Below are 88,377 nucleotides of genomic sequence, written 5' to 3'. Positions count from 1 at the left end.
TAAAATATAAGAACTTGAATAGCTCTAATTCAAATTAATTAAGCGAATTGACTTCGCAAATGTTTTTGCTTCAAATCATAATGATTGAAGACCCTACACATTTGATTCGTCGAAACTTTGTTCAGTTTTCAAAGGTCTACCTTGTTTAACTAAACGGTTAAACAACATTTATTATTATATCACATACTTGTTTCAATGTCAATAACTAATTTCAAATTAATTTATTTAGTTAAATCTGAAGCATTGACCTCAACAAACAGCTTAAATAATATATCATGACACCAAGATGATGTCAACATATTATTTCAAATTAATTTACAAGTATCGTAAATTAATTCTGCTGTCTCACAGACAACGGTAACTAATATACATTGTTCTTTTGCTTACGTCAATAGGAAATTTAAAAAGTATGTTTAAAATCGTATAAACAATTAAAAACTTCAATTGCAACTAAATCAATGTCGTCAAAACGAAAACGTTCACGTGGTCGGTAACGAGCAAAGACAAATTCATCACTCGAACGAATATAAGTAACCTCACAAAGTGGAATACCAAATTGTTCAAAGATCCTTTTTTGTCTATTAGCTGTCCTATCTATTGTCATTGCCTGAAGTCGTTTAATAACTTTTTCTAGGTTTGAAGATTTCATCTTGCTCTTCTCCTTTGTTTATTATTAAAGAATAACTGCATGGCAAAAAATTGTCATGCAGTTACACTTAAATTATTTGCAATGTTGAACTCGATTTGGTTTAACAATTAATGCAATTATTCCGGCAAGCATCCCAAAGTAATATGTTAAAAGTCTCCAAAGAAGCATTGCTAAGACTAACTTGGTATTTGAATTAACAAAGCTAGCGAATAAAACAGAAAAACTATATTCTGCCCCACCTGCTCCTCCAGGAATTGGGAATAGTGAGATCACCATGAAGATTAACACGTGAAGACTAACTACCATAATAAAATTGATATGGTGTACCCCTAAAGAAAGTAAAATGAAATAAGGAATGATGTAATAGAAAAAAAGTTGAGCAATTGTCACAACACAGACTTTTGCTAATTTACCGTATTCTTTTTTCATCTTTAAACTTTCCTGATAGAAGGAATCAATCTTCTCATTTAGTAGAAGTTTCACTTTTTCATACCGTTCAGCTTTCATAAATAACGCTAACGGCTTGATAACTAAATTAGCAGCTTTTTTAGTAAAGTGGTACCAATACATTACCATTAATAGCCCGACAATAACAGCAAGGTGAATTGTAAAGCCGAAAACAACTAATAATGCTAATGCATGAAGTTTCTCTTCAATGTATTGAAAACCAATTAGTAGTGATATCAAAAAATTAACTACAATCATTGCTTGAAAAACAACAAACTTCATCAGGAGAACTGAACTTGCAATTCCCCCGTCTACCCCCGATTGAATCATGGCCACTAATTGAGCAGGTTGCCCACCAGTTGAAAATGGAGTAATTCCATTAAAAAGTTGTTCAATTAAAGGCAAGCGAAGTGAATCCTTCCAGGTAAAATCAGGGTAACGATCCTTCATAAAAATCTTTACCACGACCCCTTCTAGGCCTAGGTAAAGACAAATACAAATAACCGCAACAAGCATCCATCCCCAGTTAATCGTATTAAATTCTTGGACAAGAACACGAAGATTAATATCTCGTAAAGCATAGATAAAAATCCCAGCGCCAATTAGGAGCATTATACATAGAACTCCCCAATTACGTCGACTCATTAATTGGCCTCCTTCGCTTGTTGACGGTAAAAGCGATCCCAAACTTTTGCAAGGTGATCTTTCGAGTACCGCTTAGAAGCTTCGATAGCCCGCTTTTGTAAGTATTGGAGTTGCTTATGATTATGGGTAAGCTCTACCAATTTAGTTTGCATCTCACCCACATCCTTCGCTGGTTCATAGTCACCATCAATAATTGAATGATACAAATCAAGATCGCGAAGCATTACAGGAGTCCCACAACTAAATGCCTCCAGTACAGACATCGGGAATAACTCATTAAACGACGGCAACAGAAATAAATCCGCTGCATTATTTAATTCTGCAATTTGCTTTCGACTAATGATTCCCGTAAAGAGTAAATTAGCTGGTGGATTATCAACAACTTTTTTTAATTCACTATAACCATCAGTTAAGCGACCAAACGAAAAGCCACCGGCCCATACAAATTGAATATCCGGATTCTGCTTAGCTAATTTAATAAAATCAGGAACACCTTTCCGTTCCTGAATCTGGCCACTCCCAAAAACAACAAACTTATCCTCCGGTAAGTGGTACTTTTTTCGGTACTTCTTCCGCGTTGACTCATCAACCTGAAAGAAGTTGTCAGAATCAACAAAATTTGGAATATAGGTAACATGATCACGAGGAATTCCATAAGCAACCAGTTTATCAATAAAGGACGGATTAACTACAACAAGGTGATCCATCCGCTTATAAAAAGCAATTACATACCGATAAAAGATCCCCCGAAACGGTTGGGGGATCTTTAAACTCCCCTCTAAAGTTTCAGGAAGAAAGTGAACATAGCCAATTTTTCGTCCCCGTTTTTTAGAAAAGGTGGATAAATAAAAGGGCAGATCAATCGTGTGATAATGACTGATCTGACTTTTACGGTATTGGTTAATTGTAATGTCGAATTGATCGGCAAAGCGCGTTTTTAAAAGATGAATTAGTTCCAAGTAAGCACTACCGACCCCTTGTCCGGCAACCTTATCGGCAGACGAAAACATGGTAATTTTTAACATTGCTTAACTCCTCGATCGATGAAAAAGATTCCGAAACGTACCCTTTTGTTGTTCAGCTTGTTCTTTAGCCATTGTTGCCTGGCAATCCCGATAGAACTTTAAAATTCGGTGTGCAAATACTTCAGCTGAAATCTCGTGAAGTTTTGCATCCCGCTTATCCTGTTCTTCTGGTGAGCGTGGAGTATTGAGGTAGTGAAGAACACCATTAACGAGATCGATCCGCTTTTGGAAGCTAACCCCAATTGCTGGATCATCAATTAATTTGTCAGTATAAACACTCCGCATTACAACAATTGGCAAATCAGATGCTAGAGCCTCATCATATGTTAACCCTTGTGACTCTGAATCAGAGGCAGAAACAAAGACATCCGCCATTTGATAATAATGGTGTACATCGTCATTAGATATCTGTCCCGCAAACTGAATATGATCCGTTAAATGGAGTTGACGGACTTGCCGTTCCAAAGTCTCTCTTGCGGGACCATCCCCCACAATCAGTAGCTGTGCATCCGGCTTTTTCGCCAAAATATCCGGCATTGCTTCAATTAACGTATGAATATTTTTTTCAAATGCAAGCCGACTTAATGACAAGAGTAACGGAGTATCGGGCTGATATCCCCACTTAGCACGTAATTTATTCTGTGCTTCTACAGAGTCACGTTGGCCATATACTCGCAAATTAATCCCTGTAGGAATAATCCGAATTGGCGCATCAACCTTATAGGCACGCATTGTTTCTAATACCCGCTCGCTTGGTGCTACCACCCCTGAAATGTTGTGAAGGTAAAGGTGAGCTAACTTACCCACATCTTTTGGCTTCAGGATATGACCATTTGCAATATAATGAAGGTAATCCTGGTACATTGTGTGGTAAGTATGAAGACACGGAATATTAAGGTGACGGGCAACAACTTTCCCCATTACTCCTAATGAAAATTCAGTCTGATTATGAACAACATCAAGTTGGAGCTTCTCCGCAATTTTAATAGCACGAAAAGCCCCTCTTACTGCAATTCGACGATCCGTAAATGATACAAACGGAATGCTTGGAAAACGATAGATCCCGTTCTCCTCGTCATCGTGTTTTGCCTTTGGATCCGTAGTGGTAAAGATATAGACCTGATGTCCCTGAGCAATCAGTTCATCACGGAGCGTCTTAATTGACGTCGCAACCCCACTTACCTGGGGAAAATATGTATCTGTAAAAAGACCAATCTTCAAGCCAACTGCTCCTTTTTATTTAATCTCATTTCAACACAAGTGCATGATCATTATACAAAAGCATCTAACGATCCGCAAAATAGCATCTCAACAATTGTAGACTGATCAGCTGCTAGGGACAAGTTATTTCCGAAAATATTAAAGTCACTTAAGAAATTATTTAAGGATCTGTGGAACTTCTTGACGAATCATTTGTTCAACTTCTGCCGCTGTTGCAGCATTAATTGCTTTATGTACTAATGGCTGTAATTGGCGAGTATTAAGCTGGTTAATTAGAGAACGAATATGCAAAATATTACTGCTATTCATAGAAAATTCATCAAGTCCCATTGCCATTAATAACGGCGTTGCTAGTGGATTACCCGCCATTTCACCACACATACTAACCCATTTCCCTTCTGCATGGGCAGCATCAATCACCTGCTTTACCAAGCGCAAAACCGCTGGGTGTAGTTCTTGATAGAGATAGGCAACTTGAGAATTTCCCCGGTCGGCGGCAAATAAATACTGAATTAAATCATTACTACCGATACTAAAGAAATCTACTTCACGGGCAAAAACATCTGCCATTACAGCACTTGAAGGAATTTCAAGCATCATTCCCACTTCAATATCATCAGCTACTGAAACGCCTTCATCAATTAATCGTTGTCGCTCTTCATCCAGGATTTGTCGCGCTTGACGGAATTCTTCAATCGTTGCAATCATTGGAAACATAATCGCCAATTGTCCATAAACGGAAGAACGAAGAAGAGCACGGAGCTGTGGACGTAAGATTTCAGGCTTTGCTAACCCAATTCGGATTGCCCGAAAGCCCAAAAAAGGATTGTTCTCTTGTGGTAAATTCAGACTTCCTAGTTTTTTATCGCCACCAATATCAAGAGTCCGAACAACAACCCGTTGCCCTGCCATTTCGGTTAGAAATTGTTTGTAAGCTTTAGTCTGCTTATTCTCACTAGGAAAATGGTCATCCCTGGCATAAAGGAATTCACTACGAACAAGGCCAATCCCTTCAGCACCATTTTGACGAGCATCAACAACATCAGCAAGTGTTCCCACATTAGCTACTACTTTAAAATGACGACCGTCCGTACTAACCGTTTGTTCATCTTTTAGTGCGCCCCATTCATGTTGTTCACGCGTAAACTGGGCAGCAAGTCGTTGGTAATGATCAACTTCTTCTGTTGACGGTCGAACAATAACCTTACCGTGAATCCCATCAACGATCAGTAAATCACCATCATTAATTACTTCAGTTGCATTTTGAGTACCAACAACTGCAGGAAGTGCCAGTGTCTTACTCATAATGGTAAAGTGAGATGTCCGTCCACCTTCATCAGTTACTAACCCAGCAACAAAGCGACGATCAAACTGAGCAGTATCGGTTGGAGTAATATTTTGAGCAACAAAAATTGCCCGATGATCTAGTTGGGTTGGATCAGGAAGTTTAACTCCCATCAAATGACTAAGAATCCTTTTAGTAACATCCTTAATTGCTGTCGCCCGTGATGATAGATAATCATTATCATTCATCTTCTCAAGTACCTTAAGACGATCATTTGCAGTCTTTTTAATCGCCCATTCTGCAGTAAGGTGTTCTTGATTAATTTTTTCAATTATTTCAGCATGAAGGGACCGATCTTTTAAAATTGCCAGCTGGTCATCGACAACTGCCGCTGCCCTTTTTCCCAATGTTGCATGAGCATGCTGGTGAATTGCTTGTACTTCATTCAGCGTTAAAGCAAAAGAATCATGAAGCCGTTTGACCTCATGATTCTCATTGACTGAATATTGTTGGTTAACAGATAAATCCGGTCCCACTAATAGATAAGCAGGAGCAATCGAAATACCATTGCTCGCCGCTAAACCATTTAAGAGTGCAGACATTAGTCTGTTAAGCCTTCCTTCTTCATTGTTTCAGCAACGGCATCCAAAGCTTCCTTTTCGTCGTCACCCTTAGCAGTAATAGTAACTGAAGCATTTTGACCAACACCAAGTGACATAACACCCATGATGGACTTCAAGTTAACACTCTTACCTTCGTATGAAAGGGTAACATCAGAATTGTACTTAGAAGCTGCTTGAACCAGGATAGTTGCTGGACGAGCGTGAATACCTGTTTCAGATGTAATTGTAAAATCACGTTTTTCCATAATTAATCATTCTCCTTCGAGCATATTAACAAATTGTCAGTAGCTACGCCCTGATAATTTCATTGTTATTATTTTAGCAATTGTAAACCTTAATTACAAGTTCTCTCAACGATTGATTATCGCTTTTTTAATCGATATGTAAGCGTTCCCCCACGATGAGCCTCCGCTTCAATTTGCGTTCGATATTGATAAGCATGAAAAACTGGCTGAAACAGCTGAAATTCTTCAGGAGTAACATCAAATTGGTTAATTTTTCCTGAACGTAAATCTTCAAGTTCTTGTTGATAATCTCTTTCTGTCATTTAACCACCTCATTAAATGATATCTGACTTTTTCACCATCCTTATTTTAGCATTCATCTTATAAGAGTGCTAAAATTTAATAGAAAGTTTAACTAATTATTCTTTAAAACAATTCATTTAACTTGCAGTCAAACAAAAAGTAAGTATAATTAAAACCAATAGTCAAGAAAGGTCAAACTTTTATTAACCTTTCTTCAATATCCGGATCTGTTAGTAATAAGGAGGTTTTTTGTCGCGATGCTTTGTCAAAATTGTCATCAAAACCCTGCAACGATCCATTTACAAATGAACCTTAATGGTCAACGGGTTCAACTCGATTTATGTCAAAATTGTTATCAAAAGTTACAAAATATGCAAACAAATATGATGAATGGAGGTAACGGAATGAATAATTTCGGTTTTGGAAGCCTCGAAGACTTCATGAACGCTCTGAACAATATGCAAAGTCAGCAAGCTGCTGGCAATGGTGCAGCCTTTAATGGTCAGAACCAGCGACAAGGCGGTAATGGGGGCCGCGGCAAGGGAATTCTTGGTCAATATGGGATCAATTTAACTGATCTTGCGCGTCAAGGAAAGATTGATCCAGTAATTGGTCGTGATAGCGAAATTAAGCGAGTAATCGAAATTCTTAACCGGCGGACAAAGAACAACCCAGTTTTAATTGGTGAAGCCGGTGTTGGTAAGACTGCCGTTGTTGAAGGATTAGCAACTGCTATTGTTTCTGGTGAGGTGCCAGAAAAACTTGCTAATAAGGAAATCATCCGTCTTGATGTTGTTTCTCTAGTCCAAGGAACCGGAATTCGCGGACAATTTGAAAAGCGGATGCAACAATTAATGGAAGAAGTACGGAAGAACAAGAATATCATCCTCTTCATCGATGAAATTCACGAAATCATGGGAGCAGGTAATGCTGAAGGCGGCATGGATGCCGGAAACGTCTTAAAGCCAGCACTTGCCCGTGGTGATTTCCAACTTCTTGGTGCAACAACCTTAAACGAATACCGAAAGATCGAAAAAGACGCTGCTCTTGCACGGCGGTTCCAACCAGTGGAAGTTAATGAACCATCAGTTGAAGAAACGATTCGGATTCTTAACGGAATTAAGGGACGCTACCAAGATTACCACCATGTTAAGTACACCGATGATGCAATTGTTGCTGCTGCAAAGCTTTCCGATCGGTACATCCAAGAACGGTTCCTTCCTGACAAGGCAATTGACCTAATGGATGAAGCTGGGTCGCGGAAGAACTTAACGTTAAAGAACGTTGATCCGAACGCCATTGAAAACGAAATCCACACTGCAGAAGCCCACAAACAACAAGCTGCAGATAATCAAGATTATGAAAAGGCTGCCTTCTACCGTGATCAAGTAAGTAAGCTTGAAAAGGCCAAGAAGGAAGCTGAAGAAAACCACACTGAAGATTCCGCAACGGTAACCGTCAAGGACATGCAAGAAATTGTCGAAGAAAAGACAAACATCCCTGTTGGCGACCTACAAGAACAAGAAGAGAACCAACTTCGGGATCTTGATAAGAAGCTTGACGAACACGTTATTGGTCAAAAGGAAGCCGTTGATAAGATTGCTCGGGCAATTCGGCGGAACCGGATTGGGTTGAACAAGTCTGGTCGACCAATCGGCAGCTTCCTCTTTGTTGGCCCTACTGGTGTCGGTAAGACTGAAACGGCTAAGCAACTTGCCCAACAACTGTTTGGTTCTAAGGATGCCATGATCCGGTTTGACATGTCAGAATACATGGACAAGACATCTACTTCAAAGCTAATCGGTGCTGCTCCAGGTTACGTTGGTTATGAAGAAGCAGGACAATTAACTGAACAAGTTCGGCGTCACCCATACAGTTTGATCCTGCTAGATGAAGTTGAAAAAGCTCACCCAGATGTAATGCACATGTTCCTGCAAATTCTTGACGATGGTCGATTAACTGATTCACAAGGACGGACAGTTAGTTTCAAGGATACAATTATTATCATGACTTCAAATGCCGGTACCGGTGACGCCCAAGCAAGTGTTGGTTTTGGTGCTGAATCAAATGGCAGTACTCATTCAATCATTGATAAGCTAACAAACTACTTTAAGCCAGAATTCTTAAATCGGTTTGACGATATCGTCCAATTCAACGCTTTGAGTAAGGATGACTTAATGAAGATCGTTAATCTGATGATTTCTGACGTTAATAAGATGTTAGCTGATCGTGACTTATCAATTGCTGTTCCAGAAGATGTTGATAAAAAGTTAGTTGATTTGGGTTATGACCCGAAGATGGGTGCTCGTCCACTCCGTCGAGTAATTCAAGAACAAATCGAAGATCGAATTGCTGATTATGTTCTTGATCATAATGATGCTCACGAACTCGCTGCACAATTGGATAAAGATGGTAACATTACCGTTATTGCTGCACCAAAGGCAGATAAATAACATTTAAATTATTGATGAAAGGCGTCCAAGATCGGTTATTCAGCTATTCTTGGACGTCTTTTTTATCCATTATTATTTCTCCCGAACTTTATATTTTGTTAACTTGTTCATCACAGAGGTTTCACCTTATCAATGCTATAATAAAGAGTAAATATAGTTGACGGGGTGAAAAGGATGGAAGATAAGTTCAAAACAGGAAACCCAATTTGGGTCTACTACACAAATATTGATACTGGAGAAAATCTGGTGGTCCCCCAACTTTTACGGGGATTTCTCGGAGAAAAATATTCTGTCGAAAAGAAGCAATTCGATGGTTACCAATTTATCAAAAATGAGGGTGAATTAACCGGAAAATTTGATGATCAGCCACATAGCATTCACGTTTATTACCGGAATAAGAACTGGGGTGAAGTAGAATCAATCGAAATGTATCTTCACCTCGATGCGGTTACTGCAGTATATGATATGCCAAACGGGATGCAAGTCGGTACGCCTTTCCCGGACGATATTGTTTTGAAAGCTTTTCACCGTGTTGCAACGAAATCAGGCGAATTTTGGTACGAAATTGGTAGCGATCAATGGGTAAAATACGACAAAATGACAATTGTGGATAACCCATTTAAGACTGAAGATAAAGATTTTCAATCAAAGCTAGTTGATAATATGTCAGTCATTCCAATCAAGAAAACTAAAGCCACTATCGACTACCTTCCTAATCGTTCCGTTGATGTTTTTAACCGACCGTACGGAGATAAGGTTGATGAACTCAAGGATGGTCAGGAAATTACCATTACTGGTAAAATGAGTGATAATGGTGAAATTACCTGGTACAAAGTCGGTGACGATAAGTTCATCACCGGTAACTATGTCAAATTGGAGGATCAAGATAATGACTAATCAACAAACAATCGCAGTCGTTGGTGTTGGTAGCATGGGTTCCGCAATTATCAAGGGACTAGTTAAGTCAAAACAATTTAGAATTATCGGTGAAAATCCCGACAATCCCCGCGTGACTGAACTAGGACAAGAGCTTGGTTTTACCGTCGTCAATAATAATGAAGATGTTGTTAAAGCAAGTCCAGACTTTGTTATCCTTACTACTCCAGCCCCAATCACCCTAAAAATTGCTCAAGAATTAAGCCAGCTTCCTGCTTCTACAACAGTTATTTCTGCAGCTGCTGGAGTTCCACTTCATAAATTACAAGCCGAAATTGTCAACGCAACGGTTGCCGTAATGATTCCTAATACTCCGGTTGCTGTTAATGCCGGGACAATTGGTCTTACCCTTCCTCAAGATATTAGTGAGCAGAAGAAAAACAGCATTATTGACTTTCTCGAATTATTGGGAGACGTCATCCCCGTCAGTGAAGAACAACTCGGCATTGTCGGTGTAATTGCTGGTTGTGGTCCAGCATTTGTAGATGTCTTCATGGATGCCATGAGTGACGGTGCAGTGGAAAACGGGATGGTCCGACAAACAGCCTACCGCCTAATCTCAAGTATGGTTAAGGGAACCGGTAAATTAGCCTTTGATTCCGAAATGCTTCCTGCTGAACTCCGAGACCAAGTTACCTCCCCTGCTGGCACAACCATTAAGGGGGTAGTCGCTCTCGAAAAGAATAAATTCCGCTATGCAGTAATCGACGCAATTAATAAAGCAGCAGGAAAATAAACTCGGCATAGCCAAACCTCATAAACAAAAACAACCTAGGATAAAGTCGACATCAACCAATCTCTGCCAACTCTACCCTAGGTTATTTTATTTAAGTGAAGAACTAACTCGTAATTTAACCGGTAATTTATAGCTTCCCGTAACTTTCTCACTCTTAATTTCTTTCTGTAAAAGTTTGACTGCTGTTTTAGCCATTTCATCTAATGGCTGCATAACCATTGATAATTCTGGGACAATTCGGGTAGTTGTACCCCATCATACCCAATCACTTGAAGATCACTCGGTACAGTCATTCCTCGTTGACGGGCTACCTGGAGTAATTGGATCGCATCCATATCATTGCTTGCAAATATTCCGTCAACTTCAGGGTGCTTCATCAAGAATACGGTTAAAAAACTGGTTCATCAATTCAGGGCGGCTATCAAAGTCAATTTTATAAGTAATCGGTTCTAGACCATGCTCTTTCATCACATCCTGGCATGCTCGTTGGCGAAGATAATCTCGCTTGTTAAAACGCTCAATACTATCAGTATGAATAATGTGTTTTGCTCCACGTCTAATTAATTCTTCTGTCGCTAAACGACCACCTGCATAGTTATCAGAACTTACATTAGGAATCGTCTCTCAAAGATACCGATCAATTGAAACAATTGGCATGTTGGTATTTTGATGGGATCTGCTGTTGGTAGTTGTGAGTTGCGATTACTAACCCATCAACCTGACGAGCAAGTAATTGCTGAAGATATAATCGTTCCTTTTAATATCATTTTCCCGCGTTACCAATTAATACCTTAAATCCCGCATCAAAAAAGTACTACTCTAGTTTAAAGGTCAATTCACCAAAAATAGGTTATCGTGGGATTGCCATTTTATATTCAAATGTGTTTCGCCTGAGTTTCCTCAAGTTAATAGTTCTTGGCAGCATAGTCTAAACGTGCTTCGCCCGAGTTTCCTAGAGCTAGCAACCTCCTTCCTAGGCGCAAGACGCCTTCGTCAGGAGAAATTGCTAGCCTTCCGGAAACTCTTTGGGGCGAAGACACTCTTTAATTATTTACCTCATCTTCGCCTTCGGGGCTTTGGGGATAATCAAGATCGGCATAGTGGTGGTTAGCTTGCTTTTGAGCGGTTGATTGGTTGGTATAGAAGACATTGTCCGTTGTTACATTATCACCATTAGCAGAAACTAATACGGTTGTCTCCTTACCATTAATCTTTTCATGATGTAGAAGGTAGAATTGACCCTTGTTTTGCGTATCGCACCAACCACGGATATTTAACCAATTCTTGTTATGAGCGTTAACGTACTTTGCACTTTGCCAAGTCTGGGTTTGTGCTTGAACCGTCTTATTCTGTGCATCGGGGCTTGAAAGGAAGTCAGGGTACTGCTTGTATAACCAAGACTTAGTTGAATTATTGTTAGTTGAAACAGTAATCGTGTGTTCACGAATAGTAAGAACCGTTTCTTGATTTCCATCGTCAGAATACCAGACACCACGCATGGACTTCGGTGTAGTGAATACTGCTTGACGACCGAATTCATGGTTAGCTACATTATTCCGACCTGAACGTTCATCGTAAACCTTACTCTTCTTGGTTAAGTTTTGGACCTGACTTGCCTGGTTATGCTGGTTAATATAGTAAACCATATCATTTTGACTAACGGTTCCAAGCTTCTTCGCTTTTTCGCCCTTCTTGACATTCTCGTAGATGTTAATACTACCATCCTGATTCAAAGTGTAAGCGACATCAGCTGAGTTCTTTTCTGGACCGGCATTATAAAGGATTCCAGAACCATCTTCACCGGTTGCACCCGGATTATCAAGGCTGTAATCACTAGTATCATAAAGGTTTGTTCGGAGTCCATTGTTTTCTGCACCACGAGCAGCCTTTGCCCAATCACCACCGTACTTCTTACTGCTATAAATCGTTACTAGGCTACTAACCTCTTGTGGTGGCATATTTGTCGAATCAAGATTAACTTTCTGGTTATTGGCAATTGCTGAACTGCCTGATGAACCAGATGTAGAATTAGAATTTGCTGACTGTGCACCGCAGCCGGCTAATAATAATGCTAGACCAACAACAGATAATTTCCCGATTAATTGCTTATTAACCACGTTCAACACTCCAATCCTCATTTTCTTATAAAGAATAATTATCAACTGGTAGATCATTTACCACTACTTATACGCCTTTATCTTAACCTTTAGTCACGTACTAACGCAAATGATAACATCTGCTCAATTAAATTAATTATAAAAAATAGAGTAGATTACTAATTTAATAAACAATCTACTCTATTTGTATATTTTTTGCCATTTAAATAACAGTTAAAATTTAGTCTCTCCGCAACTGCATTCGATCATTGAAAACCTTTGAAAGGGTCACAACGATAATAATGTAGATTGCCCAAACAATCCACCAAGTTGCTGAAGAAGATAAGATCGTCAACAAAATACTATTTGGTCCAACCCAAGCATTGTATTGGTAACCAATGTTTAAGCCGAACATTGCCCGAATCAGAAGCATTAATAGGAGGATAAAGAGGATTGGCAGACCAATACCAACAATCCACTTCCACGTCCGATTAAGTAAGCCAAAACCATTCCCAATCATTTGGAGAGTTAAAACACTTGTTAAGAGAATTAATAAGTGCATCCCCATCGATTGCCAACTAGTAATTGGGTGATCAAATAAACTTAATAATTCGTCAATAATCCAAATACCACAACTAGCTAATAAAAGTGCGGTAAGCCGGCCCCACCAAAGGGTCTTTCGTGAAATACCATTTTGAATTGTCCACTTAAAGTCTTCGTAGGCACTAATCAGAAAATAAAATCCTAAAACTAAGTTAAAGACAAAAATTAATGTTCCCGGAATCCCCTGTAAACTAACGAGAAAAGAATCTAAACGGTGGTTAATTAATAGTTCAATCAGGTAACCCACCAATTGAAGGCCAACAATCCACGAGGTTGCGATCGCTAACGCCCACCCAAGACGGCGAAAAACATTAGTAATTACTAATCGTTGTTCATGGCTAATCATTTTTATCCACTCCCCCATTTGTTAAGTAAATAAATAAGTGCTGTAAGTCAGTGTGTCCAATTTGAACTTGATCCGGGATTACCCGATCTTCTGGTAATTGATCAAATACATGGGCAGTCCGAATATTTCCCAGATCCTCTGTTGAAAGGATATTTAACCCTTCAGTATACTGGTCAACTAATTTTGCTGGACCAGAGATTTCATGGGCCTTACTTAATAATTCTTCAACATCGGCATCTTCAAGTACCTGGTGATTATCAATCAAGATCACATGCTCAACTAACTGTTGAATTTCATCGATTAAGTGAGTAGAGAGGACAATTGTTCGCGGTCGTGCCTGGTATGACTTAATTAATTCTTGATAGAAAACTTCCCGATGGTTTGCATCCAACCCAAGGACTGGCTCATCCAAGAAAATGTAGTCTGCATTAACATTCAACGCAAGAGTAACTTTGGCAACTGTCTTTTGTCCCGTCGATAACTTTGCAAATTTATGGGTTCCATCAAGAGAAAAACGCTTTAACATTCGCTCGGCATTTTTATAATCAAAGTTACCGTAAGCTGCATCAGCAAGATCAAACATCTGATTAATCTTTACTTGCTTGTAGTAAAGGTTATCTTCCCCAATTAAGAAAATTTTTCCAAGTGTTTGGTCAGTATTAACTTCCTGATCACCAAGTTTAACTGAACCAGATGTCGAGAAAATTCGGTTACTGATAATATTCAGCAAGGTTGATTTACCAGCACCATTCCGCCCTAATAGACCATAGATCTTTGCTGGTTCTAAAGTAAATGAAACATCATCTAAGACCAGATGACGACCAAACTTCTTTGTTACGTGACTAATCTTTAATTGCTCCATCATGCTCACCCCGTTCAATCAATTCAATCAAGTGTTGCTTATTAATTCCCAATTTATGTGCTTCTACAAGGAGGGCCTTTACGTAATCCTTATAAAAACTTTCTTTTCGTTGTTCCATAATTTTTTGTCGTGCTCCCGTTCGTACAAACATTCCTCGCCCACGGTGTTTCTCAATTAGTCCTTCATTAACCAGGATATTCATTCCTTTAAGAACCGTTGCTGGATTAATATGAAGTTGTTGTGAAAGCTGGGTGGTTGAAGGAATCTGACTCCCCTCATCAAAGCCACCAGTAAAAATCATTTCTTCCAGTTGAGTGGCGATCTGTTGGTATAACGGTGTCGACTCGTTAAAGTGAAATTGCAATCGATCAGCTCCTTAACAGTCAGCCGGTTATATGGTTGATTACTTATGTAACTAACTATATATGAATAGGAACGAAATTGCAAGAGGTATGGAAATATTTATTGATCATTTCCCCATTGCTTTTGATATTATATTTATATAAAAAAGAACACCTGTTTTTATCCAGATGGATAAGAAGCAGGTGCAACGTATTTTTTTATTTAATTAAGTGAAAATATTTTATCCAGATGGATAAGGATACTTTCATAATTATGTTCACATATCCAGGAACAATTGTCAACGTATAAAATACTAAGTAGAGGATATTTTGATGACCCAAAATTTAAATATTTTTCTTGATGAAACTGGTAAAAAGAATAATGAACTTTCATTAATAGGTGTAATCTCAATTCCAGTAGACTTTTATAACTCAAATAAAATCCAAGAGCTAAACAACGAGCTCAAAAAGAATTCTTTCAAGCTACACTTTACACAGTATGACAAATCACATTACGATATTTATATAAAAGTAATTAAATCAATGCTTCAAACAAACGGAATCATAAAAATGAATGGGATTATTTTTATGAAGTCTCAATTTCATTCTCATCCACTACTAAAGTCTAAGGTGAATGATATGATCTATGAAAAAGTTCCTGAGAGAGTAATATATGGATTACTCAGGAACTACAGTAATCTTGAATCTATCATGGCTAACATATACATTGAAAATTCTGAAGAGTATCAAGCACGTAATTTAGCTATAAACATAAAAGAACAGATAAATACTCATGCATTATATCGTTTTGATAATTTTAAAATTCGCAAATCTAATTTAGTATCGAAAAATCAACAAATTGGTGTTGAATTTACTGATATACTAATTGGGATATTAAGATATATTATCTGTTTTCGAGATATTATTGGTGATTTAAATCATATTTCCAAAAGTACCTTTAATCAACGACTTATTACCATTTCTAGAAAATCTTTTCTCTGAAACTAGTATTTTTGAATTATCATACCAAGATCACCTTTGTGAAGTTCCTTTAAATAATTATCTTGCTCTGTTTAAATCAATGCTAGTAGCATTAAATGATAATCATCCAGAATACTTTACGAATGATGAATTCAAGAAAATTAAAAAAGATGAATCAACTATATTCTAGTCGATTCATCTTTTTTAAGCCTTAACATCCTTTTCATCATCCTTCACCGGATGCTCAATCCGATAAATATCAAACATGTATTCAACCACAGTCTTCAGAACTGCATAGAACGGAATGCAGAGAATCATCCCGGCAATTCCAGCAATATGCCCTGCAGCAAGTAAGAGGACGATGATTGTCAGTGGGTGAATTTTAAGGGTCTTACCAATGATATTTGGATAAATAATGTTACCATCAACCTGTTGAACAATCAGGACAACGACAATTACCCAGATTAATTTATTTGGTGCCATTGTCAAAGAAACAAATAGTGCTGGGGCAATCCCAATATATGGACCAACATAAGGGATGATGTTGCATAGGCCAGCAACAATTCCAAGGACAAGGGCCAAGGGTTCATGGATAATCAGATAACCAATTGAGGTAAAGACACCAACGAAGAGACACTCAATCACTTGTCCGGCAATGTATGACGATAAGGTATTGTTCATCTTGCCGAGTAACTGGTTAACTTCCTTGGCATGGTGTGGTGAAAGCCACTTTTGAATAGCAGGAACTAACTTTGAACCATCCTTTAGCATATAGAAGAGCATCACCGGAACTGTAATGGTAACAACAGTAATGTTAGTAACCATGCCGATAATATCCCCAACCCGTTCAGAGAGTCCCTTCAAGATCTTTTGCGCATAAGCGGCTAACTGATGATCAAATTGACGGTAGTAAGCATTAAGATCAACATGCTTCAATGGGGAATGCTTAATTGTATCATTCATGAGGTTTTGCAAACCACTAACTGTTTGCGGCAAGTGATTGACCAATTGGCTAATTTCTTTTACCACCGGCGGAATCAATGCAGAAATCCCCCAAACGATAATCAGAATTAGTAAGACCACAATCAGTAAACTAGCCACACCACGGTTTATTCGGAACTTGCCGATCTTAACCTTCATAATTAAATTTAAGATTGGATTCAACATGTAGTATAAGAATCCTGATAGTAGCAGTGGCACAAAGACTACTGACAGGAATGTCCAAAATGGCTTAAATATAAACTGAATTTTGGTACAAACAAATATTAATGTCGCAATTGTTAAAAAAACAATCGGCCAAAATAGCCAATGATAAAATTTTTCTCGATTCATCATAATTAATCCTAACATTTACAAAATAAAAGGACACCTCGTAAAAGCAGGTGTCACAACGTCCCCTCTACCATACACTAAGGAAGTTTGATTGTAAATGAGAAAATAAGTCAATCTCTTCCATTAGCAATCTTAACCTTGAAAGCAGTGCAAGCTAACAAGAGTATTCAAAAGTAACTACGACAAAGAGGGTGAGAAAAACGAAACGTTTTCCCACCCTCTATCTGCGGTACTGCTTACTTCATCGTCTTAACAACATAGTGCTTTCCTGCCGTGACATCGTACTGAACAAGACGGTAATCATGAAGTAGTGCTTTTTGCTTTTTCGTTAGTTGGTTTTCTTTAAGAATCTTTCCTTTTTGCGTGATAAAGCGACTGTTACTATTATAGGCATTCACATTACCGCTTGCCTGAACATCTTCGGTAATCACAGGTAATTGTTCGTAAACCCGCGTCAGTAAAGCCTGATACCAGTTGACCTTGGAGTTGGTTTGCTTAGCTGCCATCGCAATGAAATCGTTTGGCGCAACATAAGCTGTTTTTTGCTTAAAGTTTTGTGCACCATGTTCTCGCGCATACCGATTAGAATAAATGAAATAATCTGTTTCATGGAGTTTGAGCCCATCCTTGGTCATTTCATTACCATAGATTCCTGGCAAGTGATCCCCATAAAAGACAACCGTAATCGGCTTCTTAATTTGGTCAATTGCAGTAATGAATTGTTTCATCGCTACATCAGTATGGTGGATCCCCGTAGCAAAATCATTTACCGACGACTTGTCAGTACCGGCAGAAACTTTTGTCGCCTGATATTTGCTAATCTCATTGTAATAGTGTTGATTGAACGGGAAGTGATTCTGCATCGTCACTAGGTTAATGAACCGACCACCATGATAATTCATTAATTGATCTAATACATTTTGGTAAGAAGTTTGATCAGAAAGGTATGGACTACGATCAATCTTTTTTTGGTGACGAATTAGGTACTTACTTCCCAAATAGAGGAAGCGATCAATGCCAAATTTTTGGTAGACCGATGTTCGGTTATAAAAGGCACCGTTGTAGGGATGAATTGCGATTGCCGACTTGAACTGTTGAGCAATTGATGGATTGTTCTTCAAATTAGTAACTAGTTGAGTATATGGTGTTGGCAAGGTCGGCGAAAAATTAGTTAATGCGAACCCGGTTAATGCCATATATTCCATATTAGCGGTTCCACCACCATAGCCTGAACTGATCATCAAGCCACCAGTATTTTGCTTACTAAGCTTAGTAATGTACGGTACGGGATTGTTTTTCAATTGAACGCCAGGAACTCGTTGGGGATTAGCAAAGCTTTCACTCAAATTGAAAATAATGGTCTGCTTACTAAATGAGTTTGTTCGCTGACGGTTAATTTGCTGAGCATCTAAATGATACTTGCGGACAACTGCAGCCATTTTCTGTCGAGAATAGCCGGCCGGTTTAGTCATTACAGTAACGTCAATGTTATTCATGAACTGCAGTAACGGGCCATTGATTCTTGCCCCACTTAACTGGTTATAAAACATCGGTTGGTCATCAATGGAAGTCATTAAATTATTAAAGGGAGTACTCTGATGATTCCACAAAAGAGCTGTCGCAAATAAGCATGGTGCAAGGAAGATAAATAGTAGCCGTTGTGTTACCACCCCCACTGCGTTTCTTAGGGGATGAGTCTTCTCTAACCAAACAGTTAGCGCAATTAAGATCGCTAAGCTTACAAGAGCAATTGCCCAGATTACCCCATCAACCATACCAAATAAGTTTTTAGCGACCCGCACCATTGCTAGGTCTGCAGGAAGAATTGGTTCGTTTCGGGCAACGATTTTTTCATGATTAGCCACAATAAAGACCGCACTGATTGCAATAACACTAATCAACCCAACCCAGTAGCGATTAGTCACGGCTTGAATAAACTTAATAACCGTAAAGATCAAGAATGCTGTAAAGAGTAATAGTAGTTCCCGTTGATCAAAAGTGTAAGCAAAAATATTATAGGTAGCATCGACATTCGGGCTTACGGAAAAGCCATCATTCATTAATAGCATCGAAAGGGCCGCGATTAGGTAGGAGATAATCCCCAAACTAATATTGGGCATCCAAGCGTAAAATTGCTTTTTTATTAATTGCAACTGAGCTTCAGCTGGTCGACTAGTGAAACCGTTAATTCGTTGAAGATGACGCTTAGCAAAATCCCCCGTTGATAACCCGCGCCAAATGTAGGCACATGCTAAGGCAAAAAGGAGAAAAATAATTGTAATTATTCCTACCTTCAAACTACCATAAGCGTTGTGAAGCTTGACCGTTAGTCGGACGCTTGCTAATAATGTTGTATTCTCAATTAACGTTAAGTAGGAATACAACGATCGCCAATTGGGCTGTTCTAAGTGGTCCACCGTCATTTTGACAATCCCATAAGCGGCTAATATGGTAAAAATATTAGTTGGCGTGGTGAAGCGGCTCGCTGTCCGTCCATCAATGCTCATGAATGGCATGATCCCTTGAAGGACAACCGTGATCAGTAATCCTAAGCCAGTAATAAGAAGCCATTTTCGATGATGACTTTCCTGCTTAACATTAGCACCAAGGACAAACAGTAACGCATAAAATAACGTTAAATGATCACTCGTCCATCCCCAAATATTCGGTGTCCAAAAGAGCGGGATGATCATGAGAAGCCAAATACTAATCAAAGTCGGTCGTCGCCAAATGAATCGTTGATCATTAATTACTGCAGTCAGAATTAATCCAAGTAAACTTCCAAAGATCAGTGGATAAGTATTCCGCAATAACGGAAAAGCTGCATTAAAGAAGTCGGTATGAAAGACTGTGACCTTTGCAAGCTGGTTGGTGCTAAGGGCCACTAGTACACTAGCAAGGCCACCCAAGACTAAAGTATTCAGCCACGCCTTAATGATTGTTGACTCACAATGATTCTTTTGTGATAGGAAATACCCTAACAGTAAAATCAGAATGTCAGAGCCAAGCAATGTTAAGCCCTTGAGTATTTCATACGCACTGGTGTGGAGACTGGCATTACTGTAACTCGCTATATGTGGTCCGAGTTGCCAATATACCTGAGCAATTCCTACCCAAATCATCAGTGCGACCCAAACTAGATTACTTTTTAATCGATGCATGATTTTCTCCCCTAAAATAATATCTTCCCTATTTTAATATAGACAGTGGGGAGATACAAAATAGTATGCAAAAGGACTTCGCTAGTTCGTTTTCGAATCCCCGTCGATGCGTAGCTAGTCTTTAGAAAGTACAAATAGAGATTCAGCGTTCGGATTTTCCAAGCACTGAATCCCATTTGTACACTGCGGTATTTGTATTTTGCTTAAGTAATATAGCTTATGCCACAGCCTAGGCATTTTCATGGTTATAAATACTGACTAGAGTCGCTGTTTTGTGCTGCTGAGGTATTGTCACAACAGCAGTCGACTCTGAACGTGTTAAAGTAGCGCCTTTTAAGCAACGAAAAAAACTGTAACGCCAACGATAATCGCTGGTATTACAGGCTTATGTGTTCTTTGTAGTGCTCACTAAGGTTTTAGCAACCCCACATAATCTTACAATACCTTTATATCATATCTAATCAACAAAAGTTCAAGTAACATTAATTAACTCTCCTTTATTACTCTTTTATTGCATTTTATTACATAAGTTGCAAATTCTGCCGTTTTAATTGCTAAATATTTACATTAATATTTCAATTATGTTACAATATAGATATTGAAAGGAAACAACAACGTTAAAATTAACGTTGCCGGAGGGAGTGCTATTACTATGAAGATGAGTAAGAAGGTTTTAAATAGTTCACTTGTCATTTTACTTGCGCTAGGTCTAGGCGGTTGTGCTGTAGGTAGTTCTACAACCACATCACACAAGACTCACGAGGCATCAAGCTCACAAGTAGTTAAGCAGAGCCATAAGAAGAGTGAAAAGTCAGCTTCAACCAGTGCTAAAACTGCAGCTGCTACTAACCACTCAGCAAGTACAAACGTTGCATCTTCAAGTAGTAGCACAAGTTCCGCTAAGAACGTAACTACCACTGCGTCTGCAAATACAACTAACAATAATGCTAGCCAGCAAGTTACTGCTCCAGCTAAAGTTGCTAGTTCATCAAGCAGCGTTAAGGAACAAAAATCAGTTCAACTTGGCTTAGGCGATGTCGCAACTTGGACTGACTCTGAAGGGGTTACCCACAATGTTGATAGCGATGGGATGGATCGCTACACTACCAAGGGAAGTACCCAAGTCCAATACAAAGACTGGTCAGGAGCATTACCAAGCGGAGTTACGGTAAGTCATAACGAATAATTAAAATAGTGGAAATAGCATTCTTTCACAAAAAGAGGAGTCAACAATTAGCGTTGATTCCTCTTTTTATATTCTAATCATCAATTTCTTGTATAACAAAAAGGCTGCCAATCCAGACAACCTTCTAGATTATATTTAATTATAGGCAATGACCATTGACATCAAAGTAATATTCTCTATATTCGCCATTCCATGGAGCATAGTGCCACCCATTAGCTACCATATCATTACCATCAAAGTAATACCAAGCGCCATTGATCCACACCCATTCATTATTAGCTTGTGTACCGTCTGACTTGGAGTATGTCCATGTAGGATATTGATTATTACCGTTGCTTGTTGAATGCCAGCTATTGGTTACATAATGACCATTGGCATCAAAATAGTATGAGTGATACTGTCCATTCCATGGAGCATAATGCCAACCATTTGCTGCCATGTCATTACCATCAAAGTAGTACCAAGCGCCATTAATCCACAGCCATTCATCGTTAGCTTGTGTACCGTCTGACTTGGAGTATGTCCATGTAGGGTACTGGTTCTTACCATTACTGGTTGAGTGCCAACAATTTGTTACATAGTGACCATTGGCGTCAAAATAATATGAGTGATATTGACCATACCATGGGGCATAATGCCAACCATTTGCTGCCATCGTATTTCCATCAAAGTAGTACCAGGCACCATTAATCCACAACCACTCGTTATTAGCTTGTGTGCCATCGGCCTTAGAATATGACCAGTCATATCTTGGGTATGCATTTTTTCCATTATCATATGAATGCCAACTATTTGTTGCATAGTGACCATTGGCATCGAAATAATACGAATGTCCTTGACCATACCATGGAGCATAGCACCAACCACGATTAGCCATTGTATCGCCATCAAAGTAATACCAGGAACCATTAATCAATAACCATTCATTACTAGCTCGCGTACCATCAGCCTTACGATAAGTCCAATCATAGGTACCATCATAATTCCGACTTGATTGCCAGCCAGTTGAATAGCTAGAGTACCAATCTGCTCGTGCTTGACTGGTAGTGGCTGTAGCAGGCTGAGCACTAGTGATAGTTTGTTGTTCACTTGCAACATTATCACTTTGTGCATTAGTATCAGCAGAAGCACTCGTAACTGCTGCATCGCTATTACTTACTTGAGTTGATACAGCACCACTATCTGTATTTACATTAGCAGTAGCAACAGTTGTACTATTCATATTGCTACTGTTTGTACTTACATTAGTATCAGCACTAACACTTGTAATTCCAAGCGCTAATCCTGCTAAAACGGTGGTTGAAACCAACCATAATTTCTTTTTCAAGATTATTCCTCCCCAAAAGTAACAAAATACGGTTTCATTTTAGCACTTAATTATTTAGCTAACAAGCTAACATAAAAAGGCTGACTCAACGCCAACCTTTCTTAATCAACTTATTCAGTTAACCATGCATTTTGCTCATCAAAATGGTAAAGCTTACTTTGTCCGTTATTGGTTAAGTAAACATCCCCCGTATCTGCTTCTCCATTGTTCTTAAAGTGGTAGTAATGACCATTGATCTTTTGCCAGCCGATTAATGCTGAGCCGCTAGCATCAAAGTAATACCATTTTCCATTAACCTTTTGCCAACCAGTAGTCATTGCTCCAAACAAACCGTTATGTTGAGTGGTTAAGAAATATACCTTTCCATTAACCGTTTGTAAGCCACTCTCCATTTGGCCAGTTGTGGGGTTCATATAGAACCAGTTATTGCCAGTAAATTGCCAGCCACTATTCTGCCAAGTATTTACTGGATCGAAGTAATACCAATTATTACCAATCAACTGAAATCCACGTACTGCCCAGGCATTAACAGTATCAAAGTAATAACTATGCCCATTAACCTTTTGCCAACCTGTCAATGCTTTACCATCATTACCAAAGTAGTACCAATTTCCTGCACCAGACTGGAACCATCCCTTTGCTGCAACTCCGCTATTATAGAAGAAATACCAATTATTATTAATATTCCACCAGCCGGTCCGCATAGCTCCATAACTGCCATCATGTTGCGTATTTAAGAAGTACAAACTATTTCCGACCGTTTGTAATCCTGTCATCATTTGACCATAACTAGGGTTAAAGTAGAACCAATTATTATCAATCCACTGCCAATTCGTATCCATCCAAGCATTGTTTAAATCAAAGTAATACCAATTACCGCTCAAATTTTGCCAATTGGTTAACGCCCATGCATTATCTAAATCGAAGTAATACTTATGGTTTCCAATCCATTGCCAATTTGTTTCAGCAACTCCCTGACCAGTGAAGTAATACCAGTGGTCATTAATGAATTGCCAGCCAGTCAAAGCGGCACCATTATTTTGGAAGTAATACCAATTACCATTTACCCTTTGCCAACCAGTTACCATTGCACCACTATTGTTTAAGTAGTACACATTATTATTAATATTTTTCAAACCAGTTTGCATATTACCAGTAGCTGGATCTAAGTAATACCAATTACCATTAATCCACTTCCATCCTAATTCTAGTAATCCAGCCTGATCAAAATGTCGCCACTTATTATCAGCTAAATGCCAACCAGGAGTATTATATTCTTCAGCCGTGCTAGAATTATTATCTCCTTCAGCCCAAATAAAGTGCATATCAATATTTAACAAATTAAAATTAAATTTCGAACCATCACTATATGTTCCTTTACCAACGGACTTAGTAATTGAAGGATAGATTCCAAGCGTATTAATTCTTTGTGGGTTAGTCAAAAAGTTTTGTGCATGGCCAAAAATATCTGAAGCATCATTAAAAAGCATTCCCATTACACCATAGTAAATTAGTGCTCTTAAATCATCCATTGTAGTTACACTAAATACAGGAATAGCATTATTATTGATAAACTCATTCCCTTTAGCACTTGCAAAAGGACGAACAGCTAAACCATTTATATTATCATTATAAATTTGTTGGGCAGCAATATTTTCACTATGATTATTAAGGATTTCTGAATCATGCCAGTCCCCCTTCATCAATGACTCATCTTTACTTTGGTATTCTAGAGCCATTGACCGAACCTGATCTATCGTCCCATCATTTAACTGGAATGGCTCTAAACCAAATTCACTTCTAATTTGATTTACTAAACCTACCCCATACTGATTCATTTGGATTGTTTGTTCAGGACTTAGGTTATTAACATTTACATATTCTTTAGCGGCAACACTGTCTGATTGGTAATTATTCATACTCAACCCGCTAATTGTTGTCTGCTGAAAATTATTTGCTTCAGTAGAGTTAGAAATACCCCTTAATTTATCAAGAGTATACCCTTGTGGGAAGTTTACGTACTGGGTACTCTGTGTATTTAAATTGGCCGAATAAAGTGCTGCAGTTGTCGCTGAGGCTTGCTGCTGAGCAACATTACTGACAATGGGCTGATTATTATTAACATTATCAGAATTAACACTTGTCGCGGAATCGGTTGTTTGTGTATCAGCGAGAACATTATTTTCAACAATACCAATACCAACAGCTGTGGTTAATGCTGCGACCGCCGTCATTTTTACAAGATTTTTATTCATCTATTATCTTCCCCCGTAATTTATCAGAACAATTCTATATCACATTTTACACTAAATAGCATTATTAGACGAAATATTTACAGAATTGTTAAGCTAATATTAGCAAATTGAAATGCCCCTCATATTTATAGTATATTAATAAGGTTAAAAAACTTTTGATTGAGGTATAAAATATGAATGACAATCACGAGACACGTGAAGAATATCGAAAAAAGATGGAACGGCGGATCCATGATAAAGTAGCTCAAGACCAGAAGCAAAATCACGAATCCAAAATGCCAAAATTCAAGTTACCGAAATTTAAACTTTCAAATAATAAATCACAGAAGGTTTCACCAAATATGAATCCAAGCACACCAGAAGTTCATCATTATCGAACTCCTCGCTGGGTTAAAAATATTATTTGGGCACTAGTTATTTTGGTATTACTCGGTGGTGGCTACGAATACCATAAGATTAATTCGGCTGCTAATAATATTTTTGGCAGTGGCAATGGTAAAATCAGCAAAAAGCTCCAAAAAGGTGAGCCTGTTTCTGTCCTAGCAATGGGAACTGATGTCGGTGCCTTGGATCGTGGAAATACTGGTGGAAATACTGACTCACTTGAATTGTTTACAATTAACCCTAAAACAAAGAAAATAACTATGACCAGTATTCCCCGTGATACGCTAGTTCGTGTTCCGACTAAAGAAGGTCCTACATACGTAAAGATTAACGCAGCATATTCAATCGGTGGTCCTAAGAAAACAGTTAAAGCTGTCTCGGAGCTGTTGGATGTTCCAATCGATTATTACGCTGTCATTAACATGGGAGTTCTAAAGAAGGTTGTTAATACAGTTGGTGGTGTAACTGTAGATAATCCTTTTGCGTTTACCTATGAAGGACACCACTTCAAGAAAGGGAAGCAACACCTTGATGGTGAATTAGCTCTTAAATATTCTCGAATGCGTTATAGTGATCCAAATAATGATTATGGACGGCAAAAACGTCAACAACAGATTATTGAAAGTGTTATCCAAAAGTTTAAGAAATCTGGTTCTATCGGAACTGCAAATAAAATTCTTGATGCAGTTAAGGATGGTGTAAAAACTAATATTCCAGTTGATGATATTGCTACACTGTATGGTAACTATCACGCTGCCATGGATAATGTCACAACTTATCATTTCCAAGGACAGGATGCCACAATTGAGGGAGTTTCTTTCCAAATTGCTAGTCCAAAAGAAATTAATCGTATTTCTAAACTCATTCGTAAACAACTAGGTCTTAAACCTAAGAAAGTTGTTAACCACGAAACGAGAATGTACAAATCTCAGCCATTCTATAATGGTGTAACTAATACAGACTTTGTCTTACCGGGCGGTGCTAGTTACAACGATCCAGGTAGTGGTAACGGGAGTGATTATGTTATTGGTGGTAAAACATCATCGCAAAAACATACTTCCACCTATTCTAATAGTGCGAGAACCTATGGAGAAATAAGGAGCTCGCAAGTTACTACTCAGGTTCCCCAAACGGAAAGAAGAACCCAGTCAACTATTCGTAACGAATACCAAACAACTCGAACTCCTGCTGCAACTACAGGTCATGTATCTGAAAATACTACAACCCATACAGTTCAAAGATCAGTCACAACTCACGAATAATAAAAGAAGTCATTCAGAATTTGATATGATTCTGGATGACTTCTTTTATTAATTATCGTTATAATCTGATTCTGGTTTTAACTTATTAGCGTAACCATTAACTTCATCTTTCTGTGATTGATTAGTATAGTAATCACGAATTAATCCCGACACCGTAACGTGTTTTGTTGTAGTCGAAGCTTCTGCTACTGATTGTCCTTCTTTTGGATCAACATATTTAATTGTTACATCGTTGCCATTTCGTTTAAAATACAGCCAGCTAGTTGGATCACCATTAGCGGTAACGTAACTAAAACCATTTGAGTTACTTCCATACCACATCATTCCATCACTTATTCCATCCTTAAACCAATCTGGTTCTTGATATAAAGCAACAAGAGTTCCCAGTTGCTGAGTTGATAAATTATGTGAATTATTTGCTGATGTAGATTGATTCCGCAGGTCTTGAACCTTAGTATTGTTAGCAACATTCATAATCCGCTTAACTGCATGATGCTGCTTAGCATAAGCAATCATCTCAGCTTTAGTTACCCCATCGGGAGATATTCCCGCATCGCTATCAGAGATGTAAGTCTTATTCCCAGCTATTGTGTAGTAAGTACTATCTATTCCATGTTCACTATCCTTTTGATTAAGTTTCACATAGTATAAAAGATCTGCACCATCAGGATAATCCTTATAAAGCGGTCCCTCTCCCTTAGGAACACTATCCTTATTATAAATTTTTACAACCGCTCCTTGACCAGATACGTCCATATCCTTAGAGTAATCATTTTGATCAGCCCCCGGCATATGCTCACCAGTATAATAAAGAACTAATGCAGCGTTTTGAGCTGGCGTTAGCTGATTAGGATCAAGCGTTGAATTATTAGAAGTATTCATGGTAGTACTATTAGCTGCCTTTTTAGCAACTTTTGTATTGTTCGAACTAGAAGATGAATTACTATTATGTGGATTACCACATGCTGCTAAAGTTACAGCAAGTAGCGATGTAACAATTACTAAACCTATTTTTCTCATTAAAAATCCTCCAAAATTAGTCTTTAACACTGTAATTATAAAGCAATTCAGCCTATCCGCAATATCTTTCAGTCCAAAATAAAAAATCCATAATCTACGTCACTGTAGACTATGGATTATGTTATATTCAATTATTTTCCAGTAACAGAAGTAGCCGTAACATGGAATGAATGACCGTTACCACTAACAATCCAATCGTTAATTCCATTTTGAACAGCCGTATATCCATCAACCTCATCAATTGAAGGTAATCCAGTAGCTGGCTTACCTGAGATACCAGCATTGTTTAACTGATTACCGATATGTTCTTTAACAATATTTTTGGCATCTTGTGCTGTCATTTGTTCACGAGTGCTTTGCTCTGATGTCGAAGTAGCAGTAGTAGACTTACTACTAGAAGTAACATTACTGGATGAACTACTTGTTACTGCAGAACTAGATACTGACTTTTCACTTGTCTTCTTACTTTGATTAGTAGAAGTAGCCGCGGTCTTACCAGAAGTTTTTGCACTTTTTACAACCTTACTTGAAGATGCATCATTACTTGAATTATCCTTAGTAGAACTACTTGAATTACCACAGCCTGCTAAAGTAATCATTAATGCACCGGCAGCAACAGTTGCCATAAGTTTTTTCATATAATAATGCTCCTTCTTCATTAATTGTTTCATCTATTATCTTATATTCTAAGACTAATTACAACACAACGTAGTAACTTGCTGAGTAGTACTTAGTGTAACCAACTTTAATTACGTCACCAGGTTCTGGAGCATGGACATATGCACCATTACCAAGAGAAATAGCTACGTGGTATGGTGCGCTATCACTACCATAAAATAGCAACGCACCCTTAGGAGCATTAGCAACGTCATAATGGTGAGTACCTAATGCTTGTTGTTGGTAAGTTGTTCGATAGTTAGCGCCTAAGCCATATGCCCATTGAACTAACCCAGAGCAATCAAAACCAGTAGATGGATTATTACCACCCCATACATAAGCACGACCACGCATTGACATTGCCTTATTTACGGCTTCACTATGATCATCCAACCAAGCACCATTGGATCCAAAATTATATGTCTTACCATCAATCGTTTGAGTACCAGTAAGCATATTAGCATTGGTGGTATCGAAGTAGTACCAAACATTGTTAATCTTTTGCCAACCAGTTAAAGCCCAAGCGTTAGTAGTATCAAAGTAGTACCAGAAACCAGCGTTAGACTTGTACCAGCCGGTGTTAGCCCAGGCATTACTTTCATCAAAGTGGTACCAGTTGTTATTAATCTTTTGCCAACCAGTTCTTGCGTCAGAGTTAGCAGGGTCAAAGTAATACCAATTACCTGCTTGCGATTTAAACCAACCAGTTCTCGCATCAGCATTAGTAGCATCAAAGTAGTACCAATGATTATTAATCTTTTGCCAGTCAGTTAAGGCCCAAGCATTAGTAGTATCAAAATAGTACCAATAATTATTAATCTTTTGCCAACCAGTTTCAGCCTGAGCAGTTTCATTATTAAAGTAGTACCATAGACCTGCCTGTGATTTATACCAACCAGTTTGGGCATTTCCTTCATTGCCAAAGTAATACCAGTTATTGTTTACTTGTTCCCATTCATTAGTAACTTTGGCATTATTGTTGTAGTAATAAGTATTGCCATTTTCTTTAGCCAAACCGTTTTGGGCTACTGAAGTTGTTTGATTAACTTGACTAGCAACGTTAGTGGAAAAATTATTAGTTGTTGCTGGCTGTGCTGAGACAACATTATTACTTGCACTAGCAACACTATTATTAGTATTTGCATAACTAGCTGCCACAGTTGCACTTTCAACGATTTGTTGTGATTGAGCAACTTGAGTAGTTGAAGTTGCATTGTCTTGAGCAACCACATCGGCTTGAGCGTCAGTAGCCATTGTTATACCAAAAGCTAATGAAGCAATAGTAATTCCCATAGTCAACCATTGCTTACCACTCTTATATAACTTGTAATGTTTCTTACTCATAAACTAAAATACAACTCCCTTTAATTCGTTCATCAATAATTTCAACGATTACTACTATACAATAAATTTTTCTTAAAAAGTTAAATGTCGTCAGTTTGTTAATGAATGTTGCCGTCTTGTAATATTAGTGAAATTTTTTGTTACAAAAAACGTCTTGACCATTATTAAGTCAAAACGTTCTCAATCAATAAAATATTAAATTCAACTTAATTAGTAGCCACTCCAGTAACCATTGCTGTAGAAGTAGTTGCTCTTACCATTAATATTTTGCCAACCAGTCATCATTGCACCGTGCTTTGGATAACCTGGATTAAAGTAGAACCAGTGACCACTTAACCATTGCCAATTAGTAGCAGCAGCGTAACTATCTGATTGGAAGTAATACCAAGTACCATCTTGACTCATTTGCCAACCAGTAACTGGGTGGCCTGCTGCATCAAGGTAGTATAACTCATTGTTATCCCGGTTAGTTGTCCAGCCAGTTGACATCCAAGCATTTTCTTGATTGAAGAAGTACCAATAACCACGGTACCACTTCCAGCCAGTATAAGCATTAGCATTAGTAGCATCAAACCAGTACCAGTGACCGTTAATCAACTGCCAGCCGGTTAAAGCCCAGGCATTGTTGTAATCAAAAAAGTACCAATAACCAGCTGGTGATTGGAACCAACCAGTATGTGCCCAGGCATTAGTTGGATCAAAGTAATACCAGTTTCCTGCTCCAGATCTAAACCATCCTGTACGTGCATCAGCATTCACTGGATCAAAGTAATACCAGTTTCCCGCTCCAGATTTAAACCAACCTGTTTGCGCCCAAGCGTTAACTGGATCAAAGTAGTACCAATGATCGTTAATCTTTTGCCAACTAGTTAAGGCATGTCCTTCATCAGTATCGAAATAATACCAGTGATTATTAAGCAATTGCCAGCCAAGATATGCACTTCCGTCACCTTTGAAGCCGTACCATTTGCCATCAACCTTTTGCCAGCCGGTCTTCATCGCACCATAAGAACCATCATGATTAATATTAAGGTAATAAATATTCCCATCAATCTTTTGAATTCCAGTAACCATGGAACCATCACTTGGTGTGAAGTAGAACCAGTTGCCATCTAATTGCTGCCAACCTTGTAGAGCCTTACCATCGTTTCCATAGTAGTACCAAACAGTCTCGGTAGTACCATCTTCTTGCTTAACTTCTTTAGTCCCCCAACTATTAGGAGTTCCTGTTGGTAAAAACGGATTAGTATTCAAGTAAGCCAGTTGAGCCTTCAAATAACCATTAATTGTATTTTTCATTGAAGCAAGAGTATTGGCTTTTTCTGTTTCGATTGCAGTTAGTTTTGCTTGATTTTCTTCCTTCAATTTTTGTAAAGCATCACGATTACTTTGCTCAAGCCTATTTAAGAAGCCGCTTTGAGCAAGTGCTCCGATAAATAAGGTCTTAGCTGTTGCTAACGCGCTTTCCCGAGTTTTCTTAGCTTCTGCTAATTCCTTTTGAGCAGCTTCACTCTTCTTTTGGGCTTCTTCATATGCACTCTTTGCTTCAGCACTCTTCTTTTCTGCTTCCGCAACTGCGGCTTCAGCATTTGATTTATCATCACTTGAAGCTGATGCAGCGACCTTCTTAGCGGCATCTAAGTCAGAAGCAGCATTAGCACTAGCTACCTTGGCAGCTGATGCAGCGGTTGAAGCTTGAACGGCTGCATCACTTGCTTGAGCATATGCAGCATTAGCACTTGAAGTAGCATCACTATATGCTTTATATTCTGCTGGGGCAGCTGATTCGATCCCAGGAATTTTTGTTGGATCGGTATTTACAGCACTAGAGGCAACTGCATATGCTGAGGAATTAGCATCAGATAATTCTTTTTCAGCTGCTGAATTTGCTTTAACTTGAGCTGCACTCTTAGCAGCATATTCAGAATCAATTGCAGAAGACTCACTAGCAATTGCTGAACTAGCGGCAGACTTAGCTGCACTAGCAGTACGTGTAGCACTAATTGCTGAGCTTGCAGCAGCATAACTATTAGCTGCTGGAGTTGCGGCTAAACTAGCAGAAGTATTAGCCTTAGCTGCATAGCTTGAGATTGTATTTTCGGTAGCAATGTTATCAGCACTTACTTTAGTGTTAGATGATAATAATCCAAGTGTCAAAGCAGCACCGGCAACTAAAATCGTATTTCTCAATTTATGAGAATGAAGACTCTTGTTAGTCATTGATGATTCTCCTTTTTTACGCTTAATCACAATTATTTTACAACATCTATTTTAGAATTAACACCGCAATTAATAATAAAAGATCCCATCAACTGATGAGATCTCATTATCATTATGCCCAGTAGAAGTTAGGACGATAAACCATTTGGTATGGCCGATCATCATCGTTCCAATACCATTGATAGTTAAATTCTTGAACAGCTTGACCAGCAGCACCATACCGAGAATTTGGATTTGAACTCCAGTAGTATCCACAAGTTGAGATACACATTGGATCTGAGCCTGCAGTAGAGATAACTACCGTATGACCTGCTCCACCAGCAGAAGCACCTGGGTTACCCCAAATCACAATATCACCGTATTGAACATTTTGAACGCCACGGCCACGTCCGGCAAGGTAGTAACCATTTTGAAGCAAGTAATTACCTAAATCTAAAGTGGAATAAGTATGGGCAGGTGTATGACCACCAGCGCTCCATACAGCTTGAGTCATTGAACCAGAACAGTCAGCAGTTCCATCAGCTCCAGTTCGTGAACCGTACATTGAATAAGTTAACTTGCCTTCACGGGCCAAGAACCAATTAATTACCCGTTGACTAAAGCCGACAAAGGCACCATTACTTTGCAAGTTTACCCAGTGACCATCAATCCAGTGACCGCCAGTCCACATATTAGCATTGGTTGGGTCCATGTAGTACCAATTATGACCGACAAATGTCCAGCCAGTATGTGCCCAGGCATTGTCAGGATCAAAGTAGTACCAGAAGCCAGCTGGTGATTGATACCAACCTAAGACAGAGCTTGCATTTGTATTATCAAACAAGTACCAGTGTCCATTAATCGATTGCCAACCAGTTCGAGCTGAACCATCATTGTTAAAGTAATACCAGAAACCTGCTGGTGACTTATACCAGCCAGTGGTTGCGGCTGCATTATCACCAAAGTAGTACCAACTACCGTTTACCTTTTCCCAAGTATTTGCTACCAAACGATTATTACTCTTAAAGTAATGATTATTTCCCAGCTTATTTAAGCCATCAGCTAGATTACTCAAATCCAGATCGCCAGTAGTTGAATTGAAGTATAAGGTTTGTCCATTCACAATTGCTGAATTTTGGCGAACCCCAGTAACAAGATCGTAATATTGTAGTGAACCCGTAGCAGGATTATAAACTAATCCCTTTTGCTGACTCCCTGATGGGTTAAAGAAGTAGTAGTCGCCATTAATTAAATGAATACCTGTAAACATTTGGTGATTCGTAGGATCAAAGTAATAGCGGTTGCCATTAATTGTTTGCCAACTAGATAATGCTGAGCCACTGTTGTTAAAGTAGTACCAGTTTCCATTAACCAATTGCCAACCGGTCCTCATCGCACCGTATGTACCGTCATGCTGATCATTAAGGTAATACAAGTTGTTATTAATAGTTTGAAGCCCAGTAAACATTGTATTATTCGTAGAATCAAAGTAGTACCAATTGTTACCTAACCACTGCCAACCAGTTAAAGCCCAGGCATTATTAGTGTCAAAGTAATACCAGCTGTTATTTAATACTTGCCAATTTTTAAGCGCCCAAGCATTAGTTGGATCAAAGTAATAACGGTGACCGTTGATCGTTTGCCAACCAGTCCGTGCTTCTCCATCTTGATTGAAGTAGTACCAGTTATTATTAATAAGATGCCAACCAGTGTAGGCAGCACCATCATTAGCACCGCCAAAGCCATACCAACGGCCATTAATTTGTTGCCAGCCATTCTTCATTGCGCCATAAGTACCGTCATGTTGATCATTTAAGTAGTAACCATGGTTATTAATCTGTTTTAAACCACTTTGCATAATTGAACTGGATGGATCAAAGTAGTACCAATTATTTCCTAACCATTGCCAACCGTTCACAGCCGCACCATTATTAGCAAAGTAGTACCAATCATTACCTACAGTCCGCCAACCAGTTTGCATTGCACCATATGTGCCATCGTGTTGTGGATTTAAAAGGTATTTACTATTGTTAATAGTTTGTAGTCCCGTCTCCATCGCACTATTTTGCGGGTTCAGATAATACCAATTACTATTGATATATTGCCAATTAGTAGCGTTTTGACCATTATTAAAATAATACCAATCATTCTGGCTGGTCTGCCAGCCGTTTGCTGTTTGCCCACTAGTATTCTTCCAACTGGTAGAACCGTTAGAATCTGTTTGCTTAGTGTACCCATTAATCTCTGTTGGTGTTGTTAAATTACTAAGTTGATCACTAGTAACGTCATTTTGAACCTGAGCAGCAACATTTGACTGAGTAGTTGCCGTAACAGTTGATTGCTGATCATCAGCGTAGACACTCGAAGCACCCATAATCCCGAGCACTGTAATACAAGCAGTTAACCAAAGTTTGCCAGCTTTATACAACTTAAAATGATTTTTCATAGGATCCTTACCCCTCCATAAAATTAAACAATTCTTATATTAACACCAAATAAAAAAACTAGATAGAGATCTTTCTATCTGGTTCATTTACATCATTATTAGTACTTCTTGAAACTGCTGATAATAAACTTACTAAGTTTATATTACCTTCATAATTACTTCTATTGCTGTCAATAAGCTTTATTTTCTTCATTACATTGCATATTTATTACTTAAATATTTCAAAAATGTTACAATATAGATGAAAGGAAACTAGATAATAGCTTAGAAAGGGGTGCTACATTATGTTAAAGATGCAAAATAAAATAATCGATAGCTTATTAGTATGTGTACTTGCACTAGGGTTAGGTGGCTGTGCAACTAGTAGTGTAGCTACCCATAAGGCAAATCACGAACCTACTAGCACTAAGATTGCTAAGCAAAGTAGCCATAAAAAAGCTATTACAGAAACTAAGCAAGAAAATTCTAGTAGTCAATTGCCAACTAATAAAGAAGCTAAAGCTATTACTAATAATAAATTAGCAGCTAATACTCCTAGTCAAAACTCTGCTCAGTCATCCTCAACGAATCAACAAACTAGTACGACTAATCAAGCTAATAATTTGACATCAGCCACAAAGAACAATTCAGCTACTCAAAATCAAAAAGCTATTCAACTAGGCACCAATGATCTTGCCGTTTGGACCGATCAATACGGGATTGTTCACCACATTGACAGTAATGGCTTAGATCACCAAACTATTCCTGGAAGCGTTCAAGATCACTACGAAAACTGGTCAGGAGCTTTACCAAGTAACGCTCAGGTTGTTTACAACGCTGGTCCAATTATTCCAAATCAATCAGATAAAGTTCAACATAATAACGGTGTTCAGTTAGGACTTGGTGATATTGCAACCTGGACCGATCAATACGGAATTACCCACCAAGTTGATAGTGATGGCATGGATCGTCAGACAATCCCAGGCAGCACGGAAGTTCATTACCAAGATTGGTCGGGACCACTGCCAGATAATGCTCAGGTAATACATGATTAATTTAAATAAACTAAAAAGACTATTGATTGATCGAAAGGATCGATTTAACTTAATAGTCTTTTTTAACTTGATTTAACATTTCATGATTATTAAATTTAATAGAATATATTATCAAAAATACTGTATTTCTATAATGTTACCTTTCTTTTATAAAATCTCTGAAATAGGATAACCAACATAAGAATTCCTAAATCAACAATTAAACGAGCCAAAGCTGCTAGCCACGGTGAACTTATAAGTCCCCCCCAAAATACCCAATAAAAATCTAAATGATGAATACATAAAACGGCCAAAGTATGCTTTCCTATCGTTGCAACGTAATTACTTATTTTGAAATCTTGGCTTCCCATAGAAAGGTAAGATATAACTACTGTACCAGCTACTGCCTCTGCAACAGATACCAAGAAATAAGGATAATGCCTTGTAGCCATCTCAATATTAATGGAGTTCTGTAAACAAATTATCCAATACACGAAACATATAAAAATAAAGGTAGGTAATATATATTTCTTAATATTTATCTTTCCACTAAAATAACCTTGCTTCAAGACTGAACCTACCCACATAAATAAAGCTGCTATGGGAATAATATCTAAATCTTGTGGTAACCAGTGATGTAATGATATTAAATATGCAAAGTAAGAAATTATTCCAAGGATTACACCAATATATTTATTATCAAAAAGCACTTGTAACAAATCAAATAAAATTTTTGCCCATACAAATACTATAAGAAACCACATTACGCCTACGGTACTAATCGCATGTGCTTCCCCATAGGTATTTGAGCCTCGAAAGATCCCTATAAGAGTGTCTAATGCTATATGGCTCACTGAGACTTTCCATACTAGTACTTTTTCTACACTTAACAAAATAATCATAAATATCGCTAAGAGAAGCATTTTCAATATCTTTGGTAATTTTGATTTCCACTTAGAGTAGGTCAACACCGCACCCGATGTAAATCCTGACAATATAAAAAATAGTGGCATATGAAAAGAAAAAATAAATGTTCTAATATTACCACTAATTTCATGTCCGACAATCATGAGGATAATTGCAATCCCCTTTGCTATATCTACCCAAACAAGTCTCTTTCTCATAAATAAATTCTCCTACAACTTCGCCGTCAACTTCACATCAGGGTACTTCTGCTTGAACCAGTTCTCGGCAAATTGATTTTCAAACAGGAATAGTGGTTGATCGTGAATATCCTTAACAAGGATATTCCGTGATGACGACATCTTCTCATCAAGTTGGTCTGGATCAATCCAGCGGGCTGTCTTATTCCCCATTGGTTCCATCACAACTTCAGAATTATATTCATTTTGCATCCGGAATTTGAAAACTTCAAACTGCAGTTGACCAACGGCACCAAGAATATAGTCACCAGAAGTATATGAACGGAATAATTGCACCGCCCCTTCTTGAACTAACTGGTTAATCCCCTTATGGAATGACTTCTGCTTCATCACGTTCTTTGCTGTTACCCGCATAAATAATTCAGGAGTAAATTGTGGAAGCTTTTCAAACTTAATGTCTTTTTTACCAGTATAGATCGAATCACCGATTTGGAAGTTACCAGTATCATACAACCCAATAATGTCACCGGCGACCGCATTTTCAACGTTTTCCCGAGTATCTGCCATAAATTCAGTCACGTTAGACAAACGAATTGGCTTCTTAGTCCTTTCAAGAGTAACATCCATCCCCCGGTCAAATTCACCTGAACAAATCCGAACGAAAGCAATCCGATCCCGGTGTCGAGGATTCATGTTGGCTTGAATTTTGAAAACAAAACCGGAAAATTCTGGATCAAGTGGTTTTACATCCCCATCATTTTCCGTATGGTGATCACTCGGTGCTGGGGCAAACTGAAGGTAAGTCTCCAAGAACGTCTGCACCCCAAAGTTAGTTAATGCTGAACCAAAGAAGACTGGTGTTTGATCTCCAGCAGCGATCTTCTCCCGATCGAGTTGGTTACCAGCAACATCCACTAATTCCATTTCATCTAAAGCATCTTGCCATTCACCATCATTAGCCAATGGATTATCGCCCTTAACATTACCATCATCGTCCAATGGTAAATACGGATTGTCTCCATCAACGGGGTGAGTTAAGGCAACCCGTCGATTAAAACGATCGTAAATTCCCTTAAATTGCCGTCCTGAACCGATTGGCCAGTTAATCGGGTAAGTTTCGATCCCTAAAGTCTCTTCAACCTCGTTTAATAAGTCTAGTGGATCACGGGCATCCCGATCAAACTTGTTCATAAAGGTAAAGATCGGGATCCCTCGCATCTTACAAATTTGGAAAAGTTTCTTAGTTTGCGGCTCGATCCCCTTAGCAGAGTCAATCACCATCACTGCAGAGTCAACTGCCATTAAAGTCCGATAAGTATCTTCAGAAAAATCTTCGTGCCCTGGTGTATCAAGGATGTTAATTCGTTTTCCCTGGAAATCAAACTGCATTACGGACGAAGTAACTGAAATCCCCCGCTTCTTTTCAATCTCCATCCAGTCAGATTTGGCAAAATTACCAGTCTTCCGGGCCTTAACAGTACCCGCTTCACGAACAACTCCACCAAAAAGTAAGAGTTGTTCAGTAATCGTTGTCTTACCCGCGTCCGGGTGTGAAATAATTGCGAACGTCCGCCGCTTATTAACTGCCTCAGCAAGTTGTTTTGGTGACATTTTATTTTCCTTTCATAACTAAAATCAAAATATAATCTTTATTATTTACAATGAACTCTTTTATAAACAATCAATGTAAGTAGCAAAATTTATCTTAATCCTAAAATATTTTAGCTTTATTTTTAGCTACTCGTAATCTTTTTTCATTAATTACTAATATTATAAGTAATAAGATAAATAAAATGATCGATATACATGCGAAGATTTTCTGTAAATTCGTAAATCTTGTTTGTACTTTTATAACATTATTTCCTTTATTGATTTTAACCTTCAGGCAACCATCCTTAGTTCGGGCTTTCTTTACATCATTACCATTAACTAGCACATTGTAATGCAATCCGTTATAAATAAAGAATGGTAATTTTACTATTTCGTTTGTTGAAGTTTTTAAGTGAAAAATAACTCCATTATATATTGGCTTTGTAGGAATAATCTGCTCTTTATGATTTAGTAATATTTCACCTTTTATTAAACTATTACTGTTTTTTAACGACGTGTTTGGCCAATAGTCTAAATTACCAACACCACCATATGTTCCTTCAGTTGTTTCTTCAAAATCTTTATTATTATTAATTCTATAATTACCAAATGGAGTGCTCTGATGTAAAACATAGTAATTTGAAACCGTATTATTTTGATTCCGATTATTAATGAATGTGTAACAGTTACTTAACCATGTAATACAAATCAAGGACACAATAACTAATAATTGTTGAGTTTGATTCTTAAATATATAATTTGATGCTGAAATAATACATACTAGAATTAAAAATATAATTAAAACTCTAAACCTAATAACACCCTGAATATGTTTAATTGGTGTTTTATTGAAAAAGTGCCAAAAACCATTTGATATATCAATAGAAATAAAAATATAGACAAGACTTAATATACCAAGTATTTTTGATCTTAAGTCAAGTTTTTCCCAATTTAGTAAAACTATTATGAAACATATAGTAATTACCAACCCTAAAATAGAATTCAACAATGCTTCCGTAAATTTATTTACAGAATATCCAGATATATTACTAGACACTGGAGTATTGATAGAATGATTTTTTAAATAAATTGTTAAAAAATTAAGCCAGAAAAAAGATGTTATAAATAATGTTGTAATTACTGCATATCCAAAAGCAACTAAATTATTAATAGTAATTTTTTTAAACAGAAAAGCTATTATAATAATAGATACTATTAATGAACTGTAAATAAGTGTGCTGACTAAATGACAATAGATAGTGCCTGACATCCCCAATGATAGAATTAACCAATCTTTTTTATCAGTAAAAAAGATTGAATAAGTTCCGTAAGCAACACAGGGTAGAAAAGCCATTGCTGAAGCCTGTGCTAAACTAAATGAACCAAAAAATATATCAAAAGTATAGGCAGAAAACGTATACAAAACAGAAAACGCTAATGCTTTATTTTTATTTTTCCAAAATTTATTTCCAATCCAGTAAGCAATAATCCCAATTATTACTAATATCGTAATAATTCCAAGATATGTTGCTAATACATAATTGTGAATAAATAGCATCCAAAACGAAAGAGGATATAAATACAGAAAGCCATATACCATGTTCACTGGTGTTCCAAGATGATTTAGTGAAAAGGTATTTATCGGTGAATAAAAATGTCCACTTTTTAAAATCTTATATTGATCGAAAGCACGGTTCAAATGAAAGCCCATATCAACGCCTGTATATAATACACAATTGTTCAAAAATGGCAACATCATTACTACACATAAAACTATTATGATAAGTATATCAAAAAGTTTTCTATTATTTTTTATCATCATGAATTTTCCTTAATGTAGCTTTATTAATTAGGGCAATATATATTTAGTAATTTTTATTTTCTTTAATGCCAAAACTACAATTTCTAAAATAAAGTAAGTAACTATAGGTAATAAATATATATGCACAGGATTATTCAACACTGGCAAGTATGAATTCCATTTTGCTACCTCAACACCGTATACAATTTTGTCAAACAATGCGTAAGCTAATGGATGTAATATGTATATTCCTAATGTTGCACCTGAGAGTTTCATAAACATATTCAATATACTTCTATTAGAAATGTAAGTTGTTCCTCGCTTAATCAATAAATAAAGAGCTACAGAGTATAGAAACGGCCCAATATTATTTAAGTAGTTAAATTTACCATTAGTCAAAACATCAATAATCGACAATACCAAACTGCCTAATCCAACGTATATCAAAATATTTTCTACTCGGTTTGGTAAGTAATTAATTCTTATAAGATAGCCTAATATAAAATAACCTAAATGTGATGAAGAAATCAATGGCTGTGCAATAAATCGTGTATCTAAATTTAAATGTATTAATCCTTGTAAATAAAGTATTCCATCATTAAAAATAAAATACCCAATTACAATATATAGCAGTATTTTTTTATTTTTATGAATTAAGGTTGAAAAAATAGGAGTAACTATATATAAAGCGATAATTTCGTAAAAAAACCAGAAAGTATTATTAATATCATTATTAACAAATGATAAAATAAAATCCCTCACACTAGGATGGAAATGAAAAATTGGGCCTGGAAATGCCCCGTACTTATTAAAAAAAGTATCAAATAAATAATAAATAACAGTCCATACCAAAAATGGAAGTAAAACTCGCTTGCTCCTTTTTTTTATAAAGTTCTGGGTGCTTTGTCTATCACGATAATCTAATAACGTTGCTCCAGAGTTCATAAAGAAAATATAAACAGCCGGTATACATATTGTTTGCAGTAGTCTGGTAGCAAGAAAATTAGAATATCCATCGTTTCCAAAATGAGCCAACTGTGAAGAATGTAATACTAGGACAAAAAAAATTGCCAAGCAATTTAAAACATCAATATAATGTATTCTCTCTTTCAAAGTAATTTACTCTCTCCTTCAAAAAGACTTTTTTTAATTGTACTTCATTTTATCTGTATAATTTTCTTTTTCAATAAGAAAACGTGGTCGGTGCTTTACCTCAAAGAAAATTTTACCAACGTACTCCCCTATAACACTAATAGAGACAAGTTGACCTCCCTAAAAGCCAAATAGAAATCATTAGCGATGACCACCCACTAACAACGTGACCCAGACACTTTTCTACTAAAACATAAATCATACAAAAAGTTAACTTTCTTTTCACACAAAAAATAGACACCAATTATTACAAAAATATCGACCACTAATTTACCAAAAAAGTGTAAAAATAAGTTAACTTTCAACGCACTTAAATATTGTATATTATAAGTCCACCACTTAAAGGTACTATGATAAGCATAGTGATGAATTACAATCGTAAACATACTCAATATCCGAAGTAATTCAATACCCGAATTACGACTACTCTTTTTTACCATTTATTTTCTTACTCTCCCTATAAAACCCAACCACAATCATGAGCATCACGATCATCGTTGGTAATGCCGCAATAATGGCTACCGATTGAATATTATACAGATTACTATTACTAATTAACAGCGCCATTGGCAATACCATAAACACAATTGCCCAAAAGCCCCGAATAGTTTTACTAGGTTCTTCTTCGATTGCAAGGTGCTTATATGAATACTTAGAGATAACCATGGTAATAGAATCAAACACTGTCGAATACAAGCCAATCATTGCTAAAGCCAAAAGAATCAGGGCAATGCGATACTGAGGCAAAGTTTCCATTAATTTAATGGCTACCCGGGCATAGTTTTTGCCATCTGAGATTAGTTGAGTAGCGTTGACTAAGCCTCGGACTTGACGAGACATCCCAAAACCACTCAGTACAATGAAAGCACAAAAGGTTCCACCTAGGCCCCAAGCATAACCGCGTAAAACTACATCCTTAATTGTCCGTCCCCGACTAATACTTCCAATAAAAAACGGTGTCGCCACACACCAAACGATCCAATACGACCAGTAGTAGATCGTCCAATTTTGGGTAAAACCATGGCTATGAGTTGTCGTCGCCATTCCGATAAAATTTTGGGTTAAATTCCCTACTGCCTGGACACCGGCATCGACAATATAACTAAAAGAACCGCTGAAAAGTAAAACATAGAGTAATAAGCCAATAAAGAAAACATAACAAATTGTACTTAACCGTGAAATTGCCTTCATCCCAATTACTGAAGCAATCAGATAAATTGAAACAACCACGCAAATTAAAATAATCGACAGTTGCTTAACCTGACGGATTCCAAAAAGGACACCAACCGTTTGCGACAATAAGGGCATGGACATGGAAAAGGTAGTCGCTGTTCCTGCGATCAAAGCAAAGATCGCAATCAGATCAATCAATTTTCCCGCTATGCCATCAGTATATTTACCCAGTAATGGTCGACAGGCTTCTGAAAATTTCTGCCGTTTGTTTTTGGTTACATATAGCATATAGGCAAATGCCACCGCCAACATTAGGTAAAACGACCAAGCAATCGGTCCCCAATGAAACAACGAATAGGTTAACGACCATTCCGTTGTTGTCCCTTTTTGCTTAATAAAAGGCTCACTGGAATACATTAGCCATTCACATAAGGAGTAAAAGATAATATCGGCTGACATGGTCGAAGTAAAAATCATGACTCCCCAGCGAAGGTTTGAATATTCGGGTTTGTCCGTTGAATCACCGAGCTTGATTCGGCCAATCCTTGAAAAGGCAGCGTACAGTGTACTGATAAAAAAGAACAATCCCACCAAAATATAGAGAAACGATAATTGATTGTTTAAGAATAACCGAATATCTTCCAAAATAAGTTGTGAATTTTTAGGGAAGCGTTCTAATAAAAAACTCAGACCCAAAACAACAATAATCGGAATAGTAACTAAGGACCAGTCAATTTGTTTATACTTTTTCACGATCCTATCCTCTCTTGGTCAGCTGCTGATCAACCTGTTTCAATTGGTCGACACTATCAATTTCGATAATATCGTTAGCCGTGATTGGCATTACATATAATGAAAACTCATCAAAGTAATCAAACATGGCAATATCATCCCAGTAAATATCGTAGTGATGAGCATATTCAAACTCTTCTTCTAAATAGTCTTTCAGACGCAGACTATCTTCCGCCTGCCATTTTGATAGGCTATATAAACGCCACCCATGATCATTTCCCGAGCGATCGCATTGTAAAATCTTACCATTTTGATCGGGATGCATAATCCACTCATCAGTAAATTGACTAATCTCTGCTCCAGCATATCCAGAATGAAGAAATTCTCTCTTCAGTAACTTCGGGTTCATCACTAATTGATCACCATCCAGGATCATTGTATTCTTTAACTCGTTACGAGCTACATATAATGAGGAAATATTGTTGTACTGGTTATAGTATGGATTGTTGAGCAATTTTACTCCTGGATACTTTTCTCCCAGATAATTAAATTGCTCGGCTAAATAACCGACAACAATTGAAATATCATAAATTCCATTTTGGTGCAGTCCCTCAATTACTGATTCAATCATTGGTTTCCCCGCAACCTTAATCAGCGGTTTAGGCGTCTTATAGGTTAACGGACGCATTCGTGTTCCCAACCCGGCTGCCATAATAATTGCGTTTTCTATTTCTGCCATCTTATTTCCTTTCCAAGTACCGAAGCACCTTTTGACTGTACTCTTTGGCGTACCGATACTGTGCTAATGAGTATTCACCAAAGTCTAAGCCTAATGACTGCTTATATTCGCACCAATTACTCCAAAGCAAACCACAAATAGCAACATAAGCGTAAATTTTATACCGAATAGTCTCACTGACTGAATGTTCAAAATATAAGTCGATTAAGTGATCGATCTGTGGTTGATCGTACATTGAGTAAATTGCAAACATGGCAATATCGACATGGGGATCCTGCATACCAGCATATTCCCAATCAATTAAGAAAATATTCCCTTGTTGATCAAACACAAAATTATCGGCATTGGCATCAATATGACATAGCGTCCACTCTTTATCTAACCGCTCAATATATTGCAAGAGCTTTTCTACTTGTTGCTTAACCTTACCGTAATCACGATAAGCAGAAGGAGCACTGCGTAACTGCTCATACTTATTAATTTGACCAGCTAAATCAAACTGATGATCAACTTTTAAATTCTCCTGATGCATTTGTTTCAATAGGTGCATGCATTGTTGAACATCGTCCCAATTATTAGGATCACAATTTCGGGAGTTTTCAATAAACTCAGTTAGTTTATAGCCGTTTTTGGGATTCAAATACAAGGTCCGTTCCACATAAGGTAATCCTTTAATCTTTTGATAAACATCGTATTCTTGGTGACGATCAATTAGTTGACCAGTTCCTGCTCCAGGGATCCGCATAATGTATCGTTTTCCCTGACAAGAAAAGATGAAAGAACGATTAGTCATCCCCTTCTTCAAGACGTGAATCTGATTAATTGCTTCTCCGGGAACGTTTAACGTTTGTTCAATCACATCGATTGCATCGTTCTTTAAATGATTAGAATTACCATCAAGATCACGCAATTCTTCATAAGAGTTGATTTCGGCATAATCATGATCATCAACCAAGTTGGAATTGATCACCGAACCATGAAAGTCTAAAGTTGATTCCCAGAACTGATTAAGTCCATCACGTGAGTCTACCCGATCAATTAATCGTTGTTTTAGTTGTTTTCCTAACTCATTATCCAAATATGCGAGGCCAACCATTCGATTGCCGTCTTGATTAACTGGCTTAATGTTTCCTCGATTGGTTACTTGCCAGTTTGAACCCGAATTAGTTTGTCGACTAAACATATACCATGCTTGATCTTCAAGTGCTGAAAACGGATTGTGCTTAAACCAAAGATCACACGGAACAATATAACTATTTTCTAGATAATCCTTAGCCAGATACAATGAATACAGGTTATTCCATTCACCATATTTAGTATTAACTATTAGTTCAACACCATATTGATCGATCAAGTATTCATAATGTTCTTTCATAAAGCCAACGACAATTTTAATCTGCTTGATCCCTTTAGCTTGAAGCTGCTTGATCAGGCGCTCAATTAACGGTTCTCCATTAATTTCTAGCAATCCTTTAGGCTCCTCAGTATTAATGGGAACCATCCGCATCCCAAAGCCAGCAGCTAAAATGACTGCCTGTTGAGGATGGTGATTTTTAATGTACTCTTTTCCCTTAATCGTTAGAGACAGCTCCTCATTAAAGAAACCATTCTGCTTCAACTGATCTAATAACTGATTAACCTTTCCTAAAGAGATATTCAACCGAGTTGCCAAGTCTCTTTGAGTTGCTTGAGGTTTTTTTAATTTTAATTTGAATAAATCTAGTAATTGTTTGTTCATATATTCCATCCTTTTATATAAAATTGAACAGTGATATTTTATCACCGTATAGCATATTTTTAAATATATTATGCGGTGTTAAATAAAAAGATTCTTACCTTTATAAAAAAGTAAGAATTGGCATTATAACACCATTGAAGTGAACCCTGTAAGTTGGACACTTTAATTTAGGCAACTTTTTCTAAGACAAGATTTCGATATTCAATCGGCGTCTTGTCTTTTAATATGTGCTTAATTCGATTCCGATTATAGTATTCTATCCACTCCTTCATGGCTTTAATCAATTCCTGCTTAGTTTGATAATGATGACCATAATACAATTCGACTTTCATAGTGTGAAAGAAACTCTCCATTGGCGCATTGTCTAAACAGGTGTCCGGCGTAACATGCTTTGAAAATATGGTTTTTCTTTAGTGTTTGATGCCACACATTCATTTGATATTGGATTTTTTTGGTCACAATGTACCGTTATGCGGTAGTTAAGCTTAGGTTGCTTATTAATTTGCTCAATTAGCGGTTTCATCACGAAGTCAGTAGTAGGATGATCACCGATATTGTAACTAACAATTTCACCAGAACATAAATCTTTAATCGGTGAAAGGTAAACTCGCTCATCCTGGCTCATATTGTCATAGCGGTATTCGCTCACATCAGTCACCATTTTTTGATATGGGCGATCAGTTTTAAAGCGACGGTGTAGGTGATTCTTAGTCTTCTTACCCTGAGGGCCAACTGACGAATCATATTTTCGAGTTTCGACAGCCCTTTCTCCCACATTAGACGACTCACGCGTTTGTGATTAACCTTAATGCCACGACGGTATAGTTCGTCAGTCACACGATGGTAACCCTAGCCCCTGAGTGCTGTTGCTTGATGTCCTTAATATTTTTTAAGTAGTTCTTAATTATCTTCTGGCTCTCGGCAATACGCTTGATAATAAGACGTGTTTCACTTAAAGGCGGTGTGTGGCAAAATTTCCGTTAAGTTAAATCCAAATTCGTGTCTTAGTTCTTGAATGATTTGATATTCTTCTTTGACTATTCGCAACATTGAACTAAGGCGTCGAGTTTTTTTAGTATTCGTTCTCCACTTTTAAAGCTCGATTCTCTGCTTTTAGCCGATCTAACTCTGATAATTGCTTACTAGCTTGACGATTATGATTAGTTGCCCGTCTTCTTCTGGTGAACAGGGTCTCAATTCCACGTTCCTTAACCTTCTTTTGCCAAGTAACGATTGTCCCTAGATTACCAATGTCAAATTGAAGTGCTATTTGTAGATACGAAATCTTGTATTTTCCAATTTAAGATTTTTAGTTTGAAATCATCATAATCATATTTTGGCGAACGAATTTCTAGACCTTGAACCCCATACTTTCGATAGCGAGCTACCCACTTCAGGACGAAATCACATCTCTTAATACTCAACTGACAAGCACCCGTCGTTGAACCAATTTCAGATAAATATACTTGGATTATTTTCAGCTTAACTTCTAAACTAAATTTAGTCATAGTAAAACCCCATTAGTTGGAATTTTTTGTCCAACTATGGGGCACTTCAAATCTCCATTATTATCTAATTTAGTCTATTTTTTTAATAAGCTCATTAATTGCTGTCGTTAAAAACTGCCCACTTCTCATCTTTTCTGCGACTTTTATCACATTTTTTTGGAGTTCTTTATATTGAGAACTTGGTACTGAATGCAACAAATTATCAATCTCATTTAAATTACTTATAGTTAGTCCAACATTATATTTTTTTACAAATTCTGCAATTGCCGCTTTATCCCATACGATTACAGGTAATCCCGAACTTATATATAGTGAGAATTTATGAGGAGTATTGTATCTTAAATACTGACCATACATTCCTTTGCAAGTCTCTGCTGATACCCCATCCCATACTAGACCATAATCACCATTTAAATGACTAGGAAGTTCCTGTGGTGAAAATTGCCCCATATATTTAATCGATTTTGAAAATGTAGTTTCAGAGTTAGGACCAAATACACAAATACTAGTTTTGCATTTTAAATCGCTTAAAAATAACGCTTTTCTTAAATTTCCCGCATAGCATATCCTTCTCTGATAATCTTTTTTCTCAATTATTGGATTCTTATTATCATAATCCCAAGCATCTAATGTAGTAATAGGCTTTACTATACCACCTTTGACTAAAAGTGACTTCATCCTTTCATTTAATGCTACTAATCCATCAGCTTTAGCAATAAATTCAAATTCACTCTGCCTTACATCAGAGTATTTGGAATCATTAAAGAAACGAATAGATTCTAAATCGTGAATTAATAAAATAACTTTCAGCTTTTTATTTTTATATGCTGCTTCTAACCATAATTTTCTCAAAAAAGGTTTCCCAGAAGGATACTGAATAACAATTATTCCACTAAGGTTCCTAAGTATATATCTTGCCCAAAAGGATGACCATACTTTACCTACTTTTGATGAAGGTACCTCTATAGAAATAAAACCATCTTTTTTTAGAAAAGTTACGGCATCTTGCTTAGCCTTAACTCCACCCGTGTTCTTTTCGCTATCATGCCATTCTAAAACATACTTATTGATTTTTCTCACTCCTTAATTAATACGTCTTAGGGAAGTAACCGTATTAACTTATCTGAATACGGACTCTCAAATTTTCGGCCAAACATTGCGTTACTTTTCTTGATTGCTTCATAATCACGCTCATCTAAAATTGCGGGGAAACTATTATGAATATGTTCCCACTTAATAAAACGATGATAATCATATTGTAATCGTGATTTAAATTGTGGAGCATTACACATAATTGTCTGTACCCAAAATTCATCAGAGAAACTTCCTGTTTTTAACATTTTACGGAAGTTTTCGTGATGATCAAAGTATTCCAGACAGTATTGAACGGCATCTCGGGGTAAATCACACCAATTAGCCCCCGTATAGATTTCAAGATCGATTCCTAATTTCTTTAACTTATTTACCCTCAGTAAGCTCTGAGTCCAGGTACTCAAACGGTTATATACTTTACCAAGCATAGAGTGACGATCTATTTTATCATAATTATAATAAAATTTTTGCCAATTAAGGGCATTGTCATGTCCTTTTTTTACGTCGGCCTTATAGTAACGCAAATAAATATTGTCATTACTTTCGTAAAATCTATTAATCTCCTCAACTGGTTTCAAGGGCCAATCCTGTCCTGAAATTAAGTGAATATAATCAATTTCTGGATCTTTCATTGCCCGACGCATTAATTCAACAGCTACTTGACCAATTGACCAACTTCCCCAATTGACACTAATTTTTGAGAAGTAATCTACACCTAATCGTTGAAGCTCCTTTTTCTGTGCTTCTGAAACTGAAGTTTTTTTATCGAAGTGAATAATTACTTTGAACGTTGACCTAAGTTTTTTTGATAATTCAATAACTTGATCAACATCTTTATGAGCAATAATAAGAACTACTTGCATAAACACATACTCTGCTTTCTTATATTAATTATATCTAACTCAATAATTATAATTCATTAAGTTTATTGAAACAATTATAAAAAGGACCTTACCTAACACAAGGTAAAGATCCCTTATCTCTTAATCAACTGTAATTGCTTGTCCTGCGTATTCGCGAGCAAACTGACTAACTGTAATCCAACTCTTTGCACCATAGTCGAAGGCATTCCATCCAAATGATCCTTGACTCGCATAACTATAGCAAGGATCAAAAATCCGGAACCAACCATTTTGGTAACCTACAATTACCTTAGCATGATTGTGATGCGCATAAGATCTTTCATATCTTGAATATCCATAATAAAGTACTGGTCGACCTGAATTAATTGTATCAATTATTTGTCGTACGCTACTTCCAGAAATATTTCTGACAGAAGAGTCAAAATGATGAGCAAGTTCTACTAAGGAATCAGGTTGGATAATTAGGTAGAACCCTACTCCATTATAAACATTCCCTGCCTGACGATACTGTAAAAGATTTACTTCATATCCCATATTAATATATTCTTTAGGACTTAACATCATTGCCAGAGAGTAAACAGAACACCCTTCTCCAACAGGAAACTGACTATACCATTGCGGAAACCATAAACGGCCACTATTATCAGCATGGTAGGTCCAGCCATTAACATTTACCCAACGGTTTTGGTATAAATTAGCATTAACCGGATCAAAGTAATACTCAATTCCATTGATAATATGATATCCAGTATCTGCCCAAGCATTAGTTAGATCAAAATAATACCAAGCACCATTTAGTTTTTGCCAGCTATTGAAGGCAAAGCTGTTTGCACTTTGATTGTAATAATAGACATGACCAGCAATTTGATTTAACCCATCATTAAGAATAGTAGTATCAATCACTCCAGTTAATGGATTGAACTTATAGGTGTGACCCTTCACCGTAAGTTCAGTTTGCCGAATACCGGTACTTGGATCGTAATACTTTAATAGCTTAGTATTAGCATCAACTAACATTCCCTTTAATTGATGCCCAGAAGCTGGATCGAAGTAATAGTAATTACCACTAATTAAAGTATCCCCTGTTGCCATTTGCGCATTTTCTGGTTTGAAGTAATAAGTGTTACCACCAAGATTTTGCCAACCAAGATATGCACTACCATCACCTTTGAAACCATACCAATGACCGTCAACATACTGCCAACCAGTCTTCATTGCGCCAAATGTTCCATCTGCCTTATCATTCAGGTAATAGAAATTATTGTTGATCTTCTGAATACCACTTTCTAGAACTGCGGTTTCTGGATTCATGTAGTACCAGTTGTTATCAATATTTTGCCAATCTTTATTTTGATTACCATTATTAAAGTGGTACCAATCATTGCCAGCGGTTTGCCAACCATTTGCATTTTGACTACTAGTATTCTTCCAAGTACCATTTTGATTCGTATAACCGTTAATGTTGGTAGTTATATTTGAATCATTAGACTTGTCATTATTACCTAAAAAGTACTCGTTTTGAGTCGAGGTGACTTCAGTATTATCGGAAGCGGATGCTTGGTTCAAATTAGCTGAAACTGCAAATGATAATACAGCAACTGCTGCAGTAACTCAAAGCTTTCCTGATTTATAAAGCTTAAAATGTTTTTTCATAATTACCTTCCCAAATAAAAATAATTTAACACTAGTAATATATCACTATTTTTTATTTCTTCCTACACATTAATCATAAAAAAATTACAATTTGTTAACAGATCTTAATATTATTGAAATTAAATAATTAGTATTAGGAATTATAATAGTTATCGTTATATAAATTTTTTAGGAGGATTATAGTGACTCAGAAGAACCATATCTATCTTGCTTCAACATTAACATTATTATCTTTATCAACCTCGTTATATTTAAATTCTAAAAACGTTCAAGCTGATACTGACCAGGTACAGACCGAACAAGTAAATTCAAATGCCAATTTAAGTGCTAATTCCGCTTCAACACAAAGTCAAAACGCCTCTTCAGCAAGTGCTTTCGTTGCTAGTTCCAATAATAATGTGGCTAGTGAAAGTACTGCTGAACCAACGCAATCATTAAGTATTAACAGTCAAAATTCGACTGCTCCTGCAACTGCATATACGACCGTAAAGGCAGCTGCACAAACTGCTTATGATGGCACACCAGTAATCAATATTGGTGACGCTAACTACCCTCGAGTAGATGCAGTTGATATTAGTGGTTATCAAGCTAGTATGACTCCTAATAATTTTGTTACCTTAAAAAATCTCGGAGTTAAAACAGCGATTGTTAAGGTTACCGAAGGGACCTACTATATTAATCGATATGCTGGTCAACAAATTAATTATGCTAAAAATGCTGGCTTAAATGTTCAAATATATCACTATGCCAAATTTGGTAGCCAGGGTGCTGCAATCAATGAGGCTAACTATTTAGCAAATGAAATGGAGGCCTTAGGGCTAGACAAAAACACCTTAATTTATGCTGACATGGAAGATACAACTACCAAATATTACGGAGTTGCTAACCATTTAAATGCTTTCTGGAATCAATTAAATAATCGTGGCTTTACTAACCATGCAGTCTATGCCTCAACCTCTTATGATCAAACTTATAATGTTAGTTCAACAGTTGGGAAAAGCCGTACTTGGATTGCTCAATACCTTTATTCACCATCTTCAGCTAGCCTAAGGAACCAGAACTATGGGGCATGGCAGTTTAACGCCCATGGTCGCATTCCTGGATATAATGGTGACTTAGATATCTCGATCGACTATCAAGGGTTAGTAGCTAACTCGGGTGAATGGTCTAACAATAATGGGAAATGGTCATATTCAATTAATGGCAATAATGTTACTGGCTGGCAACGAATAAATAATAACTGGTACTACTTCAACCAAGATGGCACTGCGCAAACTGGCTGGTATCAATCAGGTGCTGGCAACTGGTATTACTTTGATAATACTAATGCCTGGGCGTTAACTGGGTGGCAATATATTAATAATAATTGGTATTACTTTGATTACAGTAATGCATGGGCTGACAAGGGCTGGCAGAATATCAATAATAATTGGTATTACTTCGATCTAACAAATGCTTGGGCACTGCGTGGTTGGCAAATAATTAATGGTAATCGTTATTACTTTGACCCTAGTAATGTTTGGGCACTCAAAGGATTTCAATATTTAGACAATGCTTGGTATTATTTTGATGATAGTAATGCCTGGTTGAGTCATGGTTGGCGCTACAATGGTGGACAATGGTATTACCTAAGTCCAAGTACTGGTCAACTAGAAAGCGGTCTTCAAACAATTAACGGCAAAGTTTACTATCTTCAGCCAAACCACAATGGCTACTTTGGTGCAATGCAGACTGGTTGGTTTAACTTAAGTAACCATTGGTACTTCTTTAATAATGGTGGTGACGCTGCTACTGGATGGTTTAAGTCACCTGCAGGAGCTTGGTATTACTTTAATAATAACGGACAAGCATTAACCGGATGGCAAACCATTAATAGTAATCGGTATTACTTTGACCTAAATAATTCCTGGGCCTTAACCGGGTGGCAAAAGTTAAATGATAAGTGGTACTATTTCGATCCAACGAATGTCTGGGCGCTAACTGGGTGGTTTAAGTCACAAGCTGGATTATGGTATTACTTTGATAATGACGGAAAGGCTGAAACCGGATGGCAGATTATTAACGGGCACCGGTACTATTTTGATTCAAATAACGCTTGGGCCTTAACCGGGTGGCAAAAGTTAGATGATAAGTGGTACTATTTCGATTCAGCAAATGCCTGGGCGCTAACTGGGTGGCAAACTATTAATGGGCATCGGTACTACTTCGATGACGATGGACATGCGGTAACCGGTTATCAATATATTGATGGTAAACTCTATTATTTTGATCAAGATAACGCATGGCTGTTAGATAAATAATTAAAGTTAAAATTTAATAATTCATTTTCAAAGAATCTCGCTAATCGTTTACTTTGTAATAGTAAACCTATTAGTGAGATTTTTTGTATACAAAAAGCCACTCACATTTCTGCGGGTGGCATTAATGTTTCACAATGTAAATTGAGAAGACCTAATATCCATTAATATTCAATTTCCTTAAACTAAATTTAATTAGATTCACAACTTTATCTATTATGTTAAGCTTCTTAAAAAGAAAACTCCGTATTGCATCCACTAAAGTACCAAAAACATACCACACCATCGCTGTAGCAAATATGCATATAACCATTATAAATATATTATGGTTGTAAAAATTAGTATAGTGCCCTCTAAACCAGGCATAAACAATATAATTAGTTTGTAGTAAGTAGGTACCAAATGACAATGCGCCTAATTTTATAATTAGCTTACGTACCCTTATATTGCTAATTTCAATTTGAAGAAAAGCAAGAAAAAGAAAAATAGCTCCCAAAACTGCAAAAGGAGTATTATACCCAAACCATTTGTTCCAATCATTATAAAGAATCGATCCGTTCATGTATTCTTTATGATTAAGTGTTATAAGATTGCATGTCAAAACACCGATAATAGCGACTATAAAATAACCGATAAGGTCAGCTTTAATAGATAATTTCTTGAGTTTATTACCAAATTTCCTAATATAGGCCCCATACAAATACATTATGATTAACCACATACCACTAAAACCATTACCTAAATTAAAAACCTTATCATTAAAAATATCTAATCCCAAGAAACTGGTTGTAATAAACAACGATACACATATGATTGTGAATTCTTTATATGTTAATTTTGATATTCCGTAATTTATTAATGGCATAAATATAAAAACCAATATGTAGGAATTAAAATACCAGTACTGCATTGATACTGTTGGGAAGAGGCTTCCAAATAATTGTCCTTTATCTACATATTGTGGTCTCAGTATAAGAAAAGCTATCAAAATAAGATAGGAATAGAAGACTACTTGTAACCATAATTCTACAATTCTTGAGAACCTATGATGAGACGTCAACCCAACATATCCTGATATCAAAGCAAACAAATCAACCGCAACATTATTAAGAAAAGTAAGGAGCATAATAATTTGCGTATGTACTGTATTTACCTGATGATAAAGCAATCCCCTCCATTTGACATTGTATGTAATGTCATAATCATATACATTGATAAGATTCGTAATAAATCAATTCCTATTATTCTTTTTTTCATGTTATCTCCTACAAAATATAAAGTAAGCTAACCATTCAATCCAATTAACTTAAATATTTTTTCAGCTTGTTTCTCAATACCAAACTTTTTTAGTTTTGGATCTAGACTATTTTTTCGTATTCCTTTTGAACTTTGAAAAATATTTTCCAGTTTATTTGCCCACTTTTCCTCATTCAGTCCGCTAATTTTATAGATATTATCAGTTGCAAAGATCTTATCTATATTTGTAGCCGATGCTAATACCGGTAAATTACTAATTTGAGCTTCCAAAGCTACCAAACCAAATCCTTCATATTTACTGGTAAATAAAAGTGCATCCATTGCCGAGTACCAATTATTAACATCTGATACAAAATCAATCTGTGTAACATATTTTTCCAATCCAAGTAACTTTACCTGCTCGTTTATCTGTGTTTTTAATGGTCCTTTTCCTAAAATAACAAACTTACTATTGGGATTAATTTTATGATATTTTGCAAATACATTTAACGCAAACAAAGGATTTTTCCTATCCTGCATTACTCCTACAAAACCAATCAATCTTTCGTCCGACGATATTTGTAAACGTCTACGAATTCTTCTTCTTTGATCAGAATCGTACTGATATTTGGATAAAACCAATCCATTATCAATTACATGTACATTGTTAGAACTTTCTCCAAACATCCATTTTCCAGCTTCACTAGACGTTGCTATTTTTACATCAGCATTTCGATCAAACACTTTTTTTCCATGGTTGTTAACCATATTAAGTAAATCCATCATTAAGGCATTAGAAAATGTATGACTGTAATACGCATTATGAGAATGACATATAATTTTTGCATGACAATATTCTTTGGCATAAATAACCGGCAAATAATTCCATGATGCAGAATAGTTAAAATAGATAATGTCATATTCATGCGTCTTAAAAAATTTTTTCCACCATTGCCAATGCCTTATAGGATTTTTTGTAACTGGTATAACTCTGTGTATCTTCCACCCCAACTTCTTACACTTCTTATCAGTAAAGTCCGTTGGATCTATCCCATAGGCCACTGCGTCAATTTGATAATTATTATTAACATGACCAAAAATGTTAAAGATAACCTGAGTAAGACCACTACCACTAATAAAGTCACCAATAACTAGTACTTTTTTCATTTAATATCTCCATAAATTTATATAATTAGGATAACTACCTTAGCCATGCTTGAAGGCAATGATTAACTTGTTTTTCTTTAGGTGGAATATCCATATAATTCTTACCATAAAGTTTGGTTAAATAGCTATCCCAGCAAGCCATCGTATCGAACTGATATCCTTCAAAATTAACTTTAGTACTTTCAAAATAATCTGAAGTTCGCATAGTTTCCTTACCATAGTCACCCCACATTACATCACCTATCCAACCTGTTTTATTGTAATCATAGGTCCGTGATAACTGATTAAGTTTTTCATTAGCTCGTCTAAGACCATACATTTTCGCAAAAGGAATAACTAAAGGTTTTAATATTTTCTTCGCCAACGTTCTTCCTTGACCTGCTTTAGCAAAGCTTAACATTTGTATTTCACGTACAATAGCAACTTTTTGATACAACTTTTTTTGTAATGATTTATCCCCTGGTAAACCATCCATAGGAAAAACGTCAATCCAGAGATAATCTGCCTCATCATTTTCAAATTGTTGGCTCATTTTAGTTGTTAAATCTACTACTTTAATAAATGGGTAACTTGAATCGTTAAATTGAAAATCAGTTATCTTATAATGTTCATTAAATACACTATTCTTTTTAGCAATCTCCATTACCTTTTGATAGCTCTCTCTGTCCATACAAACATCTATATCATCATCCCAAGGAATAAATCCATGATGTCGGGCTGCCCCTAGCAACGTTCCTGCACAAAGGTACATTTTCAAGTCATGGTTGTCACAAAAATTCTTAAAATTTAACAGAATATCCAATAAATGTTTTTTTATCTCTTTTTGGTTCAACTTTTTCATCTGATACACCACTTCTTTCTCAAACAATTATACAAAATAAAAGGATTCACTTTGTTAATAAGTGAATCCTTACTCCTATTTTTACAATCCCTCACGGATAATTTTCTGAGGATCCAGCCAAGTCCCGTTATTAATAAATGAACTAGCTAAAGCATGATTAAAGTTGTGATCTCGGGTAATACCAATATGGACGTGTGAAGTATCACGAATACCAATAACATCACCAGTACTGATCTGTTGTCCTTCATGAACGAGAATATTATTCTTGCTAGAGAATGCCTCTTGATAAACAACTAGATATTCACCAGTATCAACTACGGCATACCAGCTTAATCCGGAACCATATCCGACAATTTTAACAGTACCACCGTGAATAGCATGTACTTCTCTACCTGGGTGATCAATTGAACCAAAGTCTAAGCCATCATGAAAGCCATTTAATCGGAATCCACCACCGGCATGAACACCAAATAATTGTCCGCCACCAAAGTAACCTTCACCATCTTGAGGGAATGGCCAATCCCAGCCATCAGCCCATGATCCATCAGAATTAAAGGTATAAGTTTTGCCATTAATTTCTTGATTACCAGTTAACATCCAGGCATTAGTTGGATCCATGTAATACCATTTACCATTGATTCTTTGCCAACCAGTGTCTGCCCATACGTTAACAGTGTCGAAATAGTACCAATGATTATTGATATACTGCCAATTCTTCAATGCCCAAGCGTTTGTTGGATCAAAATAATACCACAATCCTGCTTGAGATTTAAACCAACCTGTTCTTGCGTCAGCATTTGCTGGATCAAAGTAATACCAATTTCCGGCATTAGATTTAAACCAACCTGTATCTGCCCATACGTTAATAGGATCAAAATGATACCAGTGATTATTGATATACTGCCAATCCTTTAATACCCAGGCATTTGTTAGATCAAAATAATACCACAATCCTGCTTGAGATTTAAACCAACCTGTTCTTGCGTCGGCATTTGTTGGATCAAAGTAATACCAATTTCCGGCATTAGATTTAAACCAACCTGTTCTTGCATCAGCATTTGTTGGATCAAAATAATACCAATGATTATTAATATTTTGCCAATTAGTATCTGCCCAAGCATTTACTGGATCAAAATGATACCAATAACCATCAATCTTTTGCCAATTTTTTAGAGCGTTTGAATTTGTTGGATCAAAATAATACCACAAACCAGCTTGTGACCTATACCAACCTGTTTGTTCGGTTCCATCTTCTTTAATATAATGCCAATTATCGTTTACTTTTTGCCAACCAGTATTTTTAACATCTGATTGAATATCAATATCACTAGCCTGATTATTTAAATCAGCTGCATCGATATTATTAGAGCTTTGAGAACTAGCATTTACTTGATTAGTTGTATTTACCACAACCTTACTTTGAGCAAATGAAATTTCAGCATTGACATTTTGATTTTGTTGAGTTGCAGCAGCTTGAGCACTTGCTACTGATGCACTAGCAGAATTACTATTTTCGTTATTAGCAATAGTCAAAGTTGTACTTTGAGAAGCATTACTCTCTGCTGTGGTTTGAGTTTGCGTAGTTTGGATCTGATTAGTAGTCGTATCAGCATGAACATGCTTTACTTGTGTTCCAGCAATAAAACCGATCGAAACGATCGCTGCTGTAATCCATTGCTTTCCTGACTTGTAAAGTTTAAATCTTTTCTTGCGACTATTCAAAACGTTTTAATCCTCCTAAAAGTGGGACGAAATCTATTTTTTAAATTAATTTTTAAACATAACACTTTGTCAAGTATAAAAGATAAAATTCATGCTCGCAACTTCTCAATAAAATTGTTAGGTTTTTGTCATATATTAATTCTTACCGATAATATTTTTTGCTTGGCTCAAAATTTTAGCATGGAGGATAAACAGGCCAGATAAGTAAATTACTATTCCGACGGCAACTTCCAATGCTAAATTGGCAATCGTCATTTGGATAGTATTACTAATTCGATTGACAATTATAAACATTACTAACCCACTAACTGCATATTTCCAAACTTCCCCAAACATCTTACGTCGGCTAATTGTCTTTCTAATCATTGCTAGCTGAGAAGCAGTGACTAAGAATTCTGAGCCAACTGTTGCCAAAGTTGCCCCATTAGCTCCCCAAAACGGAATTAGAACCAGATTAAACGCAACATTACTTACAGCGCCAATAGTTACTGAAGTTGTAAATTCCTTAACTCGGTTAACCGGCATCAAATATTGAGTACCAGTAACATTACTCCATGCAATTAAAACAATTACTGGTGATTCAAGGAACATAATTTGACCAGCCATTTGAAAGCCACTCCCTAAGAACCATGGAGCAAATTGTTTTGAAATTGCCATCAACCCAAACATCATTGGAATCGAAATAGATGAAACAAATTCAAATGAAGAATACAAACTGTTTCGTACACCTTCAATGTCACCCTTAGCATACTTATTAGCCACATGCGGTAACATTACTGTTCCAGTTGCGGTAACAATTGCTAAAACAAACTTGACAATCTTATCTGATTGTCCAAAATTCCCCAAGGCAGCCTGTGAATCCATATGTCCTAACATCAATCTGTTCAACACAAGATAGACCTGTGTGGTGATAGTTGGAATAAACAGTAATAATGATGGATAAAAATGCTTAAATGGATGCCAATCACTAATTTTAACCCAAACAATATTTCCCTTTAAATAGGGCCATAATGTTAAATTACCAACAACTTGGGCGCCACCTAAAATTAAAATATATTTTCCTAAATCAGCTGTTGACTTGATAAAAGTAAAAATCAAAATTACAGAGGCTAATTTAACTAGTGCATTTCGTACCACCGTAATTTTGAAGTTTTCCAACCCCATAAAATACCATGAAACATCCAGGCCTGTTGCAATAATCCAGAGGCCCTGCATGAGAAAATAATATTTAAAAGTCGTACTAAAAAGAAAAACAGCAGCTAAATATGCAATAAGGGATAAAGAAACGGTCAATAATTGTAACGCTTCAACTCCCCAAAAAGTTCGCGAACGTTCATATAAGTCATCACGATGGTAGGCTACTTCTCGATTACCATAAAGAGTAATTCCCATTTGCCCCATAAGGTAAAAGAAAGTTACCCATGCATTAGTGTATTCGTTAATCCCAACATCATGTGCACCTAAAACACGAGAAATATAAGGAACAGTGATCAATGGAATGATCATGTTCAAAATTTGATATCCCGCATTATACAAATAGTTCTTGATAACTTTCATTGCTAATTACTTAAACTCCTTATTTACGGCAACTAAGGCTGCGTGAAGAACTTGATCCATATTGTAGTAGCGATATTGACCAAGCCGTCCACCAAAGATAACATTATTAGCCTTTTCTGCAGCAAGTTGAGCATACTTCTTGTAAAGTTCATTATTTTGCTGATTATTAATCGGATAGTATGGTTCATCGCCACGATGCCAGTCTGCTGGATATTCTCGAGTAATAATCGTTTTATCTTTGTCGCCCTTACCAAATTCGAAGTGCTTATGTTCGATAATCCGTGTGTATGGTGTTTCAGCATCGGTATAGTTAATCACCGCGTTCCCTTGGTAATTACCAACATCCTTTTCTTCAGTTTCAAAACGTAGACTCCGATATTGAAGTTCACCAAGTTGATAATCAAAGAATTGATCAATCATTCCAGTGAATACAACCTTAGGATAATTAGCTAAATAATCGTCCTTCTGCTCGAAAAAGTCAACTCCAGTTTCAACATCAATTAATTCACTATTAAGCATCTTTTCAACAATTTGAGTATAACCACCAATTGGAATTCCCTGATAGAGATCATTGAAGTAATTGTTGTCATATGTCAGACGAACAGGCAACCGCCGAATAATAAATGCTGGTAATTCGGTAGCTTTTTGACCCCATTGCTTCTCGGTATAACCCTTAATTAACTTTTCGTAGATGTCCCGACCAATTAGCGAAATAGCTTGTTCTTCAAGGTTCTTCGGTTCCTTACCCGCCATTTCTTGACGCTGTTCGTTAATCTTTGCCAGTGCTTCTGCTGGAGTACGAACACCCCACATTTCACTAAAGGTATTCATGTTAAACGGCAAGTTATACATTTGCCCCTTGTAATTAGCAACAGGACTGTTTGTATACCGATTAAATTCAGCAAATTGATTAATATAATTCCAGATCTCCTTATTAGAAGTGTGGAAAATATGAGCACCATATTGATGGACTTGAATACCGTCAACTTCCTTAGTGTAAATATTTCCTGCAATGTGATCACGCTTTTCAATTACCTTAACCTTTTTGTCACGCTTAGCTGCTTCGTAGGCAAAGTTAGCACCGAATAGGCCGGCACCAACTACAAGATAGTCATACTTTGTCATGGAATGTTCATCCTTTCATATGTAACGTTATTTATTGATGAAAATTTTAGATAATGTTAAAATCAGTTTGTTTGCGTTTATTCAACTAGTAATAAACTTCCTGCAAATGCTATAATTATACTATTAAATACTTATCAAGTATAGTTGATTTGAACCTTTCAATATAGGAGAGATACTTATATGAAGAAATTTAGTCGTTTATTTTTGTCCGGAATGTTAGTTACAATCTTAGGATTTGGGTTAGCTGGCTGTGGTTCACAAAAGAATTCTAAGGACACAGCATCATCTTCACATACCAAAACTGAAAAAGTTACTAAGAAAGCTACTAAAAAGACTAGTAAAAACAGTAAGCAAAATTCTACTAAGAAGACAAGCTCAACTAGTAGCAGTGCTAGCGTAACATCATCATCACAATCAAGCTCTTCAACTGCTAATAGTAATGTCAATAATAACAGTCAAAAACAGTTAGGGCTTAACGATGTTGCTGTTTGGACCGATCAATATGGTGTTACTCACCATGTTGATAGTGACGGAATGGATCGTCAAACAATTGCAGGTAGCTCACAAATAAACTATCAGGATTGGTCAGGAAGCTTACCAAGTAATGCCCAAATTGTTAAACAGAATTAAACAAAACTAAAAATATAGCCAGATAGTAATTACAGTTACCATCTGGCTATATTTTTTATTCAGTAATATTTTCTATTTTTTTTACTGCGCTCTTTATAAAGTCACCTTTTCGTAACTTTTTAGCAATCTCAATAGTATTCATCTTCATTTCAGAATATTGCTTCTTAGTAATATTTTCTAAAATGTCATCAAGATTTTCGAGGCTGTTTACTGCAATTCCTAAATTATTTTTCAAAATGAAATCAGCCAGAGCGGCTTCTTTCCAAATAATTACCGGCTGTTCACTGCTTAAGTAAAGGGAAACCTTGTGCGGATTATTATAGCGCATATAATTACCAAACTTACCACTACACGTATCTAATTGATCGCCATCCCAAACTAGCCCGAAATTTTGAGTAAGTTTCTTTGGTAATTTATCTGGGCTCATTTGACCATGATAAGAAACGCCTTTTAAATAGTGTTCGCTTGGATATGAACCAAAAATTTCTAATTTTCCAGCTTGTAAACTTATTTTATCAAGAAACTTGGACTTTGCTAAGTTCCCAGCAAAGCATATTGTTCTATCATATTCTGAATTTTGGTTTATTTTTTGAGGGTTGTTATAATCAAAAATTCCCAATTCTACCATTGGAACAGTAACACCATTTTCCTGTAGCCATTGTTTCATTTTATGATTATGAACTATCAAGCCATCAGTAGCGTTAAAAAGTGCTCGTTCACCATCCCAATAGGTTTGGTCATTCTGAAAAAGGCGAAGCGATTCAACATCATGAATAATGAAGAACAGCTTCTTACTTTTTGAACGCATTTTATTTATAAGTTTTTTCATCACATAGCTAGAATAAGTTGGATACTGGAAAAATAGCTCATCAAACTTTTCTACATTGTTAAATAGACGCGGAATTACCCAATATGCTGTTTTAATTTTATCTAACTTAGATTTGTTGTTTAATTGCTGATGAATTACTTCAAAGCCAGATTGTGATAAATAATAATCCACATCTCTTTTTGCCTTTGGTCCTGCATTATTACCATTTCCATAGTCAGCAACTGTAAAAATTACTTTTTTCATCTTAATTTACTCTTTATGTCCAAAGTTTTTAATTGTGAAAATTACAAATTCAATAATCAATCCTAGTAATGCACCTAAAGCAAAACCAACAACTACATACTTCTTTGTACTAGGAGATGTTTGACTATCGGTATTGTCAATTGTGGCTTTTTGTAGAAGGGTTACCGTTCCTGCTCCTGGTTGTAGCTGTGGTAATTTTTCCTTCATTGCCCTTGCAGTTGCGTTAACAATCTTTACAGATGCTTCCCTAGACGATGTTTTTGCCTTTAACTCCATCACTAACGATTGTTGTGAAATTTTAGCATCAATGGCACTTTTAATATCATCTGTTGAGTATTTTTTCTTCATTGACTTAGACAAATGCTTTCGTGCTTCTTGAGCAATGGTTCCATTTTCGGCAATATCCTTATAGGTTGGCATCATATTATTATCTTCACCAACAATTGAAATACTAGCACCGCTTGACATTGTCCGCATTTCTTGAGGAATATTGTGAGAAATTACAATTTGACGACTAGCGGTATAGGTAGTTGACTTTTTCTTTTTAGCATCTACCCCCATTGCTAAAGCACCGAGGATAGCAAAAATAAGAACAACTAAAACTGGTTTCCCGTGTTTTTTCATTAAATTATTTAAAGTTACGTTTTTCATTTTTCTCCTCCGATATCAATTTGTCTGAAAAATAACATTGCGCAAAAATAGCAATTAAAAACGGATCGTAGCCAAAATCTAGCAGACGTTGTTCCACAATTGCACTAATCGTTACAATAACCATAATGCTTGCTAAGGCAAAATCAGCCTTTTGAATAGAACAATAAGAAATAATAGTCATTACTATTACAATCAACAAAGCTATTATTATTCCATAAATAATAAGCAGTCTTATAAACGCAGAATCAATATAGAAATAGTCATTTCCAATAATTGCTCTTTTTATTCCACCAGCAGCTCCATAACCATTTTCATGAATATGCTGACCAAAAAGACTAAAGCCATATTTTTTTATAGCTTCGTGACTATAAAATAGCCGACCAGACAATAAACTATTCATTTGTTCAAATAACTTGTGTCCAGGTGCGTATAGGTACGACAGGAAAACTGTAACATAAGCTGCTAAAACTGGTAAAATCCAGTAAAAGATAGCAATCGATCTTGAAACAATATATCCTTTTTGTGCCCGTTGTCCGATCATCATTACTGGAATTACCAAAATCAAAGCATAGGCATTCAAACGTGCATCACAAAACTTAATGAGGAAGATTGCTAATAGTACAAATACTGTATAACTCTTCCACGAAAGCTTATTGAAGTAAAGATAACAATATGCCAATACTAGGTAGAGAATATGGGCAGCAAAATCAGTTGGGTAAATAATCCCAAATGCCCGTCTTAATGTGTGAATTCCCCGATGAAAAATTAGATTCTTTGTTAAACCGATTAGAGAAGTAAAAAAGACAAACGAGAGAAGGATCGTTCCTAACACTAAATATAAGTAAATGATTTTCTTAAAATCTACATTTCTAGCACCTAAGACAAAAATCCCCATTGGAAAGAGGATAAACTCACCTGATGTCCTCCAAGTAATGAATAGGATTGCAAGGACTAAAAGATTAACCGTTATTTTTCTTATTGTGTTTGAATCAAAAAAGATAATCTTAAACAAAACGATCGCTAATGGAATAAAAGCAATTTGATGTAGAAGGTTACCAGGAAAATAAAAAGTATAGGTTGAGGTTTGAAGAAAAGCAATTACAAAGTAAAAGGCAAACGCTATTTCATAAAGGATTTGTCCATCTAACTCAAGGTTAATTAACCGTTGATATTTGGATGATAGATATTGCACCCTACTTCCCTCCTACTTTTTCTCTTTTACAATATAGATTGGTCGTTGTTTAGTTTGCATATAGATTTTACCAATATACTTGCCGACAATTCCAATACACATCAACTGCAATCCGCCAAGTAATAACATAATACAAACCATTGATGCCCAACCAAAAGCGCTACTGCTTGGTTCAATAATCCTACGAACAATTACAAAAATTAATCCTAAAATTGATAAGAATGCTGACATCCCACCAATCCAGGTGGCAATTGACAGTGGTGCTTCGGAAAAGTCAGTTATGCCATCCATAGCATACTTAAATAGCTTCCAAGTGGACCAATCAGTTGTTCCAGCAATCCGTTGGACGTTTTTATATGGTAGGTATTTAGTCTTAAAGCCAACCCAATTAAAGATTCCTTTTGAGAAACGGTTATATTCTTTTAAAGATAAGACGGCATTAACCATTTGGCGAGTCATCATTCGATAATCACGAGCACCATTAACAATCTTAGTATCGGAAATCTTGTTAATAACATCGTAGAATTTATCACTAAGGAATGATTTAAACTTTGCTTCACCAGTACGATCAGTTCGTCGCATCCCAACACAATCATATTCTCCTATAGAGATATACTTATACATTATTGGTAAATATTCAGGAGGATCTTGTAAATCAACATCCATTACAACAACATAATCTCCTGTCGTCGCTTCAAGTCCAGCATATAGCCCAGCTTCCTTACCAAAATTTCTAGAAAAGGATACATAATGAACTTTATCAGGATTTTGTTGATGCAACTTTCGTAATTCATCCAGGGTTTTATCAGCCGAACCATCATTAACAAACCAATATTCAACCTCGACTGGCATCTTATTAACAACTTTTTCAACAGCAGGATAAAATAATGGAATTGATTCTTGCTCATTGTAACAAGGAACAACAATGGATAACTTAGGCAATTAAATCTGCCTCCTCTTTACGCATGTCCTGTAATCTTCCGCAGAACAAACTTACCGCCCTTCTTGAACCAGTTAGTATGCTCCATGAAGACGTACTTTACTTCAACCGTCGAATATTCAGGGTGAACCTCAAGCCATACATCCAATAGTAGCTCGCTTAAAAAGCCGTAAACCCGTTGTTCATAGGTTGAATAATTTAAAATATCAATCCGATTTTCAACTTCACCAAGAACATCAAACATCCATGTACAATACTCATCCAGCGGTTTGCGTTTCATAATAAACATATTAAACATGTGAGCCCATGTTCGCTTCATGACCTTTTCAAATGCAGGTACGTACTCAGGATAATTTTGGTGGATCACCTGACGCATTATCTCAAATGGTTCATGCTCATGAGCGTGGAGGTAGTGAGATTCATTTGTCTCGATATAGTAACGTCGTTTAGGTGGCAAGATAATATCATGATCCTTAAGCAAGTCAGCCACTTGTTCACTTGACAATACCTCATCCAGTGATTTTTGGTGGTTAAGACTTAGGTAACGACGATAGTGAACTAACCCCATTGCATCAACGTCTAAGTTCTTCCATCCCCAGTAAATCGCTGTTAATTCATTATAGTAAGGGTTCTTCGCTGAAATATTGTCTCCCGTATTATCACCCTGGAAAGTATGGTTAACATCAGGATGAATCTCTTTACCAACAAAGACTGGTAAATACAATGGGTCTTTGGGCATTGCATAATTCTTATGAGCAGCAACTAATACTTTTGTCTTCACAGTCGTTCTCCTTAATAAGCAGCGTTGGGCTTGATCATCACCTTAACGGTTTCAAACATAATCTTAAGATCAAGCCATACCGAACGTTCATTAATGTAGGTTAAATCAAGTTCAACCATTTGATCAAAACTCAAGGCATTTCGCCCACCGACTTGCCACATCCCAGTAGCACCAGGCTTAACCATTAAGCGTTGACGATCATAATCAGTATACTCTTTAACTTCGTATGGTAGCGGTGGCCGGGGCCCAACAATACTCATCGAACCTCCAACAACGTTCAATAATTGAGGCAGTTCATCCAAACTATACTTCCGAATAAACTTACCAACCTTGGTAATCCGAGGATCCTCCTTCATTTTGAACATTGCTCCTTCAACTTCATTCTGATCACGAAGCTTTTCTAAAAGTTCGTCCGCATTGGTAACCATTGACCGAAATTTAAACATCTTGAAAGGCTTACCGTCTTTTCCTACTCGGGTTTGAGTATAAAAAACGGGACCCGCAGGATCATTGATTTTAATTGCAATTGCGATGATTAAAAAAAATGGACTGAGAATCACTACCGCAACCGAAGATGCTACTACATCAAAAAGGCGCTTAATAAATCGGTAGCCATACTGACGTTGCAGTTTTCTTTCATCAATATGTAGTTTCTTTTCTGTCATTATACTTTCTCTTTTAATTTTTTATTTGTAGCTTTTCTACGTATCTTACACATTTTACCAGTATTTTACCAGTCTGAAAAGGCTTCTCACAATTCATGGTTGTCTAACCACTCTTGAACTGCGTCTAAGTCAAAGCCCTTTCGGTACATTGCCTGCTTAAACTTTATCTCTCGTTCACGGCCATCGTACCGCCGATAACGGTACCAGAGTTTCTCAGCTTGACGTTCCAGTAATTCCTCTTGTTGTTCAAAATCTTCTTGCGGTTCTACTTGCTCTTTAATTTGATCATAAATTGAACTTGGGTACCCTTTGGTTATTAATCCCTGGCGAACCTTTTGCTCCTGACGACGGGTCGGTTGCGAACGATAACGGCGAAACAGTTTTTTCGCTAGTTTGGTTGCATTTTCAAGTTGGCGTTCAGGAGTAAATTGGGCTAGTGCATCATCAATATCATTTTCCCCAATCTTTTTTATTCGGAGCCTTTGTCTAATATTTTCCGGTCCCTTGAGGTCAGTATTCATTTCCGTCCGCACGTAACTAGCAGCGTACTCATGATCATCAAGCAATTTCTGAGCACGGAGTTTTTGCAAAACCGGTTCAATAAATTCTTCAGGTGTTTCAAGATCCCGAAGTTTTTTGATAACATCACTTTCTGTCCGTAACTGATGAGATAAGTAATCGAGCATTCGAGAATAAGCGCGAGCAATCTGGTCGGCGGTCGTAATCTGAGCTTCGAGTTCCTGATCGATCTCCATCCCCTTCATCAACCGAAATTGAATTAGGACACTCTCTGCTACAGGAAAGGCATACTTATCGTCAAGATAAACGTTATACCGTCCTTGACGTTTCTGTGCTTCAATCTTAGTGATTTTTGCCATTTTTAAATCCCTTCTTTACAAATTCACTTCTCGTTCGTTGTTATAGGTGTAAGCAGTGGCCGCTACTTATTAAAAATTAAACCCAAAGGAGAATTCATCATGAGCATGACTCGGAAGTTCAAAGCCGCTAAGATTCAGTTAACGCTGGTTGGAGAAAAGCACCCGAAAGGAGTAAAGCATGTCCTTAACAACGTTACCGAAACCGTTAGTGAAGAACAATTTACCCTTCTCAGCTCTGCTATGGAAGCCTTAACTGGAGAAAAGGTAATTAATGCGGACGTGATTGGAACTCAATCAATCGTAATGGACTAATAGTTTAGAAAGGAAGTTTTAATTTATGAAAACTCTTAATTTAATGTTCAAGGGTAGTCTTGGTAAAAAGCATTTATTAAAGTTGAGCTACGCTAATGACCAGTTAAACGCTGAAACCGTTCGTCAAGCAATGAACCAGCTTTCAAACACCCACCTGTTCTTTAAGAATGATGAAGATATTTACGCAACCCCTATTTCTGCAAAGTATGTTGATACAATCCCAACTGTCCTTTTCAATGACGAAAAGGAAGCTCCTGTCGCTGAATAACTAATCATTCCATCTTAATAATCCTTAACGAGGCCGGAAAATAAATATTTTCCGACCTCTTTTATTTTTTAACAATTCGTTTTCGAGCATCATCATGCTCAGTTTTAATGAGCTGCCAGAAATGCTCCTTTTCAACTAATTCACCATCATGAGCTTCTTGAAATGCCGCATTAATTGCCGCCCCCATCATGATGAGGTAACCAGAAAAGTCAAGCCAAACCATCATTGCGATAAATGCACCGATCGTCTTATAACCAATTACACCATGACTAAACAGGATGGTATATAACCCAAATAATTTAGAGAGCCATAGCCAAAAGATCGAAACCAGGAACGCCCCAACCGCAGCAAAACGTAACCTAACCTTAGCATTAGGGACAAAGTAGTACAACATCGTCAGAGCAATGAAAATGACCGCAAAAGTGATCGGCCACTTCAAACTACTAAACAGGTAGATGTAACGACGGTTAAAGTGGAGGAATGGTTGAAGCCATTTGAGGAATTGTTCACCGACCCCATACAGGAAAACAATCACGAAGATAATGATCACAACGACAATCATCCAAATAAACGAAATTACCCGATTGCTGATTGGATTTTGGTTTTCCGCAATTCCATAAGCATGGTTAACACTTCTTTGAAAAGCAGCGATCCCTTGACTCGTCGACCAAAGTGCAATCAAGGCCCCAGTAGTCAAAACCCCACCACTTCCCCGCTGAAGGAAATCCAGGACTAATGGCCGAATAAAACTATACACTGTTGCTGGAACCAATGTCTGAAGGTAGGTCAATACAGTATTCGCGTCAATCCCAATCATTGGTAGCAAGTTTCCAATTACCAATAATGCTGGGAAAATTGAAAGTAATGTATAGTACGCGAGTGTCGCTGCCGAGCTTGAGAGTTGGGCTAAGGTAAAATGCTTAACCAACATTGCAATTAGATTCTTTAATTTTGCCTTATTTTTCTTCCTAATCATTACCCAACTCCTCATAGTAATACCCGTTCATTATACATTATTTTGAATTGTGTGAAAAAGAAAGTCGGCAGCAAAAGCTTACCTAGCTGTTTAAAATTTCTCCATGAATCATTAATGCACGAGCCCAATCTTGAGGACTGGCAACTTCTCCACTAAATTCAGCTTTTCGTTTATATATACTAAATGTAAAAATTTGGAGCGGATTAATAAAACCTTCCACTTGTTTTGTATGTAATGGAATAAAGAAATCTCTTTAGCGTTTATTATAAGCATGTGTAATCGGCATTACCATTACTAAGCCAGTAACTCTACTATAATTAGATGAACTCATCACAATTGCTGGATGTCTTCCACGAATTTATTCACCAACGTATAGTTCAAAATTAATCCAAATTATATCTTGCTTTTGGGGAATATAGTTATTATTGTGGTAGTTCATCTTCTTTTACCCCACCATTAACAAATCCTGTATCATCACCATTGTAAAGATGCTTCTCTACAAATTTGCTATCTTTAAACGGTTTTTTCGTTTAGGCATGTATACAATTGCACCATTTCGATCCTGGTATACTTCATATTCACTACTACGGTTTTTAATTGATTTTGGAACAGTAAGGACATCCGATGTACCAACTTGTCTCATTTTAACTGTCATTGTTTTCTCCTCCTTGAGTATATATCTTATATACATAATAAGATTTCCTATCATTAATTTAGAAAGTGTAAATGATCCTCCATAAATTTAAAACGAAAAAGCGGAAAAGTTTCGAAGCAACTCGAATTTTTCCGCTTTTTATAATTTAAATATTGAGATTTCTAAACAGCCGACTCTTCTTAATCCTTGATATGGTGCTTCTTTGAAGAAACATTGTAGAAGATCCAAGCAACAAGAGCAAAGAAGACTGGACCAGCAATTGTCCAGAATGCTGTTTGCCAATCCTTATCAAGCATTGGTTGGATGAACGTAAACAGGATCCCGACAATTAGGATAATTTCAACAAACCATACCAAGACATCTGTCCAGAAACGATTCTTAAAGACTTCAAATGGCCGTTCAATATCCTTCTTCCGCTTAAAGAATGGGAAGGCACCAACCAAGAAGAGGTATGGGAAACAAGTAGAAACATTAGCCATATCAGTCAAGATGGTGTAGAACTGTTGAGCTGCAGAACCACCAAAGGCAACCAAGAAGATAATGATGGAAACAACAGTAACCTGTAACCACATTGCATTAGCAGGCATCCCTGCCTTGTTCAACTTAGTCAACTTCTTTGGCCATAATTCAGGGTTAGAACCAAGAATAAAGGCCTTAATTGGTGAGTACATCAAAACGAATAGTGCACCTAAGAATCCAAGTGCCTGAGCAAAAGCAACGATCCGAGTCATGACAGCACCCCAAACAGCAGCGGTTGCGTGAGGAAGGCCAAATGCTAGCCCTAGCTTAACCCCTAAAATATTGAAGAGAACATAAGTAGCATTCCCAAGGTTAGTAGTGCTCTTAGCAAAATCATGGTTATAGTTGGCAAACCAACCAGCCATTAAAATCATCAAAACATAAGCACCAATAGTAAAGATTGATGCAATAATCAAACCACGAGGGAAAGTCTTTTCAGGGTTCTTCATACTATCGGTAACTGAACCAAGTGATTCCATCCCACCATAAGCAAAGATAGCGTAAACAACGAATGAAATAATTGCAATTGGTGTTTGGAATTGTGGGTTTGGTGATAATACAAAATCCTTAGCACTGTGAATAGGTTGGGCTAAGGCACCCTTATTTGCAATCAAAACGATAAATGCTGCAATAACATAGATAATGTTAACAATAACAGTAAAGATCCCACCAAGAGACCCAACCTTGGCAATCGCAGTCATCCCACGAGAACTAAAGTATGTACATGCAATCATCAAGATAATTCCAAGAACCCCAATGACTTCAGTTGAATTCAATCCCATGAAATGCCATTGTTGAGTGGTATCCTTACCAAAGATCAAAGCTGAAAAAGTAATCCAAATCCGGGAAGCGGTGGAAACCATCCAGACAATCCATGATGCTAACCAAACGAAAGTTCCGATAAAGGCTAATTTTTCACCGATCGATCCAGCAAGCCAAGAATAAATACCACCCTTAGCATCCTTAAAGGCTGAACCATATTCGGCCATCATTAAGCCACACGGAAAGAAGAAACAAATCCCCGCTAAGGCATACCAGATAATACTCCCATAGCTCATTTGTAAGTACGCGTTTGAAACATTACCAAAACCAAAGATGGCGGTAATGATCATCGTGACTAAGCCAAAGGTAGTAATCATTTTTTTATTACTACTCTGCTCATCCAAAATAAAAACCTCCAAAATATAGGAAAAGATTCTTAAATAAAAATAAGAATTTATTTAATATTTTAAGTATAGCCCTATTTGATAAAAATAAAAGACCTTTTGCAAAAGTTCTTATTATTTTCTAATATTATTTATGCAATATTTCCTAATTATTCACGCATAAAATTCATAATTGAAGTGAATATACTCCGTTATACGTATATTTATAAATTTGTTCTCAGGAGTTTATGAGTCATTTCTTTGAACAGCGTCTACTAAATACTTATTTTTTCTTTCTCATATTCAATAAAAAGACAGACCACTAAATTTTCTTTAGTGAATCTGCCTTTTTGCATATTAATATATGAAGTCCACTTATTTAACTTTGGTGGTTACTTAATTTTATTATGGTCTGAGTCAACAAATTAGACAACAAAGTCGAGAGCTGTTCGCCAAGGACCTATAGTCCTAGAATACATAGTAGAAACGTGTTCGCCCTAACCTTCCTCGAGCTAACGACCTCCACCTCTGACGACAAGTCGTCATTCAGTGGAGAAATCGTTAGTCACCGGAAGGTTTTAACGGGCTCACACTCTTTTATTCATAATGTCCGGCAATGTCCTTAGCGATCTTGCTGTAGTGGTCAAGGTACTTAGCATAGTTGTCATCATAAATATACTTAGCATCTGCTTCGGGATCTTGAGAAGTTAAAATCTTAGGACCCTTATCTGTAACAACAAGTGTATGTTCATATTGGCAAGACCAGCCACCATCGGCAGTCTTAGCTAGCCAACCACTTGGATCACTAGTATCAGCTTCCCAAGTACCAGTGTTAATCATTGGTTCAACAGTGATTGTCATGCCGTTCTTCAGACGAAGGCCTTGACCGTGTTCACCATAATGAGGAACCATTGGATCTTCGTGCATCGTTGGTTGAATTCCGTGACCAACAAATTCCCGAACATCCCCATAACCGTTCTCATCTTCGGTATAGTGTTGAATAACAGCACCAATATCACCGATCCGGTTACCAGCAACACATTGATCGATTCCCATAAATAATGACTTCTTAGTAACATCCATCAACTTTTGAATTTCAGGCTTAACATTACCAATACCATAACTCCAGCAGGAATCACTAAAGAAACCATCAACACTAACAACGGTATCAATCTTAGCTAAGTCCCCATCCTTAAAGATTAACTTTTTCCGTGGGAAACCGTGACAAATTTCATCATTGAGGCTGACACAGGTTGCATACTTATAACCCTCAAAGCCAATTTGTTCCGCTTTAGCACCGGCAGCTTTAAAGTACTTCCGGGCGAAGTCTTCAACTTCCCAACTTGAGATTCCGGGCTTAATAAATTGCCGGATTCCGATGTGCATAGCAGCAAGTGCGGCACCGGCTTTTTCCATCGCTTCAATTTCGCGTGGCGATTTTAATGTAATCATTAAATTGTCCCCTTCATTAATTTTATACGTAAACTAGTATAACACTTGTCACCAAAGAAGTCGTAAACCATGCTATACTATGAAACGTAATTTATTTTAAACGGGGGAATAAAAATGGCTAAAGCACTTGTTGTCTACGCTACCATTACCGGTAACAACGAAGACGTTGCCGACATTATTACTGAATCTTTTGAAGATCAAGGTGTTGAAGTCGACGAAACTGAAATCACAATGGCAGACGTTGAAGATTTTAAGGACATTGATATTTGTGTTGTTTGTCCTTATACCTATGATGAGGGTGCCCTTCCAGATGAAGGACTAGACTTCTATGATGACCTTCAAGAAGCTGACTTATCTGGCAAAATTTATGGGGTCGCTGGCTCGGGTGATACATACTACGCTGATGACTATTGTAAAGCTGTTGACCTTTTTGGCGATGCTTTTGAAAAGGCTCATGCTACAAAGGGTGCCGATAATGTCCATATTAACTTATCACCTGACGAAGATGATATTAAAACTCTTGATAAATTTGTCGCAAAGCTAATTAAAAAGGCGGCTAAGTAATGATTAAGCAACTCTGGAGTAAGTATAAGTCTATTATCGCCTACCTGTTCTGGGGCGTTGTTACCACTGTTGTTAACTTAGCTGTCTTCCAAATTTTAAGTCCTGGCCTTCACTGGAACGTCGAAGTGGCCACAGTTCTTGCCTGGTTTGCTTCAGTTTTGGTGGCCTACTTTACCAATAAAGTCTGGGTTTTCGGCTCACATTACACGACAGTTAGTGATTTTGCGGTGGAAATTCTCCGCTTCTTCTTCTATCGTGGATTAACCTTAGTGATTGATATGGTAATCACCTATGTCGGGATCCAAGTCTTAAAGTTTGATACACCACTTCAACAATTCATTGTTAAGTTTATTGATAACGTTATTGTCGTAATTGCAAACTATATCTTCTCAAAATGGCTAATCTTCAAGGATAACCGCGGAATTGAAGACAAGTAAATATTAGCAGTCTTGATCAGTGATTGATGAAGGCTGCTATTTTTTCTTGGTTGCTTTTCATAATGCCAAAGCAACTAAATTTCATGATAATATGGGGTTGAAAGGATTTCTCAAATTAATGGAAAACCAAATTGATCCAAGTGATCAGCTTGTTATGCAAATTCAATCAGAAATGAAACGGATCCGTGAAGATCCACTAAGGAGGCATGGCTTTATGAAGTATGAACTCGATTTGATGGATGCACGAAGAGAAGGTCGTCTAGAAGGAAAAGAAGAAGGAGCAATCGAAGCATTAATTCAGTTAGGATTTGAAACTGAACAAATTGCTACTAAACTTACCAAAATGTACAACATAAGTCATGATGAAGCTTTAAAATTAATCCAAAAAGTTAAATAAAACCAAATAGAGCTCCAAAGCTCGGTAAAACCGAATTCTGGGGCTCTATTTATTACTTAAATACTCTTCGATAATATCCAAAATCCGTTCACTGGCATGACCATCCCCAAACGGGTTCTCGGCCTGATCCATTTTCTTATAGGCTTTATGGTCGTTAAGCAGACTAAAGACAGCCTGTTGGATGCTTGTTGGATCCGTACCAACAATTTTAACAGCACCTACATCGACTGCTTCTTGACGTTCAGTCTTTTCTCGCAATAGCAAGACAGGCTTATGAATTGCCGGTGCCTCTTCTTGGATGCTACCTGAATCAGTTACAATAAAATCACACCGGGCAGCAATATTTAAGAAATCGCCATGGTTTAGTGGCTTAATTAGGTGAATTCGTTCCCTGTTTCCCAAAACCTCATCTGCCAGGCTCATTACTTCACTATTCGGATAAACCGGATAAATTAATTCAACATCCTTATTGGTTTCAACAATATCCTTCATCGTATGGAAGACTCGTTCCATGGGAGCACCAATACTCTCCGAACGTTGCATTGTCAAAATAATAATCCGGTGAGCATCCGGGATCTTTCCCAGAATTTCACTATGAAAGTCTGTACTTAACCGTTCTTTAACTGAATCAATTACTGGATTACCGGTAACATAAATTTGTTGTGCCGGATGATGTTCACTTAAAAGGTTATCCCGAGCACGTGTGGTTGGAGCAAAGTAAAGATCAGCTAGGTTATCAGTTATCCGCCGGTGAATCTCATCCGGAAATGGTAGGTACTTATCATAAGTCCGTAACCCCGCTTCAACATGCCCCAAAGGAAGGTGGTTATAAAAGCTTACTAGGCTTGCTGCTAAACTAGTTACGCCATCCCCAACCACCAGAAACATGTCTGGCTGTCCGGCATTAATGACGTTATTTAAGTTATGAATTAACTGACTCAATTGCTCAGCATAATTAGTATTTTTAAGTCCAGACAGATCTAAGTCAAAATCTGGCGTTAATTTTAAATAATCCATTGTTTGCTGAAGGAGTGGCCGCTGTTGTTGCGCGGCAATCACAATTGATGGCTTCCAAGTATTTGGATCCTGTTTCATCTGCTCGATGATTGGTGCAAGCTTTATTGCTTCAGCCCGGGTTCCAAATAAAAGCATGATTTTAAACGGCTTTTGCACAGTGACAACTCCTTTTTAAATACTATTTTAATTGTACAACAATTTAATAATATTTTTAAAAAGCAAAATTTATTTCCCGGGAAATGAAACCTTACCTGTTTTTATTCCCCAACTTAGGATCTTGTTGCCACATATACTTCTGTAAGATATTTTGGATTCCTACTAAAATGAGCCACGGTGAGGAGAAGTAACGTCCTGGCATCCCCTGATGGACGAAATAAACCCCAATAACCATGTCAAGAATAATTAGAAAATAGATCACCTTTGCTAGCAACGATAATCTTTGTCCAGGACGTTGTTTTCCCTTATAATACATCCGCTGACTCATGCCGAGGAAAAAGGGTGTAATAAACTGTTCATAAATAATCGCAATTACAATGATAACGGTTATCACATTCCATGCAATCTGACCTCCCCTACTTGTTGGAACATCAATGAAACAGCCAAGTCCAAGGATGATCCAAATAAAGCCAGATAATACGCTAAATGCGTTAAATGCCTTTCCCTGTTCTAAATAATTCTTCAAATTTTGGTCCTCCTTTAAGAGAGAATCAATTGAAATTTGGTAAACATCACTAACTTTTACTAACATATTTAAATCAGGATATGTCTTGCCATGCTCCCAATTAGAAATAGCTTGTCGGGTCACAAAAAGTCTTTTTGCTACCTCCGCCTGTGTTAGCTTTAACTCTTGACGTCGTTCTTTGATTTGTTCTCCAAATTCCATTTGCTTCTCCTTGTTTTTGAGGATAAGTATATTAGGTGCTAATAAATAATCCTAGCAATAGCCTGTTGCACTGTTGATATATAAAGAAAAATAAGACCGAGAAAAGCAAATTGTTTTTCTCAGTCTTAAGCTGTTTAATCGTTTTCACTAAAAAATCTAAGTACGAAATATGGTCCCATCCGGAATCGAACCGGAATCGGCCGCTTAGGAGGCGGATGTACTATCCAGTTATACTATAGGACCAGACAAAGAGTATTATCGCATTTACGATTGAACTCGTAAAGAAGATTTTACTCTTTTTTGTTAATTATTTAACTGTTTATTTTGCGCCCTCACTCTTACGACGGTGCTTTAGACGAATCCCCTTGTTTTTCCGGTTCTTCTTATGTGGCTTTTTCTTTGGCTTCCTTGGTTTACCAAGAGTATGGTGAACACTCTTTTCCACACTAGTCTGACCGCTCCATTGCTCTTGTTGCAATTGACGACTATTCTGCCGACGTAATGAAACAGATTTCTGACCCTTTTGTGGCTTTTGATCTGTAACCTGATCGTTATTAATATAAAGGTGTTCCAAGTTATAATCAGTGTCCTTAAGAAGCTTTTTCAAATCACGGATATCGTGATCGTCCCCAAGGTTAATTACTAATCCCGGTTCCCCCTGACGACCGGTTCGTCCAACACGGTGAACATAAGTATTAGCCTCAGTTGGCAAATCAAAGTTAATCACTGCTGGAAGCTTAGGAATATCAAGCCCTCGAGCAGCAACATCCGTCGTTAATAATAACTTAATTTGCCGTTTCCGGAACATTCGCATTGCCTTTTCCCGCTGCGTTTGTTTTTGTCGACCACCTAGCGTCCCAATTGACATATGTTCATGACGAAGACGACTAGCAGCATAATGGAGTGTCCGCGTACTATTAAAGAATACCAAACCACGAAAGTCCTTAATACTGGTCAAGCGACGAAGGACCGCCGTCTTTTGGGCATTAGTCCGGGCGTCAATATAACCATGACGAACAGTTCCGCGAGTATGATCCTTGGATGTAACGTCAAGGGTTAAAATATCACGACCGAACATGACTGAAAGTTGCTTAAATACCGGTGACTTAGTAGCAGAGAAAAACGCTAATTGGGCACTCAATGGTGTAGCTCGTTCAATATCTTCAACTACTGCCAAGGTATCATCCTGTAATAAATCATCAGCTTCGTCAATTACCATTGTCTGCAAGTGACCAAGCTTTAGGTGACGATTATCTAACATATGGAGAACCCGTCCAGGTGTCCCCACAACAACATCGGGATGTTTACGCAGCTTCATTACTTGGCGACGAAGATTTGCACCACCTGTTAAAGCTAACACCTTAACACCAATGATATTTCCCCATTCACGCACTACCCTTGTCGTCTGCATTGCCAATTCTTGTGACGGTGCAAGAACTAATAATTGAGTCCCCGCGCCAGGCATAATTTTAGGCAGAAGTGGTAAAGTAAATGCTAGTGTCTTCCCAGAACCAGTAGGCGCAATTCCGAGAATCGACTTATCCTCTGCCAAGGGCTTAGCAACAGCTTCCTGAATTTCAGTAGGTTGTTTAAATTGCTGATTGAATTTTTCTTGAAATTGTTCGATCAAATATTATCCCCATCCTATTCTTGATCTTTATCTGCCGGAAATTCTAATTGTGCTGATTGGCGAAGTGAGTACATTACGGAGTTAACAGTTTCGGAAAGATCCATCCATCCCTTGTACTTCTTCATCTGTTCTTCGTTGTCTGGATCATTAAATAAGTCTGCAAAATCATTCATTTCATCCGTCATTGAATTCTTTTCAACCGGTGCATCAAGTTGGTGAGCCTTTTTATCGGAATCATAATAAGTTACCTTTTGAGTTTCAAAAATACTATCGAAAACAAGAGTATCCTTAAGGCCGTAAACTTCAGATGGTAAGTATGAATTAGCAGTCTTCCCAAAGTTCAATGTAACACTGAACTTATCGTAGTTCAAAATAGCAACACCCTTAGCGTCAACGCCGGTCTTGCAAAGGGTTGGGTAGTAAACAACTGACTGTGGTTGGCCAAACATTGTAACGGCTCCATAAACAGCGTAAACACCAAGATCCATCAAAGCACCACCAGCGTACTTCAAGGTAAAGATGTTTGGATAAGGCTTATCCCCCGCAAGGACCTTATCATACCGAGAAGAATACTTCATTACAGTAATCGTTGCCCCTTGAACGTAGTGTTCCTTCATTTCATCGACTTTCTTCAAAGCTTCCCGATATAGTGCTGTGTGAATATGACGAGCTGCTTCAACTAAACGAGCCTTCGGGTGAGCTGCAAGTAATGATTGGATGCCAGAAAATTCACTTGGGTTTACAAATGCTGGCTTTTCAACGATCACGAACTTATCATTTTCAATTGCCATCCGTGCTTGTTGGTAATGCAAACTGTTCGGTGAAGCGATGTATACAACGTCGAATTCACCGTCTTCAAAGAATTTTTCAAGATCATCATAGAATTCTGTAGCACCATATGGCTGGCCGAACTCCTTAGCCCGGTCCATTGTCCGTGAATAAACTGCGGTCAATTTATACTTACCGGTAGTTTTAGCTGCGTCCAGCATTTGGTCTGTAATAATATGAGTTCCAATAATTCCTAACTTAAGCATTTGAGCCAACTCCCTTATCAGATATTTAGCTTGTTACATTTATCATACCAATTATTGTCTGTTTTTAACAGAAATGAAATCTTTCGATCATATAAATATGTGTATAATGTTCTTGTAGAAATGACTTATCACATAATTGAGGAGATTGATGGAATATGAAAAAAAAGGGAATGTTACTTTTCGGCGCGGGACTAATGGCTGGACTCTCCAGTACTTTAGGGTTCAGTCACGCGAAGAAAAGTAGCACGACGACTGCGTTACCAATATTTTATGCCGGTACTTGGCGATACTATGATCAAGAACGCAATCGGTCCCATAAAATCACCATCTCTCCGGAACTAAAACTTGGGATTGATAATCAAGAAATTCCCGCAACGGTTCAATTAGTCCGTGAAGATAAATTAGTTTACCTCGATAAATTTGGTTACCATATCACTATTCAAGCTAACGACCAGCGTCCTGTATCTTTAATCGATGAGGCTGACGATCAGGTCTATGCAATTCAACCACTTAAGTAAGCTGCAATGATTGCGGCTTTTTTTGATCCAATTATTTTCTCGACAACATGGTTAAAATGTACTCGCCAGAAGCTTGCTAGAGTTAGCAATCTCCTTCCTAGGCGCAAATCGCCTTCATCAGGAGAAGTTGCTAACTTTCCGCAAGCTTTTTGCTGGCTCGCACTCTACTTTTCATACGTCCTATGTCTTGGTGCTGTGTAGTGTTCCATGAATTGAAGGATCTGATTAAAATCATCACCAAAGTACATACTATCAAGGTAAATCTTTTCAAGAAAGCCTTCTTGACTCATGTGCTCGAACGCTTCTTTTAGTGGTGAATAAAAGTCATCTTGATTATAAAAAGCAACAGGCTTGGGATTTTCGCCGATTGTAATCCATGAGGCCGCTTGGCTAATTTCTTCAAGTGTTCCGATACCACCAGGCAGGGCTAACATGCCATCAGCCATCGCCATCATTTTTTCTTTTCGGTGATCCATATCAGGGACAATTTTAAGATCTTGAATTTTCGAGTAAGCAGCACCACGACTGGCGAGGGTTTCGGTAATAATTCCGTGAACGGTTCCACCGTTATCAAGAACACCGTCAGCAACCGCACCCATTAATCCAAACTGTCCACCACCATAGACTAATTCAATTTGATGGGCTGCCATCCATTCTCCTAATTCCTGCGCCTTTTTTAAATATTTCCCGTCATTTCCATTTCGGGCTCCGCAATATACAGCTAGCGATTTAATCATTTGTTTTCCCTCCTTGTTGTAGGATCGTAAGTTGTTGTTGGATTGCATTAGCAGCAGTTTTAACAGCCGCTTCTTCCACTGGATAAAGATTTAATAATAATGGGTGACCTTGGCCGTTACGATTAAGCAATGTCGGAAAACTAACGTATCCTGAATATTGAGGCTGGTAGATTGCTACTGAAGTACTCAACTCACCATTACCTAAAATTGTAGAAATCATTTGAAGGATCCATGTCACAACAGCACTAGCATTATAACCAAGTCCCTTGAACGTGTACCAGTTATCAAGGTCGGCATTAATCCTTAATTGATTTTGGTCAAGGTGGTGACCATTAATGCTCTTATCTAGATCCTGACCATTAACAGTAACCGTAGACCAGGCAAAGACCTTCTCACCGTTATGTTGACCATAAACAAAGCCACTAACATTTTGGGATGACAATTCCGCAGTCTTTGCAACTGCCTGACGCATTCGAGCTGTATCAATTGTGGTCCCGATGCCAATTACCTGCTTAGTTGGTAAAGCTAGTTGTTGTTGCAGGTAGGCAGTAATTGCTTCATTGGGATCACTAATGTTCAGAACAATCCCATCAAAACCACTTTGTTTTACCTGCGGAGCAATTTCACGAACTGCTTTCCCATTTCGAGTAAGTTCCGCCATTTGTTGTTTTTCTAGAAGGCTACTATCCCCAAACGCGGTTACAAGGATATCCGCATTTTTTAGGGCTGCGTAGTCCTGAAGGAGAATCTTAGTCCTCGTGTTTAACGCAGTTTGAGCATTTTCTAAGTCAGTTTTCAATCCGACCGCTAAGTCATCATCCTGATCAATCAAGACTAATTGATCTGCCTTATTAGTTACAACAAGGTCATGAGCCAATAAACGTCCAATATGACCTAACCCAATAATTCCAATCTTTCTCATTATCTTCTCCCCGATCAAAAATGGAGCATCACAAAATATCATTGTGAGGCTCCGTTATTTTTAGTATTTGCTTTATTATTCTTCCTGAAATTTAGTTGCTTCAGGAAATGTATCTAAGATGTACTTACGCGGGCCGTCAGGAAATTCAAATTCGCCTTGTGCTTCATAAGTCTCATCATGGTCACCGACAGTTAACGTTACTCCATCATCACTGAAGGAAACATTAACCCCTAATTCAATTGCAGCTTTGATTAAACGTTGTGTATCATCCGAATACTTTTCACTAATTGCTTGAAGGGGATGAGCCATGTTCATGTTAGCAGTAAAACGATCATTAGCTAGCTTTAAACCAAATGAAAGAAGATTACCATTTTCTATTTGATCCGCTAATTGACCACTAATTGTTAAGGCTGGATCATCTACCCGTCGTTGAACAAACTTAAGAGCAAGACGGTATTCCCGTGGTGCATTAAATTCATCAACTAAGTCCTGCAATTCAGCAATAATCTTAATTGCCGCCTCATGCATTTCTGGCGTTTGTTCCTTTGGCTTTTGTAAAGCGACCTCATTATTAAGTTTCCGCACTGCCGCTAATTTTTCTGGTAAATTATCAGGAAGTGGCTTGATTAAAGTATTAATCATTAAAAGCTCGAGGAAGTTAATGGTATCATCACTCACCCCAGTCCGGGAAAGCGGATCCAGGTCAAAGGAACGAAACTCAAGGTAGTTAATTCCCTTTGTTAACATCCCTTGTAAGTCACCAACGTCCTGATTATGACGACGACAACGGACAGGACCAAAGAATTCTTTGATACTGTAATATGTCCCGTTATCAATGAATTCCTGTAGCTTAGCAAAGTGCTCTTCTAATGAATTATAACCAACTTGTTCATTAGGAAGGTTATCATCACCATAATCACTGCACCGTAAACTCCGAACTGGTAATTCAAGGTGTTCAGGGATGTGCATATCCTCTGAAACCGGACTTGCTCCATAAAGGTAAGTGAACAACCATTGGTAAAGGACAAAGGCTTGTGCCATCTTGAAGTAAAGGTGATTTTGAAAATCAACAAGTGAACTATATTCGTCCTTATAGAATTGGTCATATAAGGTCTTTACTAATCCCTTATTTAAACTGAAGTTAACGTGAACATCACCCAGTAGCTCCTGGGTAATTCCATATTTCTTACCTAAGTAATCATGATTAGCTTGATCCCAAGTCTTCGTATTATCCGTCATTAGGTAATCTAAATCATGGTTATATACAGGCGCTGGAGCCATACTAAGCGGCCATAAACGTTCATCTTCGTGAAGTTGACCAACCATAATTTGCTCGAGCATCTTCAATTGACGAACAGCATTCTTACTTCCAACAACTGGTGACGTCTCGAAATCAATCATATTGTCAGTAAAGCCAGAATTTAAATATAAGTTATGGCGGCGGGAACGAAGAGCTTCCGGATATGGATAACGACTGGCGCGTCCATTAGTTAATACCCGGTGTTTCTTTGCTTCCAACCCAAATTCTGATGCGAACAGCTTTGCGTTCAATTCAGGCTTGCTCAATGCTTGACGAATTGCATCATATCGATCAGCCATTCAAGATCACCTCATTTCTCATATACCATTACACAATAACACTTTGAGCACAAAGTTAGCAACCTCAAAAGTAAAGTGATAAGTGCTTAAACTAGCTATTTACGGCGTCTCACTAATCCATTGATAGCTAGGTAGCATTATCTGGTAATGTAATTTAATAACTTAAACATTACTTGTTTATTTTCTGCTGGAACATCATGATCAATAATTTCAGCAGTTGTCTGGTGAAGATCATTATCCTTAAGTGGATATTCACTATCATTAATTGCAATTTCCCGCACGTTGTCCTTCATTGGCTCAAAATGGAATTGAAGACCAATCACATTATCGTGGTAAAGGAAACCCTGATTTTCGTTCAAGTCGCTACTAAAAAGTAACTTAGCATCATCAGGAATCTCAAACATATCCTGATGCCAGTGCAATGCAGTTAACTTATCTGGGATCCCTGGAATTGCATCGTTTTGCCGATAGACTGGAGCCCAGCCAACTTCCTTGTGTGGCGCTTGGGTAACTTGGTAGCCCAATGCCTTAACTATCTGTTGTGCACCCAAACAAGCACCAAAAATTGGCTTACGCTCATCAAGCATTTTCTTAATTAACTCACGTTCTTGTTCTAGCCAAGGGAAGTCATCATTAGGGCTCATTGGACCACCGAGAATAACTAACATATCAGTCTCATCTACGGTTGGCAAGTTACCAAATTGATCCGGGTGGTAAACATACATTTCGTTATTATTAGCATGGATCCAATCCCGAATTGATCCAGGTCCTTCATTTGAAGTGTGTTGTAAAATATTAACTCTCATTAATCAATACTCCTATATTTTATTTACTCCCCAATAAATATTGTCATTGATAAATTTTAATGTTATTAGGGCTAGGTGTCAATAAAAGCGCATTCAAATAGTCAATTATCAATTATTTGATATTTCCTGAGAAATTAGTCGTTAATGATTTGAGTATTAATTTTATTACATTCTAGGAATTTTAGTAAGTCGGTAGTTCTTAAAATAATTGTCTGGGTATTATCGTTCGGGTGGACACCAATTAAATCGTTATCCACAAGGACTTGACGGGAAACAATCAATTTTACTTGCTTATCTTGATCATTAAGGAGGTTAAATGGGGAAACGCTTCCCGGTTCTACCCCTAAAATTTGTTTCAACTCAACTGGTGATGCAAACGATAGCCGGGATGTTCCAACTGCCTGCCGAAATGTTTTTTCAACGAACCGATTATTTTCCAAAAGGACATATAAGAAATAGCTTTTCCGGTTATGGGTGCGTAAGAAAAGGTTCTTTGTCCGGGCAAACGAATACTTTTCTACATACCGATCTGCTTCAGCGCTAGTAAAGACTGCTGGATGGTGGATAAGCTCATAATTAATCTTAGCTTTGTCTAATAACTGGTAAATTTGTTGTGGGTTCATAATTCTCTTCCTATATCTTATGAAAGCTAACTTGCTGGTACTTCATTGAAATCTTGTGCACTTCAAACCCATATTCCGACAGTTCCTTCTTATAATGAAGAAAAGAGTGATCTAAAGGTACTCCAGCAATACGACCAATTTCAGCAAATGTAAGGCTAAAATCTTCGTCATAGTTATCTTGAATGTACTGCCATAGTTGATTGTATTTACTCATTTTTCTTCCTTTTGGTTACCTACCTCCTACTACCATATGGTTTAATTTATCATTTCAAATATTAGACATCAATACTAGAGGTTAATTCCATAAATAAGAAAAGCCTAGCGCATTTTCAAGATTAGAATGCACTAGGCTCTATTTAATAAACTTTAGCAATCATGGGTTCCAGTATATTCACCTTTTAATGGTTCACTAATATCAACTACTTCAACATTATCAGTAAGGATCTTAGTTGGGCTAACTAATGGCATCGTAAAATGTTTTGGATCGAAGCGTAACTCCATCTGATTTTCAAATTGAATGTTTGCGTAAGGCTCACTCTTGATATAAATATCACCAATATTTGAACTAACCTTTTCGTCAAAATCAGGTAAGTCAACATTCTTATTAACGAAAATCAAACGGTAATTAGCGTCGAGATTACAATTACCGATCGCTGAAAATGGGCCAACACCATCATCAAAATCTAACACTACTTGTTTATCAGGACTAAGGTACTTTTTAATCCGTTCTAATGTAGCGTCAGTAACAGTTAATGTCTTCATAAGTAAGTCCCCCTAACCTTTTGGTATTTATATTTTACTCATTTATTGAGGAAAATAAAGAAATTAGCTTATGAAAATTACTTACTTGCCTGATTCTTATCAATCCGATTAACCGTTAATGGATACTTTGCATCTAACTTTGGATTAAGCTTCCGCAATTCAAGCCACTTTTTTAATGGACTAAATAACATCCAACCACCAATCCAAAGAATTCCGACAATCGAAGAAGCAGCATCATTATGAATTAACGGGAAGCAGCATCCCCAAAACATCATTACAATAATGTAGCAAGTATTGTAAATCCGCTTAAAGTTCTTAAATTCTTCATGACGTTGGTACAATTGTGATTGAAGTTGTGCATCTGCAGACTGAATTTTTTCCTGTTGCTTAGCTGAATCCGTCCGCGGGAAAAGATCACCAACTTTAACTCCTAACGCTCCTGCTACTAGGTTAAGGGTTGAGATACTAGCATCTTCTCCGGCTTCTAACCGTTGAATTGTCCGCACCGATACTTTGGCCTTTTCAGCTAGTTGTTCTTGCGAAAGGTGTTTTGTCAACCGCAGCGCTTTGATATTATTTTTTATCATTTCTGATACCCCCTTACTTTATTTATAGGATATCAATTTCTACTCCTTTTAACCACGACATTTAGCCGACAGGGACCCGCCAATAAGACGACAGGAAATATTATTACCCGGGAAATGTTTTATTTAAAAAGATCAAAAAGAAGAATGACTAATTTTTCTCAGCCATCCCTCTTTCAGAATATTTCAATTATACATTTTCACCAATCTTAACGTGCCAAATAAAGAAGCCAATGCCAACAGCAAGGCTAATTACCGCATATAGAAACATCCAACTATTGAAGAAGCCACCAGCAATCCCAATAATTCCACCAACAATCAACAAAATGAGGTTGGTAATATCACCGCCAAGGAAGGGATTATTTTCTTGGATAATATAAACTACTCCTGCGCCAACAAATAATCCAGATAAAATAATTTCTAAAGTAGCGTAGATGTAATTTGGACTGGTCCAAATTCCTAGAATACCGTTTACAATTGCATCAACTAATAACCATGCAGCCAATACTAACAGCAAAATACCAACAACTAATTTAGCAATTCTCATTGTAGGTCTCCTCTCAAAACATAACTACTTCTATTATTGAGTTGTTGGGCAAAAAATTCAAAGAATATGCTTGGGAGGTTGGAAAATGTCGGCAAAATAAGTATTGATATTTCCCCGGAAATATTACCGAGCAATCTCCAAGCAATATGACTTATGATGACAATTTGGACATTCTAATTTTCTAAATTTTGGTGTATGTGGTGAGAAAGTAAATCTGGCTAATGAAGGAATAAACTTAGTACCACAGTTTGGACAGATATACTGTACTTGGGAGTAGTAATACTTAGTAAGAAAAGCGGAGAGGAATATCACTAATATCAACATAACTATAATGCTTAAAATCATTGCATCAAAATAATCAGCCCTTCCAAAGTAATATGCACTAGCTACTCCAATCAACTCAATTAATATCAAGCCAAAGAATAGTGTTCTACTTCTCAATTTTGTTAATATTGCTTCTTTTTTCATAATCTGTGCAATGTTAGTAAAATCATTTAAATTCATTTTTCGTGTAGTAACCGTTTGAACTAGCCGCTGTAATTGTTTCTGGCGTTGCTTTAAAAGTAAAATTTCTTTTTCATTTTCGCTAATTTGTTTTCGGAATAGTAACTGTAGCGAATCAGAGGCACATTGATCATTAAATAAACTTTTAATCTGACTAATTGAAAAATCCAATTCTCTTAAGTAATTAACCAGCTCTAATTTCTGAATCTGTTTTTCTTGATAGTAACGATAACCGTTCTTACCAATCGAATCCGGGGTTACCAAATTCTTTTCTTCATAAAAACGAATTGCACGCGGCGTCATCTTTAATTTCTTTGCTACCTCACCGATAGAATATTTTTCTGACACTGTCGTCACCTCCTGATTAAACAATACAGTTTCACGTAGGGTAAATGTCAAGATAAGAACAACAATTTGAAAAGCGTGATTACTAAGAAACGGTAATTACGCTTTTATCTTACTAAATTTCTCCTTTAATTTGCTCTTTTGCATTTTAATTTACTAATCCTAATAAAACTGCTGTGAAATTAAGAAGCAACCGTGTAGCCTTCTTTAACTAAAACTCCGCTTACAATTTTAAACTGCTTTCCCAGCATTACAATTTCATATATCGTTGAACCATCTTTGTTTTTCTATTTGCTACTTTAATTATTTTAGCTCTAAATTTTAGCAAACTATTAAAATGACCTGTTAACATAAATTGAACAATCAAAAAGCAGAAGTTAATAGAGTGGTTCTACAATTTTAAGTACTGATGAACTTAACATCAGTGCTTATTTTAGTTAAATTTAAAATAAAAAACGAAAGATGGCTGTCCCCCGTCTTCGTTTAAGAAAGGACCATCTTTCATGGACAATAATATCAGATTACTTCTCAGCATTAAAGACCCTCATCTTGAAATTGACCCTAAATTTGGTAAAAACTACATCGCTAAACAAGGAACTTTTATCGTTGCCCACCTAATCCAAACCTACTCCGTAAGTTGCCCTAAATGCGGGCGACCGATGCTCAAAAACGGTTTTAAAACAGTCAACTATTTACATGATAGTGCTCATGGTGAACCAGTAATCTGGTCGATTCGTAAACAGAAATTTATATGCAAACGTTCAGCTAAATGTCCCCACTGTGTAACCAGATTAGCGCAAGTAACTGACGTTGCCTTTCATCATCATATCGCTAAGATAGTCAAATTACATATTGCTTATAAAATAACTAATAATGAATCACAAAAAGATATAGCGAAGGATTTACACGTTTCTGATTGGACTGTCCGTCGTGTCATTCAGGGATTAGATCATTTCTTTCAGCCTAACTTTCATTGGTTACCACGCCATCTTGCTTTTGATGATTTTAAGTCTGGTCGCTTTGTGCCCAGCGGTATGAGTATGATTTTAATGAATATTGAGAATAAACGTACTCTAGATATCCTTCTTTCCCGACGTAGTCGCTATTTAAGAACTTATTTCTTACGTTATGATCGTTCTACCAGAATGTAGGTTCAAACGGTTACCGTTAATCTCTTTTCTCCTTATCGTAAGTTAATTCACGAGCTGTTTCCTCACGCCATTATTTTAGCCGACCACTTTCATGTGGTCGCTCAGCTCTAAATACTATTCGGATTAACACTATGAAACGTTATGGTAGTGGCAGTCATGAATGGCGAGCCCTTAAGCATTATTGGGAAGTGTTAGTTACGCTTGCTAGCAATCTAAAGTACGACAACTACTGGTCACGACGTAATTTTGCGTATGCTCAATTAACTGATGTTGAAGTAATTCATCGTCTACTAGCCTTCGATTCTGATCTCAAGCAGGCCTATCAATATTATCAAGCCCTTATCTTAGCTGTGAATCGGAAAAGCAAACAACAACTTAAACAACTATTAAAGATTAAATTAACCATTTTACCAACTACACTTCAAAAGGTTCAACGGACTCTTAGGTTACATAAAGCCGAAATTATTGCTAGTTTTAACAAATTAACTCCATATACTAACGAACCAGTTGAAGGAGCTAACAATAAAATTAAAGTAATTAAACGAACTGCCTATGGTTTTCGTAATTTCTATTATTTCCGTGTCCGTATTTTATTAGCTTTCTCGACTTCCTATTTCGCAATTAATTGGCAAAATAAACAAACAGCTCATACCGGGTATACACTTTTTGGTATTGATGAAAAATCAATGCCAGTTTTTTTGTACACAAAAAGGACAGCTGCTGCCCTCGT

The 88,377-nt window shown here is 37.1% G+C and carries 80 protein-coding genes, 1 tRNA gene and 2 pseudogenes; 16 read left to right on the top strand and 67 right to left on the bottom strand.

Annotated features, from left to right (window positions below):
- Positions 1–400 precede the first annotated feature (400 nt).
- From NFR46_RS06795 to NFR46_RS06765, 7 genes are all read right to left on the bottom strand, one after another.
- Complete coding sequence (locus tag NFR46_RS06795) at positions 401–649, bottom strand: DUF1797 family protein (RefSeq protein ID WP_251575863.1); 249 nt, start codon at positions 647–649, stop codon at positions 401–403.
- A gap of 72 nt (positions 650–721) precedes the next feature.
- The gene (locus NFR46_RS06790; protein WP_251575861.1) at positions 722–1,741 is read right to left on the bottom strand and encodes a lysylphosphatidylglycerol synthase transmembrane domain-containing protein; all 1,020 of its coding nucleotides are present in this window, start codon (positions 1,739–1,741) and stop codon (positions 722–724) included.
- The gene (locus NFR46_RS06785; RefSeq protein ID WP_251575859.1) at positions 1,741–2,766 is read right to left on the bottom strand and encodes a glycosyltransferase family 4 protein; all 1,026 of its coding nucleotides are present in this window, start codon (positions 2,764–2,766) and stop codon (positions 1,741–1,743) included. Before NFR46_RS06785 ends, NFR46_RS06790 begins: the two co-directional genes overlap by 1 nt.
- Before the next feature lie 3 nt (positions 2,767–2,769).
- Positions 2,770–3,987, bottom strand: coding sequence for a glycosyltransferase family 4 protein (locus tag NFR46_RS06780; protein ID WP_251575857.1), 1,218 nt, complete (start codon positions 3,985–3,987; stop codon positions 2,770–2,772).
- Between the two features lie 156 nt (positions 3,988–4,143).
- Positions 4,144–5,874, bottom strand: a complete 1,731-nt coding sequence (gene ptsP, locus NFR46_RS06775) for a phosphoenolpyruvate--protein phosphotransferase (protein ID WP_251575855.1) — start codon at positions 5,872–5,874, stop codon at positions 4,144–4,146.
- Complete coding sequence (locus NFR46_RS06770; RefSeq protein WP_003716808.1) at positions 5,874–6,140, bottom strand: phosphocarrier protein HPr; 267 nt, start codon at positions 6,138–6,140, stop codon at positions 5,874–5,876. Before NFR46_RS06770 ends, ptsP begins: the two co-directional genes overlap by 1 nt.
- Positions 6,141–6,256: 116 nt before the next feature.
- Positions 6,257–6,442 (bottom strand): hypothetical protein, encoded by a 186-nt coding sequence (locus NFR46_RS06765; RefSeq protein ID WP_251575853.1) that lies wholly within the window; start codon positions 6,440–6,442, stop codon positions 6,257–6,259.
- 237 nt (positions 6,443–6,679) lie between these two features.
- Between NFR46_RS06765 and NFR46_RS06760 the strand changes: the two genes are divergently transcribed.
- The 3 genes from NFR46_RS06760 to proC all read left to right on the top strand — a co-directional run bounded on the left by NFR46_RS06760 (position 6,680) and on the right by proC (position 10,547).
- A complete protein-coding gene (locus NFR46_RS06760) occupies positions 6,680–8,875 on the top strand; it encodes an ATP-dependent Clp protease ATP-binding subunit (RefSeq protein WP_251575852.1) in 2,196 nt (731 codons plus the stop codon).
- Positions 8,876–9,049: 174 nt separating this feature from the next.
- Positions 9,050–9,772, top strand: coding sequence for a MucBP domain-containing protein (locus NFR46_RS06755; RefSeq protein ID WP_251575850.1), 723 nt, complete (start codon positions 9,050–9,052; stop codon positions 9,770–9,772).
- Entirely contained in the window at positions 9,765–10,547 is a 783-nt protein-coding gene (gene proC / locus NFR46_RS06750; protein WP_251575848.1) for a pyrroline-5-carboxylate reductase, read from the top strand. The genes NFR46_RS06755 and proC overlap by 8 nt, the downstream gene beginning before the upstream one ends.
- A gap of 200 nt (positions 10,548–10,747) precedes the next feature.
- Here proC and NFR46_RS06745 read toward each other — a convergent pair whose 3' ends face one another.
- From NFR46_RS06745 to NFR46_RS06725, 5 genes are all read right to left on the bottom strand, one after another.
- Complete coding sequence (locus NFR46_RS06745) at positions 10,748–10,924, bottom strand: substrate-binding domain-containing protein (RefSeq protein WP_251575846.1); 177 nt, start codon at positions 10,922–10,924, stop codon at positions 10,748–10,750.
- A gap of 666 nt (positions 10,925–11,590) precedes the next feature.
- Positions 11,591–12,685 (bottom strand): hypothetical protein, encoded by a 1,095-nt coding sequence (locus tag NFR46_RS06740; protein ID WP_251575843.1) that lies wholly within the window; start codon positions 12,683–12,685, stop codon positions 11,591–11,593.
- A 199-nt stretch (positions 12,686–12,884) separates the two neighbouring features.
- Positions 12,885–13,592: a hypothetical protein gene (locus NFR46_RS06735; RefSeq protein WP_251575841.1), complete on the bottom strand. Its 708-nt coding sequence runs from the start codon at positions 13,590–13,592 to the stop codon at positions 12,885–12,887.
- A complete protein-coding gene (locus NFR46_RS06730; protein ID WP_420908593.1) occupies positions 13,585–14,454 on the bottom strand; it encodes an ATP-binding cassette domain-containing protein in 870 nt (289 codons plus the stop codon). The genes NFR46_RS06735 and NFR46_RS06730 overlap by 8 nt, the downstream gene beginning before the upstream one ends.
- Positions 14,435–14,818, bottom strand: a complete 384-nt coding sequence (locus NFR46_RS06725) for a GntR family transcriptional regulator (RefSeq protein WP_251575837.1) — start codon at positions 14,816–14,818, stop codon at positions 14,435–14,437. Before NFR46_RS06725 ends, NFR46_RS06730 begins: the two co-directional genes overlap by 20 nt.
- 310 nt (positions 14,819–15,128) lie before the next feature.
- Between NFR46_RS06725 and NFR46_RS06720 the strand changes: the two genes are divergently transcribed.
- Positions 15,129–15,797: a hypothetical protein gene (locus NFR46_RS06720; RefSeq protein ID WP_251575835.1), complete on the top strand. Its 669-nt coding sequence runs from the start codon at positions 15,129–15,131 to the stop codon at positions 15,795–15,797.
- 183 nt (positions 15,798–15,980) lie between these two features.
- Here NFR46_RS06720 and NFR46_RS06715 read toward each other — a convergent pair whose 3' ends face one another.
- Entirely contained in the window at positions 15,981–17,108 is a 1,128-nt protein-coding gene (locus tag NFR46_RS06715) for an AI-2E family transporter (RefSeq protein ID WP_251575833.1), read from the bottom strand.
- A 236-nt stretch (positions 17,109–17,344) separates the two neighbouring features.
- Positions 17,345–20,269, bottom strand: coding sequence for an LTA synthase family protein (locus tag NFR46_RS06710; protein ID WP_251575831.1), 2,925 nt, complete (start codon positions 20,267–20,269; stop codon positions 17,345–17,347).
- Positions 20,270–20,921: 652 nt separating this feature from the next.
- On the opposite strand from NFR46_RS06710, the gene NFR46_RS06705 reads away from it, so the two are divergent.
- Complete coding sequence (locus NFR46_RS06705; RefSeq protein ID WP_251575828.1) at positions 20,922–21,455, top strand: hypothetical protein; 534 nt, start codon at positions 20,922–20,924, stop codon at positions 21,453–21,455.
- A 139-nt stretch (positions 21,456–21,594) separates the two neighbouring features.
- On the opposite strand, the gene NFR46_RS06700 is transcribed toward NFR46_RS06705, so the two are convergent.
- Both NFR46_RS06700 and NFR46_RS06695 read right to left on the bottom strand, forming a co-directional pair.
- Positions 21,595–22,782, bottom strand: a complete 1,188-nt coding sequence (locus tag NFR46_RS06700) for a hypothetical protein (RefSeq protein WP_251575826.1) — start codon at positions 22,780–22,782, stop codon at positions 21,595–21,597.
- Between the two features lie 110 nt (positions 22,783–22,892).
- Complete coding sequence (locus tag NFR46_RS06695; RefSeq protein WP_251575824.1) at positions 22,893–25,037, bottom strand: SEC10/PgrA surface exclusion domain-containing protein; 2,145 nt, start codon at positions 25,035–25,037, stop codon at positions 22,893–22,895.
- Between the two features lie 173 nt (positions 25,038–25,210).
- Here NFR46_RS06695 and NFR46_RS06690 point away from each other — a divergent pair, with 173 nt between their 5' ends.
- Positions 25,211–26,683 (top strand): LCP family protein, encoded by a 1,473-nt coding sequence (locus NFR46_RS06690; RefSeq protein WP_251575822.1) that lies wholly within the window; start codon positions 25,211–25,213, stop codon positions 26,681–26,683.
- A gap of 48 nt (positions 26,684–26,731) precedes the next feature.
- Here NFR46_RS06690 and NFR46_RS06685 read toward each other — a convergent pair whose 3' ends face one another.
- The 5 genes from NFR46_RS06685 to NFR46_RS06665 all read right to left on the bottom strand — a co-directional run bounded on the left by NFR46_RS06685 (position 26,732) and on the right by NFR46_RS06665 (position 34,349).
- On the bottom strand, positions 26,732–27,703 hold the full coding sequence (locus tag NFR46_RS06685) for an Lreu_0056 family protein (protein ID WP_251575820.1): 972 nt from the start codon (positions 27,701–27,703) through the stop codon (positions 26,732–26,734).
- 131 nt (positions 27,704–27,834) lie between these two features.
- Positions 27,835–28,341, bottom strand: coding sequence for a hypothetical protein (locus NFR46_RS06680; RefSeq protein WP_251575818.1), 507 nt, complete (start codon positions 28,339–28,341; stop codon positions 27,835–27,837).
- 58 nt (positions 28,342–28,399) lie between these two features.
- The gene (locus NFR46_RS06675) at positions 28,400–29,704 is read right to left on the bottom strand and encodes an NlpC/P60 family protein (RefSeq protein WP_251575815.1); all 1,305 of its coding nucleotides are present in this window, start codon (positions 29,702–29,704) and stop codon (positions 28,400–28,402) included.
- Between the two features lie 210 nt (positions 29,705–29,914).
- Positions 29,915–31,924 carry a hypothetical protein gene (locus NFR46_RS06670; RefSeq protein WP_251575813.1) on the bottom strand — a complete coding sequence of 670 codons (2,010 nt, stop codon included), beginning with the start codon at positions 31,922–31,924 and terminating at the stop codon, positions 29,915–29,917.
- 112 nt (positions 31,925–32,036) lie between these two features.
- Positions 32,037–34,349 carry a peptidoglycan amidohydrolase family protein gene (locus tag NFR46_RS06665; RefSeq protein ID WP_251575811.1) on the bottom strand — a complete coding sequence of 771 codons (2,313 nt, stop codon included), beginning with the start codon at positions 34,347–34,349 and terminating at the stop codon, positions 32,037–32,039.
- A gap of 284 nt (positions 34,350–34,633) precedes the next feature.
- Here NFR46_RS06665 and NFR46_RS06660 point away from each other — a divergent pair, with 284 nt between their 5' ends.
- Positions 34,634–35,383: a hypothetical protein gene (locus NFR46_RS06660; protein ID WP_251575809.1), complete on the top strand. Its 750-nt coding sequence runs from the start codon at positions 34,634–34,636 to the stop codon at positions 35,381–35,383.
- 128 nt (positions 35,384–35,511) lie between these two features.
- On the opposite strand, the gene NFR46_RS06655 is transcribed toward NFR46_RS06660, so the two are convergent.
- The 14 genes and pseudogenes from NFR46_RS06655 to NFR46_RS06590 all read right to left on the bottom strand — a co-directional run bounded on the left by NFR46_RS06655 (position 35,512) and on the right by NFR46_RS06590 (position 50,419).
- Complete coding sequence (locus tag NFR46_RS06655) at positions 35,512–36,486, bottom strand: acyltransferase family protein (protein ID WP_251575807.1); 975 nt, start codon at positions 36,484–36,486, stop codon at positions 35,512–35,514.
- A gap of 12 nt (positions 36,487–36,498) precedes the next feature.
- Positions 36,499–38,076: a peptide chain release factor 3 gene (locus tag NFR46_RS06650; protein WP_251575804.1), complete on the bottom strand. Its 1,578-nt coding sequence runs from the start codon at positions 38,074–38,076 to the stop codon at positions 36,499–36,501.
- A 100-nt stretch (positions 38,077–38,176) separates the two neighbouring features.
- Positions 38,177–39,877 (bottom strand): hypothetical protein, encoded by a 1,701-nt coding sequence (locus NFR46_RS06645; RefSeq protein WP_251575802.1) that lies wholly within the window; start codon positions 39,875–39,877, stop codon positions 38,177–38,179.
- Positions 39,878–39,904: 27 nt separating this feature from the next.
- Positions 39,905–40,969 carry an acyltransferase gene (locus NFR46_RS06640; protein ID WP_251575800.1) on the bottom strand — a complete coding sequence of 355 codons (1,065 nt, stop codon included), beginning with the start codon at positions 40,967–40,969 and terminating at the stop codon, positions 39,905–39,907.
- Between the two features lie 33 nt (positions 40,970–41,002).
- Positions 41,003–41,210 (bottom strand): annotated as a pseudogene (locus NFR46_RS06635) (glycosyltransferase); the annotation flags it as partial.
- A gap of 221 nt (positions 41,211–41,431) precedes the next feature.
- Positions 41,432–42,934, bottom strand: coding sequence for a BCCT family transporter (locus tag NFR46_RS06630; RefSeq protein ID WP_251575798.1), 1,503 nt, complete (start codon positions 42,932–42,934; stop codon positions 41,432–41,434).
- Between the two features lie 4 nt (positions 42,935–42,938).
- Complete coding sequence (locus NFR46_RS06625) at positions 42,939–43,652, bottom strand: sugar phosphate nucleotidyltransferase (RefSeq protein ID WP_251575797.1); 714 nt, start codon at positions 43,650–43,652, stop codon at positions 42,939–42,941.
- Between the two features lies 1 nt (position 43,653).
- The gene (locus NFR46_RS06620) at positions 43,654–45,390 is read right to left on the bottom strand and encodes a phosphotransferase (protein ID WP_251575795.1); all 1,737 of its coding nucleotides are present in this window, start codon (positions 45,388–45,390) and stop codon (positions 43,654–43,656) included.
- Positions 45,391–45,557: 167 nt separating this feature from the next.
- A complete protein-coding gene (locus NFR46_RS06615) occupies positions 45,558–45,743 on the bottom strand; it encodes an IS3 family transposase (RefSeq protein WP_277612859.1) in 186 nt (61 codons plus the stop codon).
- Positions 45,744–45,754: 11 nt separating this feature from the next.
- A complete protein-coding gene (locus NFR46_RS06610) occupies positions 45,755–46,165 on the bottom strand; it encodes a hypothetical protein (RefSeq protein WP_251575791.1) in 411 nt (136 codons plus the stop codon).
- Positions 46,166–46,643: 478 nt separating this feature from the next.
- Positions 46,644–46,898: a hypothetical protein gene (locus tag NFR46_RS06605; protein WP_251575789.1), complete on the bottom strand. Its 255-nt coding sequence runs from the start codon at positions 46,896–46,898 to the stop codon at positions 46,644–46,646.
- A 69-nt stretch (positions 46,899–46,967) separates the two neighbouring features.
- The gene (locus NFR46_RS06600) at positions 46,968–47,978 is read right to left on the bottom strand and encodes a glycosyltransferase (RefSeq protein ID WP_251575787.1); all 1,011 of its coding nucleotides are present in this window, start codon (positions 47,976–47,978) and stop codon (positions 46,968–46,970) included.
- A gap of 17 nt (positions 47,979–47,995) precedes the next feature.
- Complete coding sequence (locus NFR46_RS06595; RefSeq protein WP_251575785.1) at positions 47,996–48,853, bottom strand: beta-1,6-N-acetylglucosaminyltransferase; 858 nt, start codon at positions 48,851–48,853, stop codon at positions 47,996–47,998.
- Between the two features lie 120 nt (positions 48,854–48,973).
- On the bottom strand, positions 48,974–50,419 hold the full coding sequence (locus tag NFR46_RS06590) for a C39 family peptidase (RefSeq protein ID WP_251575783.1): 1,446 nt from the start codon (positions 50,417–50,419) through the stop codon (positions 48,974–48,976).
- Between the two features lie 269 nt (positions 50,420–50,688).
- Here NFR46_RS06590 and NFR46_RS06585 point away from each other — a divergent pair, with 269 nt between their 5' ends.
- Positions 50,689–52,806: a GH25 family lysozyme gene (locus NFR46_RS06585; RefSeq protein ID WP_251575782.1), complete on the top strand. Its 2,118-nt coding sequence runs from the start codon at positions 50,689–50,691 to the stop codon at positions 52,804–52,806.
- 151 nt (positions 52,807–52,957) lie between these two features.
- Here NFR46_RS06585 and NFR46_RS06580 read toward each other — a convergent pair whose 3' ends face one another.
- From NFR46_RS06580 to glf, 6 genes are all read right to left on the bottom strand, one after another.
- Entirely contained in the window at positions 52,958–53,971 is a 1,014-nt protein-coding gene (locus NFR46_RS06580; RefSeq protein ID WP_277612858.1) for an acyltransferase family protein, read from the bottom strand.
- Positions 53,972–54,087: 116 nt separating this feature from the next.
- Positions 54,088–55,206 carry a glycosyltransferase gene (locus NFR46_RS06575; RefSeq protein ID WP_251575780.1) on the bottom strand — a complete coding sequence of 373 codons (1,119 nt, stop codon included), beginning with the start codon at positions 55,204–55,206 and terminating at the stop codon, positions 54,088–54,090.
- 34 nt (positions 55,207–55,240) lie between these two features.
- Complete coding sequence (locus NFR46_RS06570) at positions 55,241–56,047, bottom strand: LicD family protein (protein ID WP_251575778.1); 807 nt, start codon at positions 56,045–56,047, stop codon at positions 55,241–55,243.
- An 81-nt stretch (positions 56,048–56,128) separates the two neighbouring features.
- The gene (locus NFR46_RS09475) at positions 56,129–57,769 is read right to left on the bottom strand and encodes a KxYKxGKxW signal peptide domain-containing protein (RefSeq protein WP_420908592.1); all 1,641 of its coding nucleotides are present in this window, start codon (positions 57,767–57,769) and stop codon (positions 56,129–56,131) included.
- 135 nt (positions 57,770–57,904) lie between these two features.
- The gene (locus tag NFR46_RS06555) at positions 57,905–59,326 is read right to left on the bottom strand and encodes a flippase (protein ID WP_242334052.1); all 1,422 of its coding nucleotides are present in this window, start codon (positions 59,324–59,326) and stop codon (positions 57,905–57,907) included.
- Positions 59,327–59,332: 6 nt separating this feature from the next.
- Positions 59,333–60,451: a UDP-galactopyranose mutase gene (gene glf, locus NFR46_RS06550; protein ID WP_251575776.1), complete on the bottom strand. Its 1,119-nt coding sequence runs from the start codon at positions 60,449–60,451 to the stop codon at positions 59,333–59,335.
- A 180-nt stretch (positions 60,452–60,631) separates the two neighbouring features.
- Here glf and NFR46_RS06545 point away from each other — a divergent pair, with 180 nt between their 5' ends.
- Entirely contained in the window at positions 60,632–61,081 is a 450-nt protein-coding gene (locus NFR46_RS06545; RefSeq protein WP_003716759.1) for a hypothetical protein, read from the top strand.
- A 55-nt stretch (positions 61,082–61,136) separates the two neighbouring features.
- Here NFR46_RS06545 and NFR46_RS06540 read toward each other — a convergent pair whose 3' ends face one another.
- The 7 genes from NFR46_RS06540 to recX all read right to left on the bottom strand — a co-directional run bounded on the left by NFR46_RS06540 (position 61,137) and on the right by recX (position 67,260).
- Positions 61,137–62,153: a glycosyltransferase gene (locus NFR46_RS06540; protein ID WP_251575774.1), complete on the bottom strand. Its 1,017-nt coding sequence runs from the start codon at positions 62,151–62,153 to the stop codon at positions 61,137–61,139.
- Between the two features lie 6 nt (positions 62,154–62,159).
- Positions 62,160–62,804 carry a YveK family protein gene (locus NFR46_RS06535; protein WP_251575772.1) on the bottom strand — a complete coding sequence of 215 codons (645 nt, stop codon included), beginning with the start codon at positions 62,802–62,804 and terminating at the stop codon, positions 62,160–62,162.
- Positions 62,782–63,996 carry a hypothetical protein gene (locus NFR46_RS06530; protein ID WP_251575770.1) on the bottom strand — a complete coding sequence of 405 codons (1,215 nt, stop codon included), beginning with the start codon at positions 63,994–63,996 and terminating at the stop codon, positions 62,782–62,784. Before NFR46_RS06530 ends, NFR46_RS06535 begins: the two co-directional genes overlap by 23 nt.
- Before the next feature lie 12 nt (positions 63,997–64,008).
- On the bottom strand, positions 64,009–64,938 hold the full coding sequence (locus tag NFR46_RS06525; protein WP_251575768.1) for a glycosyltransferase family 2 protein: 930 nt from the start codon (positions 64,936–64,938) through the stop codon (positions 64,009–64,011).
- A 17-nt stretch (positions 64,939–64,955) separates the two neighbouring features.
- Positions 64,956–65,717: a DUF4422 domain-containing protein gene (locus NFR46_RS06520; protein ID WP_251575766.1), complete on the bottom strand. Its 762-nt coding sequence runs from the start codon at positions 65,715–65,717 to the stop codon at positions 64,956–64,958.
- Positions 65,718–65,728: 11 nt separating this feature from the next.
- Positions 65,729–66,382, bottom strand: a complete 654-nt coding sequence (locus NFR46_RS06515; RefSeq protein ID WP_251575763.1) for a sugar transferase — start codon at positions 66,380–66,382, stop codon at positions 65,729–65,731.
- An 86-nt stretch (positions 66,383–66,468) separates the two neighbouring features.
- Positions 66,469–67,260: a recombination regulator RecX gene (gene recX, locus NFR46_RS06510; RefSeq protein ID WP_251575761.1), complete on the bottom strand. Its 792-nt coding sequence runs from the start codon at positions 67,258–67,260 to the stop codon at positions 66,469–66,471.
- A gap of 99 nt (positions 67,261–67,359) precedes the next feature.
- Here recX and NFR46_RS06505 point away from each other — a divergent pair, with 99 nt between their 5' ends.
- Complete coding sequence (locus NFR46_RS06505; protein ID WP_251575759.1) at positions 67,360–67,572, top strand: hypothetical protein; 213 nt, start codon at positions 67,360–67,362, stop codon at positions 67,570–67,572.
- A gap of 25 nt (positions 67,573–67,597) precedes the next feature.
- Positions 67,598–67,840, top strand: coding sequence for a DUF2922 domain-containing protein (locus NFR46_RS06500; RefSeq protein WP_251575757.1), 243 nt, complete (start codon positions 67,598–67,600; stop codon positions 67,838–67,840).
- Between the two features lie 61 nt (positions 67,841–67,901).
- Here NFR46_RS06500 and NFR46_RS06495 read toward each other — a convergent pair whose 3' ends face one another.
- The 4 genes from NFR46_RS06495 to map all read right to left on the bottom strand — a co-directional run bounded on the left by NFR46_RS06495 (position 67,902) and on the right by map (position 72,587).
- Positions 67,902–68,816 (bottom strand): YihY/virulence factor BrkB family protein, encoded by a 915-nt coding sequence (locus NFR46_RS06495; RefSeq protein ID WP_251575755.1) that lies wholly within the window; start codon positions 68,814–68,816, stop codon positions 67,902–67,904.
- 496 nt (positions 68,817–69,312) lie between these two features.
- A complete protein-coding gene (locus NFR46_RS06490; protein WP_251575753.1) occupies positions 69,313–69,471 on the bottom strand; it encodes a hypothetical protein in 159 nt (52 codons plus the stop codon).
- A 179-nt stretch (positions 69,472–69,650) separates the two neighbouring features.
- Positions 69,651–71,156 (bottom strand): glutamate/gamma-aminobutyrate family transporter YjeM, encoded by a 1,506-nt coding sequence (yjeM, locus tag NFR46_RS06485; protein WP_251575751.1) that lies wholly within the window; start codon positions 71,154–71,156, stop codon positions 69,651–69,653.
- 576 nt (positions 71,157–71,732) lie between these two features.
- Entirely contained in the window at positions 71,733–72,587 is an 855-nt protein-coding gene (map, locus tag NFR46_RS06480; RefSeq protein ID WP_251575749.1) for a type I methionyl aminopeptidase, read from the bottom strand.
- A 114-nt stretch (positions 72,588–72,701) separates the two neighbouring features.
- On the opposite strand from map, the gene NFR46_RS06475 reads away from it, so the two are divergent.
- The 3 genes from NFR46_RS06475 to NFR46_RS06465 all read left to right on the top strand — a co-directional run bounded on the left by NFR46_RS06475 (position 72,702) and on the right by NFR46_RS06465 (position 73,985).
- Positions 72,702–73,151, top strand: a complete 450-nt coding sequence (locus tag NFR46_RS06475) for a flavodoxin (RefSeq protein ID WP_251575746.1) — start codon at positions 72,702–72,704, stop codon at positions 73,149–73,151.
- A complete protein-coding gene (locus tag NFR46_RS06470) occupies positions 73,151–73,588 on the top strand; it encodes a GtrA family protein (RefSeq protein WP_251575744.1) in 438 nt (145 codons plus the stop codon). Before NFR46_RS06475 ends, NFR46_RS06470 begins: the two co-directional genes overlap by 1 nt.
- 118 nt (positions 73,589–73,706) lie before the next feature.
- Positions 73,707–73,985, top strand: coding sequence for a hypothetical protein (locus NFR46_RS06465; RefSeq protein ID WP_251575742.1), 279 nt, complete (start codon positions 73,707–73,709; stop codon positions 73,983–73,985).
- A 45-nt stretch (positions 73,986–74,030) separates the two neighbouring features.
- Here NFR46_RS06465 and wecB read toward each other — a convergent pair whose 3' ends face one another.
- The 5 genes from wecB to NFR46_RS06440 form a co-directional block, all read right to left on the bottom strand.
- Entirely contained in the window at positions 74,031–75,158 is a 1,128-nt protein-coding gene (gene wecB, locus NFR46_RS06460; protein WP_251575740.1) for a non-hydrolyzing UDP-N-acetylglucosamine 2-epimerase, read from the bottom strand.
- Positions 75,159–75,249: 91 nt separating this feature from the next.
- Positions 75,250–75,885, bottom strand: a complete 636-nt coding sequence (locus NFR46_RS06455; protein ID WP_251575738.1) for a helix-turn-helix domain-containing protein — start codon at positions 75,883–75,885, stop codon at positions 75,250–75,252.
- Between the two features lie 170 nt (positions 75,886–76,055).
- Positions 76,056–76,128 (bottom strand) — tRNA-Arg (locus tag NFR46_RS06450).
- A 76-nt stretch (positions 76,129–76,204) separates the two neighbouring features.
- Complete coding sequence (locus NFR46_RS06445) at positions 76,205–77,515, bottom strand: DEAD/DEAH box helicase (RefSeq protein WP_251575736.1); 1,311 nt, start codon at positions 77,513–77,515, stop codon at positions 76,205–76,207.
- A 14-nt stretch (positions 77,516–77,529) separates the two neighbouring features.
- A complete protein-coding gene (locus NFR46_RS06440) occupies positions 77,530–78,549 on the bottom strand; it encodes a Gfo/Idh/MocA family protein (RefSeq protein ID WP_251575734.1) in 1,020 nt (339 codons plus the stop codon).
- 155 nt (positions 78,550–78,704) lie between these two features.
- Here NFR46_RS06440 and NFR46_RS06435 point away from each other — a divergent pair, with 155 nt between their 5' ends.
- Positions 78,705–79,067, top strand: coding sequence for a DUF4828 domain-containing protein (locus NFR46_RS06435; RefSeq protein WP_191684572.1), 363 nt, complete (start codon positions 78,705–78,707; stop codon positions 79,065–79,067).
- Positions 79,068–79,231: 164 nt separating this feature from the next.
- Here the strand turns inward: NFR46_RS06435 and NFR46_RS06430 are convergent, their stop codons facing one another.
- The 10 genes from NFR46_RS06430 to NFR46_RS06385 all read right to left on the bottom strand — a co-directional run bounded on the left by NFR46_RS06430 (position 79,232) and on the right by NFR46_RS06385 (position 86,499).
- Positions 79,232–79,804 (bottom strand): LOG family protein, encoded by a 573-nt coding sequence (locus tag NFR46_RS06430; protein ID WP_251575732.1) that lies wholly within the window; start codon positions 79,802–79,804, stop codon positions 79,232–79,234.
- Positions 79,797–80,726 carry a lactate/malate family dehydrogenase gene (locus NFR46_RS06425; RefSeq protein WP_251575730.1) on the bottom strand — a complete coding sequence of 310 codons (930 nt, stop codon included), beginning with the start codon at positions 80,724–80,726 and terminating at the stop codon, positions 79,797–79,799. The genes NFR46_RS06430 and NFR46_RS06425 overlap by 8 nt, the downstream gene beginning before the upstream one ends.
- Before the next feature lie 75 nt (positions 80,727–80,801).
- The gene (locus tag NFR46_RS06420; protein WP_251575728.1) at positions 80,802–82,325 is read right to left on the bottom strand and encodes a glutamate--cysteine ligase; all 1,524 of its coding nucleotides are present in this window, start codon (positions 82,323–82,325) and stop codon (positions 80,802–80,804) included.
- Between the two features lie 137 nt (positions 82,326–82,462).
- Positions 82,463–83,131, bottom strand: a complete 669-nt coding sequence (locus NFR46_RS06415) for a type 1 glutamine amidotransferase (protein ID WP_251575726.1) — start codon at positions 83,129–83,131, stop codon at positions 82,463–82,465.
- Between the two features lie 134 nt (positions 83,132–83,265).
- The gene (locus NFR46_RS06410; RefSeq protein ID WP_251575724.1) at positions 83,266–83,754 is read right to left on the bottom strand and encodes a prolyl-tRNA synthetase associated domain-containing protein; all 489 of its coding nucleotides are present in this window, start codon (positions 83,752–83,754) and stop codon (positions 83,266–83,268) included.
- Between the two features lie 10 nt (positions 83,755–83,764).
- Positions 83,765–83,968: a hypothetical protein gene (locus NFR46_RS06405; protein WP_251575722.1), complete on the bottom strand. Its 204-nt coding sequence runs from the start codon at positions 83,966–83,968 to the stop codon at positions 83,765–83,767.
- 152 nt (positions 83,969–84,120) lie between these two features.
- Positions 84,121–84,516 (bottom strand): iron-sulfur cluster biosynthesis family protein, encoded by a 396-nt coding sequence (locus tag NFR46_RS06400; protein ID WP_251575720.1) that lies wholly within the window; start codon positions 84,514–84,516, stop codon positions 84,121–84,123.
- Between the two features lie 77 nt (positions 84,517–84,593).
- Positions 84,594–85,103, bottom strand: coding sequence for a helix-turn-helix domain-containing protein (locus NFR46_RS06395; RefSeq protein WP_251575718.1), 510 nt, complete (start codon positions 85,101–85,103; stop codon positions 84,594–84,596).
- 187 nt (positions 85,104–85,290) lie between these two features.
- Positions 85,291–85,647 (bottom strand): hypothetical protein, encoded by a 357-nt coding sequence (locus NFR46_RS06390; RefSeq protein WP_251575716.1) that lies wholly within the window; start codon positions 85,645–85,647, stop codon positions 85,291–85,293.
- A 123-nt stretch (positions 85,648–85,770) separates the two neighbouring features.
- Entirely contained in the window at positions 85,771–86,499 is a 729-nt protein-coding gene (locus NFR46_RS06385; protein ID WP_251575714.1) for a MerR family transcriptional regulator, read from the bottom strand.
- Between the two features lie 500 nt (positions 86,500–86,999).
- Here NFR46_RS06385 and NFR46_RS09470 point away from each other — a divergent pair.
- A pseudogene (locus tag NFR46_RS09470) lies at positions 87,000–88,294 on the top strand (ISL3 family transposase); the annotation flags it as partial.
- Positions 88,295–88,377: the final 83 nt, after the last annotated feature.

Source organism: Limosilactobacillus agrestimuris, from assembly GCF_943193105.1.
GTDB lineage: Bacteria > Bacillota > Bacilli > Lactobacillales > Lactobacillaceae > Limosilactobacillus > Limosilactobacillus agrestimuris.
This window is presented reverse-complemented; position numbering and strand designations above follow the sequence as displayed.

Coding starts and splice junctions, on each gene's coding strand:
- NFR46_RS06395 (WP_251575718.1), bottom strand. CDS start 85,103: ATGATAAAAAATAATATCAAAGCGCTGCGGTTGACAAAACACCTTTCG.
- NFR46_RS06675 (WP_251575815.1), bottom strand. CDS start 29,704: ATGAGTAAGAAACATTACAAGTTATATAAGAGTGGTAAGCAATGGTTG.
- NFR46_RS06500 (WP_251575757.1), top strand. CDS start 67,598: ATGAAAACTCTTAATTTAATGTTCAAGGGTAGTCTTGGTAAAAAGCAT.
- NFR46_RS06715 (WP_251575833.1), bottom strand. CDS start 17,108: ATGAATCGAGAAAAATTTTATCATTGGCTATTTTGGCCGATTGTTTTT.
- recX (WP_251575761.1), bottom strand. CDS start 67,260: ATGGCAAAAATCACTAAGATTGAAGCACAGAAACGTCAAGGACGGTAT.
- glf (WP_251575776.1), bottom strand. CDS start 60,451: ATGACAAAGTATGACTATCTTGTAGTTGGTGCCGGCCTATTCGGTGCT.
- NFR46_RS06435 (WP_191684572.1), top strand. CDS start 78,705: ATGAAAAAAAAGGGAATGTTACTTTTCGGCGCGGGACTAATGGCTGGA.
- NFR46_RS06605 (WP_251575789.1), bottom strand. CDS start 46,898: ATGACTAAATTTAGTTTAGAAGTTAAGCTGAAAATAATCCAAGTATAT.
- NFR46_RS06420 (WP_251575728.1), bottom strand. CDS start 82,325: ATGGCTGATCGATATGATGCAATTCGTCAAGCATTGAGCAAGCCTGAA.
- NFR46_RS06505 (WP_251575759.1), top strand. CDS start 67,360: ATGAGCATGACTCGGAAGTTCAAAGCCGCTAAGATTCAGTTAACGCTG.
- NFR46_RS06400 (WP_251575720.1), bottom strand. CDS start 84,516: ATGAAGACATTAACTGTTACTGACGCTACATTAGAACGGATTAAAAAG.
- ptsP (WP_251575855.1), bottom strand. CDS start 5,874: ATGTCTGCACTCTTAAATGGTTTAGCGGCGAGCAATGGTATTTCGATT.
- NFR46_RS06795 (WP_251575863.1), bottom strand. CDS start 649: ATGAAATCTTCAAACCTAGAAAAAGTTATTAAACGACTTCAGGCAATG.
- NFR46_RS06790 (WP_251575861.1), bottom strand. CDS start 1,741: ATGAGTCGACGTAATTGGGGAGTTCTATGTATAATGCTCCTAATTGGC.
- NFR46_RS06535 (WP_251575772.1), bottom strand. CDS start 62,804: ATGAAAAACGTAACTTTAAATAATTTAATGAAAAAACACGGGAAACCA.
- NFR46_RS06425 (WP_251575730.1), bottom strand. CDS start 80,726: ATGAGAAAGATTGGAATTATTGGGTTAGGTCATATTGGACGTTTATTG.
- NFR46_RS06455 (WP_251575738.1), bottom strand. CDS start 75,885: ATGGAATTTGGAGAACAAATCAAAGAACGACGTCAAGAGTTAAAGCTA.
- NFR46_RS06740 (WP_251575843.1), bottom strand. CDS start 12,685: ATGAGGATTGGAGTGTTGAACGTGGTTAATAAGCAATTAATCGGGAAA.
- proC (WP_251575848.1), top strand. CDS start 9,765: ATGACTAATCAACAAACAATCGCAGTCGTTGGTGTTGGTAGCATGGGT.
- NFR46_RS06720 (WP_251575835.1), top strand. CDS start 15,129: ATGACCCAAAATTTAAATATTTTTCTTGATGAAACTGGTAAAAAGAAT.
- NFR46_RS06545 (WP_003716759.1), top strand. CDS start 60,632: ATGAAGAAATTTAGTCGTTTATTTTTGTCCGGAATGTTAGTTACAATC.
- NFR46_RS06765 (WP_251575853.1), bottom strand. CDS start 6,442: ATGACAGAAAGAGATTATCAACAAGAACTTGAAGATTTACGTTCAGGA.
- NFR46_RS06785 (WP_251575859.1), bottom strand. CDS start 2,766: ATGTTAAAAATTACCATGTTTTCGTCTGCCGATAAGGTTGCCGGACAA.
- NFR46_RS06440 (WP_251575734.1), bottom strand. CDS start 78,549: ATGCTTAAGTTAGGAATTATTGGAACTCATATTATTACAGACCAAATG.
- NFR46_RS06515 (WP_251575763.1), bottom strand. CDS start 66,382: ATGACAGAAAAGAAACTACATATTGATGAAAGAAAACTGCAACGTCAG.
- NFR46_RS06575 (WP_251575780.1), bottom strand. CDS start 55,206: ATGAAAAAAGTACTAGTTATTGGTGACTTTATTAGTGGTAGTGGTCTT.
- NFR46_RS06405 (WP_251575722.1), bottom strand. CDS start 83,968: ATGAGTAAATACAATCAACTATGGCAGTACATTCAAGATAACTATGAC.
- NFR46_RS06655 (WP_251575807.1), bottom strand. CDS start 36,486: ATGAGAAAGAGACTTGTTTGGGTAGATATAGCAAAGGGGATTGCAATT.
- NFR46_RS06730 (WP_420908593.1), bottom strand. CDS start 14,454: ATGGAGCAATTAAAGATTAGTCACGTAACAAAGAAGTTTGGTCGTCAT.
- NFR46_RS06540 (WP_251575774.1), bottom strand. CDS start 62,153: ATGAAAAAAGTAATTTTTACAGTTGCTGACTATGGAAATGGTAATAAT.
- NFR46_RS06680 (WP_251575818.1), bottom strand. CDS start 28,341: ATGAAAAAACTTATGGCAACTGTTGCTGCCGGTGCATTAATGATTACT.
- NFR46_RS06595 (WP_251575785.1), bottom strand. CDS start 48,853: ATGCAAGTAGTTCTTATTATTGCTCATAAAGATGTTGATCAAGTTATT.
- NFR46_RS06690 (WP_251575822.1), top strand. CDS start 25,211: ATGAATGACAATCACGAGACACGTGAAGAATATCGAAAAAAGATGGAA.
- NFR46_RS06685 (WP_251575820.1), bottom strand. CDS start 27,703: ATGAGAAAAATAGGTTTAGTAATTGTTACATCGCTACTTGCTGTAACT.
- NFR46_RS06705 (WP_251575828.1), top strand. CDS start 20,922: ATGAAGATGAGTAAGAAGGTTTTAAATAGTTCACTTGTCATTTTACTT.
- NFR46_RS06475 (WP_251575746.1), top strand. CDS start 72,702: ATGGCTAAAGCACTTGTTGTCTACGCTACCATTACCGGTAACAACGAA.
- NFR46_RS06495 (WP_251575755.1), bottom strand. CDS start 68,816: ATGATTAGGAAGAAAAATAAGGCAAAATTAAAGAATCTAATTGCAATG.
- NFR46_RS06615 (WP_277612859.1), bottom strand. CDS start 45,743: ATGGAGAGTTTCTTTCACACTATGAAAGTCGAATTGTATTATGGTCAT.
- NFR46_RS06390 (WP_251575716.1), bottom strand. CDS start 85,647: ATGAGAATTGCTAAATTAGTTGTTGGTATTTTGCTGTTAGTATTGGCT.
- NFR46_RS06465 (WP_251575742.1), top strand. CDS start 73,707: ATGGAAAACCAAATTGATCCAAGTGATCAGCTTGTTATGCAAATTCAA.
- NFR46_RS06670 (WP_251575813.1), bottom strand. CDS start 31,924: ATGACTAACAAGAGTCTTCATTCTCATAAATTGAGAAATACGATTTTA.
- NFR46_RS06490 (WP_251575753.1), bottom strand. CDS start 69,471: ATGACAGTTAAAATGAGACAAGTTGGTACATCGGATGTCCTTACTGTT.
- NFR46_RS06755 (WP_251575850.1), top strand. CDS start 9,050: ATGGAAGATAAGTTCAAAACAGGAAACCCAATTTGGGTCTACTACACA.
- NFR46_RS06760 (WP_251575852.1), top strand. CDS start 6,680: ATGCTTTGTCAAAATTGTCATCAAAACCCTGCAACGATCCATTTACAA.
- NFR46_RS06695 (WP_251575824.1), bottom strand. CDS start 25,037: ATGAATAAAAATCTTGTAAAAATGACGGCGGTCGCAGCATTAACCACA.
- NFR46_RS06735 (WP_251575841.1), bottom strand. CDS start 13,592: ATGATTAGCCATGAACAACGATTAGTAATTACTAATGTTTTTCGCCGT.
- NFR46_RS06430 (WP_251575732.1), bottom strand. CDS start 79,804: ATGATTAAATCGCTAGCTGTATATTGCGGAGCCCGAAATGGAAATGAC.
- map (WP_251575749.1), bottom strand. CDS start 72,587: ATGATTACATTAAAATCGCCACGCGAAATTGAAGCGATGGAAAAAGCC.
- NFR46_RS06415 (WP_251575726.1), bottom strand. CDS start 83,131: ATGAGAGTTAATATTTTACAACACACTTCAAATGAAGGACCTGGATCA.
- NFR46_RS06470 (WP_251575744.1), top strand. CDS start 73,151: ATGATTAAGCAACTCTGGAGTAAGTATAAGTCTATTATCGCCTACCTG.
- NFR46_RS06770 (WP_003716808.1), bottom strand. CDS start 6,140: ATGGAAAAACGTGATTTTACAATTACATCTGAAACAGGTATTCACGCT.
- NFR46_RS06660 (WP_251575809.1), top strand. CDS start 34,634: ATGTTAAAGATGCAAAATAAAATAATCGATAGCTTATTAGTATGTGTA.
- NFR46_RS06710 (WP_251575831.1), bottom strand. CDS start 20,269: ATGCATCGATTAAAAAGTAATCTAGTTTGGGTCGCACTGATGATTTGG.
- NFR46_RS06570 (WP_251575778.1), bottom strand. CDS start 56,047: ATGAAAAAGTTGAACCAAAAAGAGATAAAAAAACATTTATTGGATATT.
- NFR46_RS06620 (WP_251575795.1), bottom strand. CDS start 45,390: ATGAACAAACAATTACTAGATTTATTCAAATTAAAATTAAAAAAACCT.
- NFR46_RS06665 (WP_251575811.1), bottom strand. CDS start 34,349: ATGAAAAATCATTTTAAGTTGTATAAAGCTGGCAAACTTTGGTTAACT.
- NFR46_RS06625 (WP_251575797.1), bottom strand. CDS start 43,652: ATGGCAGAAATAGAAAACGCAATTATTATGGCAGCCGGGTTGGGAACA.
- NFR46_RS06650 (WP_251575804.1), bottom strand. CDS start 38,076: ATGTCACCAAAACAACTTGCTGAGGCAGTTAATAAGCGGCGGACGTTC.
- NFR46_RS06645 (WP_251575802.1), bottom strand. CDS start 39,877: ATGATGATAAAAAATAATAGAAAACTTTTTGATATACTTATCATAATA.
- NFR46_RS06745 (WP_251575846.1), bottom strand. CDS start 10,924: ATGAAGCACCCTGAAGTTGACGGAATATTTGCAAGCAATGATATGGAT.
- NFR46_RS06410 (WP_251575724.1), bottom strand. CDS start 83,754: ATGAACCCACAACAAATTTACCAGTTATTAGACAAAGCTAAGATTAAT.
- NFR46_RS06555 (WP_242334052.1), bottom strand. CDS start 59,326: ATGAAAGTTATCAAGAACTATTTGTATAATGCGGGATATCAAATTTTG.